119 protein-coding genes and 5 tRNA genes (1 of these 124 running past the window's edge) are annotated in these 111,461 nt (G+C 57.2%); 106 read left to right on the top strand and 18 right to left on the bottom strand.

The features are described from left to right. Positions 1-764: the 3' end of a phosphoenolpyruvate--protein phosphotransferase gene (ptsP, locus tag ABIE60_RS11730; RefSeq protein WP_354469645.1), read on the top strand. The gene continues 1,567 nt to the left of window position 1, outside the view; 764 of the gene's 2,331 nt are visible here — the last part of the coding sequence; the start codon falls outside the window, past its left edge; the stop codon is at positions 762-764. Here the strand turns inward: ptsP and ABIE60_RS11725 are convergent. Next, positions 670-1,485 carry an NRDE family protein gene (locus ABIE60_RS11725; RefSeq protein ID WP_354469562.1) on the bottom strand — a complete coding sequence of 272 codons (816 nt, stop codon included), beginning with the start codon at positions 1,483-1,485 and terminating at the stop codon, positions 670-672. The genes ptsP and ABIE60_RS11725 overlap by 95 nt on opposite strands. Positions 1,486-1,555: 70 nt before the next feature. On the opposite strand from ABIE60_RS11725, the gene ABIE60_RS11720 reads away from it, so the two are divergent. From ABIE60_RS11720 to rplQ, 53 genes are all read left to right on the top strand, one after another. Beyond that, positions 1,556-2,356, top strand: coding sequence for a sulfite exporter TauE/SafE family protein (locus ABIE60_RS11720; protein WP_354469561.1), 801 nt, complete (start codon positions 1,556-1,558; stop codon positions 2,354-2,356). A 6-nt stretch (positions 2,357-2,362) separates the two neighbouring features. Continuing rightward, positions 2,363-3,145 (top strand): prolipoprotein diacylglyceryl transferase, encoded by a 783-nt coding sequence (gene lgt, locus ABIE60_RS11715; protein WP_354469560.1) that lies wholly within the window; start codon positions 2,363-2,365, stop codon positions 3,143-3,145. A gap of 67 nt (positions 3,146-3,212) precedes the next feature. Continuing rightward, positions 3,213-4,055: a thymidylate synthase gene (locus tag ABIE60_RS11710; protein ID WP_354469559.1), complete on the top strand. Its 843-nt coding sequence runs from the start codon at positions 3,213-3,215 to the stop codon at positions 4,053-4,055. Positions 4,056-4,070: 15 nt separating this feature from the next. Continuing rightward, a complete protein-coding gene (locus ABIE60_RS11705; protein WP_354469558.1) occupies positions 4,071-4,595 on the top strand; it encodes a dihydrofolate reductase in 525 nt (174 codons plus the stop codon). Further along, entirely contained in the window at positions 4,592-5,557 is a 966-nt protein-coding gene (gene birA / locus ABIE60_RS11700; RefSeq protein ID WP_354469557.1) for a bifunctional biotin--[acetyl-CoA-carboxylase] ligase/biotin operon repressor BirA, read from the top strand. The genes ABIE60_RS11705 and birA overlap by 4 nt, the downstream gene beginning before the upstream one ends. After that, a complete protein-coding gene (locus tag ABIE60_RS11695) occupies positions 5,554-6,276 on the top strand; it encodes a type III pantothenate kinase (RefSeq protein WP_354469556.1) in 723 nt (240 codons plus the stop codon). Before birA ends, ABIE60_RS11695 begins: the two co-directional genes overlap by 4 nt. A 3-nt stretch (positions 6,277-6,279) precedes the next feature. Then, positions 6,280-6,933 (top strand): hypothetical protein, encoded by a 654-nt coding sequence (locus ABIE60_RS11690; protein ID WP_354469555.1) that lies wholly within the window; start codon positions 6,280-6,282, stop codon positions 6,931-6,933. A 25-nt stretch (positions 6,934-6,958) separates the two neighbouring features. Then, positions 6,959-7,034: transfer RNA gene (locus tag ABIE60_RS11685), tRNA-Thr, on the top strand. Between the two features lie 24 nt (positions 7,035-7,058). Beyond that, a tRNA-Tyr gene (locus ABIE60_RS11680) sits at positions 7,059-7,142 on the top strand. An 11-nt stretch (positions 7,143-7,153) separates the two neighbouring features. Beyond that, positions 7,154-7,228: transfer RNA gene (locus ABIE60_RS11675), tRNA-Gly, on the top strand. A 19-nt stretch (positions 7,229-7,247) separates the two neighbouring features. Beyond that, a tRNA-Thr gene (locus tag ABIE60_RS11670) sits at positions 7,248-7,322 on the top strand. A gap of 86 nt (positions 7,323-7,408) precedes the next feature. Then, on the top strand, positions 7,409-8,602 hold the full coding sequence (gene tuf, locus ABIE60_RS11665) for an elongation factor Tu (RefSeq protein ID WP_354469548.1): 1,194 nt from the start codon (positions 7,409-7,411) through the stop codon (positions 8,600-8,602). Between the two features lie 66 nt (positions 8,603-8,668). After that, a tRNA-Trp gene (locus ABIE60_RS11660) sits at positions 8,669-8,744 on the top strand. Between the two features lie 59 nt (positions 8,745-8,803). Next, entirely contained in the window at positions 8,804-9,172 is a 369-nt protein-coding gene (secE, locus tag ABIE60_RS11655) for a preprotein translocase subunit SecE (protein WP_354469554.1), read from the top strand. An 11-nt stretch (positions 9,173-9,183) separates the two neighbouring features. After that, positions 9,184-9,726: a transcription termination/antitermination protein NusG gene (nusG, locus tag ABIE60_RS11650; protein ID WP_354469553.1), complete on the top strand. Its 543-nt coding sequence runs from the start codon at positions 9,184-9,186 to the stop codon at positions 9,724-9,726. An 89-nt stretch (positions 9,727-9,815) separates the two neighbouring features. Beyond that, positions 9,816-10,250: a 50S ribosomal protein L11 gene (rplK, locus tag ABIE60_RS11645; protein ID WP_091826371.1), complete on the top strand. Its 435-nt coding sequence runs from the start codon at positions 9,816-9,818 to the stop codon at positions 10,248-10,250. Continuing rightward, a complete protein-coding gene (gene rplA, locus ABIE60_RS11640) occupies positions 10,250-10,945 on the top strand; it encodes a 50S ribosomal protein L1 (protein ID WP_091826373.1) in 696 nt (231 codons plus the stop codon). Before rplK ends, rplA begins: the two co-directional genes overlap by 1 nt. A 219-nt stretch (positions 10,946-11,164) precedes the next feature. Then, positions 11,165-11,659, top strand: coding sequence for a 50S ribosomal protein L10 (rplJ, locus tag ABIE60_RS11635; protein ID WP_354469552.1), 495 nt, complete (start codon positions 11,165-11,167; stop codon positions 11,657-11,659). A gap of 70 nt (positions 11,660-11,729) precedes the next feature. Next, entirely contained in the window at positions 11,730-12,101 is a 372-nt protein-coding gene (gene rplL, locus ABIE60_RS11630) for a 50S ribosomal protein L7/L12 (protein WP_091826376.1), read from the top strand. A gap of 177 nt (positions 12,102-12,278) precedes the next feature. Next, a complete protein-coding gene (gene rpoB, locus ABIE60_RS11625) occupies positions 12,279-16,379 on the top strand; it encodes a DNA-directed RNA polymerase subunit beta (RefSeq protein WP_354469551.1) in 4,101 nt (1,366 codons plus the stop codon). A gap of 69 nt (positions 16,380-16,448) precedes the next feature. Continuing rightward, positions 16,449-20,678: a DNA-directed RNA polymerase subunit beta' gene (gene rpoC, locus ABIE60_RS11620; protein WP_354469550.1), complete on the top strand. Its 4,230-nt coding sequence runs from the start codon at positions 16,449-16,451 to the stop codon at positions 20,676-20,678. 116 nt (positions 20,679-20,794) lie between these two features. Beyond that, entirely contained in the window at positions 20,795-21,169 is a 375-nt protein-coding gene (gene rpsL, locus ABIE60_RS11615) for a 30S ribosomal protein S12 (RefSeq protein ID WP_091826381.1), read from the top strand. 153 nt (positions 21,170-21,322) lie between these two features. Beyond that, positions 21,323-21,793: a 30S ribosomal protein S7 gene (gene rpsG / locus ABIE60_RS11610; RefSeq protein ID WP_091826383.1), complete on the top strand. Its 471-nt coding sequence runs from the start codon at positions 21,323-21,325 to the stop codon at positions 21,791-21,793. 19 nt (positions 21,794-21,812) lie between these two features. Next, on the top strand, positions 21,813-23,906 hold the full coding sequence (fusA, locus tag ABIE60_RS11605) for an elongation factor G (protein WP_354469549.1): 2,094 nt from the start codon (positions 21,813-21,815) through the stop codon (positions 23,904-23,906). A gap of 32 nt (positions 23,907-23,938) precedes the next feature. Continuing rightward, on the top strand, positions 23,939-25,132 hold the full coding sequence (gene tuf, locus ABIE60_RS11600) for an elongation factor Tu (RefSeq protein ID WP_354469548.1): 1,194 nt from the start codon (positions 23,939-23,941) through the stop codon (positions 25,130-25,132). A 187-nt stretch (positions 25,133-25,319) separates the two neighbouring features. Then, entirely contained in the window at positions 25,320-25,631 is a 312-nt protein-coding gene (gene rpsJ, locus ABIE60_RS11595; protein WP_091826389.1) for a 30S ribosomal protein S10, read from the top strand. A gap of 110 nt (positions 25,632-25,741) precedes the next feature. Next, a complete protein-coding gene (rplC, locus tag ABIE60_RS11590) occupies positions 25,742-26,380 on the top strand; it encodes a 50S ribosomal protein L3 (RefSeq protein ID WP_354469547.1) in 639 nt (212 codons plus the stop codon). Positions 26,381-26,391: 11 nt separating this feature from the next. Then, on the top strand, positions 26,392-26,997 hold the full coding sequence (rplD, locus tag ABIE60_RS11585) for a 50S ribosomal protein L4 (RefSeq protein ID WP_354469546.1): 606 nt from the start codon (positions 26,392-26,394) through the stop codon (positions 26,995-26,997). Then, positions 26,994-27,290 carry a 50S ribosomal protein L23 gene (rplW, locus tag ABIE60_RS11580; protein WP_091826395.1) on the top strand — a complete coding sequence of 99 codons (297 nt, stop codon included), beginning with the start codon at positions 26,994-26,996 and terminating at the stop codon, positions 27,288-27,290. Before rplD ends, rplW begins: the two co-directional genes overlap by 4 nt. Before the next feature lie 14 nt (positions 27,291-27,304). Beyond that, the gene (gene rplB / locus ABIE60_RS11575; RefSeq protein ID WP_354469545.1) at positions 27,305-28,132 is read left to right on the top strand and encodes a 50S ribosomal protein L2; all 828 of its coding nucleotides are present in this window, start codon (positions 27,305-27,307) and stop codon (positions 28,130-28,132) included. Positions 28,133-28,144: 12 nt separating this feature from the next. Next, on the top strand, positions 28,145-28,423 hold the full coding sequence (gene rpsS, locus ABIE60_RS11570) for a 30S ribosomal protein S19 (protein ID WP_010324100.1): 279 nt from the start codon (positions 28,145-28,147) through the stop codon (positions 28,421-28,423). A gap of 8 nt (positions 28,424-28,431) precedes the next feature. Continuing rightward, the gene (rplV, locus tag ABIE60_RS11565; protein WP_425270423.1) at positions 28,432-28,764 is read left to right on the top strand and encodes a 50S ribosomal protein L22; all 333 of its coding nucleotides are present in this window, start codon (positions 28,432-28,434) and stop codon (positions 28,762-28,764) included. 25 nt (positions 28,765-28,789) lie between these two features. Next, the gene (rpsC, locus tag ABIE60_RS11560) at positions 28,790-29,473 is read left to right on the top strand and encodes a 30S ribosomal protein S3 (protein ID WP_091826403.1); all 684 of its coding nucleotides are present in this window, start codon (positions 28,790-28,792) and stop codon (positions 29,471-29,473) included. 11 nt (positions 29,474-29,484) lie between these two features. Then, a complete protein-coding gene (gene rplP / locus ABIE60_RS11555) occupies positions 29,485-29,898 on the top strand; it encodes a 50S ribosomal protein L16 (RefSeq protein WP_091826405.1) in 414 nt (137 codons plus the stop codon). After that, positions 29,898-30,092: a 50S ribosomal protein L29 gene (rpmC, locus tag ABIE60_RS11550; RefSeq protein ID WP_091826407.1), complete on the top strand. Its 195-nt coding sequence runs from the start codon at positions 29,898-29,900 to the stop codon at positions 30,090-30,092. Before rplP ends, rpmC begins: the two co-directional genes overlap by 1 nt. Further along, a complete protein-coding gene (rpsQ, locus tag ABIE60_RS11545) occupies positions 30,089-30,352 on the top strand; it encodes a 30S ribosomal protein S17 (protein ID WP_010324095.1) in 264 nt (87 codons plus the stop codon). Before rpmC ends, rpsQ begins: the two co-directional genes overlap by 4 nt. A gap of 88 nt (positions 30,353-30,440) precedes the next feature. Next, entirely contained in the window at positions 30,441-30,809 is a 369-nt protein-coding gene (gene rplN / locus ABIE60_RS11540; protein ID WP_091826408.1) for a 50S ribosomal protein L14, read from the top strand. A 100-nt stretch (positions 30,810-30,909) separates the two neighbouring features. Continuing rightward, positions 30,910-31,233 (top strand): 50S ribosomal protein L24, encoded by a 324-nt coding sequence (gene rplX, locus ABIE60_RS11535; protein WP_091826410.1) that lies wholly within the window; start codon positions 30,910-30,912, stop codon positions 31,231-31,233. A gap of 15 nt (positions 31,234-31,248) precedes the next feature. Further along, positions 31,249-31,788: a 50S ribosomal protein L5 gene (rplE, locus tag ABIE60_RS11530; protein ID WP_354469544.1), complete on the top strand. Its 540-nt coding sequence runs from the start codon at positions 31,249-31,251 to the stop codon at positions 31,786-31,788. Between the two features lie 15 nt (positions 31,789-31,803). Further along, a complete protein-coding gene (gene rpsN, locus ABIE60_RS11525; RefSeq protein ID WP_354469543.1) occupies positions 31,804-32,109 on the top strand; it encodes a 30S ribosomal protein S14 in 306 nt (101 codons plus the stop codon). A gap of 83 nt (positions 32,110-32,192) precedes the next feature. Continuing rightward, positions 32,193-32,585, top strand: coding sequence for a 30S ribosomal protein S8 (rpsH, locus tag ABIE60_RS11520; RefSeq protein ID WP_206838304.1), 393 nt, complete (start codon positions 32,193-32,195; stop codon positions 32,583-32,585). 11 nt (positions 32,586-32,596) lie between these two features. Then, complete coding sequence (gene rplF, locus ABIE60_RS11515; RefSeq protein ID WP_354469542.1) at positions 32,597-33,130, top strand: 50S ribosomal protein L6; 534 nt, start codon at positions 32,597-32,599, stop codon at positions 33,128-33,130. A gap of 9 nt (positions 33,131-33,139) precedes the next feature. After that, entirely contained in the window at positions 33,140-33,490 is a 351-nt protein-coding gene (gene rplR, locus ABIE60_RS11510; RefSeq protein WP_091826421.1) for a 50S ribosomal protein L18, read from the top strand. Between the two features lie 11 nt (positions 33,491-33,501). Next, a complete protein-coding gene (gene rpsE / locus ABIE60_RS11505; RefSeq protein ID WP_091826423.1) occupies positions 33,502-34,005 on the top strand; it encodes a 30S ribosomal protein S5 in 504 nt (167 codons plus the stop codon). A 3-nt stretch (positions 34,006-34,008) separates the two neighbouring features. Then, a complete protein-coding gene (rpmD, locus tag ABIE60_RS11500) occupies positions 34,009-34,191 on the top strand; it encodes a 50S ribosomal protein L30 (RefSeq protein ID WP_091826425.1) in 183 nt (60 codons plus the stop codon). Positions 34,192-34,204: 13 nt separating this feature from the next. Then, the gene (gene rplO, locus ABIE60_RS11495; RefSeq protein ID WP_091826427.1) at positions 34,205-34,639 is read left to right on the top strand and encodes a 50S ribosomal protein L15; all 435 of its coding nucleotides are present in this window, start codon (positions 34,205-34,207) and stop codon (positions 34,637-34,639) included. Continuing rightward, positions 34,640-35,965, top strand: a complete 1,326-nt coding sequence (gene secY, locus ABIE60_RS11490) for a preprotein translocase subunit SecY (protein WP_091826428.1) — start codon at positions 34,640-34,642, stop codon at positions 35,963-35,965. A gap of 17 nt (positions 35,966-35,982) precedes the next feature. Beyond that, on the top strand, positions 35,983-36,099 hold the full coding sequence (gene rpmJ, locus ABIE60_RS11485; RefSeq protein WP_007021200.1) for a 50S ribosomal protein L36: 117 nt from the start codon (positions 35,983-35,985) through the stop codon (positions 36,097-36,099). Positions 36,100-36,238: 139 nt separating this feature from the next. Continuing rightward, positions 36,239-36,595, top strand: coding sequence for a 30S ribosomal protein S13 (gene rpsM, locus ABIE60_RS11480; RefSeq protein ID WP_091826430.1), 357 nt, complete (start codon positions 36,239-36,241; stop codon positions 36,593-36,595). A 19-nt stretch (positions 36,596-36,614) separates the two neighbouring features. Further along, positions 36,615-37,004, top strand: a complete 390-nt coding sequence (rpsK, locus tag ABIE60_RS11475; RefSeq protein ID WP_010324082.1) for a 30S ribosomal protein S11 — start codon at positions 36,615-36,617, stop codon at positions 37,002-37,004. A gap of 15 nt (positions 37,005-37,019) precedes the next feature. Beyond that, positions 37,020-37,640 carry a 30S ribosomal protein S4 gene (gene rpsD / locus ABIE60_RS11470; protein WP_354469541.1) on the top strand — a complete coding sequence of 207 codons (621 nt, stop codon included), beginning with the start codon at positions 37,020-37,022 and terminating at the stop codon, positions 37,638-37,640. Between the two features lie 26 nt (positions 37,641-37,666). Further along, positions 37,667-38,671, top strand: a complete 1,005-nt coding sequence (locus tag ABIE60_RS11465) for a DNA-directed RNA polymerase subunit alpha (RefSeq protein WP_091826434.1) — start codon at positions 37,667-37,669, stop codon at positions 38,669-38,671. A 38-nt stretch (positions 38,672-38,709) separates the two neighbouring features. After that, on the top strand, positions 38,710-39,105 hold the full coding sequence (gene rplQ, locus ABIE60_RS11460) for a 50S ribosomal protein L17 (RefSeq protein ID WP_091826436.1): 396 nt from the start codon (positions 38,710-38,712) through the stop codon (positions 39,103-39,105). 105 nt (positions 39,106-39,210) lie between these two features. On the opposite strand, the gene uvrA is transcribed toward rplQ, so the two are convergent. Further along, positions 39,211-42,039, bottom strand: a complete 2,829-nt coding sequence (gene uvrA / locus ABIE60_RS11455) for an excinuclease ABC subunit UvrA (RefSeq protein WP_354469540.1) — start codon at positions 42,037-42,039, stop codon at positions 39,211-39,213. Positions 42,040-42,184: 145 nt separating this feature from the next. On the opposite strand from uvrA, the gene ssb reads away from it, so the two are divergent. Both ssb and rfbD read left to right on the top strand, forming a co-directional pair. After that, positions 42,185-42,730, top strand: coding sequence for a single-stranded DNA-binding protein (gene ssb, locus ABIE60_RS11450; protein WP_354469539.1), 546 nt, complete (start codon positions 42,185-42,187; stop codon positions 42,728-42,730). A 169-nt stretch (positions 42,731-42,899) separates the two neighbouring features. Beyond that, the gene (gene rfbD / locus ABIE60_RS11445; RefSeq protein WP_354469538.1) at positions 42,900-43,826 is read left to right on the top strand and encodes a dTDP-4-dehydrorhamnose reductase; all 927 of its coding nucleotides are present in this window, start codon (positions 42,900-42,902) and stop codon (positions 43,824-43,826) included. 24 nt (positions 43,827-43,850) lie between these two features. On the opposite strand, the gene ABIE60_RS11440 is transcribed toward rfbD, so the two are convergent. After that, positions 43,851-44,237 carry a SirB2 family protein gene (locus ABIE60_RS11440; protein ID WP_354469537.1) on the bottom strand — a complete coding sequence of 129 codons (387 nt, stop codon included), beginning with the start codon at positions 44,235-44,237 and terminating at the stop codon, positions 43,851-43,853. Positions 44,238-44,423: 186 nt separating this feature from the next. On the opposite strand from ABIE60_RS11440, the gene ABIE60_RS11435 reads away from it, so the two are divergent. Beyond that, positions 44,424-45,545, top strand: coding sequence for a 1-acyl-sn-glycerol-3-phosphate acyltransferase (locus ABIE60_RS11435; protein WP_354469536.1), 1,122 nt, complete (start codon positions 44,424-44,426; stop codon positions 45,543-45,545). Continuing rightward, positions 45,545-46,303: a lysophospholipid acyltransferase family protein gene (locus ABIE60_RS11430; protein ID WP_354469535.1), complete on the top strand. Its 759-nt coding sequence runs from the start codon at positions 45,545-45,547 to the stop codon at positions 46,301-46,303. Before ABIE60_RS11435 ends, ABIE60_RS11430 begins: the two co-directional genes overlap by 1 nt. 73 nt (positions 46,304-46,376) lie before the next feature. Here ABIE60_RS11430 and fabB read toward each other — a convergent pair whose 3' ends face one another. The 3 genes from fabB to ispB form a co-directional block, all read right to left on the bottom strand. After that, entirely contained in the window at positions 46,377-47,594 is a 1,218-nt protein-coding gene (gene fabB, locus ABIE60_RS11425) for a beta-ketoacyl-ACP synthase I (protein WP_354469534.1), read from the bottom strand. A gap of 74 nt (positions 47,595-47,668) precedes the next feature. After that, a complete protein-coding gene (fabA, locus tag ABIE60_RS11420) occupies positions 47,669-48,184 on the bottom strand; it encodes a 3-hydroxyacyl-[acyl-carrier-protein] dehydratase FabA (RefSeq protein ID WP_354469533.1) in 516 nt (171 codons plus the stop codon). A gap of 173 nt (positions 48,185-48,357) precedes the next feature. Continuing rightward, on the bottom strand, positions 48,358-49,326 hold the full coding sequence (gene ispB / locus ABIE60_RS11415; RefSeq protein ID WP_354469532.1) for an octaprenyl diphosphate synthase: 969 nt from the start codon (positions 49,324-49,326) through the stop codon (positions 48,358-48,360). A 267-nt stretch (positions 49,327-49,593) separates the two neighbouring features. Between ispB and rplU the strand changes: the two genes are divergently transcribed. The 4 genes from rplU (at position 49,594) to proB (ending at position 52,675) form a co-directional block, all read left to right on the top strand. After that, on the top strand, positions 49,594-49,905 hold the full coding sequence (gene rplU / locus ABIE60_RS11410) for a 50S ribosomal protein L21 (protein WP_091826453.1): 312 nt from the start codon (positions 49,594-49,596) through the stop codon (positions 49,903-49,905). 24 nt (positions 49,906-49,929) lie between these two features. Further along, positions 49,930-50,187 (top strand): 50S ribosomal protein L27, encoded by a 258-nt coding sequence (rpmA, locus tag ABIE60_RS11405; RefSeq protein WP_091826454.1) that lies wholly within the window; start codon positions 49,930-49,932, stop codon positions 50,185-50,187. A 148-nt stretch (positions 50,188-50,335) separates the two neighbouring features. Further along, the gene (cgtA, locus tag ABIE60_RS11400) at positions 50,336-51,535 is read left to right on the top strand and encodes an Obg family GTPase CgtA (protein WP_354469531.1); all 1,200 of its coding nucleotides are present in this window, start codon (positions 50,336-50,338) and stop codon (positions 51,533-51,535) included. A 15-nt stretch (positions 51,536-51,550) separates the two neighbouring features. Continuing rightward, positions 51,551-52,675 carry a glutamate 5-kinase gene (proB, locus tag ABIE60_RS11395; protein ID WP_354469530.1) on the top strand — a complete coding sequence of 375 codons (1,125 nt, stop codon included), beginning with the start codon at positions 51,551-51,553 and terminating at the stop codon, positions 52,673-52,675. A 92-nt stretch (positions 52,676-52,767) separates the two neighbouring features. Here the strand turns inward: proB and rpsT are convergent, their stop codons facing one another. After that, a complete protein-coding gene (gene rpsT, locus ABIE60_RS11390; RefSeq protein ID WP_091826457.1) occupies positions 52,768-53,031 on the bottom strand; it encodes a 30S ribosomal protein S20 in 264 nt (87 codons plus the stop codon). 253 nt (positions 53,032-53,284) lie between these two features. Between rpsT and murJ the strand changes: the two genes are divergently transcribed. The 8 genes from murJ to ABIE60_RS11350 all read left to right on the top strand — a co-directional run bounded on the left by murJ (position 53,285) and on the right by ABIE60_RS11350 (position 63,024). Beyond that, complete coding sequence (gene murJ / locus ABIE60_RS11385; protein ID WP_502914958.1) at positions 53,285-54,781, top strand: murein biosynthesis integral membrane protein MurJ; 1,497 nt, start codon at positions 53,285-53,287, stop codon at positions 54,779-54,781. 81 nt (positions 54,782-54,862) lie between these two features. Further along, entirely contained in the window at positions 54,863-55,828 is a 966-nt protein-coding gene (gene ribF, locus ABIE60_RS11380) for a bifunctional riboflavin kinase/FAD synthetase (protein WP_354469528.1), read from the top strand. Further along, entirely contained in the window at positions 55,825-58,641 is a 2,817-nt protein-coding gene (gene ileS / locus ABIE60_RS11375) for an isoleucine--tRNA ligase (protein WP_354469527.1), read from the top strand. The genes ribF and ileS overlap by 4 nt, the downstream gene beginning before the upstream one ends. Beyond that, positions 58,641-59,153, top strand: coding sequence for a signal peptidase II (gene lspA, locus ABIE60_RS11370; RefSeq protein ID WP_354469526.1), 513 nt, complete (start codon positions 58,641-58,643; stop codon positions 59,151-59,153). Before ileS ends, lspA begins: the two co-directional genes overlap by 1 nt. Next, complete coding sequence (locus ABIE60_RS11365) at positions 59,150-59,584, top strand: FKBP-type peptidyl-prolyl cis-trans isomerase (RefSeq protein ID WP_354469525.1); 435 nt, start codon at positions 59,150-59,152, stop codon at positions 59,582-59,584. Before lspA ends, ABIE60_RS11365 begins: the two co-directional genes overlap by 4 nt. 85 nt (positions 59,585-59,669) lie before the next feature. Then, positions 59,670-60,209: a GspH/FimT family pseudopilin gene (locus ABIE60_RS11360; protein WP_354469524.1), complete on the top strand. Its 540-nt coding sequence runs from the start codon at positions 59,670-59,672 to the stop codon at positions 60,207-60,209. Positions 60,210-60,271: 62 nt separating this feature from the next. After that, positions 60,272-61,378 (top strand): glycine oxidase ThiO, encoded by a 1,107-nt coding sequence (thiO, locus tag ABIE60_RS11355; protein WP_354469523.1) that lies wholly within the window; start codon positions 60,272-60,274, stop codon positions 61,376-61,378. A 17-nt stretch (positions 61,379-61,395) separates the two neighbouring features. After that, positions 61,396-63,024, top strand: coding sequence for an NAD+ synthase (locus tag ABIE60_RS11350; protein WP_354469522.1), 1,629 nt, complete (start codon positions 61,396-61,398; stop codon positions 63,022-63,024). A 73-nt stretch (positions 63,025-63,097) separates the two neighbouring features. Here the strand turns inward: ABIE60_RS11350 and ABIE60_RS11345 are convergent, their stop codons facing one another. Beyond that, a complete protein-coding gene (locus ABIE60_RS11345; protein WP_354469521.1) occupies positions 63,098-64,060 on the bottom strand; it encodes an outer membrane protein assembly factor BamD in 963 nt (320 codons plus the stop codon). Positions 64,061-64,195: 135 nt separating this feature from the next. On the opposite strand from ABIE60_RS11345, the gene rluD reads away from it, so the two are divergent. Together rluD and pgeF are read left to right on the top strand one after the other, a co-directional pair. Further along, positions 64,196-65,164, top strand: coding sequence for a 23S rRNA pseudouridine(1911/1915/1917) synthase RluD (gene rluD, locus ABIE60_RS11340; RefSeq protein WP_354469520.1), 969 nt, complete (start codon positions 64,196-64,198; stop codon positions 65,162-65,164). Beyond that, positions 65,161-65,898: a peptidoglycan editing factor PgeF gene (gene pgeF, locus ABIE60_RS11335; protein ID WP_354469519.1), complete on the top strand. Its 738-nt coding sequence runs from the start codon at positions 65,161-65,163 to the stop codon at positions 65,896-65,898. Before rluD ends, pgeF begins: the two co-directional genes overlap by 4 nt. Positions 65,899-65,937: 39 nt before the next feature. Here pgeF and ABIE60_RS11330 read toward each other — a convergent pair whose 3' ends face one another. Next, a complete protein-coding gene (locus tag ABIE60_RS11330; protein WP_354469518.1) occupies positions 65,938-67,851 on the bottom strand; it encodes a PhoX family protein in 1,914 nt (637 codons plus the stop codon). 224 nt (positions 67,852-68,075) lie between these two features. Here ABIE60_RS11330 and clpB point away from each other — a divergent pair, with 224 nt between their 5' ends. The 9 genes from clpB to ABIE60_RS11285 all read left to right on the top strand — a co-directional run bounded on the left by clpB (position 68,076) and on the right by ABIE60_RS11285 (position 77,624). Then, positions 68,076-70,652, top strand: a complete 2,577-nt coding sequence (gene clpB / locus ABIE60_RS11325) for an ATP-dependent chaperone ClpB (protein WP_354469517.1) — start codon at positions 68,076-68,078, stop codon at positions 70,650-70,652. 89 nt (positions 70,653-70,741) lie between these two features. Next, on the top strand, positions 70,742-71,002 hold the full coding sequence (locus ABIE60_RS11320; protein ID WP_354469516.1) for a PA2433 domain-containing protein: 261 nt from the start codon (positions 70,742-70,744) through the stop codon (positions 71,000-71,002). Positions 71,003-71,125: 123 nt separating this feature from the next. Then, positions 71,126-71,398: a DUF4258 domain-containing protein gene (locus ABIE60_RS11315; RefSeq protein ID WP_354469515.1), complete on the top strand. Its 273-nt coding sequence runs from the start codon at positions 71,126-71,128 to the stop codon at positions 71,396-71,398. Position 71,399: 1 nt separating this feature from the next. Further along, positions 71,400-71,702, top strand: a complete 303-nt coding sequence (locus ABIE60_RS11310) for a CopG family antitoxin (protein ID WP_354469514.1) — start codon at positions 71,400-71,402, stop codon at positions 71,700-71,702. Between the two features lie 171 nt (positions 71,703-71,873). Further along, positions 71,874-73,388 (top strand): site-specific DNA-methyltransferase, encoded by a 1,515-nt coding sequence (locus ABIE60_RS11305; RefSeq protein ID WP_354469513.1) that lies wholly within the window; start codon positions 71,874-71,876, stop codon positions 73,386-73,388. A 27-nt stretch (positions 73,389-73,415) separates the two neighbouring features. Then, positions 73,416-76,121 carry a DEAD/DEAH box helicase gene (locus ABIE60_RS11300; protein WP_354469512.1) on the top strand — a complete coding sequence of 902 codons (2,706 nt, stop codon included), beginning with the start codon at positions 73,416-73,418 and terminating at the stop codon, positions 76,119-76,121. 152 nt (positions 76,122-76,273) lie between these two features. After that, positions 76,274-77,053: a nuclease-related domain-containing protein gene (locus tag ABIE60_RS11295; protein ID WP_354469511.1), complete on the top strand. Its 780-nt coding sequence runs from the start codon at positions 76,274-76,276 to the stop codon at positions 77,051-77,053. Positions 77,054-77,109: 56 nt separating this feature from the next. Continuing rightward, the gene (locus ABIE60_RS11290) at positions 77,110-77,334 is read left to right on the top strand and encodes an addiction module protein (protein WP_354469510.1); all 225 of its coding nucleotides are present in this window, start codon (positions 77,110-77,112) and stop codon (positions 77,332-77,334) included. Continuing rightward, the gene (locus tag ABIE60_RS11285) at positions 77,331-77,624 is read left to right on the top strand and encodes a hypothetical protein (RefSeq protein ID WP_354469509.1); all 294 of its coding nucleotides are present in this window, start codon (positions 77,331-77,333) and stop codon (positions 77,622-77,624) included. Before ABIE60_RS11290 ends, ABIE60_RS11285 begins: the two co-directional genes overlap by 4 nt. Before the next feature lie 399 nt (positions 77,625-78,023). Here ABIE60_RS11285 and ABIE60_RS11280 read toward each other — a convergent pair whose 3' ends face one another. Then, positions 78,024-79,349, bottom strand: coding sequence for a GspE/PulE family protein (locus tag ABIE60_RS11280; protein ID WP_354469508.1), 1,326 nt, complete (start codon positions 79,347-79,349; stop codon positions 78,024-78,026). A gap of 189 nt (positions 79,350-79,538) precedes the next feature. Between ABIE60_RS11280 and ABIE60_RS11275 the strand changes: the two genes are divergently transcribed. The 8 genes from ABIE60_RS11275 (at position 79,539) to ABIE60_RS11240 (ending at position 88,038) form a co-directional block, all read left to right on the top strand. After that, positions 79,539-80,831, top strand: a complete 1,293-nt coding sequence (locus ABIE60_RS11275; RefSeq protein ID WP_354469507.1) for a diguanylate cyclase domain-containing protein — start codon at positions 79,539-79,541, stop codon at positions 80,829-80,831. Between the two features lie 7 nt (positions 80,832-80,838). Further along, positions 80,839-81,057 carry a VF530 family protein gene (locus ABIE60_RS11270; RefSeq protein WP_354469506.1) on the top strand — a complete coding sequence of 73 codons (219 nt, stop codon included), beginning with the start codon at positions 80,839-80,841 and terminating at the stop codon, positions 81,055-81,057. 13 nt (positions 81,058-81,070) lie between these two features. After that, a complete protein-coding gene (locus ABIE60_RS11265) occupies positions 81,071-82,555 on the top strand; it encodes a helicase HerA-like domain-containing protein (protein ID WP_354469505.1) in 1,485 nt (494 codons plus the stop codon). A gap of 90 nt (positions 82,556-82,645) precedes the next feature. Next, complete coding sequence (locus tag ABIE60_RS11260; protein ID WP_354469504.1) at positions 82,646-84,835, top strand: OsmC domain/YcaO domain-containing protein; 2,190 nt, start codon at positions 82,646-82,648, stop codon at positions 84,833-84,835. A gap of 39 nt (positions 84,836-84,874) precedes the next feature. Beyond that, complete coding sequence (locus ABIE60_RS11255; RefSeq protein ID WP_354469503.1) at positions 84,875-85,594, top strand: SIMPL domain-containing protein; 720 nt, start codon at positions 84,875-84,877, stop codon at positions 85,592-85,594. A 91-nt stretch (positions 85,595-85,685) separates the two neighbouring features. Beyond that, entirely contained in the window at positions 85,686-86,495 is an 810-nt protein-coding gene (locus tag ABIE60_RS11250; RefSeq protein WP_354469502.1) for a response regulator, read from the top strand. Between the two features lie 3 nt (positions 86,496-86,498). After that, positions 86,499-87,185, top strand: coding sequence for a hypothetical protein (locus tag ABIE60_RS11245; RefSeq protein WP_354469501.1), 687 nt, complete (start codon positions 86,499-86,501; stop codon positions 87,183-87,185). Positions 87,186-87,204: 19 nt separating this feature from the next. Next, positions 87,205-88,038 (top strand): 23S rRNA (adenine(2030)-N(6))-methyltransferase RlmJ, encoded by an 834-nt coding sequence (locus tag ABIE60_RS11240; RefSeq protein ID WP_354469500.1) that lies wholly within the window; start codon positions 87,205-87,207, stop codon positions 88,036-88,038. Between the two features lie 3 nt (positions 88,039-88,041). Here ABIE60_RS11240 and ABIE60_RS11235 read toward each other — a convergent pair whose 3' ends face one another. Next, entirely contained in the window at positions 88,042-88,308 is a 267-nt protein-coding gene (locus ABIE60_RS11235) for a hypothetical protein (RefSeq protein ID WP_354469499.1), read from the bottom strand. A 406-nt stretch (positions 88,309-88,714) separates the two neighbouring features. Between ABIE60_RS11235 and ABIE60_RS11230 the strand changes: the two genes are divergently transcribed. Both ABIE60_RS11230 and ilvN read left to right on the top strand, forming a co-directional pair. Continuing rightward, positions 88,715-90,436, top strand: a complete 1,722-nt coding sequence (locus ABIE60_RS11230; protein ID WP_354469498.1) for an acetolactate synthase 3 large subunit — start codon at positions 88,715-88,717, stop codon at positions 90,434-90,436. Between the two features lie 2 nt (positions 90,437-90,438). Then, positions 90,439-90,930 carry an acetolactate synthase small subunit gene (gene ilvN / locus ABIE60_RS11225; protein ID WP_091827921.1) on the top strand — a complete coding sequence of 164 codons (492 nt, stop codon included), beginning with the start codon at positions 90,439-90,441 and terminating at the stop codon, positions 90,928-90,930. A gap of 205 nt (positions 90,931-91,135) precedes the next feature. Here ilvN and ABIE60_RS11220 read toward each other — a convergent pair whose 3' ends face one another. The 4 genes from ABIE60_RS11220 to ABIE60_RS11205 form a co-directional block, all read right to left on the bottom strand. Next, positions 91,136-91,954, bottom strand: a complete 819-nt coding sequence (locus ABIE60_RS11220) for an ABC transporter permease subunit (RefSeq protein ID WP_354469497.1) — start codon at positions 91,952-91,954, stop codon at positions 91,136-91,138. Next, positions 91,951-92,853: an ABC transporter permease subunit gene (locus ABIE60_RS11215; protein ID WP_354469496.1), complete on the bottom strand. Its 903-nt coding sequence runs from the start codon at positions 92,851-92,853 to the stop codon at positions 91,951-91,953. Before ABIE60_RS11215 ends, ABIE60_RS11220 begins: the two co-directional genes overlap by 4 nt. After that, on the bottom strand, positions 92,850-93,989 hold the full coding sequence (locus tag ABIE60_RS11210) for an ABC transporter ATP-binding protein (RefSeq protein ID WP_354469495.1): 1,140 nt from the start codon (positions 93,987-93,989) through the stop codon (positions 92,850-92,852). The genes ABIE60_RS11215 and ABIE60_RS11210 overlap by 4 nt, the downstream gene beginning before the upstream one ends. A gap of 74 nt (positions 93,990-94,063) precedes the next feature. Then, entirely contained in the window at positions 94,064-95,158 is a 1,095-nt protein-coding gene (locus tag ABIE60_RS11205) for a polyamine ABC transporter substrate-binding protein (RefSeq protein ID WP_502914957.1), read from the bottom strand. Positions 95,159-95,411: 253 nt separating this feature from the next. On the opposite strand from ABIE60_RS11205, the gene ABIE60_RS11200 reads away from it, so the two are divergent. Next, entirely contained in the window at positions 95,412-96,239 is an 828-nt protein-coding gene (locus ABIE60_RS11200; RefSeq protein WP_354469493.1) for a dienelactone hydrolase family protein, read from the top strand. An 8-nt stretch (positions 96,240-96,247) separates the two neighbouring features. Here ABIE60_RS11200 and ABIE60_RS11195 read toward each other — a convergent pair whose 3' ends face one another. Together ABIE60_RS11195 and ilvY are read right to left on the bottom strand one after the other, a co-directional pair. Further along, complete coding sequence (locus ABIE60_RS11195) at positions 96,248-98,068, bottom strand: SLC13 family permease (protein WP_354469492.1); 1,821 nt, start codon at positions 98,066-98,068, stop codon at positions 96,248-96,250. A gap of 42 nt (positions 98,069-98,110) precedes the next feature. Then, complete coding sequence (gene ilvY, locus ABIE60_RS11190) at positions 98,111-98,995, bottom strand: HTH-type transcriptional activator IlvY (protein WP_354469491.1); 885 nt, start codon at positions 98,993-98,995, stop codon at positions 98,111-98,113. A gap of 89 nt (positions 98,996-99,084) precedes the next feature. Here ilvY and ilvC point away from each other — a divergent pair, with 89 nt between their 5' ends. From ilvC to ABIE60_RS11145, 9 genes are all read left to right on the top strand, one after another. Beyond that, the gene (gene ilvC / locus ABIE60_RS11185; RefSeq protein WP_354469644.1) at positions 99,085-100,152 is read left to right on the top strand and encodes a ketol-acid reductoisomerase; all 1,068 of its coding nucleotides are present in this window, start codon (positions 99,085-99,087) and stop codon (positions 100,150-100,152) included. A gap of 446 nt (positions 100,153-100,598) precedes the next feature. Next, on the top strand, positions 100,599-101,168 hold the full coding sequence (locus tag ABIE60_RS11180) for a protoglobin domain-containing protein (protein ID WP_354469490.1): 570 nt from the start codon (positions 100,599-100,601) through the stop codon (positions 101,166-101,168). A 159-nt stretch (positions 101,169-101,327) separates the two neighbouring features. Next, complete coding sequence (locus ABIE60_RS11175; RefSeq protein WP_354469489.1) at positions 101,328-101,900, top strand: protoglobin domain-containing protein; 573 nt, start codon at positions 101,328-101,330, stop codon at positions 101,898-101,900. A 73-nt stretch (positions 101,901-101,973) separates the two neighbouring features. Then, positions 101,974-102,738, top strand: a complete 765-nt coding sequence (gene pssA, locus ABIE60_RS11170) for a CDP-diacylglycerol--serine O-phosphatidyltransferase (RefSeq protein WP_354469488.1) — start codon at positions 101,974-101,976, stop codon at positions 102,736-102,738. Positions 102,739-102,833: 95 nt separating this feature from the next. Then, entirely contained in the window at positions 102,834-103,037 is a 204-nt protein-coding gene (locus ABIE60_RS11165) for a DUF2970 domain-containing protein (protein WP_354469487.1), read from the top strand. A gap of 111 nt (positions 103,038-103,148) precedes the next feature. Continuing rightward, positions 103,149-104,297, top strand: coding sequence for a cytochrome c oxidase subunit II (gene coxB / locus ABIE60_RS11160; RefSeq protein ID WP_354469486.1), 1,149 nt, complete (start codon positions 103,149-103,151; stop codon positions 104,295-104,297). Next, positions 104,294-105,895 (top strand): cytochrome c oxidase subunit I, encoded by a 1,602-nt coding sequence (gene ctaD / locus ABIE60_RS11155; RefSeq protein WP_354469485.1) that lies wholly within the window; start codon positions 104,294-104,296, stop codon positions 105,893-105,895. Before coxB ends, ctaD begins: the two co-directional genes overlap by 4 nt. Next, positions 105,892-106,455 (top strand): cytochrome c oxidase assembly protein, encoded by a 564-nt coding sequence (locus tag ABIE60_RS11150; protein ID WP_354469484.1) that lies wholly within the window; start codon positions 105,892-105,894, stop codon positions 106,453-106,455. The genes ctaD and ABIE60_RS11150 overlap by 4 nt, the downstream gene beginning before the upstream one ends. Beyond that, complete coding sequence (locus ABIE60_RS11145; RefSeq protein WP_354469483.1) at positions 106,452-107,336, top strand: cytochrome c oxidase subunit 3; 885 nt, start codon at positions 106,452-106,454, stop codon at positions 107,334-107,336. The genes ABIE60_RS11150 and ABIE60_RS11145 overlap by 4 nt, the downstream gene beginning before the upstream one ends. On the opposite strand, the gene ABIE60_RS11140 is transcribed toward ABIE60_RS11145, so the two are convergent. Next, the gene (locus tag ABIE60_RS11140) at positions 107,241-107,543 is read right to left on the bottom strand and encodes a DUF2909 domain-containing protein (protein WP_354469482.1); all 303 of its coding nucleotides are present in this window, start codon (positions 107,541-107,543) and stop codon (positions 107,241-107,243) included. The genes ABIE60_RS11145 and ABIE60_RS11140 overlap by 96 nt on opposite strands. Positions 107,544-107,555: 12 nt before the next feature. Between ABIE60_RS11140 and ABIE60_RS11135 the strand changes: the two genes are divergently transcribed. From ABIE60_RS11135 to ABIE60_RS11115, 5 genes are all read left to right on the top strand, one after another. Further along, positions 107,556-108,290: an SURF1 family protein gene (locus ABIE60_RS11135; RefSeq protein WP_354469481.1), complete on the top strand. Its 735-nt coding sequence runs from the start codon at positions 107,556-107,558 to the stop codon at positions 108,288-108,290. Next, entirely contained in the window at positions 108,280-108,726 is a 447-nt protein-coding gene (locus ABIE60_RS11130) for a redox-active disulfide-containing membrane protein (protein ID WP_354469480.1), read from the top strand. The genes ABIE60_RS11135 and ABIE60_RS11130 overlap by 11 nt, the downstream gene beginning before the upstream one ends. Further along, a complete protein-coding gene (locus tag ABIE60_RS11125) occupies positions 108,723-109,727 on the top strand; it encodes a COX15/CtaA family protein (RefSeq protein WP_354469479.1) in 1,005 nt (334 codons plus the stop codon). Before ABIE60_RS11130 ends, ABIE60_RS11125 begins: the two co-directional genes overlap by 4 nt. Next, the gene (cyoE, locus tag ABIE60_RS11120) at positions 109,702-110,607 is read left to right on the top strand and encodes a heme o synthase (protein WP_354469478.1); all 906 of its coding nucleotides are present in this window, start codon (positions 109,702-109,704) and stop codon (positions 110,605-110,607) included. Before ABIE60_RS11125 ends, cyoE begins: the two co-directional genes overlap by 26 nt. A gap of 98 nt (positions 110,608-110,705) precedes the next feature. Further along, positions 110,706-111,311: a Yip1 family protein gene (locus tag ABIE60_RS11115; protein WP_354469477.1), complete on the top strand. Its 606-nt coding sequence runs from the start codon at positions 110,706-110,708 to the stop codon at positions 111,309-111,311. The last annotated feature ends 150 nt before the right edge of the window (positions 111,312-111,461 follow it).

The raw sequence follows: 111,461 nt of genomic DNA, 5'->3' as shown, positions 1-111,461 counted from the left end.
TCCCGATCGAGGAAGACAACCCCTTCCTGGGTTGGCGCGGCATCCGAGTAACTCTGGATCATCCCGAAATATTTCTGGTGCAGGTGCGTGCCATGTTGCGCGCCTCCGAGGGGCTCAACAATCTGCGCATCATGCTGCCGATGGTGACCAGTGTGCATGAAGTCGAAGAGGCGATGCGCCAGATCGACCGTGCGCTGGCCGAACTGCAGGACGAAGGCTACGCTGTTGAGCGCCCCATGGTCGGCGTAATGGTAGAGGTGCCGGCCGCGGTGTACCAGGTGCGCCGCTTTGCTCGAATTGTCGATTTCATCTCGGTGGGGTCCAATGACCTGACCCAGTACCTGTTGGCGGTGGACCGCAACAACCCGCGCGTGGCGGGGCTGTATGCACCCTATCATCCCGCTGTATTGCGAGCGCTGCAGTATATCGCCCGTGAAACGCGCAAGGAGGGCAAGCCGGTGTCCATTTGTGGCGAGATGGCGGCGGATCCTGGCGGGGCACTGTTGTTGATGGCGATGGGCTATGAAGTGCTGTCGATGAACTCCAACAACCTTCCACGGGTCAAGTCTGCCATTCGTGGCGTCAGCCTGGCCAGAGCGCAGTCACTGCTCAGCCAGGTACTGCGCATGGATGATGCCGAAGAGATCCACCGGTATCTGCGTCGTACTCTCAAGCATCTTGGGTTGGGACAGCTGACCCGGCCACGCCTTCCCAATCAGCAGGAACCAGCAGAGGACGATCCAGACTGTAGCGGCGCAGACTGACCGCACGGCCATCCCGGTCGTATCCTTCCTCCAGGAACAGCAAGCGGCCGCTGCGGTGCTGCAGCAACAGAGTGCTGGCACGGGTGCCGTAATCCGGCGAACGGATGAAACAGGACGACAGCAGCCGTTCCCGTTCCAGTCTGATACCGGTATCCGGCAGCGCCGCATCATTGGGGCGATGCTCATCGTGCAGCAATCGCAGCAACTGTGTTTCGTTCAGCTCATGTTTGTCCATGGCGCGGGTCAGGGCTGCCTTGGCGCGCAGCGTTTTTGGCCAGGGTGTATCCAGCAGCGCATTGCTTAATGCATGGATGCCGGGCATCACCGGCTGACACAGGCCACTGATGTTGCTGAAGTGCCAGAGTCCGTTGCCATCGGCCAGCAGCAGGTTGAATCCGGCTCGGGCGGCGGTAAGGCTGTTGCAGAAATCCTGTGCCGATTGCTGAGAGTGAATGAACTCCGTTACCAGTGCACCGCGGCTGGGGGCTCCCTCGGGAGGGCTGTGGCGAGCATCGCGGTGATTGGTAACCAGCGCAAAGCGGTTGTTGTTTCCCAGTGCCATCCAGCTGCCGCCTGCCTGCAGGTCCCGGCCCCCCATAATAGGCTGGTCTGGCCACGGGGCGACAGGTGCGGTGGGGCGAGCATGGAATTCGTCACGGTTGGCAACCAGTAGCAGCGGCCACTCCGGATCGGCATTAACGGCAATACTGAGCAGGCACACATTCCCTCCGGTTTCATCTGTGGGCAACAGTCACTAATATAATCGACTTTGTCGTACCAGGATTGAAACCATGTTAACAACTTTGGCGCTCTACCTGTTGTTGGGTGCGCTGGCCGGTGTTGTGGCCGGTCTGTTTGGAATCGGTGGCGGCCTGCTGATTGTGCCCGTGCTGATCGTTACCTTTGAACTGCAGGGAATACCGGCCGCTGTGCTGACCCATATGGCGGTGGCAACCTCGCTGGCGACCATCGTAGTCACCTCGATCAGCTCTGTCCGGGCGCATCACCGGCGGGGGGCGGTACGCTGGGAACTGTTTCGGCCGCTGGGGGTCGGTATTCTGCTCGGAGCTCTGCTTGGCGTGAACACGGCGGTACAGTTGCCCGGCCCTGTTCTGCAGTTGACCATCGGCATTTTTGTGCTGCTGGTGGCTGTGCAAATGGCCCTGAATCTCAAGCCCTCTGCAGGTGAAACGCAGCCATCGAAACCTGAACTGGGTGCTGCAGGGGCTGGTATCGGCTGGGCGTCTGCGATTTTCGGCATTGGTGGCGGCACCCTGACAGTCCCCTATCTGAACTGGCGTCGGGTCGGCATTCAGCAGGCGGTGGCGACCTCGGCCGCCTGTGGTCTGCCGATCGCGCTGATGGGCGCGGGCACCAACATCTGGCTGGGTTGGGGAGAAAAGCAGCTGCCAGCGTGGAGCCTGGGGTATGTTTACCTGCCGGCCTTTGCCGGTATTGTACTGGCCAGCTATCTGACGGCGCCGATCGGTGCGCGGCTGGCGCACAGTCTGCCTCAGGCGAAGCTGAAAAGAATTTTTGCTCTGTTTTTGCTCGCGGTATCACTGCGTTTCATTGTCGGTAATCTCTGGTGAGGCTTTATGTGGATTCATGATATCAACCCGCTGGCGCTGGAACTGGGCCCGCTGCAGATTCACTGGTATGGACTGATGTACCTGATCGGATTTGGCGGTGCCTGGTGGCTGGGTAACCGACGTGCCCGCCAACCTGGCTCCGGCTGGACTGAACAGCAGGTATCGGATCTGGTGTTCTGGGGCGCGGTCGGTGTGATCATTGGCGGGCGAGCCGGTTATGTGCTGTTCTACAACTTCGGCTACTTCCTGCAGGATCCGCTGTGGCTGTTTGCCGTGTGGGAAGGTGGCATGTCGTTCCATGGCGGCCTGTTGGGCGTGCTGACAGTGGTGTGGCTGTTTGCCCGACGTCAGGGCAAGAGCTTCTTTGAAATCGGCGATTTCATTGCGCCGCTGGTGCCCATCGGGCTGGGTGCCGGTCGTCTGGGCAACTTTATCGGCGGGGAGGTCTGGGGGCGGCCAACGGATCAATCCTGGGGCGTAATCTTCCCTCGTGCCGGTGACATGCTGGCGCGGCATCCGTCGCAGCTGTACCAGATGCTGTTGGAGGGTGTCGTCCTGTTTGCGCTGCTGTGGTGGTACTCATCGCGTCCACGTCCACGCATGGCAGTGTCAGGCCTGTTCCTGCTGGCCTATGGCTGCTTCCGCTTTCTGGTTGAGTTTGTGCGTGAGCCGGATGGTCATCTCGGGTTCATCGCGTTTGAGTGGCTGACCATGGGCCAGTTGCTGTCGCTGCCGATGCTGCTGTTGGGTGGGTTGCTGATGCGGCTGGCTTACCGCCGCAAAACGTAGATCAATCTGGTCTACACAAGCCAAACGCCCTAGAATAAAGTCCATTTGTTTTTGGAGCGGGGCGCATATGCAGCAGTATCTGGATCTGATGCGTGAGATCAAGGAGCAGGGCACCGACAAGGGTGACCGCACCGGCACGGGTACACGTTCCCTGTTCGGGCGCCAGATGCGGTTTGATCTGAGCGAAGGCTTTCCATTGCTGACCACCAAAAAGGTGCATCTGAAATCGGTGGTCTACGAGCTGCTCTGGTTCCTCTCCGGCAGTACCGACAATACCTGGCTGCAGCAGCAAGGTGTCAGCATCTGGAACGAATGGGCGCTGGAAAACGGTGAGCTTGGGCCGATCTACGGCAAGCAGTGGCGTTCCTGGGCCTGCCCGGACGGCTCCAGCATCGATCAGATCGCGACGGTTGTTGAGCAGATCCGGCACAACCCCAATTCGCGTCGCCTGATCGTCAGCGGCTGGAACCCGGCTGACCTGCCGGATGAGTCGCTCAGTCCGCAGGAAAATGCCCGGCGCGGCAAGGCGGCGTTGCCCCCCTGTCACACGCTGTTTCAGTTTTACGTTGCCAATGGCAGGCTGAGTTGCCAGCTGTACCAGCGCAGTGCCGACTTCTTTCTGGGGGTGCCGTTCAATATCGCCTCCTATGCGCTGCTGACACACATGATCGCGCAGCAGTGTGAGCTTGAAGTAGGTGAATTTGTACACACCTTTGGCGACCTGCACCTGTATGCCAATCACCTGAACGACCCGACAATTGTCGACGAGCAGTTGTCACGTACACCCAGGACCCTGCCGCAGCTGCGTATCAAGCGCCGTCCGGCGGATATATTCAGCTATTGTTTCGATGATTTTGAAGTGGTTGGCTACGACCCTGACCCTGCCATTCGTGCCCCCATCGCTGTTTGATCCCAAGGAGAAGTCATGCGTCTGGCAATGATTGCTGCCCAGTCTCAGAACCGAGTAATCGGTAATAACAACAAGCTGCCCTGGTATCTGCCGGAGGATCTGAAGTACTTCAAACGGGTGACTTTGGGCAAGCCGATCATCATGGGGCGCAAAACCTTCGAGTCGATCGGTCGACCGCTGCCGGGTCGCACCAACATCATCATCACGCGCAATCCGGACTGGACACACGATGGAGCAGGGGTTCGGGTTGTCCACAGTCTGCAACAGGCGATTGAGCTGGCGGAAAGCCTGGCACTGGTCAATGGCTTTGAGGAATCGCTGGTCATTGGTGGTGCCGAGATATATGCGCTTGCTCTGCCGCAGGCTGATCGGCTCTATCTGACTCAGGTCCATGCCGAGGTGCAGGGTGATGCGCATTTCCCGCCGCTCGACCCCGCGCAGTGGCATGAGGTGGCGCGGGAAGACTTCAATGCCATTGAACCCAACCCTTATGATTACAGCTTTATCGTGCTGGATCGTGCCGGAGGCAAGGCAGCATGATGCTGGATAACCTGCTGCAGGTTCTGGCTGATGGCGCCTTTCATTCCGGCAGCGAGATTGGCCGTACCCTGGGTATCAGTCGCAGTGCCGTCTGGAAGCATATGCAACGGCTGCAGGAGCTGGGTGTTGAGGTGTATAGCGTGAAGGGTCGGGGCTATCGCATTCCCGGTGGTCTGGATCTGCTGGATGAATCGGAGCTGCTGCAGCAACTGCCGCAGGCTGTGCGTGAACGGTTGGGGCAGTTGACACTGACGGTAGAAACGGACTCGACCAATACGCGTGCACTGGATGCGATGCAGGCGGGGGTCGCAACGGGCCTGTTTGCTGCCGAGTTTCAGCACGCCGGGCGGGGACGACGTGGACGACAATGGGTCAGTCCGCTTGGTTCCAGTCTCTGTTTCTCACTGGCCTGGCGCTTTAACAGTGGTGCTGCAGCGCTTGAGGGGCTCAGTCTTGCGGTGGGACTGGCATTGCAGCAGGCGCTGGAGCAGGAGGGTCTGGTGGATATCGGGCTCAAGTGGCCCAATGATCTGCTGGTGAATGATGCCAAGCTGGGAGGGATTCTGATTGAACTCAGCGGCGATGCAGCAGGCGAATGTCAGGTGGCCATTGGCATAGGTCTCAATGTTCAGCTGCCTGAGGCAGTGGTGGAACAGCTGGATCAGCCCTGTGTAGACCTGGCTCGGCTGGGCTATTCCGGTTCAAGAACTCGCCTGCTTGCCGTTGTGGTCGCTGAGCTGATCAACATGCTGGAGCGTTTTGAGGCCAGCGGTTTCGCACCGCTGCGCTCGGCCTGGGAGGAAGCCAACGCCTTTCGTGGGCGCGAAGTTGCCTTGAGTTCTGGGCCCCGTCGGTATGAGGGCACCTGTCTTGGGGTAACCGATCAGGGTGGGTTGCGCCTGCAGACAAGTGCAGGGCAGGAGGTGTTCCACGGTGGCGAAATGAGTGTGCGGCTGCAATGATCCTTGAAATTGATGCGGGTAATACATTCATCAAATGGCGCTACCGAGAAGGCGCCAGGTCTGTGGCAAGCGGTCGCTGGCTGACGCATGAGTTTGCGCCAGCAAATCTGCGTGACTGTGCTGAGGTGCCGCAGCAGGTGTTGGCGGGTTCAGTGGCAGGGGCGGCTTTCGAACAGGCGCTGTCTGACGCTGTTGCATCGGTCTGGGGTGTGCCTGTGCGGTTTGCACGCACGGCTGAGATGGCTGCAGGGGTGCGCAACAGTTACGCTGATCCGGCCAGGATGGGGGTCGATCGCTGGCTGGTGATGCTGGCGGCCTGGCAGCGTTGCGAGCAAGCCTGCTGTATCGTTGACTGCGGTAGTGCGATCACTGTCGACCTGCTTGATGCCGAAGGTGAGCATCGAGGCGGCTATATTTTGCCGGGATTGCGATTGATGCGTCAGGTGTTGACCGGCTCTACGGCCGGCATTCTGGTCGACCGTGATATCGAGGCGTTCAGTGTCGAGCCGGGTCGTGACACCAGTAGCGCTGTGGTGCATGGCACCAATCTCATGTTCAGTTCACTGGCAAAGATGCTGCCACACTGGCTGGAGCAGCAACAGGCCGGCGCGCCTCTGTTTGTGACCGGCGGTGATGGTGCGCTGTTCTGCGAACTTATGGGGATGGGAGAGCTTGTGCCTGATCTGGTCATGGACGGTCTGCGCTGGGCGCTGGAGTAGAGCATGTTACGTTGGTTGCTGCTTGTCCTGCTGTTATGCAATGCGCTGCTGTTTCTGTGGTATGCGCAGCGTGAGCAGGCGATCTCTGCGGACAGTTCATCCCGTCCGGAGCAGGTGACCGGGCTGCGGCTGCTGCACGAACTGGCCGCTGGCGAGAGTGCGCGCCCGCTACAGACCGAGTGTTATCAGTTGGGTGTCTTTGCAACGCCGAATGAGGCTGAGCAGGCAGCTGGGCGGCTGGCACCGGTCGTCATGGATGTTGCACAGACCCCCGCGCCTGATGAAGTGGCGGGCTATCAGCTGGCAGTTGAAATACCTTCGGAGGCAGGGGCTCAGCGGGAGTTGCTCGACCGGCTGGCGCTTGCGGGCTGGGTACCACAAACCCGTCAGGGACGCTTTCTGCTGGGGCCGTTCATGGGTGAACGGGCCCGTGCCGATGCAGTGGTTGAGCAGCGTGCGCTGAGTGAAGGGCTGGGGCTCAACAGTGAGTTGCGGCCCATCATGCAGCCGGGTACAGGGGTTCTGCTTGAAATTGAAGTGCCGGCCGGAACAGAAATTGGCCAGGCATCCCGGCAGCTTTTGCTGCGTGGCTGGCCGGGTATAAAAATTGAAAAAAAATTATGTTCGGGGCTTGCACAGCCCCAGTCGGATCAGTAAGATACGCACCACTTCGACGGTCAAGGCCGGTATAGCTCAGTTGGTAGAGCAACTGACTTGTAATCAGTAGGTCCGGGGTTCGACTCCTCGTGCCGGCACCATTTCGGCGAAGTGTTTGAAAGGCTGGTGGGGTTCCCGAGTGGCCAAAGGGATCAGACTGTAAATCTGACGCGCGAGCTTCGGTGGTTCGAATCCACCTCCCACCACCATCTCCGTTCAAGCGGGTATGGTATAGTGGCTATTACCTCAGCCTTCCAAGCTGAAGAGGCGGGTTCGATTCCCGCTACCCGCTCCAACGAAGATGTACCGAATATGCTCATGTAGCTCAGGGGTAGAGCACACCCTTGGTAAGGGTGAGGTCGGCGGTTCAAATCCGCCCATGAGCTCCAGTTTTGTCGCAAAGGGTAGATATAGAGATATGTCTACCCTTTGTTGTATTTGCGTCCTTGAAACGACTTGATCAGGTTGACTCGCGATGGCTAAGCAATCATTTGAACGTAACAAGCCGCACGTTAACGTAGGTACTATCGGCCACGTTGACCACGGCAAAACGACACTGACCGCTGCACTGACTCGCGTCTGCGCAGAAGTATGGGGCGGCGCCGCCGTTGCCTTTGACGGTATCGACAATGCACCGGAAGAGCGTGAGCGTGGTATCACCATCTCTACCTCTCACGTAGAGTACGAGTCACCGACTCGCCACTACGCGCACGTTGACTGCCCGGGCCACGCTGACTACGTGAAGAACATGATCACCGGTGCAGCGCAGATGGACGGCGCGATCCTGGTATGTTCCGCTGCTGACGGCCCCATGCCGCAGACCCGTGAGCACATCCTGCTGTCTCGTCAGGTCGGTGTACCGTACATTGTCGTGTTCCTGAACAAGGCCGACATGGTAGACGACGAAGAGCTGCTGGAACTGGTTGAGATGGAAGTTCGCGAACTTCTGGATCAGTACGACTTCCCGGGCGACGACACTCCGATCGTTGTAGGTTCTGCGCTGATGGCGCTGAACGGCGAAGACGACAACGGCTTCGGCACCACTGCCGTCAAGAAGCTGGTTGAGACCCTGGACGAGTACATTCCTGAGCCGGAGCGTGCCATCGACCTGCCGTTCCTGATGCCGATCGAGGACGTATTCTCCATCTCCGGTCGTGGTACCGTTGTAACCGGTCGTATCGAGCGTGGCATCCTGAACGTGGGTGACGAAGTGGAAATCGTGGGTATCCGCGACACCACCAAGACCACCTGTACCGGTGTTGAGATGTTCCGCAAGCTGCTGGATCAGGGCCGTGCCGGTGAGAACGTTGGTGCGCTGCTGCGTGGCACCAAGCGTGACGACGTTGAGCGTGGTCAGGTACTGTGCAAGCCGGGTTCAATCAAGCCGCACACTCGCTTCGAAGGCGAAGTGTACGTGCTGAGCAAGGAAGAAGGCGGTCGTCACACTCCGTTCTTCAAGGGCTACCGTCCGCAGTTCTACTTCCGTACCACAGACATCACGGGTGCTTGTGAACTGCCGGAAGGCGTTGAAATGGTCATGCCGGGCGACAACGTCCAGATGTCCGTTACCCTGATCAACCCGATCGCGATGGAAGAAGGCCTGCGCTTCGCCATCCGTGAAGGTGGTCGTACCGTTGGCGCCGGTGTGGTTGCCAAGATTATCGAGTAAAATTCGGTAATTACCTGTTGCACCCGTGCGGGGAGGTGCATATAATGTGCCTCCCTGTTACGCAACAGGCCAGTAGCTCAACTGGCAGAGCAGCGGTCTCCAAAACCGCAGGTTGGGGGTTCGAGTCCCTCCTGGCCTGCCATTCCTAATCGGGAATGGCGTCACACAAAGCGCAAGCTTTCATTTTTCCGAGGCCCTGGCGTGAACTCTAAAGTGACTTCCGAAGGATCTAAACTCGACGGCCTGAAGTGGCTTGTCGTTGTAGCATTGGTTGCGGCTGGTGTGGTAGGGAACTCCATGTTCGCTGGCGAGTCGCTGCTGTACCGTGTTCTGGCGCTGCTCGCGCTGGCAGTGGTTGCAGGGCTGATCGCACTGCAGACCGCGAAAGGAAAGGCATTCTTCAGGCTGTTTAAAGAAGCCAAGAATGAAATTCGCAGGGTTGTCTGGCCGACGCGCCAGGAAACGCTGCAGACAACTGCAATTGTAGTGATTGCTGTACTGTTGGTCGGGCTGGCGCTCTGGGGGCTTGATTCCCTGTTGGGTTGGCTGGTGTCCGGCGCCATCGGATAAGAGGTGTAAGCATGGACATGGACAAGAAGCGCTGGTATGTCGTGCATGCCTACTCCGGCTACGAAAAGCGAGTCATGAACGCGCTGAAAGAACGGATCGAACTGCATGGTATGCAGGATCTGTTCGGTGATGTGCTGGTTCCCACCGAAGAGGTGGTTGAGATCCGTGACGGCAAAAAGCGTAAGTCCGAGCGCAAGTTCTACCCCGGTTACGTGCTGGTGCAGATGGTCATGAATGATGAGACCTGGCATCTGGTGAAGAATACTCCCCGCGTAATGGGCTTTATTGGTGGTACGGCTGACAAGCCTGCACCGATTACTGAAAAAGAGGCTCAGGAGATTTTGCAGCGTGTTGAAAGCGGTGCAGACAAGCCGAGGCCTAAGACTGTGTTTGAACCCGGTGAGATGGTGCGTGTCATCGACGGTCCCTTTGCTGACTTCAACGGCGTGGTCGAAGAGGTTAACTACGAGAAGAACCGTTTGCAGGTGGCTGTTCTCATCTTCGGGCGCTCGACACCGGTCGAGCTCGAATTCACTCAGGTTGAAAAGGCCTGAGATTCTGGTAACGAAGCCGCCATCAGGCGGTTTTCGTTGTTGTGGAAATGGGGAGCCCGCAGGGCGTTTGAACCCAAAGGAGTAGCTTAATGGCTAAGAAAATCAACGCTTATATCAAGCTGCAGGTAAAAGCAGGTCAGGCTAACCCGAGTCCTCCCGTAGGTCCGGCTCTGGGTCAGCACGGTGTTAACATCATGGAGTTCTGTAAGGCGTTCAACGCCCAGACCCAGGGTATCGAGCCCGGTCTGCCGACTCCGGTTGTTATTACCGTATACAGCGACCGCAGCTTTACGTTCATCACCAAGACTCCGCCGGCTGCCATTCTGCTGAAGAAGGCTGCAGGCCTGAAGAGTGGTTCTGCACGTCCGAACACTGAGAAAGTGGGTACTGTTACCCGTGCTCAGCTGGAAGAGATTGCAACCACCAAGATGCCTGATCTGACCGCGGCTGACATGGATGCGGCTGTCCGCACCATCGCCGGTAGCGCTCGTTCCATGGGCCTTGTTGTAGAGGGTGATGAATAATGGCTAAGCTGACAAAGCGCCAGAAGGCGATTCGTGAAAAAATCGAGAGCGGCAAGCTGTACGCAGTAACTGATGCTGTTTCTCTGCTGGGCGAAGTTTCTGCTGTCAAGTTCACCGAGTCTGTCGACGTTGCGGTGAACCTGGGCGTTGATCCGCGTAAATCCGATCAGGTTGTGCGTGGTTCCAGCGTACTGCCGAACGGTACCGGTAAGGATGTTCGTGTTGCGGTTTTTGCGCAGGGCGAGAATGCCGAAAAGGCAAAAGCGGCTGGTGCAGACATCGTTGGTTTCGATGATCTGGCTGAGCAGGTAAAAGCCGGTAACCTGGATTTTGACGTTGTGATCGCGACTCCGGACGCCATGCGCGTTGTGGGTCAGCTGGGCCAGATTCTGGGTCCGCGCGGTCTGATGCCGAACCCGAAGGTTGGTACTGTAACACCCGACGTGGCGACTGCTGTTAACAACGCCAAGGCCGGTCAGGTACGTTTTCGTACTGACAAGAACGGTATTATTCATTGCTCCGTTGGCAAGCTGGGCTTCGAAGCTCAGGCCATCCAGCAGAACGTTGAAGCACTGCTGGCTGAACTGAAGAAGCTGAAGCCTTCTTCTGCCAAGGGTGTTTATGTCAAGAAAGTGACCCTGTCCACTACCATGGGCCCGGGTCTGGCGATCGATCAGTCCTCTCTGAGCTTCTGATCGACGTAAAGGTTTTTTGAGGGTCTTCGTGACCTGTAATACAGAGACGAAGGCCGTCAAAGACCGCAGGTGATGTCGTCACTTCGGTTGCGGCATCTTAATGGAAACACCAGCCTGCGCAGACGGTGAGATTCATGTGAATCAAAACCACCGTACTCAGAAGCCCCGCCAGGCGGGGTGGTTGGTAAACAGTCGTAAGACTATATCCAGGAGTAAATCGTGGCATTAGGACTCGAAGACAAAAAAGCGATCGTCGCTGAAGTCCAGGAAGCTGCCAAGTCTGCTCTGTCTGCAGTTGTAGCCGATTCACGCGGTGTAACTGTAGAAGACATGACTGCTCTGCGTAAAGAAGCCCGTGAAAACGGCGTATGGCTGAAAGTCGTACGCAACACGCTGGCTCGTCGCGCAGTAGACGGCACTGACTACGCATGTCTGCAGGACAGCTTTGTTGGTCCGACCATTATCGCCTTCTCCACCGAGCACCCAGGTGCCGGTGCGCGTATCCTCAAGGATTTCGCGAAAAAGAACGAGAAGCTCGAGCTGAAAACAGCCGCCTTCGAAGGTGAACTGGTCGACATTACAATGCTGGCAAGCCTGCCGACTTACGACGAAGCGATCGCCAAGCTGATGAGCGTCATGAAAGAAGCTTCAGCTGGCAAGCTGGTTCGTACTATTGCGGCCATTCGCGACCAGAAAGAGCAGGAAGCGGCCTGAGATACGTTCTCGGCTGTTTTTTGAAAGTTTTAACGAGCTATCGCTCTACCCAATTATCAGGATTTGAATCATGTCTCTGACTCACGAAGATATCATCAACGCAATTTCTGAAATGTCTGTTAAAGACGTAGTTACTCTGATCGAAGCCATGGAAGAGAAGTTCGGCGTAACTGCCGCTGCTGCTGTTATGGCTGGTCCGGCTGGTGATGCCGGCGCTGCTGCTGAAGAGCAGACTGAGTTCAACGTTGTTCTGGCTGCTGCCGGCGACAAGAAAGTAAACGTCATCAAGGCTGTCCGTGGCGCTACCGGCCTGGGCCTGAAAGAAGCCAAAGAGCTGGTTGACGGCGCTCCGTCTACCATCAAAGAAGGCGTTTCCAAAGATGAAGCTGAAGAGCTGAAGAAGGCTCTGGAAGAAGCTGGCGCGACTGTTGAGCTCAAGTAATCGCGTTGATGCGCAAAAAGCGGCTTAAAACTGCTTGAAAGCGTATGGCTGGTGGCGAAACGCCACCGGCCTTTTTCCGTTATTTATAGACAGCAAATAAATAATGGCTACACAGCCCGATCGCAGGCATGCGACGGACTGGCTTCTCAACCTGGGTGCAGATGCTGGGGAACACTGATGGCTTATTCATATACTGAGAAGAAACGCATTCGCAAGAATTTCGCCAAGTTGCGACAGGTTATGGATGTGCCATACCTGCTGGCGATTCAGCTCGACTCTTATCGTCGCTTCCTGCAGGATGGCAACGCAAGCGATGGACGTCGTGACGAAGGCTTGCACGCTGCGTTCAATTCCGTATTTCCAATTGTCTCTTACTCTGGCAACGCAGCCCTCGAGTACGCCGGTTACCGTCTGGGCGAACCCGTATTCGACGTGAAAGAGTGTCAGCAGCGTGGTATTACCTACGCAGCGCCTCTGCGCGTCAAAGTGCGCCTGATCATCTATGATCGCGACTCTTCTACGAAGGCGGTCAAGGATATCAAGGAGCAGGAAGTTTACATGGGCGAAATGCCCCTGATGACCGAGAACGGTACCTTCGTTGTTAACGGTACCGAGCGCGTCATCGTATCTCAGCTGCACCGCTCTCCGGGTGTGTTCTTTGACCACGACAAGGGCAAGACACACTCTTCAGGCAAGCTGCTGTATTCTGCCCGCATCATTCCTTACCGTGGCTCATGGCTCGACTTCGAGTTCGATCCGAAGGACAGTCTGTTCGTACGTATCGACCGTCGCCGCAAATTGCCGGCTACCATTCTGCTGCGTGCGCTGGGTCTTGAAGCGGAAGAGATTCTCGAAACCTTCTTCGAAACCACCGGCTGGACCCTCGAACAGGATGCCATCTGGATGGACCTGATCCCCGAGCGTCTGCGTGGCGAGACCATGTCGTTCGAGATCAAGGACCCTGAAGGCAACGTGATCGTTGAAGCGGGTCGTCGCATCACGCCGCGTCACATCCGCCAGATGGCCAAGGCAGGCATGCAGCAGTTGAACGTGCCGGCCGAGTACCTGATCGGCAAGGCGCTGGCCCGCAATCTGGTTGACCCGAGTACGGGTGAGCTGGTGGCCAACTGCAACGCCGAGATCACCGAAGAGTTAATCGGCAAGATGCAGGTGTTGGGCATCGATCGCATTGAGACACTGTACACTAACGACCTGGATTGCGGTCCGTTCGTGTCTGACACTCTGCGCATCGACCCGACCCGCAACCAGCTTGAAGCGCTGGTTGAAATCTATCGCATGATGCGTCCCGGCGAGCCGCCCACCAAGGAATCGGCTGAAGGTCTGTTCGAGAACCTGTTCTTCTCCGAAGAGCGCTATGACCTGTCCGGCGTTGGTCGCATGAAGTTCAACCGTCGACTGGGTCGTGAAGAAGTGACCGGTTCCGGTGTGCTCGACAAGAGTGACATTCTGGACGTCATGAAGACCCTGATCGAGATCCGCAACGGTCGTGGCACCGTTGATGACATCGATCACCTGGGCAACCGTCGTATCCGTTCCGTCGGTGAAATGGCCGAGAACCAGTTCCGTGTAGGTCTGGTACGTGTCGAGCGCGCCGTACGTGAGCGTCTCTCCATGGCCGAGTCCGACAACCTGATGCCGCAAGACCTGATCAACGCCAAGCCGGTGGCAGCCGCGATCAAGGAATTCTTCGGTTCCAGTCAGCTGTCACAGTTCATGGACCAGAACAACCCGCTGTCGGAAATTACGCACAAGCGTCGTGTTTCCGCACTGGGCCCGGGTGGCTTGACCCGTGAACGTGCCGGCTTCGAAGTCCGTGACGTGCATCCGACCCATTACGGTCGCGTATGCCCGATCGAGACCCCTGAAGGTCCGAACATCGGTCTGATCAACTCGCTGGCCGTTTTTGCCCGCACCAACGACTATGGTTTCCTTGAAACTCCGTACCGTCGCGTGCTGGATGGTCAGGTAACCGACGAAATCGATTATCTGTCGGCGATTGAAGAGAACAAGTACGTTATCGCCCAGGCTTCTGCAGCCATGGATGATAACGGTCGTCTGACCGACGATCTGGTGGCAGTGCGTCACCTCAACGAATTTACCGTAATGCCGCCGGAACGTATCCAGTACATGGATGTGTCTCCGCGTCAGGTGGTATCCGTTGCAGCGGCACTGATTCCGTTCCTGGAACACGATGACGCCAACCGAGCGCTCATGGGCTCCAACATGCAGCGTCAGGCCGTGCCGACTCTCCGTGCCGAGAAGCCGCTGGTCGGGACCGGTATTGAGCGTAACGTAGCGCAGGACTCCGGTGTCTGCGTGGTTGCGCGTCGCGGTGGTGTGATCGAGTCGGTCGATGCTGCTCGCGTTGTGGTACGTGTACATGACGATGAAGTTCAGGCGGGCGATGCCGGTGTGGATATCTACAACCTCACCAAGTATGTGCGTTCCAACCAGAACACCTGCATCAACCAGCGCTCCATCGTCCGTCCGGGCGAAGTGGTACAGCGCGGTGACATCATGGCTGACGGTCCGTCCGTTGACTTGGGTGAACTGGCGCTGGGTCAGAACATGCGCATCGCGTTCATGCCCTGGAACGGCTACAACTTCGAGGACTCCATCCTCATCTCCGAGCGTGTGGTTCAGGAAGACCGTTTCACCACCATCCACATTCAGGAACTGACCTGTGTGGCGCGTGACACCAAGCTGGGACCGGAAGAGATTACTTCCGATATTCCCAACGTGGGCGAGTCTGCACTGTCCAAGCTGGATGAAGCCGGCATAGTTCACATCGGTGCCGAAGTGGGCCCGGGTGACATCCTGGTTGGCAAGGTAACGCCGAAGGGCGAAACCCAGCTGACGCCGGAAGAAAAACTGCTGCGTGCGATCTTCGGTGAAAAGGCATCCGATGTTAAGGATACCTCCCTGCGCGTGAAGACCGGCACCATCGGCAAGGTCATCGATGTCCAGGTATTTACCCGTGACGGCGTTCAGAAGGATGAGCGTTCACTTTCGATCGAAAAATCGGAGCTGGATGCCATTCGCAAGGATCTGAACGAAGAGTTCCGCATCGTCGAGCAGGCAACTTTCGAGCGTCTGCAGCGCAAGCTGGTCGGTCTGTCCGCTGAAGGTGGCGCAGGTCTTAAGAAAGGCGAAGCGATCAGCGAAGAGTTCCTGTCCGGACTGAAAAAGTCCGAATGGTTCAAGATCCGTGTGGCGGATGAGTCGGTAGCAGAAGAGCTGGAGCTGGCACGCAAGCACCTGGAAGAGCGTCGCGAGAACCTGGACAAGCGTTTTGAAGACAAGAAACGCAAGCTGCAGACCGGCGATGATCTGGCTCCGGGCGTACTCAAGATCGTCAAGGTATACGTTGCCACCAAGCGCCGCGTACAGCCTGGTGACAAGATGGCGGGTCGTCACGGTAACAAGGGTGTTATCTCGGTTATCATGCCGGTTGAAGACATGCCGTACGATGCCAATGGCGAGCCGGTCGATATCGTGCTCAACCCGCTGGGCGTACCGTCACGTATGAACGTGGGTCAGATTCTGGAGACGCACTTCGGTGCTGCCGCCAAGGGGCTGGGTCGCAAGATTAACGGTATTCTGGAACAGGAGCAGGCCAAGGCCGAGAAGGTCAAGGCGCTGCGTACCTTCCTGGGACAGATCTACAATGATGACCACGGCGGTCTGACTGCGGGTCGTCAGGAAGAGCTGGACAGCTTCAGCGATGCTGAAATCCTGGAACTGGCTGCTAACCTGAAGGGCGGTGTACCGCTGGCAACGCCGGTATTTGATGGCGCCAAAGAAAGCGAAATCAAGGCACTGCTGCGTCTGGCGGATATGGATGACAGCGGTCAGGTGTGTCTGTACGACGGTCGCACAGGCGACCTGTTTGACCGTCCGGTAACCGTTGGCTACATGTACATGCTGAAGTTGAACCACTTGGTTGACGATAAGATGCATGCCCGTTCCACCGGCTCCTACAGCCTCGTTACTCAGCAGCCGCTGGGTGGTAAGGCGCAGTTCGGTGGTCAGCGCTTCGGTGAGATGGAGGTCTGGGCGCTGGAAGCCTATGGTGCCGCCTACACCCTACAGGAGATGCTGACCGTGAAGTCGGACGATGTGAACGGTCGTACCAAGATGTACAAGAACATCGTCGATGGCGATCACCGTATGGAACCGGGTATGCCCGAATCGTTCAACGTGTTGATCAAGGAAATCCGTTCTCTTGGCATCGATATCGAGCTTGAGAGCGAGTAAGACCTGAATGATCACCAGGCCGGGGTCCGCGGGTCCCGGCGCAGAGAACTCCGCGAGGAGCTATAGACAATGAAAGATTTGCTGAATCTGCTGAAGTCCCAGGGACAGTCCGAAGAGTTCGACTCAATTCGTGTGTCCCTGGCATCACCGGATATGATCCGTTCCTGGTCTTACGGTGAAGTCAAAAAGCCGGAAACCATCAACTACCGTACCTTCAAGCCGGAGCGTGATGGCCTGTTCTGCGCCAAGATTTTTGGCCCGGTCAAGGACTACGAGTGCCTGTGCGGCAAGTACAAGCGCATGAAGCACCGTGGCGTCATCTGTGAGAAGTGTGGCGTTGAAGTGACCCAGACCAAGGTGCGTCGTGAGCGCATGGCTCACATTGAGCTTGCATCGCCCGTTGCACATATCTGGTTCCTGAAATCGCTGCCGTCCCGTATCGGCTTGATGCTGGATATGACCCTGCGTGATATTGAGCGCGTACTCTACTTCGAATCTTTCGTCGTGATCGATCCGGGCATGACCACGCTTGAGCGCGGTCAGATGCTGAATGACGAGCAGTACTTCGAGGCACTGGAAGAGTTCGGCGATGACTTCGACGCGCGTATGGGCGCCGAAGCGATCAAGGAACTGCTGGCTTCGATCGACCTGGAAGAAGAGTGCCAGCAGCTGCGTGAAGAGCTGCCGCAGACCAACTCCGAAACCAAGATCAAGAAGCTGTCCAAGCGCCTCAAGCTGATGGAAGCCTTCCTGAAGTCGGGCAATGATCCCGGCTGGATGATCATGGAAGTGCTGCCGGTATTGCCGCCGGATCTGCGTCCGCTGGTACCGCTGGATGGCGGTCGTTTCGCGACCTCCGACCTGAATGATCTGTACCGTCGGGTGATCAACCGTAACAACCGACTGAAGCGTCTGCTGGACCTGAACGCACCGGATATCATTGTGCGCAACGAGAAGCGCATGCTGCAGGAATCCGTCGATGCATTGCTGGACAACGGCCGTCGCGGTCGTGCCATCACCGGTTCCAACAAGCGTCCGCTGAAATCCCTGGCCGATATGATCAAGGGCAAGCAGGGTCGTTTCCGTCAGAACCTGCTCGGCAAGCGTGTTGACTACTCCGGTCGTTCCGTAATCGTGGTCGGTCCGTACCTGCGTCTGCACCAGTGCGGTCTGCCGAAGAAAATGGCACTGGAGCTGTTCAAGCCGTTCATCTTCTCCAAGCTTGAGTTGCGTGGCCATGCGACCACCATCAAGGCGGCCAAGAAGATGGTTGAGCGTGAAGAGCCGCTGGTGTGGGATATCCTCGACGAAGTGATTCGCGAGCACCCGGTACTGCTGAACCGCGCACCGACACTGCACCGTCTTGGCATCCAGGCGTTCGAACCGGTCCTGATCGAAGGCAAGGCGATTCAGCTGCACCCGCTGGTGTGTGCTGCCTACAACGCTGACTTTGACGGTGACCAGATGGCGGTACACGTTCCGCTGACCATCGAAGCCCAGCTTGAAGCCCGTGCCCTGATGATGTCTACCAACAACATCCTGTCACCGGCCAACGGCGAGCCGATCATTGTACCGTCTCAGGACGTGGTACTGGGCCTGTATTACATGACCCGTGAGCGTATCAACGCCAAGGGTGAAGGCATGATCTTCTCCGACATCAAGGAAGTGCAGCGCGCCCACGGCGCCGGTCAGGTTCATCTTCAGGCGCGTATCAAGGTACGCATTCCGGAAGTGATCCGTGACATTGAAGGCAATGTGGAAGAGCGTCATGAGCTGCAGGATACGACTGTAGGCCGTGCCATGCTGTTCGATATCGTGCCTGATGGCCTTCCGTTCGAACTGGTCGACCAGGCCATGAAGAAGAAGTCGATCTCACGCCTGTTGAACGAAGCCTATCGCCGTTGCGGTTTGAAGGACACGGTTATCTTCGCTGACCAGTTGATGTACATGGGCTTCCGTCAGGCGACCATGTCCGGCGCTTCCATCGGCGTTAACGACTTTGAAATCCCGGCCGAGAAGGTCGAGATCATTGCCGAGGCCGATAAGGAAGTTAAAGAGATCGAGCGTCAGTTCGCTGATGGTCTCGTAACTCAGGGCGAGAAATACAACAAGGTTATCGACATCTGGTCGCGCGCCAACGAGCTGCTGGCCAAGAAGATGATGGATAACCTGAAAGTCGACGTTGTCATCGATGCCGAAGGCAACAAGGTCGAGCAGGAGTCCTTCAACTCCGTTTACATGATGGCCGACTCCGGTGCTCGAGGCAGTGCCGCTCAGATTCGTCAGCTGTCCGGTATGCGTGGCTTGATGGCCAAGCCGGATGGTTCCATCATCGAAACACCGATCGTGGCCAACTTCCGTGAAGGTCTGAACGTACTGCAGTACTTCATCTCCACGCACGGTGCACGTAAGGGTCTTGCGGATACTGCCCTGAAAACGGCGAACTCGGGTTACCTGACTCGCCGTCTGGTTGATGTGGCACAGGATGTGGTGATTACCGAGCCGGACTGTGGCACCGACAAGGGTGTATTGGTACAGCCGATGATCGAGGGTGGCGATGTGATCGTGACCCTGGGTGAGCGTGTACTGGGACGTGTCGTGGCTGAGGATGTACTTGACCCGAGCGGCAAGGAAACCCTGATCGAAGCCGGTACCCTGATCGATGAAACCTGGGTTTATCGTCTCGAAAATGACGAGAAATACAGCGGTATTGACGAGATTCTGGTGCGCTCTGCGATCACCTGTGAAGCACAGATCGGCATCTGCTCCAACTGTTACGGCCGTGACCTGGGTCGCGGGCATCTGGTTAACCGGGGTGAAGCGGTCGGCGTTATTGCCGCCCAGTCCATCGGTGAGCCGGGTACACAGCTGACCATGCGTACCTTCCACATCGGTGGTGCTGCATCGCGAGCCGCTGCTGTGGATAACATTCAGGTCAAGAACGGTGGTGAAATCCGCCTGCACAACTTGAAATACGTTGAGCGTACTGACGGCAACCTGGTAGCGACCTCTCGCTCGGGTGAAGTTGGTGTGACCGATGAGCATGGTCGTGAGCGTGAGCGTTACAAGCTGCCGTATGGTGCCATCATCAAGGTACGTGACGGCTCCAAGGTTGATGCCGGTGCTGTTGTGGCCAACTGGGACCCGCACACCCACCCGATCGTGACCGAAGTGGCGGGCCGCATTCAGTACGTGGGTATGGAAGATGGTATCACCATCAAGCGCCAGACCGATGAACTGACAGGCCTCTCAACCATTGAGATTCTGGATGGCAAGGATCGTCCGCAGGCTGGCAAGGACATCCGTCCGATGGTCAAGCTGGTAGACGAGCAGGGCAACGACGTGTTCCACCCGGGCACCGAAATGCCGGCTCAGTATCTGCTGCCGGCCAAGGCGATTGTTAACCTGAACGATGGTGCTGATGTACAGATCGGTGACATTCTTGCGCGTATCCCGCAGGAAGGCTCGGTCAACAAGGACATCACCGGTGGTCTGCCGCGTGTTGCCGACTTGTTTGAAGCGCGTAAACCGAAAGAGTCTGCCGTGCTGGCAGAGGTCTCCGGTACCGTGACCTTCGGCAAGGAAACCAAGGGCAAGCGCCGCATTGTGATCACTCCGCTGGACGGTTCCGATCCGGTTGAGATCATGATCCAGAAGTGGCGTAACCTGAACGTGTTCGAAGGTGAAACCGTTGAGAAGGGCGAAGTCATCTCCGATGGTCCGTCCAACGCACACGACATCCTGCGAATCCTGGGTGTGGCTGAACTGGCCAAATACATCGTCAGCGAGATTCAGGAGGTATATCGCCTCCAGGGTGTGGCAATCAACGACAAGCACATTGAAGTAATTGTGCGTCAGATGCTGCGCAAGGCCGAGATTAATGAAACCGGCGATTCCGACTTCATCCCGGGCGACCAGGTTGAGTATGCCGCGATCATTGATCAGAACAAGCGCCTTGACGCGGAAGGCAAGATTCCGGCCAAGTACGAGCGCGTACTGCTGGGTATTACCAAAGCCTCTCTGGCAACAGAGTCGTTCATCTCCGCGGCCTCCTTCCAGGAGACAACCCGTGTGCTGACCGAAGGTGCGGTAACCGGCAAACGTGACTTCCTGCGCGGCCTGAAAGAAAACGTTGTGGTAGGTCGACTGATCCCGGCGGGTACAGGTCTGGCTTATCACAGCGAACGTAAGCGTAAACGTCAGATGGCAACAGAAGGCATGACCGTGAGTGCAGAAGATGTGCAGCAGGCACTGACCGAAGCACTCAACGCATCCATGTCTTCGCCGGACGCTGAGTAAATATTGCTCAATAATTGACGTCAGGGGCCGGAATTGATTAAAATTCCGGCCCTTTCGTGCTGGACTCAAAGTTCAGCCCATAAAGATGGTAAAAAACCAAACGTGGAGTTTGCTTAATGGCAACGATTAACCAGTTGGTACGCCAGCCACGTAAGCGCAAGGTGCAGCAGAGCGACGTTCGCGCGCTCGAAGCATGTCCGCAGCGTCGTGGCGTGTGTACCCGTGTTTACACTACTACTCCGAAGAAGCCGAACTCGGCTCTGCGTAAAGTATGTCGTGTGCGTCTGACCAACGGCTTTGAAGTGTCTTCCTACATCGGTGGTGAAGGTCACAACCTGCAGGAACACTCTGTTGTTCTGATCCGTGGCGGTCGTGTAAAAGACCTTCCGGGTGTTCGTTACCACACTGTTCGCGGTTCTCTGGACTGCTCCGGTGTTAACGATCGCAAACAGGGTCGTTCGAAGTACGGTACCAAGCGTCCCAAGTCCTGATCCCGTCGCTCCGACGGTGAAGCTGTTCCAGCCGGTGGCCGCTTAGGGTTGCGTAGCTGTTAAAGCGAGACCGAAAGACGATAAGAGTAAGGGCGGATGTGAATACAATCCGCATATCCTGAAGACCTTAATTTATTACAGAGGGCTTATCCAATGCCAAGAAGACGCGTCGCTGCGAAGCGCGAAATCCTGCCGGATCCCAAATTCGGTAACATTACACTGGCAAAATTCATCAACCACCTGATGGTGCATGGCAAGAAGTCTGTTGCTGAGCGCATTGTTTATGGTGCGATGGACAAAATCGAAGAACGCACCAAGCAGGACCCACTGGAGCTGTTCGAAAAAGCACTGGAAACTGTTCAGCCGCTGGTTGAAGTCAAGTCCCGCCGTGTAGGTGGTGCGACTTACCAGGTGCCCGTGGAAGTACGTCCCTCCCGTCGTATGGCTCTGTCCATGCGCTGGCTGGTAGACGCCGCCCGTAAGCGTGGCGAGAAATCCATGGCGTTGCGTCTGGCAGGTGAGCTTGCTGATGCTGCTGAAGGTCGTGGTGCTGCTGTTAAGAAACGTGAAGACGTGCATCGCATGGCAGAAGCCAACAAGGCCTTTGCCCACTATCGCTTCTAAACATCAGAGGAATTGAGTCGTGGCTCGTAAAACCCCTATCGCGCGTTACCGTAACATCGGTATCTGTGCGCACGTAGATGCCGGCAAGACCACAACCACTGAGCGTGTTCTTTTTTACACAGGTCTGTCTCACAAGATCGGTGAAGTACATGATGGTGCAGCTACCATGGACTGGATGGAGCAGGAACAGGAGCGTGGTATCACCATCACCTCTGCTGCTACCACCTGTTTCTGGAGTGGCATGAATCAGCAGTTTGACGAGCATCGAGTCAATATCATCGATACTCCGGGACACGTGGACTTCACCATCGAAGTTGAACGTTCACTGCGTGTACTCGATGGTGCCGTGGTTGTACTGTGTGCCTCTTCAGGCGTACAGCCGCAGACCGAGACTGTATGGCGTCAGGCCAACAAGTATGAAGTACCCCGCATGGTGTTCGTCAACAAGATGGACCGTGCCGGTGCTGACTTCTACATGGTTGTCGATCAGCTGAAAAAGCGTCTTGGTGCGACCCCTGTTCCGATCAATATTCCGATCGGTGCAGAAGATCAGTTCAAGGGCGTTGTTGACCTCGTGATCATGAAGTCAATCATGTGGAACGAAGAAGATCAGGGTATGTCCTTCACTCTGGAAGACATTCCTGCTGATCTGCAGGCCAAGGCCGAAGAGCTGCGCGAGCAGCTGGTTGAGGCGGCTGCCGAGTCCAATGATGAGCTGATGAACAAGTATCTCGAAGGTGAAGAGCTCACCGTTGAAGAGATCAAGTCTGGTCTGCGCGCGCGCACACTGAACAACGAAATCATCCTGATGCTGGCCGGTTCTGCATTCAAGAACAAGGGTGTTCAGGCAATGCTGGACGCCGTAATTGAATACCTGCCGTCACCGACAGAAGTCAAGGCGATCGAGGGTACTCTCGACGACAAGGCTGAAACTGTCGAAACACGTGAAGCGGATGATTCTGCACCCTTCGCGGCACTGGCATTCAAGATCGCAACCGACCCGTTTGTAGGTACGCTGACATTCGTGCGTGTCTACTCCGGCGTACTGAACTCTGGCGACAGCGTGTACAACTCTGTCAAGCAGAAGAAAGAGCGCATCGGTCGTATGGTTCAGATGCATGCCAACAGCCGAGAAGAGATCAAGGAAGTACGCGCTGGTGACATCGCGGCCATGATCGGTCTGAAGGATGTAACCACTGGTGACACCCTGTGTGACCTGGACAAGAAAATTGTTCTGGAGCGCATGGAGTTCCCGGAACCGGTTATCTCCGTTGCAGTAGAGCCGAAGTCCAAGGCTGACCAGGAAAAAATGGGTATTGCACTGAGCAAGCTGGCTCAGGAAGACCCGTCATTCCGCGTTGAAACCGACGAAGAAACCGGTCAGACCATTATCTCCGGTATGGGTGAACTTCACCTGGACATCATCGTTGACCGCATGCGTCGCGAGTTCAAGGTGGAAGCCAATATCGGTAAGCCGCAGGTTGCCTACCGCGAGAAGATCCGCAAGTCTGTTGTGGCGAACCACAAGTTTGCTCGTCAGTCTGGTGGTCGCGGTCAGTATGGTCACGTTGTTGTAGAGTTCAGCCCGAGTGATGAAGAAGGGCTGGAATTCCTCAACGAGATCGTAGGTGGTGCGATTCCGAAGGAATACATCCCGGCGGTACAGAAAGGTATCGAAGAGCAGATGAAGAACGGTGTTATCGCCGGTTATCCGCTCATCGGTTTGAAGGCACGTCTGTACGACGGTTCCTTCCACGAAGTTGACTCCAACGAGATGGCGTTTAAAATCGCCGCATCACAGGCACTGAAGAAGTATGCACAGGAAGCTAGCCCGTGCCTGCTCGAGCCGATGATGAAAGTTGAAGTCGTAACCCCTGAAGAGTACATGGGCGATGTGATGGGCGACCTGAACCGTCGTCGTGGCCTGGTACAGGGTATGGAAGACAGCACATCCGGCAAGGTAATCAACGCTGAAGTACCGCTGGGTGAAATGTTCGGTTACGCTACTGACCTGCGCTCTGCGTCTCAGGGTCGTGCGACCTATTCTATGGAGTTCAAAGGCTACGCCGAAGCTCCGCAGAATATTGCCGAAGCCGTTATTAAGCAGAACTGATAAGCCAATTGCTGAATTAAGAGGATATAACCGTGGCTAAGCAATCATTTGAACGTAACAAGCCGCACGTTAACGTAGGTACTATCGGCCACGTTGACCACGGCAAAACGACACTGACCGCTGCACTGACTCGCGTCTGCGCAGAAGTATGGGGCGGCGCCGCCGTTGCCTTTGACGGTATCGACAATGCACCGGAAGAGCGTGAGCGTGGTATCACCATCTCTACCTCTCACGTAGAGTACGAGTCACCGACTCGCCACTACGCGCACGTTGACTGCCCGGGCCACGCTGACTACGTGAAGAACATGATCACCGGTGCAGCGCAGATGGACGGCGCGATCCTGGTATGTTCCGCTGCTGACGGCCCCATGCCGCAGACCCGTGAGCACATCCTGCTGTCTCGTCAGGTCGGTGTACCGTACATTGTCGTGTTCCTGAACAAGGCCGACATGGTAGACGACGAAGAGCTGCTGGAACTGGTTGAGATGGAAGTTCGCGAACTTCTGGATCAGTACGACTTCCCGGGCGACGACACTCCGATCGTTGTAGGTTCTGCGCTGATGGCGCTGAACGGCGAAGACGACAACGGCTTCGGCACCACTGCCGTCAAGAAGCTGGTTGAGACCCTGGACGAGTACATTCCTGAGCCGGAGCGTGCCATCGACCTGCCGTTCCTGATGCCGATCGAGGACGTATTCTCCATCTCCGGTCGTGGTACCGTTGTAACCGGTCGTATCGAGCGTGGCATCCTGAACGTGGGTGACGAAGTGGAAATCGTGGGTATCCGCGACACCACCAAGACCACCTGTACCGGTGTTGAGATGTTCCGCAAGCTGCTGGATCAGGGCCGTGCCGGTGAGAACGTTGGTGCGCTGCTGCGTGGCACCAAGCGTGACGACGTTGAGCGTGGTCAGGTACTGTGCAAGCCGGGTTCAATCAAGCCGCACACTCGCTTCGAAGGCGAAGTGTACGTGCTGAGCAAGGAAGAAGGCGGTCGTCACACTCCGTTCTTCAAGGGCTACCGTCCGCAGTTCTACTTCCGTACCACAGACATCACGGGTGCTTGTGAACTGCCGGAAGGCGTTGAAATGGTCATGCCGGGCGACAACGTCCAGATGTCCGTTACCCTGATCAACCCGATCGCGATGGAAGAAGGCCTGCGCTTCGCCATCCGTGAAGGTGGTCGTACCGTTGGCGCCGGTGTGGTTGCCAAAATCATCGAGTAATCTCTGATTACTGGTTGAACTGAAAAAGCCCTCTTCGGAGGGCTTTTTTGTAGCTGTTGCTCTGGTTGATCAAAAAGTAAACTTTCGGTTGACGATGGTAACCTCACTGGGTAAAATTTGCCTCCCCTTTATCCGAGGGGAGGTCGGCTATTGCCGTTAAAAAACTTACAGGAAATGCGTGATCAGAATGCAGAACCAAAAAATCAGAATTCGTCTGAAGGCTTTTGATCATCGCCTGATCGACTCATCTGCTCAGGAGATCGTTGAGACTGCTAAGCGGACGGGTGCTCAGGTGCGTGGTCCGATCCCACTTCCTACCCGCAAAGAACGTTTTACCGTACTGATCTCTCCGCACGTCAACAAAGACGCGCGTGACCAGTACGAAATCCGTACTCACAAGCGTGTACTGGACATCGTTGAGCCGACAGAAAAGACTGTCGACGCACTGATGAAGCTGGATCTCGCTGCGGGTGTTGAAGTGCAGATCAGCCTCGGCTAATAAGCACTGCGCTAATTATTCAATTAATGAAGCGCTATTTGTGGAATGCACCTGAAAAGGGCAGCCATAGCGGGTGACAGCCCCGTACACAACTGGCAAGAGGTATAAACATGTCTGTAGGACTTATCGGACGTAAAGCGGGTATGACCCGTATCTTCACAGAAGATGGCGTGTCCGTGCCAGTCACCGTCATCGAAATGGAACCGAACCGTGTTACCAGCGTCAAGACTGTCGAAAGCGACGGTTATGCAGCGGTACAGGTGACCACTGGCAGCAAAAAGGCTAATCGCCTGAGCAAGCCGGAAGCGGGTCACTATGCCAAGGCTGGTGTAGAAGCCGGTCGCGGTTTGTGGGAGTTCCGTCTGAATGGTGACGAGGAAATCAACGTTGGCGATTCGCTGACAGTTGAGCGCTTCGAAGCAGGTCAGAAGATCGATGTTACCGGTCAATCAAAAGGTAAGGGTTTCCAGGGTGGTGTTAAGCGCTGGAACTTCCGTACTCAGGATATGACTCACGGTAACTCCGTTTCTCACCGTGCTCCGGGTTCCATTGGTCAGTGCCAGACCCCGGGTCGTGTCTTCAAAGGTAAAAAGATGGCCGGTCATATGGGTGCTGAGCGTTGCACCGTACAGACTCTGGAAGTCGTACGTGTCGATGCAGAGCGCAACCTGCTGATCGTCAAGGGAGCAATCCCGGGCGCCACTGGCGGCGATGTCATCGTTAAACCTGCTGTTAAAGCACGCGCCTGAGGAGGATTGTCATGAATCTGAATCTGACTGGAGCCAACGGATCGGTTGAAGTTTCCGATCTGGCTTTTGGTAAAGAGTTCAATGAGGCGCTGGTACACCAGGTCGTAACTGCCTATATGGCAGCCGGTCGTCAGGGTACCAAAGCGCAGAAAAATCGTTCCGCTGTTTCCGGCGGTGGCGCCAAGCCCTTCCGTCAGAAGGGAACTGGCCGTGCTCGTGCCGGTACCAGCCGTTCGCCGTTGTGGCGTGCAGGTGGTGTCACGTTCGCTGCACAGCCACGCAGCTACGCTCAGAAAGTGAACAAGAAGATGTATCGCGCTGCTATGCGTTGCATCCTGTCTGAGCTGGTGCGTCAGGAACGTCTGGTTGTCGTAGAAGACTTCCAGCTGGAAGCACCGAAAACCAAGCAGTTTATTGCCAAGCTCGGTGAGCTGAAACTGGACAATGCACTGCTGATTACCGAAAACGTCGAGCAGAATCTGTATCTGGCTGCGCGCAACGTGCCGCACGTTGATGTGCGCGACGCTGCAGGTATCGACCCGGTTAGCCTGGTTGGTTTCGAGAAGGTCCTGGTAACAGTCCCTGCTCTGAAGAAAATTGAGGAGGTGCTGGCATGAACCCGGAACGCATTTATAAAGTGCTGCTCGGACCGCACATCTCTGAAAAAGCCACAATCGTAGCAGAAGGCAGCGAGCAAGTTGTTTTCCGTGTGGCCAAAGATGCAACCAAGCCGGAAATCAAGCGAGCCGTTGAAGAGCTCTTCAACGTTAAGGTCGCAGGCGTCAGCGTTCTGAACATCAAAGGCAAAACCAAGCGCACCCAGCGTGGTCTTGGCAAGCGTAATGATGTTCGTAAAGCGTATGTCCGTCTGGCCGAAGGCTCCGAAATCGATTTCCTGGCAGGCGAATAACGAGGGGTTGAACAATGGCAGTTATTAAAGCAAAGCCGACCTCTGCTGGACGTCGTCATCTCGTAAAGGTGGTCAGCGCTGATCTGCATAAGGGTAAGCCTTTTTCCGCACTGGTCGAGAAGAAGAGCAAGTCCGGTGGTCGTAACAACAACGGCCGTATCACCACCCGTCATATCGGTGGTGGTCACAAGCAGCATTACCGTATCGTCGACTTCCGTCGCAACAAGGATGGCATCCCCGCTGTAATCGAGCGTGTGGAATACGATCCGAACCGTTCTGCGCACATCGCTCTGGTGAAGTACGCTGACGGTGAGCGTCGTTACATCATTGCGGCCAAAGGTCTGACTGCGGGTTCCAAGATCCAGTCTGGTGATGATGCCGATATCAAAGTCGGTAACACTCTGCCGCTGCGTAACATTCCGCTGGGTAGTACTGTTCACTGTGTCGAACTGAAGCCGGGTAAAGGCGCTCAGATCGCACGTTCAGCAGGAACCTCTGCACAGCTGGTGGCCCGTGAGGGAACCTACGCGACACTGCGTCTGCGTTCAGGTGAAACTCGCAAGGTGCTGTCCGAATGCCGCGCGACCCTGGGTGAAGTGAGCAACTCTGAGCACAGCCTGCGTCAGCTGGGTAAAGCTGGTGCCAAGCGCTGGCGTGGTGTTCGTCCTACCGTTCGCGGTGTGGCGATGAACCCGGTTGATCACCCGCACGGTGGTGGTGAGGGTCGTACCTCTGGTGGTCGTCACCCGGTTACTCCGTGGGGCGTGCCGACCAAGGGTCACAAAACCCGTTCGAACAAGCGTACTGACAAACTGATCGTACGCCGTCGTCAGGCTAAATAAGAGGATACAGCTGTGCCACGTTCACTGAAGAAAGGTCCGTTCATTGACCTTCACCTGTTGAAGAAGGTAGAGGCTGCAATCGAGGCTAACGAGCGTCGTCCGATCAAAACCTGGTCACGTCGTTCAACTGTGTTTCCGCAGTTTGTAGGTCTCACTATTGCAGTACATAACGGTCGTCAGCATGTTCCGGTTTTCATTACCGAGGACATGGTCGGCCATAAACTGGGCGAGTTCGCTGCGACACGTACATACCGCGGTCATGCAGCCGACAAGAAGGCCAAGAAGAAGTAAGGGGGTTGATGATGGAAGTTATCGCCAAGCATGTAGGCGCCAACATCTCCGCCCAGAAGGCCCGACTGGTCGCTGATCAGATCCGTGGTAAGTCTGTGGGCGAAGCTCTGAATATCCTGGCGTTCAGCACGAAGAAAGGTGCACACCTGGTCAAGAAGGTACTCGAGTCTGCTATCGCAAATGCGGAGCATAACGAAGGTGCTGATGTTGACGAGCTGCGTGTATCAACGATCTTCGTTGATGAAGGGATGACCATGAAGCGTATCCGGCCGCGTGCCAAGGGTCGCGCTGATCGCATCCTGAAGCGTACGTCACATATCACCGTCAAGGTGGCCGACTAAGAGCTGACTGCTAGGAGAGTTCAATATGGGTCAGAAAGTAAATCCGACCGGTATTCGGCTTGGTATCGTCAAGGATCACACCTCTGTGTGGTACGCGGACAAGTCTGAATACTCTGCACGGCTGCTGAACGATCTCCAGGTTCGTAAGTACCTGGATCAGCAGCTGAAAAATGCATCTGTAAGCCGCATCGAAATCGAGCGTCCGGCACAGAATGCCAAGATCACCATCTACACGGCTCGTCCGGGTATCGTGATCGGCAAGAAGGGCGAAGATGTCGAGAAGCTGCGTAACGCTGTTTCCCAGATGATGGGTGTGCCTGTTCACATCAACATTGAAGAAGTACGCAAGCCGGATCTGGATGCGAAACTGGTTGCACAGAGCGTTGCCAGTCAGCTGGAACGTCGCGTAATGTTCCGTCGCGCCATGAAGCGCGCAGTTCAGAACGCCATGCGTCAGGGCGCCAAAGGCATCAAAATTCAGGTTGGCGGTCGTCTCGGCGGTGCCGAGATCGCACGTACTGAATGGTATCGCGAAGGTCGTGTTCCTCTGCACACTCTGCGTGCAGACATCGATTACGCTACCTACGAGGCCCACACCACCTACGGTGTGATTGGCGTTAAAGTCTGGATCTTCAAGGGTGAGATCCTCGGCGGTATCGAACAGGTACGTGCCGAGAAGAACGCGCCCAAGAAGAAAGGTTCTAAGTGAGGTAGACGTCAATGCTGCAACCGAAACGACTGAAATACCGCAAGGTAATGAAAGGTCGCAACCGCGGCCTGGCACAGCGCGGCAGCAAGGTCAGCTTTGGTGAGTTTGCACTGAAAGCGACCGGTCGTGGCCGCATCACTGCTCGCCAGATCGAAGCGGCCCGTCGTACCATGACCCGTCACGTTAAGCGTGGTGGCAAGATCTGGATCCGGGTTTTCCCGGACAAGCCGATCACCACCAAGCCGCTTGAAGTACGTATGGGTAAGGGTAAGGGTAGCGTGGAATACTGGGTCGCTCAGATTCAGCCCGGCAAGGTGCTGTTTGAAATGAGCGGTGTTCCCGAAGAGCTGGCTGCAGAAGCCTTCGCTCTGGCTGCTGCCAAGCTGCCGGTATCAACCACTTTTGTTAAACGGACGGTGATGTAATGAAAGCTACTGAACTGCGCGACAAGTCCGTTGAAGAGCTTCAGCAGGCTCTGCTGGGTCTTCTGAAGGACCAGTTTAACCTGCGTATGCAGAAAGCTACTGGCCAGCTGGCGCAGACTCACCTGCTGGGTCAGGTTCGTCGCGACATCGCTCGCGTTAAGACAGTACTTAACGAAATGCAGGTGACCAAATGAGCGCGGAAAAACGTACTCGGACTGTGACCGGTAAGGTCGTCAGTGACAAGATGGATAAAACCATCACAGTTCTGGTTGAGCGTAAGGAAAAACACCCGATCTACGGTAAGTTTGTAAAGCGCTCCACCAAACTGCATGCTCACGATGAGAAGAATGAGTGTCAGATGGGTGATCTGGTAACTATTGCCGAATCCCGTCCGCTTTCAAAGACCAAAACCTGGTCGCTTATTCGCATTGAAGAGCGTGCAGCAAAGGTGTAAACTAGTGCGCCTTTGCTCCATTATGCCTGCTCACCTCAGCTGCTAATGGCAGTTGTGGTGACGGTTTATACAGTTTGTGGAGTAGACCATGATTCAGACTGAAACGATGCTTGATGTTGCTGACAACAGCGGCGCCAAGCGTGTGCAGTGTATTAAGGTCCTGGGTGGTTCTCACCGCCGCTACGCATCCGTTGGCGACATCATCAAGGTGACCGTCAAGGAAGCAATTCCGCGTGGCAAGGTGAAGAAAGGCCAGGTGCTTAAGGCTGTCGTAGTGCGTACCCGTAAAGGTGTTCGTCGTCCTGATGGTTCACTGATCCGCTTTGATACCAACTCTGCGGTTCTGCTGAACAACAACGACGCTCCGATTGGAACGCGTATCTTCGGGCCAGTAACGCGTGAACTTCGTAATGAGAAGTTCATGAAGATCATTTCCCTGGCGCCTGAAGTGCTCTAAGACCCTGTTTTCGAACAGTGTCTTGTTGAAAACGCCACTCCCGACAAGGGTTTGGCGTTTTTGAGCATGAGAGGGTAGCAGGAAAAGACAAGGTAAAATAATGCGTAAGATTCGTCGCGACGATGAAGTCATCGTTATCGCAGGTAAAGATAAGGGCAAGCGCGGCAAGGTTATGCGCGTGCTGCAGGACGATCGTCTGATCGTTTCTGGCATCAACATGATCAAGAAGCACCAGAAGCCCAATCCGATGCTGGGTCGTCAGGGTGGCATCGTTGAGAAGGAAGCGGCTATCGCGACCTCCAACGTGGCTATCTTTAACGCGCAGACCGGAAAAGGCGATCGTGTAGGCTTCAAGCTGCTCGAAGACGGCACCAAGGTCCGCTTCTACAAGTCTACCGGCGAAACCATCGTTGGTGCTAAGTAAGAGAGGTTGGTGCAAATGTCCAGATTGAAAGCGCTTTACGCAAACGAAATCAAGCAGAAGCTCAAAGAAGAGCTGAACTGCCCGAATGTCATGGCTGTTCCCCGCGTTACCAAAATCACCCTGAACATGGGTGTTGGTGAAGCGCTGGGTGACAAGAAACAGCTCGAAAATGCTGTTGCTGACATGACTGCAATTGCAGGTCAGAAGCCGGTCGTAACCAATGCTCGCAAGTCAATTGCAGGCTTCAAGGTTCGTGAAGGCTGGCCGATCGGTTGCAAGGTCACGCTGCGTGGTCAGCAGATGTGGGAATTCCTGGATCGTCTGGTTGACGTTTCCATCCCGCGTATCCGCGACTTCCGTGGTCTGAACCCGAAGTCCTTCGATGGCCGTGGTAACTACAGCATGGGCGTCAAAGAGCAGATTATCTTCCCGGAAATCGACTACGACAAGGTCGACAAGCTGCGTGGTCTTGATATTACGATCACCACAACCGCGAAGAACAACGACGAAGGTCGTGCACTGCTGACCGCTCTGCAGTTCCCGTTCAAGAAATAAGGCAGGGGTTGAATAATGGCCAAGGTTTCCATGATCAATCGTGAGCTCAAGCGCGAGAATCTCGTGAACAAGTACGCCGCCAAGCGTGCTGAGCTCAAAGCAATTATTGCAAGCCCAAACAGCTCTGAAGATGAGGTTTGGGATGCACAGGTCGCGCTGCAGAAGTTGCCGCGTGATGCTAGCCCGGTGCGCAAGCAGCGTCGCTGTCAGGTTACAGGTCGTCCGCACGGCGTTTATCGCAAGTTCGGACTGTGCCGTAACAAGCTGCGTGAAGCAGCTATGCGCGGTGATGTTCCGGGTCTGAAGAAGGCAAGCTGGTAAGCTTGTCATTGGTAAGCTCAGTGGCCAGGGCAGGCAATTTGCCTGCTACCGCACTGCGCTGCACTTAAGAGGACGTTAATAGCATGAGTATGCAAGACACCCTCGCGGATATGTTTACCCGTATCCGCAACGGACACATGGCTGAAAAAGCCCATGTTGCCATGCCGTCTTCCAAGCAGAAGGTTGCAGTAGCAAACCTTCTGAAGGATGAAGGCTACATCACCGACTTCTCTGTTGAAGGTGATGTAAAGCCGGTCCTGTCCATCGAACTGAAATATTTCGAAGGCAAACCGGTTATCGAAGAGATCAAGCGTGTAAGCCGTCCCAGTCTGCGTATCTACAAGAGCGCGTCTGAGCTGCCGAAAGTGGCAGATGGTCTTGGTATCGCAATTGTCTCTACCAGCAAAGGCGTCATGACCGATCGCGCTGCCCGTAAGGCCGGCATCGGTGGTGAAGTTATCTGCACGGTATTCTAAGAGGTATTCCAATGTCACGAATTGCGAAGAAACCCGTAGTAGTACCGGCAGGCGTGGAGATCAAAATGGCAGGTCAGTCTCTGACTGCCAAAGGTAAAAACGGTCAGCTGAGCCTGGATGTACATGCTTCAGTTGCCGTAGAGCAGGCTGAAGGTCAGCTCGTTTTTGCTCCGCGTGATGGCGCCAAACAGTCTATGGCACTGGCTGGTACTACACGTGCACTGGTCAACAATATGGTGGTTGGTGTAAGTGAAGGCTTTTCCAAGACCCTGAATTTGCTGGGTGTTGGTTACCGTGCGCAGGCTAAAGGTAAAGTTCTGAACCTGACGCTTGGCTTCTCTCATCCGATCGATTACGAACTGCCCGAAGGTGTTACAGCTGAAACACCGAACAACACCACGATCGTTATCAGCGGTGCTGATAAGCAGCGTGTTGGTCAGGTGGCTGCAGAAGTTCGCGCGTTCCGTCCGCCTGAGCCTTATAAAGGTAAGGGTGTTCGTTATGTTGACGAATATGTACGCCGTAAAGAGGCTAAGAAGAAGTAAGGCAGGGTCATGAACGTTAAGAAACAAGCTCGTATCCGTCGTGCGCGTCGGTCGCGCATGCAAATGCGCGAGCAGAGCGCTGTTCGCCTTTGCGTGAACCGCTCTCCGCGTCACATTTACGCGCAGGTTATCTCTGCTGATGGCAGCCAGGTTCTGGCCTCTGCTTCCACAGTAGAAAAAGATCTGCGTGAAGGTGCTACCGGAAATATCGAAGCAGCCAAGAAAGTGGGTGCTCTGATCGCCAGCCGTGCTAAAGAAGCCGGCGTTTCCAAGGTAGCGTTTGACCGCTCCGGTTTTAAATACCACGGTCGTGTTGCAGCTCTTGCTGATGCTGCTCGCGAAGGCGGCCTGGAATTCTAAAGGTTTCTATTATGGCAAATCACGAACAGAAAGACGGTGAACTGCAAGAGAAGCTGGTTCAGGTAAACCGCGTCGCCAAGGTGGTAAAAGGCGGTCGTATCTTCGGTTTCACAGCGCTGACTGTCGTTGGTGACGGTAACGGACGTGTGGGCTTCGGCCGCGGTAAGGCACGTGAAGTTCCTGTTGCGATCCAGAAGGCGATGGAGCAGGCGCGCCGTAACATGGTTAGCGTACAGCTCAACGGCCACACTCTGCAGTACCCGGTCAAGGCCCGTCATGGTGCCTCCCGTGTTTACATGCAGCCCGCTTCAGAAGGTACCGGTGTAATCGCCGGTGGTGCAATGCGCGCCGTTCTGGAACTGGCAGGCGTACACAACGTACTGGCCAAGTGCTACGGCTCTACCAATCCGGTAAACGTAGTACGTGCAACCATCAACGGCCTGAAAGTCATGAAGGCGCCTGAAGATGTTGCAGCCAAGCGTGGCAAGTCCGTTGAAGAGATTCTGGAGAGCTAAGCGATGGCGAATACTATCAAGGTAACTCTGACTCGTAGCACCATCGGTCGGCTGCCCAAGCACATTCAGTGTGTGAAGGGTCTGGGTCTGCGCCGTATCGGCCACACCGTAGAAGTGGAAGATACTCCGGCTGTGCGCGGGATGATCAACAAGGTCAACTACATGGTTAGTGTAGAAGGCGAATAAAAGGAGTCACCCAATGCGTTTGAATTCTCTGCGCCCGGGCGCCGGTTCCAAGCACGCTCCCAAGCGTGTAGGTCGCGGTATCGGTTCCGGACTGGGTAAAACTGGTGGCCGCGGCCACAAGGGCCAGAAGTCCCGTTCTGGCGGTAGCGTGAACCCGGGCTTCGAAGGCGGTCAGATGCCAATCCAGCGTCGTCTGCCGAAGTTTGGTTTTACCTCTCGTCAGGCGCGCTATGTAGCTGAAGTTCGTTTGAACGAACTGGCTGCTGCCGGTGTTGACGTTGTCGACCTGGCTGCGCTGAAACAGGCTGATATCATCCGTGAAGAGATCAAGTCTGCACGCGTGATTCTGTCTGGTGAGATCAAAAAGGCAGTCACCGTTAAAGGTCTGAAAGTGACCAAAGGTGCACAGGCTGCGATCGAGGCTGCTGGCGGCAAAGTCGAGGCGTAAATGGCTAAGCAAGGACAAATACCGGCAGGCATGCAGAGTGGACTGAAAGAGCTTTGGGCTCGTCTCAGGTTCGTTCTGATTGCGATCATCGTATACCGTATCGGGGCTCATATTCCGGTACCGGGTATCAATCCTGATCGTCTTGCTGCGCTGTTTGATCAGAATCAGGGAACCATTCTCAGTCTGTTCAACATGTTCTCGGGTGGTGCGCTGGAAAGGATGTCAATCCTGGCGCTGGGGATCATGCCCTACATCTCTGCATCTATTATTATGCAGTTGATGACAGTGGTCAGTCCGCACCTGGAGCAGTTGAAGAAGGAAGGAGAGGCGGGTCGTCGCAAGATCAGCCAGTACACCCGCTACGGTACAGTCATTCTCGCGACTGTGCAGGGGCTTGGTATGGCAGTTGGTCTGGCCAGTCAGGGCGTCGCCTTTGCAGCCGATATGAGCTTCTACTTTGTAGCAGTCGTAACGCTGGTTGCAGGCGCTGTATTCCTGATGTGGCTGGGTGAGCAGATCACTGAGCACGGCATCGGCAACGGCATCTCGATTCTGATCTTTGCCGGTATTGTGGCTGGTTTGCCGGGTGCGATCGGTCAGTCCTTCGAATCAGCGCGTCAGGGTGATCTCAATATCCTGGCGCTGCTGGCGATTGCTGTCATGGCCATTGCCACTGTCGGTTTTGTCGTGTTCATGGAACGTGGCCAGCGCCGCATTACCATTAACTATGCAAAGCGTCAGCAGGGGCGTCGTGTCTATGCCGCGCAGTCAAGTCATTTGCCTTTGAAGGTCAATATGGCCGGGGTTATCCCGCCGATCTTCGCGTCCAGCATCCTGCTCTTCCCGGCATCGGTTGGCCAGTGGTTCGGCCAATCCGAAGGGATGGAGTGGTTGCAGGATGTGGCTCTGGCTCTCGGGCCGGGACAGCCGCTGTACATCCTGCTGTTTGCGATGGCAATTGTGTTCTTCTGCTACTTCTACACCGCGATTGTTTTCAATCCGCGTGATGTGGCAGATAACCTGAAGAAATCAGGTGCCTTTATTCCAGGGATTCGTCCTGGTGATCAGTCCGCACGGTATATCGACTCCGTGTTGAGTCGCCTGACACTGTTTGGTGCACTCTATATCACGGCCGTTTCACTGATGCCCCAGTTTCTGGTGGTAGCCTGGAACGTGCCTTTCTACTTCGGCGGTACATCGTTGCTGATCGTGGTGGTAGTGGTTATGGACTTCATGGCTCAGGTGCAGTCGCATCTGATGTCACACCAGTATGAGTCCCTGATGAAAAAATCGAATCTTAAAGGCGGCGCAGGTTTGCTGCGCTAAGCCTAATGAGGTGGATCATGAAAGTACGCGCATCTGTTAAAAAGATTTGCCGTAACTGCAAGATCGTACGACGCAACGGTTCCGTGCGCGTGATCTGCAAAGTGGAACCCCGACACAAGCAGCGCCAGGGTTAATCCACAGCTGGCCGGGAGTGGAGGTGCGTGGCCTTGATTTATTTTTGATCAGGGTGTAACATTGCGCGCCTTCCACGAACTAAAGAATGATTGGTTCTGGTGAGCATTTCTCCCAGGACATAAATATGGAGTACATTGAATGGCCCGTATAGCTGGCGTCAATATTCCTGACAATAAGCATGCGGTAATTTCTCTGACTTACATTTACGGGATAGGCCGCACGACTGCACAACAGATCTGTGACGCTACTGGCATTGCGCCTAGCACCAAGATTGGTGATCTGTCTGAAGAGCAGCTCGATAATGTTCGTGGTGAAATTGCCAAGTTGACCGTTGAAGGCGACTTGCGTCGTGAAGTCAACATGAACATCAAGCGCCTTATGGACCTCGGTTGCTACCGTGGCCTGCGTCACCGTCGTAATCTGCCGGTGCGTGGTCAGCGCAGCAAGACCAATGCGCGTACCCGTAAAGGGCCGCGTAAGCCGATCCGTAAGTAAGCGATAGGAATTTCCGAATATGGCTAAGCCAGGTAATCGCACTCGTAAAAAGGTTAAAAAGCAGGTAGCGGATGGGCTCGCGCACATCCACGCCTCTTTTAACAACACTATCATCACTATTACCGATCGCCAGGGTAATGCTCTGAGCTGGGCAACTTCAGGTGGCTCCGGCTTCCGCGGTTCCCGCAAGAGCACCCCGTTTGCCGCTCAGGTGGCAGCCGAGCGTGCCGGTCAGGCAGCTCTGGAATACGGTCTGAAAAACCTCGACGTGTTTGTGAAAGGCCCGGGACCGGGTCGTGAGTCAGCAGTCCGTGCACTGAACGGCTGTGGCTACAAAATCACAAACATCACGGACGTGACCCCGATTCCGCACAACGGTTGTCGTCCGCCGAAGAAGCGTCGCGTTTAATCTGGAGACGGTAATATGGCTCGTTATCTTGGACCAAAGTGCAAGCTGTCCCGTCGTGAAGGCACCGATCTCTTCCTGAAGAGTGGTGTCCGCGCGCTTGACAGCAAGTGCAAAGCAGAAACAGTACCCGGTGTTCACGGTGCCCGTCGCGGTCGCCTGTCTGAATACGGTCTGCAGCTGCGTGAAAAGCAGAAAGTACGTCGCATTTACGGCGTACTGGAACGTCAGTTCCGTGGTTATTACAAAGAAGCAGCACGCCGCAAGGGTGCTACAGGTGAAAACCTGCTTCAGCTTCTCGAAGGCCGTCTGGACAACGTTGTATACCGCATGGGTTATGGTTCTACCCGTGCTGAAGCACGTCAGGTTGTGTCTCACCGTCAGATCACTGTCAATGGTCAGGTAGTTAACATTCCTTCCTACCAGGTACAGGCTGGCGACGTAGTAGCGGTTCGCGAGAAAGCCAAAAACCAGCTGCGTATCAAACACGCACTGGATCTGGCTGCTCAGCGTGCTCCTGTTGAGTGGATTGAAGTTGATGCTGCGAAGATGGAAGGTACTTTCAAGTCCCTGCCGGAACGTAGTGATCTTTCAGCCGACATCAACGAGCACCTGATCGTCGAGCTCTACTCGAAGTAATTCTTGAACTCTTGACTGGTGGAACTATGCAGCGTTCAGTAAACGAGTTTCTTTACCCGCGTCACATTGACGTGCAGGAGATTAGCAAAACCCGCGCCAAGGTGACTCTTGAGCCACTGGAGCGAGGGTTCGGCCATACCCTGGGCAATGCGCTGCGCCGTATCCTGCTCTCTTCCATGCCGGGTTGTGCAATTTCGGAAGTTGAGATTGAGGGTGTGTTGCACGAGTACAGCAGCATCGAAGGGGTACAGGAGGATGTCATCGAGATCCTGCTGAACCTCAAAGGTGTTGCCATTGCTCTGCACAACGGTGATGAGGCGCTTCTGACACTCTCCAAGTCAGAGGCAGGTTCTGTCACGGCTGGCGATATTCAGCTGACTCAGGACGTTGAAATTGCCAATCCCGAACATGTGATTGCTCACCTGAACCCGGGTGCTGCACTGAACATGCAGCTGCGCGTGACTCGCGGCCGTGGCTATGTGCCGGCTGATTCACGCAACAGCGACGAGGATGAAACTCGTGCCATCGGACGTCTGCAGCTGGATGCCAGCTACAGCCCTGTTCTGCGCGTGTCCTATGCAGTTGAAAGTGCACGTGTAGAACAGCGCACCGACCTGGACAAGCTCGTGATCGATATCGAATCCAACGGTACTATCGATCCGGAAGAGTGCATCCGTCGTGCGGCTACCATTCTGCAGCAGCAGCTGGTTGTATTTGTTGATCTGGAAGACGCGGGTGAACAGACTCGCGCCGAGCCGAATGAGCCGGAGATTGATCCTGTTCTTCTGCGTCCGGTCGACGACCTGGAGCTGACTGTACGTTCCGCGAACTGTCTGAAAGCAGAGCAGATCTATTATATTGGTGATCTGATCCAGCGCACCGAAGTAGAGCTGCTGAAGACTCCTAACTTGGGCAAGAAGTCTCTGACCGAGATCAAAGATGTGCTGGCATCTAAAGGTCTGTCGCTTGGCATGCGTCTGGAAAACTGGCCCCCGGCCAGTCTGAAAGGCGATGACAAGGTTGCCTCTTGAGTCTGACTTCTAACCCTAAGTTGCAAAGGATTTAGAAAATGCGTCATCGTAAATCTGGTCGACACTTAAATCGTACAAGTGCTCACCGCAAAGCGATGTTCAAAAATATGGCAGTGTCTCTGTTCGAACACGAACTGATCAAGACCACTCTGCCTAAAGCTAAAGAACTGCGCCGCTTTGCTGAGCCGCTGATCACTCTGGCCAAGATCGATTCGGTTGCTAACCGTCGTCTGGCGTTCTCCCGTACCCGCAGCAACGATGCTGTTGGTAAACTGTTCAACGAACTGGGCCCGCGTTACGCGGCTCGTCCCGGTGGCTATATCCGCATTCTCAAGTGCGGATACCGTGCCGGCGACAAGGCTCCCATGGCCTACGTTGAACTGGTTGATCGTCCTGTTGGTCAGACTGTTGCAGACGAGAGTGCAGAAGATTAATCCTCTTCTGGACTGCTGAAAAAACCCGGTGCCATTTGGCTACCGGGTTTTTTTTCGTCTGTAATTCGGCGCGGACCACAGTGTCGGCTGCAGTCCGCGCAGTGCTCAGGCCGACTTCAACATGGGTTTCAGGAATCGCCCGGTATGCGACTGTGGCACGTTTGCAACGGTTTCGGGTGTGCCGGTGGCGATGATTTCGCCGCCGCCGCTGCCACCCTCCGGGCCCAGGTCTATAATCCAGTCGGCCGTCTTGATTACGTCCAGGTTGTGCTCAATCACGACGATGGTATTGCCGTGGTCGCGCAGGCGATCAAGCACATTGAGCAGTTGCTGTATGTCATAGAAATGCAGCCCGGTGGTGGGCTCGTCAAGAATATACAGAGTCTTGCCGGTGTCACGCTTGCTCAATTCGCGTGCAAGTTTGACACGCTGTGCTTCGCCGCCAGACAGCGTGGTGGCAGCCTGTCCGAGGCGGATATAACTGAGACCGACATCGATCAGCGTTTGCAGTCGTCGTGCCAGCGCCGGTATGGCGTCGAAGAATTCGCGCGCATCCTCAACCGTCAGTTTTAAAACCTCATCAATGCTCTTGCCCTTGTATTTCACTTCCAGGGTTTCACGGTTATAGCGTTTGCCCTTGCAGATATCGCAGGGCACATAGATGTCCGGCAGGAAGTGCATCTCCACCTTGATGACGCCGTCACCCTGGCAGGCTTCACAGCGGCCACCCTTTACATTGAAGCTGAAACGTCCCGGTTTGTAACCGCGTGAACGTGCCTCCTGTGTCCCCGAAAAGAGTTCGCGGATCGGTGTGAAAATGCCGGTATAGGTCGCAGGGTTTGAGCGTGGAGTGCGTCCAATCGGACTCTGGTCTATATCGATGACCTTATCAAACAGATCCAATCCTTCAATCCGCTCATAGGGTGCCGCGTCCAGCGTGGTCGCATGATTGAGTGCCGTGGCGGCAACCGGGTACAAGGTGTTGTTGATCAATGTCGATTTGCCGGAACCCGACACGCCGGTCACGCAGGTCATCAGTCCCACAGGTATTTCGAGTGTCACCTGCTGCAGGTTGTTGCCGCTGGCCCCTATCAGACGCAGTATCCTGTCACTGTCCACCGGCTTGCGCTGTGCTGGTATCGCAATTGAGCGCTTGCCGGACAGGTACTGGCCGGTGATCGACTCGGGGTTGTCCATAATGGTCTGGGGCAGGCCTGCAGCGATGACTCTGCCTCCATGTACGCCGGCACCGGGGCCGATATCGATCAGATAATCCGCCATGCGAATCGCGTCTTCATCGTGCTCTACCACGATGACGGTGTTCCCCAGGTCACGCAGGTGCTCGAGTGTTTTCAGCAGTCTTTCATTGTCACGCTGATGCAGCCCGATGGATGGCTCATCCAGTACATACATGACACCGACCAGTCCGGCACCAATCTGACTTGCAAGTCGGATGCGCTGGGCTTCGCCACCCGAGAGTGTTTCGGCGCTGCGCTCAAGCGAGAGATAATCCAGCCCGACATTGACCAGAAAGCTCAGGCGTTCACGAATTTCTTTCAGAATCTTGTCGGCAATCTCGCCCTGCTTGCCGCCCAGTTTCAGTTGTTCAAAGTAATCTTTTGCCTGCCCAATCGGCAGGCGCACAAGATCAGGCAGAGTGCGCTGGTCGATAAATACATGGCGTGCATCGGCGCGCAATCGGCTGCCATGGCATGACGGGCAAGCATGCATGTTGAGATAGCGAGCCAGGTCTTCGCGCACACTTTCGGATTCGGTTTCCCGGTAGCGCCGTTCCAGATTGTTGATTACGCCTTCAAACGGATGTGCCTTTTTCACCCGCTCGCCACGGTCATTGCGGTAGTGGAAGTCCACGTTGTCATCACCACTGCCGTGCAGAATGATGTTGCGATGCTGTTCGCTGAGTTTCTCGAAAGGGGTGTCCAGGTCAAAGCCGTAGTGCTGCCCTACCGCCTGCAGCTGTTGGTAATAATAGAGGCTGCGCTTGTCCCAGCCACGAATGGCACCCTGTGCAAGTGTCAGTGATGCGTCCTGTACCAGTTTGGCGGGATCGAAATACTGCCGAACCCCAAGACCGTCACAGGAAGGGCAGGCACCGTGGGGGTTATTGAATGAAAACAGGCGTGGCTCCAGTTCCTGAATGCTGTGGCCGCAGGCAGGGCAAGCGAAACGTGCCGAAAATACCATCTCCTCCATGCCTTCATCCATGGGGGCAATTCTGGCGATGCCTTCGCTCAGCTCCAGCGCGGTTTCGAAGGATTCGGCAAGGCGGGTTTGAAGATCATCACGCACCTTGATCCGGTCAACGACCACTTCAATATCGTGCTTGCGCTTCTTGTCCAGGGCAGGAGCATCATCAAGATCGACCACCAGTCCGTCGATGCGGGCTCGGACAAAACCCTGGCTGCGTAACTGGCTGATGATATGCAGGTGTTCACCTTTGCGGCCCTGTACAACGGGTGCGAGCAGCATCACGCCTGTGCCATCGGGCAGCGCGAGCACCTGATCGACCATCTGGCTGACGGTTTGTGCGGCAAGCGGCAAGTCATGCTCAGGGCAGCGCGGTTCGCCTGCGCGGGCAAACAGCAGCCGCAGGTAATCGTAGATTTCGGTAATCGTGCCAACTGTCGAGCGTGGGTTATGCGATGTGGATTTCTGTTCGATCGAGATGGCCGGTGACAGGCCTTCGATATGATCCACATCGGGCTTTTCCATCATCGACAGGAACTGGCGCGCGTAGGTGGACAATGACTCCACATAGCGCCGCTGTCCCTCGGCGTACAGCGTATCAAAGGCGAGTGAGGACTTGCCTGACCCCGACAACCCGGTGATAACGATCAACTGGTCGCGGGGGATATCGAGGTCAATATTTTTCAGGTTATGGGTGCGCGCACCCCGTACCAGAATCTTGTCCATTGCGGCTCCGCCTTGGCTGGCAAAAAGGACTATTATAGAGCCTAGAGCGGGACAGCAAAAACTGCTGTGCTTGTGGTATCCTCATGGGCGTACGGCCACATGCAGGATGCGGTGGCCCAGGCTAACAGGATAACGGGAGAGTGAGATGGCGCGCGGTATCAATAAGGTAATTCTGATCGGTAATCTGGGAGCTGATCCCGAAGTACGTTACATGCCATCAGGCAATGCGGTCACCAACGTGAACCTTGCCACCAGCGAGAGCTGGAAAGACAAACAGAGTGGCCAGATGCAGGAGCGTACCGAGTGGCACCGGGTCGTATTCTTCAACCGTCTGGCTGAGATTGCGGGCGAGTACCTGCGCAAGGGTTCAAAGGTTTATATCGAAGGCTCCCTGCGTACACGCAAGTGGCAGGGTCAGGATGGTCAGGACCGCTATACTACCGAGATTGTAGCCAGCGAGATGCAGATGCTGGATGGACGCGGTGGTGAAGGGAGTGGCTACCAGCAGCCTTCTCAGGGCGGCGGCTATGCAGCTCAGGGTGGTGACATGGGGTATGGTCAACCACAGCAACAGTATAACCAGGCGCCGTCACAGCAGGCCCCGCGCCAGCAGCCGGCTCAGCAGCCCGCTCAACAACCGCAGCAGCCGGCACCGGGTTTTGATGACTTTGATGATGACATCCCGTTCTAGCGGGTTGATCGACGCGACTGCAGCAATACCTGTTCAGAAGCCCCGCAACGCGGGGCTTTTGTGTCTGTTGCAGGGCACTTTTTTCATGTCGGGCAGGTGTGCAGGGACAGAGTTTGCGGTATGCTCGAAAAGAACAGGGCCCGCTCCCGTACATTCATTTCAGCAACAGGTGAACATCCCGTCAATGGTGGCCAGCGCCTATACAACATCAGCAAAGGTTCTTATCTGCGGAGCTGACGGCCAGATCGGCCATGCTCTGGCGGAGCTTTTGTTGCAGCAGCAGGGGCTTGAGTGCATCTCACTGGGGCGACGCAAGCTGGACGTGACCGATCCGGACCAGATTCAACAGCAGCTTGAGCGCCACCTGCCGGATTACGTGATCAACTGTGCCGGCTTTAACCGGGTTGATGATGCCGAGCGGCAGCCGGATCAGGCTCTGGCCGTAAACAGTGTTGGTGCGGCCAATCTTGCCGCTGCCTGCGCCTTGCTCAGTATCCCGCTGCTGCACCTGTCCTCGGATTATGTTTTTGATGGTCACTATGCCAGTGGCTACGCGGAAGATGATGCAGCCTCCCCGCTGGGCGTTTTCGGTCGCAGCAAGTGGGAAGGCGAAGAGTCCATTCGTAACCTGCATCCCCAGCATCTGATTCTTCGTGTGAGCTGGGTCTTCAGTGCCCGTGGCGACAACTATCTTCTACGCACACTGGAACAGGCCCGGCATGAAGCCATGATTGAGGCGGTCGATGATCGTCGTGGCTGCCCTACCTCGGCAGAGGATGTGGCGCGGGTCATTCTGGCCATCCTGCGGCAGCTGACCTGTGGTATAGATGTGTGGGGAACCTACCATTACTGCGGCGCTGAGATCACCTCTCGCTATGGCTTCAGTGAGGCGATTCTGGCCGCAGCGCGGCAGTATGAGGAGCTTGCCGTGCAGGAGCTTCGTGCCGTTGCCTCGGCCGATTTTCCGGCCGCTGCTCAGCGACCGGCTTCATCGGTGCTCAAGTGCCGTAAGCTGCTCAGTACCTTCGGTATTCGTCAGCGTCCCTGGCGCAGCGAGCTGCAGCGCGTCATTCGGGAGCATTACGGCGAACTCTGAAAGTTCGCCGCATCCCTTCACGTTTTAAAACAGTCCCAGGCTGGCGGAGCGCGTCAGGGCCACTGCCAGAATATAGCCCAGACACAGCAGTGCCGCGACCAGAGCCAGCAGGCGTGTTTTCATTGTTTTGCCACGCTTCAGCGCAACCGTCCCAAAGCCGATATATCCGACCAGACCCAGTATCTTGGCTGTGAGCCAGTGATGGGTGAGCGGGTATTGTGACAGCACCAGCATCAGGCCGATGGCACTGACCAGCAGCAGCGTATCGATGACATGGGGAAAGATCTTGAGCCAGCGGGCATTGAGAGCCTTGGGCCAGACCAGCATCAGTGCTGCGCGCAACATGAACAGAATGATACTCAGCCCGACCAGGGTCAGGTGTGCGTGTTTAAGCATCAGGTAGGTATTCAATGCCGGGTTCCTCAACTATTGCGGGCGGTGGATTTGAATCGGCTTCACTATACCTGTGGCACCCCGGATTTGAAATTCACCCTCGCTTACGGGGAAATGTTTTACCGGCCGTTGCACTGTAAAACGGGCAGTAACAGGGTAAAATGTGCACTTTTTCAGCAGACGCTAGAGGCGTGATATACGCGAATGAATGCTCAGACACTGACACCGGATCCCTATCAGTCCATTCGCCCCTACCGGGATGATGAAGTCGAGGCGGTACTCCAGCGTCTGGTGCGGGACGACGAATGCATCTCGGCACTGACACGCTACCAGTTTCCCAATGCATCCGGCCCACTGGGCTGGCTGTTGCGTCCACTGGTGCGAATCGCAGTGGCGGCCCGTGTTGGCGAAATCGAAAGCATAGACGGCTTCCAGCAGCTGGTGGCCGATTACATGCAGAAAATGATCGGTCGCACCACAACGCGTGTGAGCTGTTCGGGTATCGAGCGCCTTGATCCCAACGAAGCCTACCTGTTCGTATCCAATCACCGTGATATTGCCATGGACCCGGCATTTGTGAACTGGGTGCGCTACAAGGCGGGCATGTCGACGGTGCGCATCGCGATCGGTGACAACCTGTTGCGCAAGCCATATGTGTCTGACCTGATGCGGCTTAACAAGAGCTTCATCGTTAATCGCTCTGCCAGGGGGCGAGAGATGATGTCAGCGCTGACTCAACTCTCTTCCTACATCGATCACAGCATCTGTAATGGTCATTCGATCTGGATTGCGCAGCGAGAGGGGCGCGCGAAGGATGGTAATGATCGCACCGATCCTGCTCTGATGAAGATGTTCTACATGTCACACCGCAAGCAGCGGAGTCTGGGCGAGATGGTGGAGCGGCTCAATATTGTACCGGTATCCATTGCCTATGAGTTTGACCCCTGCGATGCGCTCAAGGCCCGTGAACTGGCCGCTGTTGCGCTGCACGGTGCCTACGAGAAATCCGAATACGAGGATATCAGCAGTATTGTACGTGGCATTACCGGCGAAAAGGGGGAGGTACACATCGCCTTTGGTACCCCGCTGAGCGGCGAGTTTGAAACCCCCGAGCAGCTTGCGGCTGAAATCGATCGTCAAATCCATCTCAATTACCGTCTGCACCCGAGCAATCTTGCCGCCGCCGGCGAGGCGGTCAGTGTCGAGCAGCAGCAGGCCTTTGCAGCACGCCTTGAAAGTGTGAGTGAAGAGGAACGACCGTTCCTGCGCCAGATGTACGCCAATCCGGTTATCAATCATCACAATGCCAGCCAGGGGGAGTGCTGATGCCCGCTCCACGCTCTGGTGGCATACTGCTGTATCTGCGCGGCCTGCTCTATGCGGTAGGCTTTTACCCGTTGACCATGCTGTTTGCGATTCCCTGTTTGCTGATTGGCCCACTGCTGCCGTTTCGGGCCCGGTTCAAGTTTCTGACCCTGATCAACTACTTCTATATCGACTGGCTGCGTATCTGTTGTGGCCTGGGGGTTGAGCTGAAAGGGCGCGAGAACCTGCCAAAGGAGGGCGCTTATGTGGTCGTGGCAAACCATCAAAGTGAGTGGGAAACGCTGTATTTCCAGACACTTGTGCGGCCCCAGTCAGTGGTACTCAAACGTGAACTGTTGCGAATTCCTCTGTTTGGCTGGGCGCTGGCGCTGTTACGCCCCATCGCGCTGGATCGAAGCAAGCGCCGTGGTGCCCTGAAACAGCTGCTGGAACAGGGACAGCAGCGACTGGACAGCGGCATTCCGTTGCTGATTTTTCCCCAGGGTACTCGTGTCCCGACGGGGAAGATGGGTAAGCTGAATAAGGGCGGAGCGATGCTGGCGGTCAGTCGCGGTGTACCGATTGTACCGGTGGCGCATAATGCGGGTCTTTACTGGCCCGGCAACTCGTTCGTCAAGTATCCCGGTACCGTGCAGGTCAGTGTAGGTCCCGCGATTCAGACGGAGGGACGCAGTGTGGATGAAGTGCATGCTGAAGTGGCAGGCTGGCTGGAGCAGACCATGCGAGAGCAGGGCAGTCTGGACCACGCAGAAAGCTGAATTCGAGCCATAAAAAAGCCGCTCCATTATGAGCGGCTTTTTTGTGGGCCAGCCAACGGGGCTGGCCGCAGTATCAGCCTTCGTATTTCTCGAATACCAAAGTGGAGTTGGTGCCGCCGAAGCCGAAGCTGTTGGACATGACGCGCTTGAGCTCGACATTGTCCTTGCGTTCAGTGACAACCGGCATGCCGGCCGCTTCCGGGTCAAGCTCCTCGATGTTGGCTGACGCGCAGATGAAGTTGTTCTGCTGCATCAGGATCGAGTAGATCGCCTCCTGCGCACCGGTGGCACCCAGTGAGTGACCGGTGAGTGACTTGGTGGAGCTCACCGGCGGCATATCATCACCGAAGGTCTGCTTCATCGCCTTCAGCTCCTGAATGTCACCGGCCGGAGTGGAGGTGCCGTGGGAGTTGATGTAGTCGATGGGGCCATCTACGGTGGCCATCGCCTGCTGCATGCAACGAATGGCACCTTCACCGGACGGTGCAACCATGTCGTAGCCGTCGGAAGTAGCGCCGTAGCCAGTCAGCTCAGCGTAAATCTTGGCACCGCGCGCCTTGGCGTGTTCCAGTTCTTCGAGCACCAGCATGCCGGCACCACCTGCGATCACGAAACCGTCGCGATTGGCGTCATAGGCACGAGAAGCCTTTTCCGGTGTATCGTTGTACTTGCTGGACAGCGCGCCCATGGCGTCAAACATGACACTCAGCGACCAGTGCAGCTCTTCACCACCACCGGCAAAAACAACGTCCTGCTTGCCGAGCTGGATCTGCTCCATGGCGTTACCGATGCAGTGTGCACTGGTGGCGCAGGCAGACGTGATGGAGTAGTTGACGCCCTTGATTTTGAAGGGGGTGGCAAGACAGGCGGAAACGGTGGAACCCATGGTGCGGGTAACCCGGTAGGGGCCAACACGACGGACACCCTTTTCACGCAGGATATCAGCTGTTTCAACGATATCGGCGGAAGACGCACCGCCCGAGCCTGCGATCAGGCCGGTACGGACGTTGGAGATCTGATCTTCGCTCAGGCCGGAATCTTCGATGGCCTGCTTCATGGCCAGATAGGCGTAAGCGGCGGCATTACCCATGAAGCGACGCAATTTGCGGTCGATCAGGCTGTCCAGGTCAATATCGATGCTGCCCGCTACCTGACTGCGGAAGCCGAGCTCCTTGTACTCCGGCTGAAACTTGATGCCGGAGCGACCCTGCTTCAGTGAGTCCAGAACTGTTTCCAGATCATTTCCCAGGCAGGAAACGATCCCCATACCGGTCACAACGACGCGTCGCATGTGTAGCCTCTCTTCAATCGTTCAGAAATATACAGTCTTATTATATGGCAAGGTTAGCGGGCCGAAGTTCAGGCTCAGAAATTATCCGTCTGCTTGAACAGGCCGACACGCAGGTCGGTAGCAGTATAGATGGTCCGGCCATCAACAGACAGTGAACCATCGGCGATACCCATGACCAGCTTGCGCTCGATGACACGCTTGAGCTCGATGTGATAGGTCACCTTGCTTGCGGTGGGCAGCACCTGGCCGGTGAACTTGACCTCACCTGAGCCCAGCGCCCGTCCGCGTCCTTCATTGCCGCGCCAGCCGAGGAAAAAGCCTACCAGCTGCCACATGGCATCAAGGCCGAGACAGCCAGGCATTACCGGGTCTCCCGGGAAGTGGCAGTCAAAGAACCAGAGATCAGGGCGGATATCGAGTTCGGCGATGATTTCACCCTTGCCGTACTGGCCACCATCGGTGTTGATATTGATGATGCGATCCAGCATCAGCATGTTGCCGACCGGCAGCTGGGCGTTGCCAGGACCGAACATCTCGCCATGGCCGCACTTGAGCAGCTCTTCGCGTTCAAAGGAGGAGGGTCTAGTCATAGGAAACCGTATATCCAAGGCATTTCATAAAATTTGCCCGATTATACCGATTTGACTGCCCGCAGGCACGGCTTGTGTACCCTTATTTGATCGATATCGGATCAGATGGGGGATTTTAGCGGCTGCAAGGGCTCAAGTTGCACGCCGCGGTCGAGCTGCGGCGTGCTCTGAAATCAGCTGGTGCGGCGGGTTGCCATCTGCGCCACGGTGGTGAGCGTATCGCGGAAGGAGCTTGCCGGCAGGCAATCGAGGGCCGAAACGGCACGGTTGATCTCGGCCTCGGCCTGTTGACGGGTGTAGTCGATTGACCCTGTGCGCTGCACGATATCCAGTACCGGCTGCAGGTCGTCCAGTCCGCCTTCGCGAATGGCGCCGCGAATCAGTTTGCGCTCATCCTCGCGGCCAACTCGCATGGCATGGATCAGCGGCAGTGTGGCCTTGCCCTCGGCCAGGTCGTCACCGACGTTCTTGCCCATGGTGGCGCTGTCGGACAGGTAGTCCATCAGGTCGTCCACCAGCTGGAACGCGATACCCAGGTGACGACCGTACAGGCGCAGTGCTTCGCGCTCCTCTGCGCTGGCATCGGACAGAATGGCACCCACTTCGGTTGCCGCTTCAAACAGCATCGCCGTTTTGCCGAGAATCACCTGCATGTATGACTCTTCGGAGGTGTCCGGGTTGCGCTGATTCAGCAGCTGTAACACTTCACCTTCGGCGATTACGGTAGTGGCGTTGGAGATCACCTGCATGATCTCCATACGATTGATCTCGACCATGATCTGGAAGGCACGGGAGTAGAGAAAGTCACCCACCAGTACGCTGGGCGCGTTGCCCCATTTGGCATTGGCTGTTGCATTGCCGCGGCGCAGCTCGGAGTTATCCACAACATCGTCGTGCAGCAACGTAGCGGTATGGATGAACTCGATAACGGCGGCCAGCGGGATATGCTGATCGCCTCTGTAACCGCAGGCGTTTGCGCTGAGCAGCACCAGCAGCGGACGCAGCCGTTTGCCGCCACCGGCGACAATATAGTGACCGATTTTCTCGACCAGGGGCACACTCGACCCAAGGTGGTTAAGAATATAGTCGGTTACCGCATCAAACTGCGGCTCTATGGTCGGATTTAGCTGGTGTGGCTGCATTGGCGGGGTTCTGTATGTGGACTGAACACCCGCCGCATGCTAGGGGGCTGGGGGATGGGTGTCAAGCCGGGCAGGGAGATGGGCGCCGGGACGGGTTATTTGGCAAGGATTACGCTTGCCTGTGGCGGGGGACTCGGGTAAAATTGCGCGCCTTAAACCTGTCCACGATCGCTCCCTACCATAGGGTGTCCAGAAGTCTTCAGACTTCGGCCATTAGAAGTAGGTTTCGTTTCCAGTAGCCGGGCAGGTTAATACTTGGAGAAAAGCATGTTTGCAGTAATCGTAAGCGGCGGTAAACAGTACCGTGTGCAGGAAGGACAGACACTGAAGCTGGAAAAGCTGACTGCTGAAGCAGGTTCCAGCGTTGAGTTCGACCGCGTTTTGCTGGTCGGCAACGGCGACGACGTTAAGGTCGGTGCTCCGGTTGTTGAAGGTGCCAAAGTGGCTGCAGAAGTTGTGGCTCACGGCCGTGGTGACAAGGTCACTATCATCAAGTTCCGTCGCCGCAAGCATCACATGAAGCGTCAGGGTCACCGTCAGTGGTTTACAGAAGTTAAAATCACCGGCATCAGTGGCTGATCAACCGAATTAGGAGATTGAATAATGGCTCATAAGAAGGCTGGTGGTTCAACGCGTAACGGCCGCGACTCACAATCAAAGCGTCTGGGCGTAAAGCGTTTCGGTGGTCAGGCCGTAATCGCGGGTAACATTCTGATCCGTCAGCGTGGCACCAAGTTCCACGCCGGCACCAATGTTGGTCTGGGCAAGGATCACACCCTGTTTGCAACTGCAAACGGCGTGGTCAAGTTCGAGGTCAAGGGTCCGAACAACCGTAAATATGTGAGCGTCGTTCCTGCCTGAGCAATGATCTGATACTCGCATCGAAAAGCTCCGCCCAGGCGGGGCTTTTTTCGTTTGCAGGCGGCCGCGCGCAAGCGTCCGGCTGTCCCGCCCGGATTGAGGGGGTGTGCTCCTCTGATCCCGGGATGAATGAAAGTTGGAGGTAATGATGAAATTTGTAGATGAAGCGACCATCACAGTGGAAGCTGGCAAGGGTGGTAACGGCTGTCTGAGCTTCCGGCGTGAGAAATTCATTCCAAAGGGCGGGCCTGACGGTGGTGATGGTGGTGATGGTGGCTCGATCTGGGTTGAGGCGGATGAATCGCTCAATACGCTGATCGACTATCGCTTTACCCGCCGATTCAAGGCACAGAACGGTGAATCCGGCAGCGGTCGCAACTGTACCGGCTCCAAGGGGGAAGATCTCATCCTGAAGGTGCCTGTGGGTACGACAATAGTGGATGTCGATACCGGTGAAGTGTTGGCGGACCTGACGCGCATCGGCCAGCAGGACAAGATTGCTCAGGGCGGTTTTCATGGCCTGGGTAACACGCGCTTCAAGAGCAGTGTCAACCGCGCACCTCGCCAGACCACCAAGGGCAGTGAAGGCGAACTGCGCAACCTGCGGCTGGAGCTGAAAGTGTTGGCCGATGTAGGGTTGCTGGGCCTGCCCAATGCGGGTAAGTCCACCCTGATTCGCTCCATCTCGGCAGCCAAGCCGAAAGTGGCGGATTACCCGTTCACCACGCTGGTGCCCAACCTTGGCGTGGTGCGCACCGAAGCGCATCGCAGCTTCGTGGTGGCCGATATTCCGGGCATCATCGAAGGTGCAGCCGAGGGTGCGGGGCTGGGGATTCGCTTCCTCAAGCATCTGGCGCGCAACCGGGTGCTGCTGCATCTGGTGGATATGGCACCCTGGGATGAAACTACGCCCGCGCAGGCGGCGGTGACCGCCGTGAACGAACTTGAAAAGTTCAGCCAGACGTTGGCGCAACAGCCGCGCTGGCTGGTGCTGAACAAGCTGGATATGCTGCCTGAAGAGGAGCAGGATGCAGCCTGTCAGGCCGTAATCGACGCGTTGGGCTGGGAAGGTCCGGTGTATCGCATTTCGGCGTTGAACAAGCTGGGGTTGATGCCGCTGGTGCATGACCTGCAGGATTTCCTGGATGCCCGTGCGGCAGCCATCGCGGAAAATCCGGAACTGCTCGAGCAGGAGCGGCATACGCGTGCACTGATCGATGAAGAGGCGCGTGAGAACCTGCAGCGTCTGCGCATGGAGCAACGTGCGCGTCGCATGGCGGATGACGGTCTCGATGATGATGACTTCGACGACGATGATTACGATGTCGAAGTGGAGTATGTACCCTGACGGAGAAGGTATAAGGTGACAGCGGGACGTGATGGTCTGACCCAGCCCGGGCGCTGGGTGGTCAAAATTGGCAGTGCGCTGCTGACCAATGATGGTCAGGGGCTGGATCAGGTCGCCATTGCGCACTGGGTCGATCAGCTGGTTGAGCTGACGCGCAGTGGTGTCGAGGTGGTGCTGGTGTCTTCCGGCTCGGTGGCGGAGGGGATGACGCGGCTGGGCTGGGCTGGGCGTCCGCGCGAAATCTACCGCCTTCAGGCGGCGGCAGCCGTCGGTCAGATGGGGCTGGTGCAGGCTTATGAAACCAACTTCCGTCGTCATGGCATGCACACGGCCCAGATCCTGCTGACCCATGATGACCTGTCCAATCGCAAGCGCTATCTCAATGCCCGCTCCACACTGCGCACCCTGATCGAGCTGGGTGTGGTTGCGGTGGTGAACGAAAACGATACCGTTGTCACCAGCGAGATTCGCTTCGGTGACAACGATACGCTGGGGGCGCTGGTGGCCAATGCGGTTGAGGCGGATGTGCTGGTGCTGCTCACTGATCAGCAGGGGCTGTATACCGCCGATCCGCGCAGCAATCCTGATGCCGAGCTGATCGGTGAAGCGATGGCGGAGGATGAGCGGCTGGTCGCCATGGCTGGTGATGGCGGTCGGCTTGGGCGCGGAGGCATGGCGACCAAGGTGCGGGCTGCCAAGCTGGCAGCGCGCTCCGGTGCGCTGACGCTGATTGCCAGTGGGCGCGAGCCGGATGTGCTGCTGCGGCTCCACCGCGGTGAGTTGATCGGTACCCTGCTGCTGCCTGAGCGAGAGCCGATGGCGGCACGCAAGCAGTGGATTGCCGGGCACCTGCAGGCGCGCGGTACGCTGGTGCTGGATGCGGGTGCGGTGGTGGCACTGGCGGAGCGGGGCAAAAGTCTGCTGCCTGCCGGTGTGCGCTCGGTCAGTGGTGATTTCTCGCGTGGCGAGATGGTGATGATGATGGATGAACAGGGGCGTGTTGTTGCGCGCGGTCTGGCAAATTACGGCGTGGAGGATGCGCGTCGAATCATCGGGCGGCCAAGTCGTGAAATCGAGTCATTGCTGGGTTTTATGGGTGAAGAGGAGTTGGTGCACCGCGATAATCTGGTGCTGGCCTGAGGTCGGCATTTCGCGGGATGTTTGCGTCAGCTGAAGGACAGGTACAAAAAAACCGGCAATTGCCGGTTTTTTTGTGCTGACAAGGTAATGACTTATGCCATTGCCTTGATGCGAGCGGTCAGGCGGCTCTTGGTACGGGCGATCTTGTTCTTGTGGAAGATGCCTTTGGTTACAGAGCTGTCCATGATCGGCTGAGCGACCTTGAACGCTGCTTCAGCAGCAGCCTTGTCACCGCCGTCGATGGCAGCGATTACTTTTTTCATGTACGTGCGCGCCATGGAGCGCAGGCTAGCGTTGTGTTGACGACGCTTCTCCGCCTGGCGAGCGCGTTTTTTGGATCCTGCGGAATTAGCCACGGTCCGGCTCCTTTGATAATTGGGTTGATCAGATTACGACGATGCGAGTGCCGAAAATTAGACGCGACATTATTCATGTCCGGCCGGTCGATGTCAACCTTTACACACGTCGTCTTGAATCCACTTTGTCTGTTTGGCAAAGGGGGCTATGATCGGCGCACATTTTTTGCATTTCAGTAAAGGGGTCGGTGTGACAGAAAAGGCGAAACGGGACGGTGTCGGGCTGCTGCGCTCCAGTGGCGTTGTGGGCATCATGACCATGCTGTCGCGAGTGCTGGGCCTGGTGCGCGATGTGGTCATTGCCAACTATTTTGGCGCCAGTGGCAGCGCCGATGCCTTCTTTGTCGCATTCAAGATCCCCAACTTTCTGCGCCGTCTGTTTGCCGAGGGCGCGTTTTCCCAGGCCTTTGTGCCGGTGCTGTCCGAGTATCGCAGCCAGCGAGACCTGGCAGCCGTCAAGCAGCTGGTGGATCGTGTTGCCGGGGCGCTGGGATCGGTGCTGGTACTGGTCACGGTGATCGCGGTGATCGGAGCGCCTGTGCTGGCTGCCGTGTTTGCGCCGGGCTTTTACATGGCGGGCGGTGAAAAGTTCGATCTTGCCGCCGACATGCTCAGGATCACCTTTCCCTATCTGCTGCTGATCTCTCTGACCGCCTTTTGCGGTGCGATCCTCAACAGCTATGAACGCTTTGCCATACCGGCCTTTACCCCGGTGCTGCTGAATCTGTGCCTGATTGGCTCGGCTGTCTGGCTCAGTCCCTGGCTGGAAACACCGATCATGGCGCTGGCCTGGGGGGTGCTGATGGCGGGCGGTGTGCAGCTGCTGTTCCAGTTGCCGTTCCTGGCGCGGCTGCGGCTGCTGCCGATGCCGCGGGCCGACTTCAGGGATGAGGGGGTGCGCCGAATTCTGAAACTGATGCTGCCGGCCCTGTTCGGTGTTTCCGTGGCGCAGATCAATCTGCTGCTCGATACCGTGCTGGCCTCCTTCCTGCAGACCGGCAGTGTGTCCTGGCTGTACTACTCCGACCGCCTGTCGGAGCTGCCGCTGGGTGTGTTCGGCATCGCCATCGCCACCGTGATTCTGCCCAGCCTGTCCCGCATTCATGCCGAAAAGAGTCCGGAGCGCTTTGCTCAGACCCTTGACTGGGCGATCCGCATGATCCTGCTGATCGGTTTGCCGGCAGCGTTGGCGCTGGCGGTGCTGGCCGAGCCGCTGATCGCAACCCTGTTCCATTACGGTGAAATGACCGATCGGGATGTGATGATGGCCGCCATGAGCCTGCGCGCCTATGCGTTTGGTCTGCTGGCGTTCATGTTGATCAAGGTGCTGGCACCGGGCTATTTTGCCCGTCAGAACACCCGCACCCCGGTCAAGATCGCCGTGAAGGCGATGGCTGCCAATATGATACTCAACCTGATTCTGATCTGGCCGCTCGACCATGTGGGTCTGGCGCTGGCGACATCGATCTCCGCGTTCATGAATGCGGGCTGGCTGCTGCATGGTCTGATCAAGGAGGGTGTGTTCCGCTGGCAACCGGGCTGGGGCATGACGCTGTTCCGGCTGATCAGTGCTTCCATCACGCTGGTGGCGGTGCTGTTGCTGATCCTGAATTGGCTGGCCGGGAACTGGCTCGAAGCCGGTGTCTGGCTGAGAGTGCAGTGGATGACGCTGCTGGTGCTTGCCGGGGCCGGTTCCTATCTGCTGGTGCTGCTGGCGACCGGCCTCAGGTTGCGCCATCTGCGGGGTTGAACACTTTCTGAGCGGTACTCGCCGGGTTCAGAGTACGATATACTTCGCAGTCCGAAATTCTGGCGCTGGCTCGGCAACTGCATGGAACTGATACGAGGCTTACACAATCTGCGTGACCGCCACCGTGGCTGCGTGGCGACAATTGGCAACTTCGATGGTGTCCATCTGGGCCATCGCAAGGTGCTGGCGCAGGTCAAGGCAAAGGCGGCAGCGCTTGGGCTGCCGAGTGTCGTTATCATTTTCGAGCCGCAGCCACGTGAATTCTTTGGTGGCGACAGCGTACCGCCCCGCCTGACCCGTTTTGATGAAAAGGTACGCCTGCTGGCGGCCGAGGGTGTGGACCGGGTGGTCTGCCTCAGCTTCAATGCGCGCCTGCGGCAGATGTCGGCGGAAGCCTTCATAGATGAGCTGCTGCTGCAGGGGCTGGCGGTGGAGCATTTTGTGGTGGGGGATGACTTCCGTTTTGGTTGCGACCGCCGCGGTGACTATCACATGCTGTGCGAAGCCGGCGAGCGTCACGGTTTCACGGTTGAGGGCACACACACCTTCACGTTGCTGGGCGAGCGTGTCAGCAGCACGCGTGTTCGCAATGCGCTGATGCGGAATGATTTTGAGCTGGCCGAGCAACTGCTGGGCTGGCGTTACTCGGTCACCGGCCGAGTGATGCATGGCCAGAAGCTGGGGCGGCAGCTGGGTGTGCCAACCGCGAATGTACGCATGCACCGCTACCCCTGTCCGCTGCGAGGGGTATTTGCAGCACGGGCATATTTTGATGGTCACTGCCTGCCGGCGATCTGCAACATCGGCATGCGGCCCACGGTGCATGGCCGCCAGCCGGTGCTGGAAGCCCATCTGCTCGACTACAGGGGCGCGGAACTGTACGGCCACCTGATGCGGGTGGAATTTCTGCACTTTGTTCGCCCCGAACAGGCCTTCGATGGCCTGGATGCACTCAAGGCTCAGATAGAAGCCGATATTGAACATGTCCGGGCCTGGTTTGCGCAGCAGACCGGGACTGACCTTACCACTGGAAGCGACCTGTTATGACCGATTACAAAGCGACACTGAACCTGCCGGAAACGGCGTTCCCGATGCGTGGTAACCTGCCGCAGCGCGAGCCGGCTCGACTGGCGCGCTGGGATGAGATCGACCTGTATCGTCAGCTGCGTGAAGAGGGTAAGGGGCGCAAGACGTTTATCCTGCATGATGGCCCTCCCTACGCCAACGGCAACATCCACATCGGTCACGCGGTCAACAAGGTGATCAAGGACATGATCATCAAGTCCAGGACCCTGAGCGGCTTTGACGCTCCCTACGTGCCGGGCTGGGACTGTCACGGTCTGCCGATCGAGCACAAGGTCGAAACCCTGATCGGCAAGGCCGGTGACAAGGTGCCCTACCGTGAATTCCGCCAGAAGTGTCGTGACTACGCCGCCGAGCAGGTTGCCGGGCAGAAGGCTGACTTTATCCGTCTGGGCGTGCTGGGCGATTGGGACAACCCTTACCTGACGATGAACTTCGACACCGAAGCCAACATCGTGCGTGCGCTGGGCAAGATCATCGAGAACGGCCATCTGGTAAAGGGCTACAAGCCGGTCTACTGGAGCGTGGTCGGTCAGTCCGCACTGGCCGAAGCCGAAGTGGAATATCAGGACAAAACCTCGACCGCCATCGATGTACGTTTCACCTTCATCGATCAGGCCAAGGTGCTGGCACTGTTCGGCGCCGCTGCCGGTGAGGCGCCGGTATCCCTGGTGATCTGGACCACCACGCCCTGGACCATCCCCGCCAACCAGGCGGTGTCGATCAACGGCACGCTGGACTATGCACTGGTAGAAGCCCATACCGAGCAGGGTGTGGATCGCATGGTGCTGGCCGCCGAGATGGTGGATGACATCATGGCGCGCTGGGGTGTGGACAAGTTCGAGGTGCTGGCGACCTGCAACGGCGCGGCGCTGGAACTGCTGCAACTCAAGCATCCGATCTATGACCGTCAGGTACCGGTGATCCTGGGTGATCACGTCACCACCGATGCCGGTACCGGTGCCGTACACACCGCGCCGGATCACGGCATGGAAGACTTTGTCGTCGGCCAGGCCTACGGTCTGGGTACGCTGAATCTGGTACAGGCCGACGGTACCTATACCGACGCGGCTGGCGAATTTGCCGGTGTTCACGTCTACAAGGCGGATGGCCCGGTGTGCGAGGCGCTGGAACGCGAAGGTACTCTGGTGCACTTGAAGCGTTTCCAGCACAGCTACCCGCACTGCTGGCGCACCAAAACGCCGCTGATCTACCGTGCCACGCCGCAGTGGTTTGTCTCCATGGAGGCGAAGCAGCTGAAGAGCCAGGCACTGGATGCGATCAAGGGCGTACAGTGGTTCCCCGAGTGGGGCCAGAACCGCATTGAATCCATGGTCGAGCAGAGCCCGGACTGGTGTGTCTCGCGCCAGCGTACCTGGGGTGTGCCGATCACCGTGTTTACCCACAAGCAGACCGGCGAGCTGCACCCACGCACCGCCGAGCTGATCGAGCAGGTGGCGCAGAAGATCGAACAGGGCGGCATCGATGCCTGGTTTGAGCTGGATGCGACCGAACTGCTGGGCGATGAAGCGGCTGACTATGACAAGGTCACTGACACCCTGGATGTCTGGTTCGACTCCGGTGTGACCCATCATGCCGTATTGCGTGAGCGTGAAGGCCTGAGCTTCCCGGCTGACCTCTATCTTGAAGGCTCCGACCAGCACCGTGGCTGGTTCCAGTCATCGCTGAAAACCTCCATCGCCATCAACGGCTGCGCCCCCTACAAGCAGGTGCTGACCCACGGTTTTACCGTCGACGAAAAGGGCTACAAAATGTCCAAGTCGCTCGGCAACGTGATCGCGCCACAGGAAGTCACCGATACCCTCGGTGCCGATATCCTGCGCCTCTGGGTCGCCTCTACGGATTACTCCGGCGAGATGGCTGTATCCAAGCAGATCCTGCAGCGCACCGCCGACTCCTATCGTCGTATCCGTAACACCGCCCGCTTCCTGCTGGCCAACCTGAACGGTTTCGACCCGGCCACCCACAGCGTCGACCCCGCCGACATGCTGGCGCTGGACCGCTGGGCGGTTGATGCCGCCGCTCGCCTTCAGCAGAAGGTGATCGCGGCCTATGACAGCTACCGTTTCCTCGATGTGTACCAGCAGGTGCACCACTTCTGCGTACAGGAACTGGGTGGCTTCTACCTTGATATCATCAAGGACCGTCAGTACACCACGCAGCCGGACTCGCTGGCGCGCCGTTCCTGTCAGACCGCCCTGTTCCACATCGCGCAGGCGCTGGTGCGCTGGATCGCGCCGATCCTCAGTTTCACCGCTGAAGAGATCTATGAAGTGCTGCCGGGCGAACACAAGGATTCGGTTCTGCTGACCACCTGGTACGAAGAGCTGTTCGAGCTGTCTGACGACGACCCCTTTGGGCGCGAGTTCTGGCAGCGGGTGATGGCGGTGAAAGACGCCGTCAACAAGTGCCTGGAAGATGCCCGTAACGAGAAACTGGTGAAAGCCTCGCTGGCGGCAGAAGCGACCCTGTACGTGGATGACAGTCTGCGGGCTGATCTGGAGCGTCTGGGAGATGAACTGCGCTTTGTCCTGATCACCTCCGAGGCCACGCTGAAGCCGCTGAGCGAAGCCGGTGATGCCCGTGCCACGGATGTGGACGGCCTTAAGGTTGCCGTGGCGGCCTCTGGCCATGCCAAGTGCGGCCGCTGCTGGCACCACCGTGAAGATGTGGGCAGCCATGCCGGTCACGATGAGCTGTGTGGTCGCTGCGTCAGCAACGTTGAAGGTGAGGGCGAAACCCGCCACTTTGCCTGATGACCAAGACTCTCAAAACAGGGGGCAGTGCACTGCGCTGGCTCTGGCTCAGCCTGCTGGTGATTGTGCTTGATCTGGGCAGCAAGTATCTGGCTGACAGCCTGCTGACCTATGCCAGCCCGGTGCCGCTGCTGCCGGTGTTTGATCTGACGCTGCTCTATAACACCGGTGCCGCGTTCAGCTTTCTGGCCGGTGCCGGTGGCTGGCAGCGCTGGCTGTTCGTGGCCATCGCTCTGGGCATGAGTGCCTTCCTGCTGCACTGGATGCACCGTACCCCCCGGTCACATCGCCTGCTGGGCGTGGGGCTGGCACTGGTGCTGGGCGGTGCTCTGGGCAACCTTTATGACCGTACAGTGCATGGTCATGTGGTGGATTTCATCTCGCTGCATTGGGAAGGCTATTACTTCCCGGCCTTTAATATCGCTGATACGGCCATCACGCTGGGCACACTCGCACTGCTGGTTGACATGCTGTTCAGCCGTAACGACACAACTGTTGAGGAACAGAAATGACAGACGTTGCAATCGGTCCCGGTACTCGGGTCAGTCTGCATTTTGCAATCAAACTGCAGGACGGACAGATCATCGACAGCAATTTCGATGCTCAGCCCGCCAGCTTCACCTTCGGCGACGGCAATATCCCGGAAGGGTTTGAGCAGGCGATGCTTGGCCTCAGGGCCGGCGAATACGCCGAATTGACCATCGCGCCCGAGCGTGGTTTTGGCATGCACAACCCCTCCAATATCCAGATACTGCCGCGCAGCCAGTTCAAGGATATGGAGCTGGAACCGGGTCTGGTCGTATCGTTTCAGGAGCCGGGCGGGGAGTTGCCGGGTATGGTCACCGAATTCAACGATGACAAGGTCACGGTGGACTTCAACCACCCGCTGGCCGGCAAGACACTGATATTCGAAGTGCAGGTGGAGACGGTCGAGGCCGCTTGACACCCGCTGCGTTGCTGTTCAGTCTGTTAAGGCCCGACTCAGGACGAGAGGGCCTTAACGTGCACGCACAGCAAGAGACAGGATCATGGATGATCGTACCTATACTGCCCCGGTTACTCAGCAGGGGCTTACGCTGGTCGAATGCCTGTTGGCTATCGCCATACTGGGCATTCTGGTTGCAATCGGCCCCGGCAGCTTTCACTCCCTGCTGGCGTCCAGTCGGCTCGGTTCGACCCAAACCGAAATTCGCTCGCTGCTGGCCAGTGCCCGCTCGGAAGCACTCACGCGCAATCGCAGGGTAACAGTCTGTCGCACGCTGGATGGTACTCAATGCGCCGGTACGGGCCGCATCGGCCAGCGTCAGTGGCAAGGGGCCCTGCTGTTTGTTGATCTGGATCAGGACCGCAGGGTTGGCGCAGACGAAACAGTGTTTTACGTTGCAAACTTTCACACTGCTGTGAACATAATCTGGAATCGGGGTGATTCTCTGATCTATCAACCTGACGGAACGGCGCTTGGAGGCTCCAATGGCACGTTTGCCCTGCAGACCTCCGGCACGGCCGTCGAGCACCGAGTGGTGGTCTCATTGCTGGGCCGAGTGCGTACTGAAGTGATCAACCCCTGAAACGAAGCGGGTTCCACCGGAAGGGGGCCTGATCATAAGACGTAACAAGGGAGCGTCGTTCCATGTCCGATTTTCTGATAGCCGGTGCCGGTGTTATTGGCCTGATGACTGCCCGTCTGCTGGCGCAGGCGGGTGCCAAGGTAAAACTGATTGAACGCGGCCAGTGTGCCCGTGAAGCGTCCTGGGCGGGGGGCGGCATTGTGTCGCCGCTGTACCCCTGGCGTTACAGCGATGAAGTGACGGCGTTGGCGCTCTGGTCGCAAAGCAGCTACGTGCATCTGGCCGAGGATCTCCACTCCGAGACCGGCTGCGATCCCGAGCTGCGCCAGAAAGGGATGCTGATGGTCAATGTGGACCCGGATGAAGAACAGCGTGCACTGGACTGGGCTCGGCGCTATCACCGCCCCCTGACCCGTGTCGAAGCGCCCTTCATTTACGAAACCGAACCCAATCTGGCGGCTGGTTTCGAGTCTGGCATCTGGATGCCGGAAGTCGCCAGTATCCGCAACCCGCGCCTTGGTCGCGCATTGCGCGAAAGCGTACAGAAGCACCCCAATATCACCCTGTATGAAGATACCGAGATTGTGGGCTTCACCACCTTCGGTGAGCGAGTAACCGGCGTGAAAACGGCTCGTGGCCAGCATCAGGCTGACGAGGTAATTCTGGCCGGTGGGGCCTGGAGCAGGGAGCTGCTGGCATCACTGGGGCTGAAGCTGCCGGTCGAGCCGGTGCGCGGGCAGATGATGGTGTTCAGAGCCCCGGTTGGGCTGGTCAATCGTGTGGTGATGCTGGAAGGACGTTATGTCATTCCGCGCAACGATGGCCGCGTCCTGGTGGGCAGCACACTGGAGCATGTGGGCTTTGACAAGCAGACCACGGAAGAGGCCAGCCGCTCCCTGTTTGATACCGCCACCCGCATCGTGCCCGAACTGGCCGAGTATGAAGTTGAGCATCACTGGGCCGGCCTGCGTCCAGGCTCTCCTGACGGTATCCCGTTCATCGGCGCCGTGCCCGGCTGGAAGGGGCTGCACCTGAATACCGGGCATTACCGCAACGGACTGGTTCTGGCACCGGCGTCCACGCGCCTGTTGTCCGATCTGCTGCTTGAGCGTTCACCCGTCATCAATCCTGAGGCATACTCTCCTGCTGGACGTTTACAGGCACTCTGAGCAGTCGCAGGAGAGAGATGAGCACACCGATCCGGGTCGTCATGGCCCAGCTGAATCTGCTGGTGGGAGATATCCCCGGCAACACGAGCCGTATCATCGATACGGCTCTCAAGGCACGAGATGAACTGAACGCTGATCTCGTGCTTTTCCCCGAACTTGCTCTGACCGGCTATCCGCCTGAAGACCTGCTGCTGCGCCCAAGCCTTGAGCTGCGCGTGCAGGAGGCGCTGCAGCGCATTCTTGCCGCCGTATCGGGTATTACGCTGGTGCTGGGCTACCCACGCTACCGCGAGGGTGCGCTGTACAACATGGCCGGTGTGATCCGTGACGGTGAGCTGGTGCATGAATATGCCAAGCAGTGTCTGCCCAACTTTCAGGTGTTCGACGAGAAGCGCTACTTTGCGTCAGGTCATGAAGTCGGGCTGTTCGAGCATAAAGGGGTCAGGATCGGCCTCAGCATCTGTGAAGACATCTGGCACACCGGACCGGTTGAGCAGCTGAAGGCCGCGGGTGCAGAGCTGGTGCTGAGCCTCAACGCATCCCCTTTCCATATCGGCAAGCCGGCACAGCGCCGTGATGTACTGAATCAGCGTGCGCAACAGCTGGGTTGTCCACTGGTGTATCTGAACCTGACCGGCGGTCAGGACGAGCTGGTGTTCGATGGCGGCTCCATGCTGGCCTCGGCACAGGGCGATATTCTGTTTCAGGGCGTGCATTGCGAGGAGGCGTTGTACAGCTGCAGTTTTGACCCGGCCACGGCCGTGCTGAAACCGGAGCAGGCTGGCGTGACCGAGCCGAGCAGCGATGCACTGGTGTATCAGGTGCTGGTGCAGGGCGTGCGTGACTATGTGAACAAGAACGGCTTTCGCGGCGTGGTGCTGGGGTTGTCGGGTGGCATCGACTCGGCCCTGACAGTGGCGGTGGCGGTGGATGCGCTGGGCGCAGATCGGGTTGAAGCCGTGATGATGCCGTTCCGCTATACCTCCTCCATGAGCATTGAGGATGCCGAAGCCGAAGCGCGGGCACTGGGCATTCAATACGATGTGATCTCCATCGAGCCGCTGTATGACAGCTTCATGCAGCAGCTGGCGCCTCAGTTCGAGGGTCTGAACCCGGATACCACCGAAGAGAACCTGCAGGCCCGCTGTCGGGGTGTTCTGTTGATGGCGATCTCCAACAAGAAAGGCTATCTGGTGCTGACCACCGGTAACAAGAGTGAAATGGCCGTGGGCTACTCCACCCTGTACGGCGATATGGCCGGTGGCTTTGATGTGCTCAAGGATATCCCCAAGACACTGGTGTACCGCCTGTCGCGCTATCGCAATACGCTGTCGCCGGTGATTCCGCAGCGAGTCATCGATCGTCCGCCATCGGCGGAGCTGGCACCGGATCAGACCGATCAGGACAGCCTGCCGGACTATGATGTGCTGGACCGCATTCTGGAGCTCTATGTCGAACGCGATTATTCCGCGCAGGCGATCATCGATGAGGGTTTTGCCACAGAGGATGTAAATCGGGTGCTGCGTTTGGTCGATATCAACGAATACAAGCGCCGCCAGGCGCCGATCGGGCCACGCGTAACCCAGCGCGGCTTTGGCCGCGACCGGCGCTATCCGATTACCTCGGGCTGGAAGGCCGGAATCTGATCCCGGTTGTCGCTGCAACAAAAAGGCCAGCAATTTGCTGGCCTTTTTACGTACGGAAGGATGAAGTTTCGGCTTACTCGGCTGTGTCCTCATCATCAAATACACCAAAGGTCATGCGGCTGAACAGCGAGCGCTTGTTGGCTTGCTCTTCAGCGTCGGCACGTTCCTGAGCCTCGGCCCGCAGGCGATCCGCGGCCGGAGTGGGGCGGGCCGGTTCAGCCGGCTCGGCACCACCGAGCAGACCAAAGCTGGCGGCCTGCAGCAGGGTCGCGCTGTCCTGCTTGAACGGACGGATCTGATACTCCGGGTAGTTCAGCTGCAGCACTTCCAGTGCATTTTTGGCCAGATCATGCATGTTCAGCTCGGTATAGGCCTCGGCCATGATCGCCAGCGCATCGGGAACGGCCGGGGTTTCCTGCAGGTTCTCGACTACATAGCGGCCACGGTTGGCAGCGGCAACCCAGGCCTGACGGCGCATGTAGTAGGACGCCACATGGATCTCATAGGTCGCCAGACGATTTTTCAGGTACTGCATGCGCTTTTGCGCATCCGGAGCATACTCGCTCTGCGGGTAGCGGTTGAGCAGGGTCGAGAAGCTCTCGAAAGACTCAAGAGCGGCACCGGGATCACGCTGGCTCACATCGATCGGCAGGTACTTTTCGAAGAAGGAGCGGTCTTCCTCGAATGCGGTCAGGCCCTTGAGGTAGTAGGCGTAGTCGATGTTGTCGTGGTTCGGGTGCAGACGAACGAAACGGTCGGCAGCTGCACGGGCCGATTCAGGCTCGTAGTTGCGGAAGTAGGCGTAGATCAACTCCAGCTGAGCCTGCTCCGAGTAACGGCCGAACGGATAGCGGGCTTCCAGCAGCTGCAGCTTCTCAACCGCCAGGCTGTAATTGTCGGCTTCCAGAGCGCTGAGCGCCTCGTCATAGAGCTGCTGCTCCGGTACATCCGGTGCCACCTTGTCGCCTCCGAACCATGAGCAGGCGGAGAGCAGGCTGAAGAGCGCCAGAGTAGCCAAGATTTTCAAGGGTCGCATGTTGATCATTCCTGATGCTGGGAGCCGAATTCGGCGTGACTGGCCGGATTCGGTTATACTGGCCAGATAGTTTCCGGCCTATTTAAACATAACCGGAGCCCATGCCAAAACATCCGCCGATTAAGAATCATATTGATGTCAGAACAGTTAGAGTTAGAAGCACAGGTACCGACCGAAATGTTCGGAATGCGACTGGATCAGGCGGTCGCGCAGCTGTTCCCGGATTATTCCCGTTCCCGCCTGCAGGGCTGGATCAAGGAGGGGACTCTGACCGTTGACGGCAAGGTGCTCCGACCCCGTGACAAGCTTAATGGTGGCGAGCGGATCGAGGTGAAAACCGAGCTGCAGCGCATCGAACATCACGAGGCACAGGTGATCCCCCTCGACATCATCTATGAAGATGAATCGATCATGGTGATCAACAAGCCTGCCGGGCTGGTAGTCCATCCCGGCGCCGGTCATGCCAGTGGTACGCTGATGAATGCCCTGCTGCACCACTGCCCGGATATTGCGCAGGTGCCGCGTGCCGGCATTGTGCACCGGCTGGATAAGGAAACCACAGGCCTGATGGTCGTGGCCAAGACGATTGCCGCCCAGACCGATATCGTGGTCCAGCTGCAGGAACGGAGCATGGGACGGGAATACGAAGCGGTTGTCAATGGTGTCATGACAGGCGGGGGCTGCGTCGAGGAGCCGATGGGTCGCCACTCCAAAAATCGCCAGAAGATGGCAGTTGTAGGGGTTGGGAAGGAAGCGATCACTCACTATCGAGTACTTGAAAAGTTTCGTGCGCACACGCACATCCGGCTCAAGCTGGAAACCGGGCGCACCCACCAGATCCGTGTTCACATGGCTCATATCAACTACCCACTGGTGGGCGATCCGCTTTACGGTGGTCGCTTTCGCATGCCCAAGGGTGCCAGTGGCGCCATGCAGCGTGCCTTGAAAGCGTTCCATCGTCAGGCGCTGCATGCCAAAAAGCTGGAGCTTTATCATCCGGCCAGTGGCGAGCTGATGTCCTGGGAAATCGATCTGCCTGAAGACATGCAGCATCTTTTGACCGTTTTGAAACGGGATGCACAGGAATACGATTACGAGCTATGAAACTGATCCGGCCGGACTGGCCTCTGTCTGACACCATCGGTGCATGTGTCACCACCCGCATCGGGGGGCTGAGCCAGTCACCCTGGGCATCGCTCAATCTGGGTGACCATGTGGGTGATCAGCCGGAGGCGGTGGCCGCCAACCGCTGGCAGCTGCAGCAGGCGCTCGGTAGCATCAAGCCCCAATGGCTGTCGCAGGTACACGGCATCGAGGTGGTTGAGGCGCAGGCCGATGGCCGGGTTCGGGAGGCCGATGCCTGTTGGAGCTCGACCCCCGGCGTGGCGTGTGCAGTGCTGACGGCAGACTGCCTGCCGGTGCTGTTTGCCGATCCAGCCGGCCAGCGGGTTGCTGCTGCCCATGCCGGCTGGCGCGGGCTGCTGAACGGTGTGCTCGAAGCCACGCTGGACTGCTTTGAGGCACCCGAGCGGGTTCAGGCCTGGCTGGGGCCGGCCATCGGGCCACTGGCATTTGAAGTCGGACCTGAGGTGCGGGCCGCCTTCTGTGAACAGGTGCCCACTGCCGAGCAGGCATTCGTCCCCTCACCACTGCACCCCGACCGTTGGCTGGCGGATCTTTACCAGCTGGCATGGCAGCGACTGCACCGGGCCGGTGTCGCCGCGATCAGTGGCGGCGAGTACTGCACCTTCACCCAGCAGGATCTGTTCTTCTCCTATCGCCGCGATGGCGTAACCGGTCGTATGGCCAGCCTGATCTGGATCGAAAAAAAAGGCTGACCCTGTCGGCCAGCCCTTCTCGGTCACATCGAGGCCTGATCAGGCGCCGATGATGCCGCCATCTTCACGCTGTACCACCATAATGGTGGAACGCGGCTTGCTGTTGCCACCGCCCGGGAAGTGGGACGGTGCCAGCTCTTCGCCCGGGTGCTGCACACCAATGAATACCGTGCGCTGATCCGGTGAGAACGCCAGGCCGGTGATCTCGCAGGCGATGGGGCCGGTGGCGAAGCGGCGAATCTCTCCGGTCTGCGGATCGGCACAGAGCATCTGGTTGTTGCCCATGCCGGCAAACTCGCCCTCGTTGCTGTACTTGCCGTCGGTCTGAATCCAGAGGCGGCCACTGCGATCGAAATCCAGTCCATCCGGGCTGTTGAACAGGTTGTCGGCATTGATATTGTCGCTGCCGGCGTACAGGCCTTCTGCCACGGTCGGGTTGCCGGCGATGGCGAACAGGTCCCAGTCAAAGCGGCTGTCCACATGGCTGCCCTGATGCGGCCACCAGCGCACGATCTGGCCGTAGTTGTTCTTGGCACGCGGGTTGGGACCGCCCACCGGCTGGCCATCCGTGCCGCGGTTCTTGTTGTTGGTCAGGGTGCAGAACACTGCCTTGTTGTCCGGGTGAACAGCTACCCACTCCGGGCGGTCCATGGTGGTCGCGCCCACCTGAGTGGCCGCTTCACGGGCAAAGATCATCACTTCTGCCTGATCGGCAAAGCCGTTCTCGGCGGTCAGGCCGTTCTTGCCATAAGTCAGTTCGACCCACTCGCCCTGGCCCTTGATCTCTCCGTCATTGGAGGAGAAGCGTGCCACGTACAGGGTGCCCTCTTCCAGCAGATCACGGTTGGCCTGCTGATTGTTCGGGTTGTACTTGCCTTTGGATACGAACTTGTACAGATGCTCGCCGCGCTCGTCATCACCCAGATAGACCACCACATGGCCGGACGGGTCGATGGTCAGGGCCGCATTCTCATGCTTGAAGCGGCCCAGTGCGGTGCGCTTCTTCGGCGTGGCGGTCGGGTCCATTGGATCAATTTCGACCACCCAGCCGAAACGGTTCGGCTCGTGCGGGTGTTTGGCCAGATCGAAACGTTCATCATGGCGGTACCACTGGTAATCACGGTTGCCCGCTTTCAGACCGTAACGCTGGTCGCGTTTGGGCAGCTTGACCTCATCCTGGGCAGACGCAAAGTACTTGTGGAAGTTTTCTTCGCAGGTCAGGTAGGTGCCCCAGGGAGTCTGGCCGTTGGCACAGTTGTTCACCGTACCCAGCGCACGCGTGCCCTTGGGATCGGCTGCCGTCTGCATCAGAGTGTGACCGGCGGCCGGGCCGGTCAGCTCCATCGGCGTGTAGGCGGTGATGCGGCGGTTGTAGTCGGAGTCGCGGTTCACCTGCCACTCGCCCTTGGCGTTGCGGCGGACCTCGAAGATGGACACGCCATGTGCCGCCTGGGACTTCTTCACCTCATCGGCGGTCAATGCCTGCTTGCCCTGATGGGCGAACAGGTACTCGTAGTTGGTGTACTCGTTGTTGACCGCCAGCACGGCGCGGTCGTCTGCCAGCGGGAACAGGCTCATGCCATCCGTGTTGTCGCCGAACTGGCCAGCCTGCGCGGCCGCATTCTGGGTGCCGGACTCATCAAACGCCGGAGCACCCTTGAGAATGGGGTCGCCCCAGGCGATCAGCGGCTTGGCCACATAGCCTTCCGGCACCATAAATGTGTCGGCGGTGCTGGCCGGTACCGCCTTGAACCCCATCAGCGTGCTGGGTGCCGGGCGGGTGGCCGCCGCTACGGCCTGGGCCAGCGGGCTGGCGGCCAGGAACAGGCCCATAGCCGCCGCGCCACCGCGCAGGAAGTTACGGCGGCTGATGCCTTTCGCCGTCATGCGGTCAAAATCGGTCTGTTCCAGTTCCGGATGATCTTCGGGATCAAAATGCTCAATATGATTCATGTCACCTGTCCTGTATTGGGTTACCGGGATGCAGGTGGATGTTGTAGCAGTGTGCTATTACAGAATTAAGAAAGTTTACCGCTGTATAAGGTTTAACTAATTTAATTGCGGCCCGAGCTTGAAGCCGCCCCCGGTGGCCCCTATTTATATGGGTAACAGAAACGCCGAACCGTCTGACCCTTAGATGTCGGACCAGCGGCACCGAGAGATCCACAGGAGACCTCATGCGACCCGACAAATTTACCTCACGACTTCAGGAAGCCCTGTCCGACGCCCAGTCACTGGCGATCGGCAAGGACCACAACATGATGGAGCCGATCCACCTGCTGGCTGCCTTTTTGCAGCAGCAGAACGGCTCGGTGGCGCCGCTGCTGCGTCAGGCCGGTGCCGACCGGATGACCCTGACCGCCAGGGTGGGCGAAGCGCTGGACCGCCTGCCAGTGGTGAGCAGCCCCGATGGCGAGATCCGCCTGTCCCAGAATATGGCGCGCCTGTTCAACCTGACCGACAAGCTGGCGCAGCAGCGCGGCGACCAGTACATCGCCAGCGAGCTGGTACTGCTGGCGATGCTGGACGACAAGGGCGATGCCGGCAAGGTACTGAAAGAGTGCGGCGTGAACCGTCAGTCACTGGAAAACGCCATCAACAACATGCGCGGAGGCGACAGCGTGAACGATCCCAACGCGGAAGAGACCCGTCAGGCACTGGACAAGTACTGCATCGACCTGACCGAGCGTGCCGAAGCCGGCAAGCTGGACCCGGTCATCGGCCGTGACGATGAGATTCGCCGTACCATTCAGGTCCTGCAGCGCCGCACCAAGAACAACCCGGTGCTGATCGGTGAGCCCGGTGTGGGCAAGACCGCCATCGTCGAAGGGCTGGCGCAGCGCATCGTCAACGGTGAAGTGCCCGAAGGCCTCAAGCGCAAGAAGGTGCTGTCACTGGATATGGGCTCGCTGATTGCCGGTGCCAAGTTCCGTGGCGAGTTCGAGGAACGCCTGAAGGCGGTACTCAACGAGCTGTCGAAACAGGAAGGTCAGATCATCCTGTTCATCGACGAGCTGCATACCATGGTCGGTGCCGGCAAGGGCGAAGGCGCCATGGATGCGGGCAACATGCTCAAGCCCGCGCTGGCGCGTGGCGAGCTGCACTGTGTTGGCGCCACCACGCTGGACGAGTATCGCCAGTACGTGGAGAAAGACGCCGCGCTGGAGCGTCGCTTCCAGAAAGTGATCGTCGATGAGCCGTCCGAGGAGGACACCATCGCCATCCTGCGTGGCCTGAAAGAGCGTTACGAGATCCACCACAGTGTCGACATCACCGACTCCGCGATTATCGCTGCCGCCAAGCTGAGCCAGCGCTACATCACCGACCGTCAGCTGCCGGACAAGGCGATCGACCTGATCGACGAGGCCGCCTCGCGCATCCGCATGGAGATGGACTCCAAGCCGGAAGAGATGGACCGTCTCGACCGTCGCCTGATCCAGCTGAAAATGGAACGCGAAGCGCTGAAGAAAGAGAAGGACGAGGCCTCGCGCAAGCGTCTGGAAGAGCTTGAGCACAACATCGGCAAGCTGGAAAAAGAGTACTCCGACTTCGACGAGGTATGGAAGGCCGAAAAGGCTAGCCTGCAGGGTTCGCAGCAGATCAAGGAACAGCTCGATCAGGCCCGTGTCGAGATGGAACAGGCACGCCGCGCCGGTGACCTGGCCAAGATGTCCGAGCTGCAGTACGGCCGCATTCCCGAGCTGGAAAAACAGCTGCAGGCCGCCGACAGCACTGAGCAACAGGCGGAAGAGCACAAGCTGCTGCGCAACAAGGTAACCGAAGAGGAAGTGGCCGAAGTGGTCGCCCGCTGGACCGGCATCCCGGTCAGCAAGATGCTGGAAGGCGAGCGCGAAAAACTGCTGCGCATGGAAGATGCGCTGCACCAGCGCGTGGTCGGCCAGAGCGAAGCGGTGGTGGCCGTGTCCAACGCCGTGCGCCGTTCCCGCGCAGGCCTGTCCGACCCCAACCGCCCCAACGGTTCTTTCCTGTTCCTCGGCCCGACCGGGGTGGGCAAGACCGAACTGTGCAAGGCGCTGGCCAGCTTCCTGTTCGATACCGAAGAGGCGATGGTGCGCATCGACATGTCCGAGTTCATGGAGAAACACTCCGTCGCACGCCTGATCGGTGCACCTCCGGGCTATGTCGGTTACGAAGAGGGTGGCTACCTGACCGAAGCGGTGCGCCGCAAGCCCTACTCGGTGCTGCTGCTGGACGAGGTGGAAAAGGCACATCCCGATGTGTTCAACATCCTGCTGCAGGTGCTGGAAGACGGCCGCCTGACCGATGGACAGGGTCGCACCGTGGACTTCCGCAACACCATCGTGGTGATGACTTCCAACCTGGGGTCCGACCTGATCCAGAACTACAGCGATGACGATGACTACAACCTGATGAAACAGGCGGTAATGGAGTCTGTGGGTAACCATTTCCGTCCCGAAGTGATCAACCGCATCGACGAGGTGGTGGTATTCCACAGCCTGCGCAAGGAACAGGTGGCCGGCATCGCCGAAATCCAGCTGGACCGCCTGCGCAAGCGCCTGGCCGAGCGCGAGCTGAGCATCACCTTCACCAGCACCGCCATGGACAAGCTGGTGGACGTGGGCTTCGAGCCGATCTACGGCGCCCGTCCGCTGAAGCGGGCGATCCAGCAGTGGATAGAAAACCCGCTGGCGCAGCGCTTGCTGGCCGGCGAGTACGAGCCCGGTCGCGAGATCGCGGTGGATGTGGAGGCCGGAGAGTTTACCTTCAGGTAACGGCTGCCACGTCGAGACAGCACCAAAGCGGGCATGGATCAGATGGACTACACTCAAGCGGGTGAACACCACTCGAATGGAGGTGAATCATGTCCAGAATCAAAACCATGCTCGCGACGGCGCTGGTAGCGTCCGCGCTGTCGGCCCCGGCGTTAGCATTCCATTGCCCGCTGGATGGCCAGGCGATCGAAAAGGGACTGGCGAACATCCAGGTGAGCGACGAGGTGCGCACTAAGGTCATGCAGCTGCACGAGGAAGGCATGGCTGCGCACAATGCCGGCAACCATGACGACGCCCAGAAAAAAATGGCCGAAGCCATGCGAATGCTGCTGAACGCCACCGGGATGTAACACAACAGAAAACAGGATATCCCCACCGGGCAGGCTGCGACTTTCCTGCGCGCCTGCCCTAACCAGCTGTCTTCCCCTTCAGCGCAAGATGCCAATAGGCACACGCTCTGCTAGACTCGCTTTATGAAGCAAATTAACTGGAATGCTGAAAAAAACCAGCAGCTGATGAGCGAGCGCGGCGTTTCCTTTGAGGATGTCCTGTTTGCAATTCAGTCTGGCGGTTTACTTGATGATGGACCTCACCCCAACCGGGACAAGTATCCGAATCAACGTTTACTTGTGGTTCGGATTGACGATTACGCCTGGCTGGTGCCGTACGTCGAGAATGATCGGGAGATCTTTCTTAAAACGGCCATTCCCAGTCGCAAGGCCACCAAGACATTTCTAGGGGGGTAGCATGGCCAAGACCAAATTGGATCCCGAAGAGCAAGCGTTGCTTGAAGCCTATGAGTCTGGAGAGTTCGAGTCAGACTTGGATGCTGATCGTCGTGAGTATTTGACCAAGGCGGCGGAAGAAACCTTCAAGAAAGACAGGCGGATTAATATACGCATTTCCAGCCGCGACCTGGAGGCGCTGCAACGTCGCGCACTGGAAGAGGGGCTTCCCTACCAGTCACTGGTTGCCAGTGTCCTGCACAAGTATGTCTCCGGTGGTTTCAAGGACATTTCTGCCGACAAGTCCGGTCAGCGGACGCGCTAGCCAAGTCGCTTGCCTGAACAGCGAGCCACGGAGCGGAGGGCTGGTTTTTTTCGGCCGGACACAATGGCCATGCCCGTTGCACACCCAATACAATATTGCCGAGCGCTGAAAGGGCTTCCCAGGGGTTGGGAAGGCATGGCGCTTTGGCCGTTACGAAAAAGGAACGATTGCATGCCCCTGCTACAGTGGCTCAATAAAGACCAAGCTGTCAGAACCGCTGCGCAATGCGCCTACCGTTTGCTGGAGCCTGTACCAGAACTCTCATACGGTGATCAAAACAGCGAGAACCTGCTGATTCAGGGCGATAACCTCGAAGCGCTCAAGGCATTGCTGCCGTTCTATGCGGGCAAGGTGAAGTGCATCTATATCGACCCGCCCTACAACACCAAAAGCGCGTTCGAGCATTACGATGACAATCTTGAGCACAGTCAGTGGCTGTCGTTGATCTATCCTCGCTTGGAGCTGCTGCGTGAACTGCTGGCGGAAGATGGCAGTATTTGGGTGTCGATTGATGACAGAGAAGCCCACTATCTTAAGGTCATCATGGATGAGATTTTTGGGCGGTCAAAATTCATAGCATCAAATGTCTGGCAAAAGCGTTATTCGCGCGAAAATCGAGAGGCTATTGGGGATTCTCACGAATATCTTTTTGTTTATGCAATGAGTCCAGAGTCTTTCAAAAATAGCCGGAATTACCTTCCATTGGGTGAAAAACAGCTCAAGCTTTATAAGAACCCAGATGATGATCCCCAAGGACCTTGGCAAAGTGTATCGCTGCTTGCGCAGGGTTATCGGCCAAACCAAATGTATAAAATTATCGCCCCATCAGGTAGGGAGCACTATCCACCGGATGGCAATTGTTGGAAAGTAATTCGGTCGGTGTATGAGAAAGAACTCCAAAATGGTGCGATTTATTTTGGAAAAGATGGAAATGGCGTACCACGTCGAAAACAATATCTAAAAAACGCTAATGGTGTTGTTCCATGGACATGGTGGCCCCACGAGGAGGCTGGTCATACAGACGAAGCTAAGAAAGAGGCTAACTCCATTTTTGGCAGTGAGATCAGCTTTGGCACGCCAAAACCAGAACGGTTGATCCATCGTATTTTGCACATAGCAACAAATCCCGGCGACCTTGTTCTCGACTCCTTCCTTGGTTCAGCCACCACAGCCGCCGTGGCCCATAAAATGAAACGTCGCTATATCGGTATCGAGTTGGGCGAACACGCGGTCACTCATTGCCAGCCCCGTTTGGTAAAAGTGGTAGACGGCGAGCAGGGAGGTATCTCGAAGTCGGTTGACTGGCAGGGCGGTGGCGGTTTCCGTTTTTACAAACTCGGCCAAACGGTTTTTGACAGCTACGGCTATATCAACCCGGAGGTGCGCTTCGACGCCCTGGCTGCTCATATCTGGTTTGCAGAGACGCGCTCACCCAAACCACCGGCAGAAAAATCCCCATTGTTGGGCCTGCACAACGGCGTTGCCTACTATCTGCTGTATAACGGCATATTGGGTGATCGGCGGCCTCAAGGCGGTAACGTGCTGACGTCCAAGGTGCTTGAACTGCTGCCGCCGCATGATGGTCCCAAAGTGATCTATGGCGAAACGACTCGCCTTGGCCCCGAGCGTCTGAAACAGCAACAGATTACGTTCAAGCAGATACCCTATGATGTGCGTGCACTGTAACAGCCCGTTCAAGGAGAGATGTCACCCATGTTCAGCTTAAAAGGCTACCAGACGCGCGCCATTGAAACTCTGAGCGACTTCCTGACCGAGGCCAAGTCAACCGGCGATGTGGTCTCGGCTTATGCCAAGGCGATCAAGTCACAGGGTATGCCGCCGTTGGCCTACCGTGACTACGGCTTTGAGCAGGTTCCCTATGTATGTTTTCGCATCCCGACCGGGGGCGGTAAAACCGTGATGGCCTCGCATGCCGTTGTGACTACCGCCAAGGATTACCTGGAAGAGGCGTTTCCCATAACGCTGTGGCTGGTGCCCAGCACAACCATCCGCCAGCAAACCGTTGATGCGCTGAAAACCCCCGGCCATCCCTACCGGGAAAAGCTGGATCAGGCTTTCAATCAGCAGGTTCTGGTGCTCGATATCGACGAAGTCACCCAAATCCGTCCGCAGGATATTGGTGGCAAGGCGATCGTTGTTGTGTCCACGTTGGCCAACTTGCGAGTGAACGATACTGCCGGGCGAAAGGTGTATGCCTACCATGAAAATTTTGAACCGCACTTTGCCAAACTCGGTGCCGGGCATCCTGCCTGGGCGCGTCTTGAGAAGGTTGGCGAATCGGACCTGCACGAGAACGGCCTGACCCGCAAAGAGTTGGGCAAAGTTAAATGCTCCTTTGCCAATCTGCTGGCTGTGCATCGACCGGTCGTGATTGTGGACGAGGCCCATAATGCTCGCACCTCGCTGACCTTTGAAACACTGAAAAGAGTCTATCCCGCTGCAGTTATCGAGTTTACGGCCACACCCAATACCTCGACGACAAACGGCAGCAACGTGCTGTATCACGTTTCGGCAGCCGAGCTGAAAGCCGAAGAGATGATCAAGCTGCCGATCATGCTGACGGAACACACGGACTGGCAGGCGGCGGTGAGAGACGCGGCTTTGAATCGTGAGCGTCTGGCAAAGGATGCACGCAAAGAGCCGAATGATTACATCCGTCCTATCGTGTTACTGCAGGCCGAACCGAAAAACGGCGCTGTGACCGTCGATGTACTCAAGGCATATCTTGAAAATGACCTGAAGATCGACCCTGAAAAAATCGCGATTGCTACCGGTACGCAACGTGAGCTGGATGGTATTGATCTGTTCCGATCCGATTGCAAAATCGAATACATCATCACCATTGAAGCGCTGAAGGAAGGTTGGGACTGCTCTTTCGCTTACGTGTTCTGCTCAGTCAAACAGGTCAGTTCCAGCAAGGACGCCGAGCAGCTGCTGGGGCGTGTGCTGCGGATGCCGTATGCCCGGCGCCGGGTCATCGAAGACCTGAACCGTGCTTATGCGCATTTGGCGACACCTTCATTTTCGAAGGTTGCCTCACAGCTTACCGACAAGCTGGTCGCAATGGGCTTCGAAGAGATGGAAGTCGCCGCTTTCCTGCGTCATCAACCGGCTACACAAGGGCAGGGTGATCTGTTTGGCGGTGATAGTGGCTCCTCTGAAGCCCCGCCACCATCTCCTCGTGCAGATCATTCCATCGTGTTGGAACTGGATGAGATGCCGAACCTTGAGCAAGTGGACGAAGACGACAAGCGCAAGATCTCGGCTACCCAGGACGGGGATACTATCCTGGTGAAAGTCACCGGGGAGGTATCCGAGCCTTTGGCCCGGGCACTGAAAACGGCGAAAACCAAGCCCAAGGAGCGGGCAATCATCGAGCGGGATCTCAGAATCCACAACCAAAGCATTGCGGCGATGAAGTCACCGGCAGAACGAGGCGAACGCTTTGGGCCATTACCTCAACTCTGTGCGCACATTCAGGGTGAGCTGGAACTGGTAGAGCCTGAAATGCTGCTGGATGCAGGGCAGTGGAGCCTGATGGATTACTACACTGTCGAGCATCTTGGCCTGAAAACCGATGAGCAAAACATCAGTTTCGCAATCGATATTGAAGATAAAAAAGTTCGTTTCCACACCGCCGAGCCGGGAGCAACCTACGATCTCAATGAAGCCTTTATCGATGTTACCGAGCAAGATCTGATTCGCTGGCTGGATAGGGAGCTGCGTCAGCCGGACATCATGCAGTTGCAGATGATCAAGTTTTTGTCACAGTCTGTGAAAGACCTACAGCAACAACACAACCTGTCCATGACTGCGTTGGTGCGTAACAAATATCCGCTGGTTAAAACCCTTAAAGCCTTGATCAATACCTACCGTAAAGAGGCGCGCAGGAAGGGCTATCAGGATACGCTGTTCGGCAGTGGCGCAGCCGTATCCACAACGGCCGACTTTCAATACGAATTCAGCCCTGCCCATTACCCGGCGCGCCCGCCGTATTATCAGGGTAAATATCGCTTCCAAAAGCATTACTACCCACAAATTGAAGATATGAAGTCCACGGGGGAAGAGTTCGAGTGCGCCAAGGCGATTGATAGTCTACCGCAGGTGAAATACTGGATCAGAAACCTGGTACGCCGTGATCATGCATCTTTTTGGCTACCGCTTGCGGATGGGCGTTTCTATCCCGATTTCGTGGTGGAGCTTACGGACGGTCGAATGCTGGTGGTCGAATACAAGGGCGATGCCTACGTGACCAACGATGACTCCGTCGAGAAAAGGGCTGTCGGGCAGCTGTGGGCCGAGTCCAGCGGAGGCCGCTGCCTGTTTATCATGGCAGTGCTGCAAGACAAGCAGGGGCGTGATGTACGCCAGCAGATTCAAGCGCTGATCAATGTGTAATCACGTTTAGGGGTAGTGTATGACCACCTTCATCATCGTTGTGGCTTTCGTGCTCATGGTGTTCGCCTTTTTCGGGCTGATTTTGATGGTGGGTTCAATAATCAACGCTGTAATCCGGACACTGTTCAAACCTCGAACAACGGATAAATAAAATGGACTTTACCCCAATAATCAGCCAAGTATTCAGCACACTCTGGTATCTGATTCCGCTTGCGATTTTAGCTGTATTGCTCAAGTCACCCTGGTTCAAGGGCGCATTGGGCGAGCTGATCGTCAACCTGTCAGTCAAATATCTGCTCGACCAAAAACACTATCGGCTGATCAAGAACGTGACCCTGCCCGCCGGTGAGGGTAGCACTCAGATCGATCATGTGATTGTGTCGGTGTACGGCGTGTTCGTGGTTGAAACGAAGAACATGAAGGGCTGGATTTTTGGTGGCCAGCACCAGAAACAGTGGACTCAGAAGATATTCAAACACTCCAGCAAGTTTCAGAACCCGCTGCATCAGAACTACAAGCATGTGAAGGCGCTGGAAGAGCTGCTCGGACTTGAAGAGAGCCAGTTGCACTCAGTTGTGGTTTTTATCGGCGATAGCACCTTCAAAACCCCCATGCCGGATAACGTCACCCGCGGTTTTGGTTATGTGGGCTATATCAAGTCAAAAACCGAGCCGGTGATTGCCGAAGCTCAGGTCGATGAAATCGTCCATCAGATTGAGTCTGGCCGTTATCCCCGCACCTTTTCGACCCATCGCCAGCATGTGAAGCACGTGAAAAGCATTGTAGAAGCCAAGGAAGCAGCGGTGGCCTGTCCCAAGTGCGGCAGTGATATGGTGCTGCGCGAGTCCAAAAAGGGTGAATACAAGGGGCAGAAGTTCTGGGGCTGCTCCAGGTTCCCGGGTTGTCGCGGGGTTATGAAAGTTACCTCGTAGCAGCGTGCATCTTTCCGTGCCAGAATGATCAGCATACGAACGAGAGGTTTCATTTTATGAATTTCCAGCAAATAGAAGATGAAGCTCTGCATCTTCCAAAAGAAAAGAGAGCCCGGCTGATCCACCGGCTGGTATTGAGCCTGGATGCGCCTACTGAGGAAGAGCTTCGGTCTGACTGGTTGCATGAGGCTCATCGTCGGGCAGGGGAGCTTGATGATGGCGCTGTGCAGGCTGTACCAAGTGACGAGGTTATGAGAAAGGCCCGAGCACTGATCAAATGAACTATTACTTTCACCCGGCAGCGGAAGCCGAGCTCCTGGAGTCGGTCGGTTACTATGAATCGAAGGTCTCTGGTTTGGGTGGTGCCTTGATAGAGGAGTTTGAGGCCCTGGCTAAATTGATCGGCATGTCCCCAAAGGGGTGGCGGATCGAGTTGGAGCCAGATATTCGTCGAGCACCCCTCCACCGATTTCCGTTGTCCATCATTTACCGCCAGAAAGCAGACGGCTTTCAGGTTTTGGCTGTTGCCCATGACCGACGACGTCCACAATACTGGCTTGGCAGGGCTTAATACTGCGACAGGCATGAAAATCGTAACCTGACCGTTGGTGGAACCATTCTGATGTTGTCGCTGAACTGGCCGAACTGGGATTCCAAAGCCAGTATCATCGGGTATTTGATGAGGAGCAGGGGCAGGAGGCGAGGCCAACATTTTTCCTGCAGCGCAACCCACAGAAGCCCTACCATATCGACTATGCTTTCACTTCTGCCGACCTCACCAAGCGGTGTTCGCTGCAGGTTGGTGAGTATGATGACTGGATTGCGGTCAGTGACCATGTGCCGTTGACCTTGAGCATCAATGAGAGCTGACAACATGAGCCAAGACACCCCGCTATCCACGGCTTGGATGCCAGCCTGATCTGTGAGTGTGTTGTGGCATTCCATTGCGACTAATACCACGGGCACCCAATTATCGAGGCTGGTTAACATCCAACGCTTTGACCTTCTCGGACCCTCCCGGCAGCAAGATGCCGGTATGCAGCAGCTCCCGCAGGGTTGTCAGTCCTGCCTCGACTTTGGCCAGGCCGTCATCCAGCATGAGCTGTTCTCCGCGTTCGATAAGCGCATGCCGGAGGGTATGTTCGTCTACATGACTGAGGATCAGGGCGAGGTCATCCTCGGTTGGTTGCCAGACTTCGAAGATCCCTATGCGGCCCTTATAGCCCAATGTGTTGCAGGCACTGCAGCCCTCTGCCCGCCAGACATGAGCGGGCACTTCGCGTCCGTGCGCCTGAAGCCATTTTTTTTCCATCTCGTCTGGCTCGTCTTCGGTTTTGCACTTCGGGCACAGCATGCGCACCAGCCGTTGCGCCACGACCAGCCCCAGATTGCTGGCGATTTCAAAATTGTCCAGGCCCAGGTTGCGCAGGGCAGTGACGGTACCAACGGCATCACGGCTGTGCAGGGTCGTCATCAGTGCCCGACCGCTGGTTGCAATGCTGATGGCCGCGTGGGCCGAGGGGGTATCTCTGACTTCACCGATTAGCACGTAGTCCGGGTCGAGCCTCAGCATGGCCTCGGCGCCATTGGCGAATGTCAGGTTGTGCGTCGGGTTGACCTGAATCTGATTGATGCCGGGGACTTCGTATTCAACCGGGTCTTCCAGCGTAACAACATGGCTGTCGCTGAGTTTCAGTTCATGCAGCAAGGCATAGAGCGTGGTGGTTTTGCCGCTGCCTGTCGGACCGGCTACCAGAAACATGCTGCCGCTGGCGTCCATCCAGCGTCGAATCGACTCGGCGCCCCGGTTGTGAATGCCAAGCTGCCGGACTTCCTGTATGGCTGCAGGCGGTGACAGCATGCGAATGGCAAGCTTATCGCCGGATACACAGGGCACGGTTGTGATTCGCAAGTCCAGTGGCTGTTGCTCGATCTCATAGCGGCAACTGCCCTCATCGCAGGTCATGCTGGGCAAGGGGTCGATACTGGCAAGCACCTTGAATTGATGCACCAGCCGTTGTCCCTGTTTGATCTCAATTTCCATGGCGTCAACCATGACGCCATCGATCCTCAGGCGGACCTGGTAATGCGTCGGAAACGGGTCAAGGTGGATGTCAGATGCTCTGGCCTTCAAGGCATCGTGTAAGAGCGCATGGGCACCCACGCCTTCGTCATCTTCGTAGTCGGCGTGCTCCGCGAACAGCGCACGAAACTCGACCAGAACATGCTCACGCATTTGGCGACCATAGCGGTGCTGGGCCCGTTTTTCCTGGCTTTCTCGGGCATTCTGGCTCAAGACAGATTCCTCCGGAAGGCAACAAGTGCCTTCAGTGTAGCATAGGGAAAATCCTCCAAAGGCTGCCAAATGGCCTTTGTCCGGGACGGTGGTATATCCCGGTGAGCCGGCTGGATTTCCTGTGGAGCTTGCTGAGCAGAGCTAATATAGTGAAAGCCTGTTCAGTACTGCCGAGGTCGATGTTCAACCGTGACAAATTCAAGCCAATACGGCCACCTGGTTCATATCGAAACCCATGAGGAATTGCGGCTCTATGAGCTGATTCCCAACGTGGTGTGGGTGTTTGATATCGACAAGCACGGTTGGTGGTGGGGCAACTCGGCGGCGGTAGAGTTCTGGGGGCTGGAATCCCTGCAGGCGCTGATCGACAAGGACCTGTCCGGCGATACTCAGGGTGCGCGCGATCGCACGCTTCAGACCTTTGAGTTGGCCGTGCGTGATGGCCTGACAGTTGATCCCTGGACGACCTACCCGAACGGCAAGCCCAAAACGTTGTTGATGATGCATCGGGCGGTGTTGCTGGGGCCGGAGCGGCATCGCGGCATCATTGCGTATATCAACGAGCAGGTGAACATGGGCGAGCAGCCCGAGAACCTGCTGTTGATGGAGGCGATGCGCTATACCCGTGTGCCGGCGACCACCTTTACGCTGGACGGCGATCCGGTGGTGGAAAACCCTGCCGCAACAGACGCGTACAACTACCTGTACGACCAGCCGCTGGACGAAGGCATGTGTGCCTTTGTCGCGCGCTTTGCCGATCCGGCTCAGGGGCACGCCTGCCTCAAGCGGGTGCAGGCGGGCGAGGAGGGACGCTGGGACTTCATCATGCAGACCGTTGAGGGGCCCCGGCGTCACAGTCTGGATATACGTCGTACCCGCCACCCGCTCAACGGTGACTTTCTTTTTTTAGTGGTGGAGTATGACTTCACCGAACTGTACGAGGCGCTGGAGGCGGTCGAGTCCGCCCGTGCCGAGCTGCATGATATTGCGATGAAGGATGCACTGACCGGTGCCCACAGCCTGCATTACATGCAGGAGGCGGCCAAGGCTGAGCTGGCCCATGCGGACCGTCATCAGCAGGTGCTCTGGCTGATGTTCATTGACCTGGACGGCTTCAAGTCGATCAACGACAGTTTCGGCCACAAGGCAGGCGATGAGGTTCTGCGTGAAGCGGCGCGCCGGCTGCAGGCGGTGACCCGGGAAGAGGACCTGTTGGCGCGCATCGGTGGTGACGAGTTTGTGGTGCTTTTTGCCCACGGCAATACCGAAGCGGATGCCACTTCCATGGCCCAGCGCATTCTCGATACGCTGGGACAGCCGGTCCATGCCCTCGGCCATGAGGCTCATATCAGCGCCAGTATCGGTATCGCGCGCTTCCCGGATGACGGGGAGGATCTTGAGTCATTGCTGAAGGCCGCGGATGGCGCCATGTACCGGGTGAAGAAAAGCGGTAAGAATGGTTTTGTATACGTGAGAGGATGATCCACCGATGAATCAAACACAGCCCAACAATCCACTGCACGGCCTGACCCTTGAAAAGATCCTGACGCGCCTGGTGGAGCATTATGGCTGGGAAGGGTTGTATGACGAGATTCAGGTGAATTGCTTCTGTAACGAGCCGTCCATCAAGTCGTCGCTCAAGTTTCTGCGCCGCACGCAATGGGCACGGGACAAGGTGGAAACCCTGTATATCAATACGTTCTGCTGATGGCGGATATCACATGAACACCATACTGATCGGCAAGGGTGAACAACCGGTACGGTTGTTGGGCCAGTACGGCAACCGACATGGCTTGATTGCGGGGGCCACCGGTACCGGCAAAACGGTATCGCTGATGGTGTTGGCCGAAGGCTTTTCCCGCATGGGCGTGCCGGTGTTCATGGCGGATGTGAAAGGCGATGTGTCGGGTCTTGCCATGGCCGGTCAGCCCAGCGACAGGCTGATGCAACGTGCCGCCAAAATCGGCATGGAAGGCTTTTCCACCGAGGCGAGCCCGGTGCTGTTCTGGGACCTGTACGGCCAGGCCGGGCACCCGGTGCGCACCACCATCAGCGAGATCGGGCCCACACTGCTGAGTCGCATCCTGGAGCTGAATGATACCCAGACCGGTATTCTTGAGGTGGCCTTCAAGCTGGCCGATGATCAGGGCCTGTTGCTGCTCGACCTTGACGATCTGCGCGCTCTGCTGGGCTTTGTGGCAGACAATCGCAAGGACATTTCGGCTCAATATGGGTTGGTCAGTGCCCAGTCCATTGCCGCCATTCAGCGCAGCCTGCTGTCACTGGAGCGCGAGGGCGGTACCGCCTTCCTGGGCGAACCGGCGCTTGAGATCATGGATCTGATGCGCACGGATATGAGCGGCCGTGGCGTGATCAGCATCCTCATGGCGAACCGGCTCATGCTGAAACCGCGCCTGTATTCCACTTTCCTGTTGTGGCTGCTGTCAGAGCTGTTCGAAAACCTGCCCGAGGTGGGTGATCTGGAGCGGCCCAAGATGGTGTTCTTCTTTGATGAGTCCCACCTGCTGTTTGATGACGCTCCGGCCGCGCTGCGGCAGAAGGTGGAACAGGTGGTGCGGATGATTCGCTCCAAGGGCGTCGGCATCTATTTCTGCTCACAATCGCCGGATGACATACCGAACGAAATTCTGGGGCAGCTGGGTAACCGCATTCAGCATGCGCTGCGTGCCTACACACCGCGTGATCAGAAAGCGGTGAAAACCGCTGCCGAAACCTTTGTAGCCAATCCGGGGCTGAATGTGGCGGAGGTGATTTCACAACTGGCCGTGGGCGAGGCGCTTGTTTCCACCTTACAAGAGGGTGGTGTGCCCATGCCGGTCGAGCGCACACTCATCTGCCCACCGCGCTGTCGCATGGGCGCCCTCACGGCGGAAGAGCATGCCGCCGTGCTGGCGCGCAGCCCGGTCGCGCATAAATACGACACGCCGGTCAACCGCGAGTCGGCCTATGAAATTCTGGCCCAGCGCGCGGCTCAAAGTGCGGCGGTTACGGCGGCAGCCAAGCCCGAACAGGATGAAGCATCCGAGTCCAAAGGGGTGGTCAGCGATTTCCTTTGGGGCAACAAGCGCCGTCAGGGGATGGTCGAAACCATGGCCAAGCAGGCGGCACGTACGGTCGGGAGCCAATTGGGGCGCAAGATCCTGCGCGGTTTGCTGGGCGGCCTGCTGGGTGGCAAGGGACGTTAGCCATTCACAAGACGAACGGCCCCAAAAACTGGATAATGTCACCCCTTTGGCATTTGCCCCATTGCTCAACTCCAATCCGGTACCCCGCTCATGGAAATCAAGGTCAACTATCTCGACAATCTCCGGCTCGAAGCCAAATTCGACGACTTCACGGTGATCGCCGATCAGCCGATCCGTTACAAGGGGGACGGCTCGGCGCCCGGTCCGTTTGACTATTTCCTGGCATCCTCGGCGCTGTGTGCGGCCTATTTCGTCAAGGTGTACTGCAACGCGCGCAATATTTCCACCGAGAATATTCGCCTGTCGCAGAACAACATTGTTGATCCTGAAGACCGCTATAACCAGATCTTCAAGATTCAGGTGGAGCTGCCGGAGGATATTTCCGACAAGGACCGGCAGGGCATTCTGCGCTCCATCGACCGTTGCACCGTAAAGAAGGTGGTGCAGACCGGTCCCACGTTTGAAATCGAGGTTGTGGATAACCTGGATGAAGACGCGCAGGCGTTGCTGCTGGCCAAGCCGGAAGGCGAAGGCGCAACCTGGATCGAGGGCAAGGATCTGCCGCTGGAGCAGACCATCGCCAACATGACGCAGATTCTGGCGGATCTGGGCATGAAGATCGAAATCGCCTCCTGGCGCAATATCGTGCCCCATGTCTGGTCGCTGCATATTCGTGATGCGGCATCCCCCATGTGCTTCACCAACGGCAAGGGTGCCACCAAGGAGAGCGCGCTGGCATCGGCGCTGGGTGAGTTCATTGAGCGACTCAACTGCAACTTCTTCTACAACGACCAGTTCTTTGGCGACGACATCGCCAACAGCACGTTTGTGCACTACCCCAACGAGCGCTGGTTCCAGCCCGGGCCCGATGACGCGCTGCCAGAGGGTATTCTGGACGATTACTGTCTGGATATTTACAACCCGGATGGCGAGCTGTTCGGCACCAACCTGATCGATACCAACTCGGGCCGTGTGGACCGTGGCATCTGTGCGCTGCCGTTTGTGCGTCAGTCCGATGGCGAGACGGTGTACTTCCCCTCCAACCTGATCGAGAACCTCTACCTCAGCAACGGTATGAGTGCCGGCAATACACTGCAGGAAGCGCAGGTTCAGTGTCTGTCGGAGATTTTCGAGCGTGCGGTGAAGCGCGAGATCATCGAGCAGGAGCTGGCGCTGCCGGATGTGCCGCTCGAAGTGCTTGAACAGTACCCCGATATTCTGGAGGGCATTCGTGCACTGGAAGAACAGGGCTTTCCGGTGCTGGTGAAGGATGCCTCACTCGGCGGCCGGTTCCCGGTGATGTGCGTGACCCTGATGAACCCGCGCACCGGTGGCGTGTTTGCCTCGTTCGGTGCCCACCCCAGTTTCCATGTGGCGCTGGAGCGCAGCCTGACCGAGCTGCTGCAGGGCCGCAGTTTCGAAGGCCTGAATGACTTCCAGCCGCCCACCTTCAACAGTCTGGCCGTGACCGAGCCGAACAACTTTGTCGAGCACTTCATCGACTCATCCGGCGTGATCTCCTGGCGCTTTTTCAGTGCGAAGTCGGACTATGACTTCAGCCACTGGAACTTCTCCGGCAGCAACCAGGAAGAGGTCGATACCCTGTTCGGCATCCTGGCCGAGATGGGCAGGGAGGTGTACATGGCCGTGTATGAGGATCTGGGTGCACCGGTCTGCCGCATTCTGGTACCGGGCTACTCCGAAGTGTATCCGGTGGATGATCTGGTGTGGGACAACACCAACAAGGCGCTGGATTACCGTGAAGAGATTCTCAACCTGCACCGCCTGAGTGACGATGAGCTGGCGGATCTGGCCGAGCGGCTGGACGAGAGTCAGCTCGATGTCTACACCGACATTAGGACCTTGATCGGCGTGGAGTTCGACGAGAATACCGTTTGGGGTCAGCTCACCATTCTGGAGTTGCGGCTGCTGATCATGCTGGCGCTGGAGCGTCATGAAGAGGCGCTGGAGCTGGTGGAACAGTTCCTGCAGTACAACGACAACACCGTTGAACGAGGCCTGTTCTACCGTGCCGTGCAGGCGGTGCTGGAGGTGGTGCTGGATGACGAACTGGAGCTGGACCATTTTCTGCCCAACCTGTCCCGCATGTTCGGGGCCGAGCGAATGCAGGCCGTGGTCGGCTCGGTAACCGGTGAGGTGCGTTTCCATGGGCTGGCGCCCACCAGCATGAAGCTGGAAGGACTGGACAGACACCTGCGTCTGATCGACAGTTACAAGAAGCTGCACACCGCGCGCGCAGCAAAGGCCGGGCTGTCCTGAGGGCAGTCGATATCATCGGATCTGATGTGAGGTAATGGAATGCTGACAACGAGCCGTTCAGCCGCCCTGATTCTGGGCGTGTTTCTTCTGCTTGGGCTGTCATCGCTGGGCAGCCTGCTGGGCAAGGCGGCGCTGGATCATAAACAGCTTGATCGCACGGTGACCGTGAAAGGACTGTCGGAGCGCGAATATCAGGCCGATATCGTGATCTGGCCGATCCCCTTTGCCGTGGCCAGTAATGATCTGGACTCGCTGTACACCGACCTGGATGTGAATGCGGCACAGATTCGTGACTTCCTGACCGAGAACGGCATCCAGCCGGACGAGATCAGCTATGCGCCGCCGGTGATTACCGACCGTTCGGCGCAGCAGTATGGCGGCGATAACCGTGCTGAATTTCGCTATGTAGCCAGCCGCATGGTCACGGTCTATTCGGAGAACATCGAAGGGGTGCGAGCGGTGATGAATGAACTGCCGGAGCTGGGCAAGCGCGGCATCGTGTTGACCGGAGGTGATTATCAGTCGCAGACCGAGTACATCTTTACACGCCTCAATGAGGTCAAGCCGGAGATGATCGAAGAGGCGACCCGTAATGCACGTGAGGTGGCACAGAAATTCGCGGCCGACTCACAAAGCCGGCTGGGCAAGATCCGACGTGCATCGCAGGGCCAGTTCAGCATCAGTGAGCGTGACCGAAACAATCCGCACATCAAGCAGGTACGAGTGGTGTCCACGGTCGAGTATTACCTGTCCGATTAAGCCTTTAAACAGCTGTTTTTGATCCAACCCGGCGTCCGGGGCTTCAGTCCCGGGCCGCTTTGTGGGACAGTGTCGGCTGACAGCAGCATTGATGGAAACACAGCGTTCGATGAGCAAACTCAATATTCTGGTGGTCGATGACGCTCGCTTTATCCGCGAACGCGTGACCTCCATGGTGCGGGAAGCCTTTCCCGACTTCAGCGTAATGGCAGTGGAAAATGGTACCGAAGCCACTCGGGCCATGCAGCAGAAACGCTTCGATCTGATTTTGTGTGACTGGGAAATGCCCGAAATGAGCGGGCTTGAGGTGCTGCAGTGGACCCGGGCACAGGACGACTACAAACAGACCCCGTTCCTGATGGTGACCAGCCGTGGCGAGCGTGAATACGTGCTCAAGGCAATTCAGGCGGGTGTGAATGACTATCTGGGCAAGCCCTTCACCCGTGAACAGCTGGTGCAGAAAATGGTCAAGGCACTGGACAAGCGCCAGCAGCTGAGCCCGGAGCAGCAGGCGCGTGCGGCAGCCATGCTTGAGGCCGAGAAGAGTGCGGCACCTGCCGACAGTTCGGCGCCTGCCAAAATGCGCTCCAAGCCCAAGGGGCTGGCGCAGCTGCGCAACAGCGAACAGACCTTCCGCTGTGCCATCAAGGATCTCAACCTGCGTGAAGTGAAGGTTGTGATCAAGAACGAGGGGGCGTTCCCACAGGTGCTGGAGCAGGTAGTGGTGGATATCGAACAGCTCTCGGGCGACAGCGTGGCACGTATCAACGGCTTTATTACGTCGGTACAGGCCACGGAACAGAAACTGGATGCGGCCTACGTGGATGTGAACGTGTTTTTCATGGACGATGACCCGGACAAACTGGCGCATCTGTCCAAATACATTGCCAGTGTGCGTTAAGTCATGAAACTGCGAGTTGCTTTTCTGTTGGCCCTGTTGCTGGGTGGTTGTGCCGCCCCGCCACCCCCGGTGTCTGAGCCAAGGCAGCAGGAACAGCGTGTCACCCCGCTGCCACTGTCGATCGTGCCTGTGTATGACAGCCGTGCCGAGGTACAGCTGGGACAGGCGCTGGTGCGGCACTATCTGAGTGGCCCCTATTACCGCATCTCGGCTCCGCTGCTGCTGTCGCAGCAGTATCAGGCCCGCCATGCCGCCGATACACCTGACCCGCAACGGATGCTGGCGCTGTTCAGCCACCCCCAGGGGCGCTGGGGCTTCGTTGCCGTGAGTGTGGCGCAGGGCAGTGTAATGAACCTGTTTGAGCTGCAGCACCGTAACGAAACCGGTTATGCACTGGTGCTGAAGCGGGCGCGGATCTGTTTCAACACCGGCGCGGACCAGCCGCCACGCTGGCAGGGGCGCAGCTGGGTATATGCATCACAACCGGGGCAGTTCGAGTGCAGTGGCCAAACCAACGGCTCCCTGTTTCAGCTTGGCTCCGGCCTGCCCGGTGCGCTGGGGCCCTACGCCGAGTCCGGTGACACCGTGCTGTACAGTCGCGACCGCCAGTCGCTGCAGCAGATCGCGAGCCTGTTGAAGCACCAGTTCCGTCATCTGCAGGTGCCACAGATTCGGCCCGACTCGCTCTGACCCAATTTCAGGAATTACCATGCTCAGTTATCAGCACGGCTATCATGCCGGCAACTTCGCCGATGTGCACAAGCATCTGACTCTGGTTCTGCTGCTGCAGGCGCTGAATCGCAAGGCAAAACCCTGGAGTTATCTGGAAACCCATGGCGGGCGTGCACAGTATGATCTGCACGGCGATCAGGCGGCCAAAACCGGCGAATTCCAGCAGGGTATTGCCCGTCTGTGGCGTCAGTCGGTTCCCGAGGCGGTGCAAGCCTACCTTGAACAGGTCGAAGCCGTGAACGGGAAGGCGCTGCAGCACTATCCCGGCTCACCCCTGATAGCGGCCCAACTGGCCCGTGCGGATGATCAGATCAGTGTGATGGAACTGCACCCGGCCGAGGCCGAAGCGCTGAAGCAAGTATTCCGTCAGGATGGCCGGGTGGCGGTGCACCACCGTGATGGCTATGAAGGGGTGCTGTCGCTGTTGCCACCGAAGCCCAATCGAGGGGTGGTGTTGATCGACCCGGCCTATGAAGTGAAGCAGGAATACCAGCAGTTGGTGCGCTTTGTCAGCAAGGCGATCAAGCGCTGGCCCAATGGCTGTTTTGCCATCTGGTATCCATTGCTGCCGGCGGGGTTGTGGCAAAAGATGAAGTCAGAACTGGCGGCGAGCGGGATTCGCAATATCCTGTGTTCCGAGCTTGAAGTGACGGCCACGGCAGGAGAGCGGGGCATGTATGGAAGCGGTATGCTGGTGATCAACCCGCCCTGGCAGCTGGATGCCACACTTGGGCAGGTTTCGCCCTGGCTGCAGGCAACGCTGCAGCAGGGGGAGGGGCGCTGGCGCGTGGAATGGCTGGTGCCTGAGTAAGGCTCAGTACAGCGCTTTCTCGTCACGCACCACGTCGATCAGCAGCTCCAGAAACAGACGGTCGGCATCGCTCTGTTCCAGCGGGATCTTGACGTTGGTGGTGGATGACAGCTCCTCGGCGATCAGGACAGCGGCATTCTTGTCGCCGATATGCTTGCGGGCGATCTCCAGCGCCTTTTCGCTGATCTCGGGCTCGACCAGCACCTTGCGGATAAAACGCAGCAGCTCGTTGATTACGCGCTCCTTGTTTTTGATCTCGGCAATGCTCATTGTTTTGCTCTCCGGCATGTGGAACGTGGACATGCGCCTACTATAACGCTAATGCCTGACAACGCCCAGAGGGCTGTCCTGTACAGTATCGGCGTCGTTCAATGGTCGTAGGCGGTTGATCGCAGCTTGTCAAGGTGCGAGAATGTCAGGCTATTTTCTTGACTTGTGGCAGCAGGAAACCCCGACGTCACAAGGGGTTATTAAGCGAACCCGGCTTAAGTCTCAGAACAGGTCTGTCAGATAAGAGATCCTCATCTGACCAGCACCGAACATGATCCAACGATGCCTGCGGGCAGGGCGCGGCCGGCAATACGATTGCTCCGCGGCCGGGTCATGTTCTCGTTGCAGAAACGCTGAAACTGTTAGTTCGCCGGCAGGTGGCCGGCGCTGAGTAGAGGGTACAACAGTGGAATTACTTTCAGGCGCAGAAATGGTGGTACGCGCCCTCAAAGACGAGGGTGTTGAGTACATCTATGGTTATCCGGGCGGGTCGTTGCTGCATGTGTACGACGCTCTGTTCCAGCAGGAAGATGTACAGCACATTCTGGTGCGCCATGAGCAGGCTGCAACTCACATGGCGGATGCTTATGCGCGTGCAACCGGCAAGGCCGGTGTCGCGCTGGTGACATCCGGTCCGGGTGCAACCAATGCCGTGACCGGTATCGCGACCGCGTTCATGGACTCCATCCCGATGGTGGTGATTACCGGCCAGGTGATGAGCCATCTGATCGGTGAAGACGCCTTCCAGGAGACCGACATGCTCGGCATCTCCCGTCCCATCGTGAAACACAACTTCAGCGTCCAGCGTCCGGAAGATATCCCGGCGATCGTGCGCAAGGCGTTCCATATTGCCGAGAGCGGCCGTCCCGGTCCGGTGGTGATTGACCTGCCGAAAGACATGACCACGCCGACCGAGCGCTATCCGTACGAGTTCCCGAAACACGTCAAGATGCGTTCATACAGCCCGATCACCCGTGGGCACAGCGGTCAGATCAAGAAGGCAACCGACATGCTGCTGGCGGCCAAGCGTCCGGTGTTGTACACCGGTGGTGGCGTGATCATGGGTGACGCCAGTGCCGAGCTGACCGAGCTGGCCAAACTGCTGAACTTCCCGGTAACCAACACCCTGATGGGGCTGGGCGGCTATCCGGGTACCGATCGTCAGTTCATCGGCATGCTGGGGATGCACGGCAGCTACGAAGCCAACATGGCGATGCACCATGCCGACCTGATTCTGGCCGTAGGTGCACGCTTTGATGACCGCGTAACCAACGCCTGTGACAAGTTCTGCCCGACCGCCAAAATCGTGCATATCGATATCGATCCGGCGTCCATCTCCAAAACCATTCAGGCGGATATTCCCATTGTGGGCCCGGCCAAGGTGGTTCTGGAAGAGATGGTGCAGCTGGTCAAGTCGAGCAAGAAGCAGCCGGACCAGGATGCTCTGAGTACCTGGTGGCAGCAGATCGACGAATGGCGTCAGCGTCACGGTGGTCGTTACCGCACCGACGATTCTGCGTTGATGAAGCCTCAGCAGGTTATTGAGATGCTGAGCCAGGTCACCGGCGGCAACGCCTTCGTGACTTCTGACGTGGGTCAGCACCAGATGTTTGCGGCGCAGTACTACAAGTTCAACAAGCCGAACCGCTGGATCAACTCCGGTGGCCTGGGCACCATGGGCTTCGGTCTGCCGGCGGCCATGGGCGTGAAGATGAACTTCCCGGATGACGACGTAGTATGTGTCACCGGTGAGGGCAGCATTCAGATGAACATCCAGGAACTCTCTACCTGCAAGCAGTATGACCTGCCGGTGAAGGTTCTGTGCCTCAACAATCAGTCGCTGGGCATGGTGCGCCAGTGGCAGGACATGAACTACGAGTCCCGCCACTCTCAGTCCTACATGCAGTCGCTGCCGGATTTCGTCAAGCTGGTTGAGGCCTATGGCCATGTAGGCATGAAGGTCGAGAAGTATTCCGACCTGGAAGGTGCCATGCGTGAAGCCTTCGCGCTGAAGGATCGTCTGGTCTTCATGGATATCGCGGTCGATCCGTTCGAGCACGTTTATCCGATGCAGGTACCACGCGGTTCCATGCGTGACATGTGGCTGACCAAGACAGAGAGGACCTGAGCATGCGCCATATCATTTCAGTCCTGATGGAAAACGAGCCGGGTGCCCTGTCGCGCGTGGTAGGGCTGTTCTCCCAGCGTAACTACAACATCGAGTCGCTGACGGTTGCACCGACTGAAGACTCCACCCTGTCACGTCTGACCGTGACCACCATCGGTAACGATCGTGTAGTGGAGCAGATCACCAAACAGCTGAACAAGCTGATTGACGTGGTCAAGGTGGTGGACCTGTCCGAGGGTGATCACATCGAGCGTGAAGTGATGATGATCAAACTGAAGGCCAGCGGCCAGATGCGCGCAGAGATCAAGCGGACCTGCGACATCTTCCGTGGTCAGATCATCGATGTGACACCGACGACCTACACCGTGCAGCTGGTGGGTGCATCCGACAAACTGGATGCCTTCATCAACGCGCTGGGCAGCGCTTCCATTATGGAAGTGGTGCGCTCGGGTGTGTGTGGTATTGCGCGTGGCGAGAAGGTGCTGAGCCTGTAAAAGCTATCTGCGTTGCCGATGCTGCGTTAAAAGCAGGCTCAAAATGCTCATTTAGTTCACTAAACTGCGCTTTTTCGCCTGCTTTTGCCTTGCCTCGGCTGCCTCGATAACGCTTTTAAGCACTCTGTCAGATACTTCTTCCCATAAAAAACCGCTGGTCGTTTACACGACCAGCGGTTTTTTGTTGCCTGAATTCTGCCACTGATCAGTGGGCGTCGAAGCGGTTGCGCCGATCCTGCCGCCACAACAGCACGCCGGTAATCAGCACGGTAACACTGACCAACCCGACAATGATGGTTGCCAGGGCGTTAATCTCGGGGCTGACTCCAAGCCGTACGCTGGAGTAGACCACCATCGGCAGGGTAGTGGCACCGGGGCCGGAAACGAAGCTGGCCACCACCAGATCATCCAGCGACAGGGTGAAGGCCAGCAGCCAGCCTGCGATCAGTGAGGGAGCGATGATCGGCAGGGTGATGCTGAAAAACACCTTCAACGGCCGTGCCCCCAAATCCAGCGCCGCTTCTTCCAGCGACAGGTCCATATGCGCCAGCCGACTTTGTACCACCACGGTGACATAGGCCATGGCAAAGGTGGTGTGGGCGATCACGATGGTGGTCATGCCGCGCCCGGCCGGCCAGCCGATCACGTTCTCCATCGCTACGAACAGCAGCAGCAGCGACAGACCGATGATCACCTCCGGCATCACCAGCGGTGCGGTCACCATCACCTCCAGCGAGCCCCTGCCGCGAAAGCGGCGAAAGCGCACCAGTGCCAGCGCTGCCAGCGTGCCCAGTACTACCGCGACCGTAGCGGTCAGGGCGGCAATGCGGACACTGAGCCAGGCTGCGCTGAGCAGCTGGGTATTCTGCAGCAGCTCGCCGTACCATTTGGTGCTGAAACCGCCCCATACGGTCACCAGTCGGCTTTCATTAAAGGAATACACGATCAGGCTGATGATCGGGCCGTACAGAAAGGCGTAGCCCAGCAGCAAAATGGTGATCAGCAACGGCATGCGAGTTTTCATGCGGCGCCCTCCTCGGCCCGGCGCTCAAAGTGGCGCAGCAGCACAAAGGGCACAATCAACGCCACCAGCAGCAGTGCTGCCAGCGAGGATGCCAGCGGCCAGTCCTTGTTGTTGAAGAACTCGGTCCACATCAGCTTGCCCAGCATCAGCGTATCCGGTCCGCCCAACAGGTCGGGAATCACGAACTCGCCCATTACCGGAATGAACACCAGCATGGCACCGGCCAACACACCCGGCAGCGACAGCGGCAGGGTGATCAGCAGGAACTGCTTCCAGGGACGGCAGCCGAGATCGGCGGCGGCTTCGAGCAGTGTCAGGTCGAGTCGGATCAGAGTGGCATACAGCGGCAACACCACGAACGGCAGGTAGTTGTAGACCACGCCGATATAGACCGCGAACGGGGTGTGCATGATCTCCAGCGGGGTGTCGATCAGGCCGGTCCAGAGCAGAAAGTTGTTGAGCAGTCCGTTGCCCTTGAGGATGCCGATCCAGGCATAGATGCGGATCAGGAACGAGGTCCAGAACGGCAGAATGATCAGCATCAACAGCGGCAGACGCCAGTGTGCCGGCGAACGGGCGATGGCATAGGCCATGGGATAACCGATCAGCAGGCAGCAGACCGTGGAGATTGCGGCTATTTTGAGCGAGCCCAGCAGGGCGCTCAGATAGAGTGAGTCTTCCAGCAGCAGCTGATAGTTGCCGAAGTTGACCATGATGGTCACCAGCCCGTCTTCGATCTCGCGGACCAGGTCCAGGTAGGGTGGCTGTGCCAATACCGGCTCGGACAGGCTGATCTTGAGTACGAACAGGAACGGCAACAGGAAGAACAGCGCCAGCCAGAACCAGGGGATGGCGATGATCAGGTTGCGTGCCGGTGGCAGGTGCTGTTTCAGCTTCATTCCGTCAGCACCCCACAGCTGTTGGCTGACCAGCCCAACAATACCTCTTCGTCCCAGGTGAGTGGCTGTTCGGCCAGCGCCTGCACGTTGGACTGGGTGAACTGAACGCGCTTGCCGCTGGGCAACTCCACATGATAGATCGATACATCGCCCAGATAGGCGATCTCCTTGATGGTGCCACGCAGCTGGTTAGGTGCATCCACATCCAGATGGCTGAGGACGCGCACCTTCTCAGGACGCAGCGCAACGGTAACGGCCATGCCGGGCACCAGTGGCTGACTGTGGCGCACCAACAGTTGGGTATCAGCCTCATCACACTGCACGATCACCTGATCGTCATCCTGCTGCACCACATAACCGTCAAACAGATTGACCGAGCCGATAAAGCTGGCGACATAACGGGTGGACGGAAATTCATACAGACGTCGTGGGGGGTCGACCTGTTCGATTCGTCCCTCATGCAACAGAGCGATGCGTGAGGACATGGTCATCGCTTCTTCCTGATCGTGGGTCACCACGATGAAGGTGATGCCAAGCCGTTCCTGAATGTTGACCAGCTCGAACTGGGTCTGTTCGCGCAGTTTCTTGTCCAGTGCGCCCAGCGGCTCGTCCAGCAGTAGAATCTTGGGGTGTTTGGCCAGTGCCCGTGCCAGTGCCACGCGCTGACGCTGGCCACCGGACAGCTGGTGTGGCTTGCGCTGTGCCAGTTTTTCGATCTGTACCAGTGCCAGCATTTCGGCGACGCGTGCCTGACGCTCGGCTTTCGGCATTCGTTCCTGCTTCAAGCCGAAGGCGATATTATCGGCCACGGTCATATGCGGAAACAGGGCATAGGACTGGAACATCATGTTCACCGGGCGCTCATAAGGCGGTACATCGGTCACGTCCTGACCATCGATGAAGATACGGCCGCTGGTCGGGGTCTCGAAGCCGGCCAGCATGCGCAGCAGGGTGGTTTTGCCGCAGCCCGAGGGGCCAAGCAGAGAAAAGAACTCACCCTGATGAATGTGCAGGCTGACATCGTCGACCGCATAGAAAGAGCCGAAGCGCTTGGTCAGGTTTTCGATCCGAACCAGCGGTTCCCCTTCGGGGGCCTGCCAGGGCTCTTCAGGTTTGAACTGGCGCAGTGTTGCCATCGGTGTTGGGTACTCCCGATAAAAAAGATGCCCCTGACTTCAGGGGCATCTCAGGTTCAGGTGATCGGCTGGGTTCAGCGGCCGGTTTTGACTCGGGTCCAGCTGCGATTCATATCGCGGATCTGACGTTCTGTGGGTGTTTTCAGTACGATCAGCTTGTCGCGTGTTTCCTGCGGCGGGTAGATGCCGGCATCGTTGCGGATCTCTTCATCGATCAGGTCGGTAGCCGCCGCATTGGCGTTGGCGTAGGCAACATAGTTGGTGATCGGTGCGATGACTTCCGGCTGCAGCAGGAAGTTGATGAACTGGTGTGCGGTATCCGGGTGCGGTGCATCCGCCGGAATCACCATCACGTCGGTCCAGACCACGGCGCCTTCAGAGGGTACGGCGTAGGCCACTTCAACCCCGTTGCCGGCTTCGGCTGCACGATCACGGGCCTGCAGAATGTCACCGGAATAGCCGTGGGCCACACAGATATCACCGTTCGCCAGGTCGTTGATGTACTGGGAGCTGTGGAAGTAGCGAATGTGTGGGCGTACCGCCATCACGGTTTCGGCCGCTTTCTCCAGTGCTGCCTTGCTGAAATCGGCGGTATCTTCACCCAGATAGGCACGCGCCGCGACAAACACTTCGGTCGCATCGTCCATCAGTGTCACACCGCAGCCGGCCAGCTTGGCCACGATTTCCGGATCAAACACCAGGCGCCAGGTATCCAACGGCATGTCGTCACCCAGAATTTCGCGTACCTTTTCCACGTTGTAACCAATGCCGGTGGTGCCCCACATGTAGGGCACTAGGTGCTGGTTGCCCGGGTCGATATCGGCCAGTGACTGCATGATCACCGGGTCCAGATTGTCGAAGTGAGTCAGCTTGCTCTTGTCCAGTGTCTGGTACAGGCCCGCCTTGAGGTGACGGTCGGCGAAGGGGCGTGCGGTCGGGAATGCCAGATCATAGCCGCTGCGGCCAGCCAGCAGTTTGGCCTCAAGCACCTCGTTGGAATCATACACGTCATACACGACCTTGATTCCGGTCTGCTGCTCGAACCGGGCCAGTGTGTCTTCGGCTATGTAGTCAGACCAGTTATAGACGTTCAGTTCCTGCGCCGATGCGGCTCCCGCCAGCAACATGCCAGGGAGCAGTTTTCCGAGTTGCTTGAACACTTTTTTCATCGCCATGGGTCTCCGGCAACGCTGTGAATGGTGGAGGCCAGGAAGTGCCTCACGGGGTGTCCGGCAGCGAATGCAGCGGACGGATTCAAAGCGTGAATATGGAACAAAAAACCGGCAAAAAAAAGGTTTTTTTTGCAACTGCGGTTAAACAGGGATTGAGCCTGATCAGTTTTTGGTGGTGATGGCGTACAGCTGACTAAAACCGGGGGTGGTCTATAGTGACACTCACCACAGAACGACAAGGAGAACAGGCATGTGTGATATCAAGGGGTGTGGCAATACGCATTCGGACAAGCCGCTGCCGCAGGCGACAGGAGAAGAACGGCGCAGCTTCCTCAAGGGAATGCTGGCTCTGCCACTGGCGGTGGTACTGGCGGATCCGTTGCTGGCGCAGGCGGCCGGCAGTCGGACCCGGTCGGTGCAGCTGGCGCTGGGGGGCGGCAACAAGGTGCAGGCGCATCTGGCCATGCCCGAGGGCGATGGGCCTTTTCCTGCGGTGGTGCTGATCCATGAATGGTGGGGGTTGAACGACCAGATCAAGGCGGTGGCCGCTGAGCTTGCCAACCTCGGCTTTATGGCGCTCGCAGTTGATCTCTATAAAGGCGGTGTCGCTGATACCCGTGAGGATGCAATGGCGCTGATGCAGGCGGTCAAAGAGGAAGAGGCCAGTGATACCCTGGTCGGCTGGATCGACTGGCTGCGACGGCATCAGCACTGTAATGGCAAGGTCGGTACCATGGGCTGGTGTTTTGGCGGCGGCTGGTCGCTCAATGCGTCCATGGAAACCCCGGTCGACGCGACCATCATCTATTACGGCAATGTCACCCGTACCCCGGAACAGCTGTCACGTCTGCGTGGGCCGGTGCTGGGACACTTCGGCACACTTGATGAGAGCATCGACGAAGCGATGGTAGGTGGCTTTGAGCGCGCCATGGCCAAAGCGGGCAAAACGGATCTTCAGGTCCACTGGTATGTGGCGGACCATGCATTTGCCAATCCCACCGGCGCCCGTTATGACGCCGATGATGCAGCCTTGGCATGGTCGCGTTCGGTCAGTTTCCTGTATCGACAGCTGGGTTGACGCCGCTATCAGAACGGAAACAGCAGTGGCGTCAGTATCAACGTGATCGCCAGTGCCAACAGCTGCAGTGGAATACCTACCCGGGCAAAGTCGGCAAAGCGGTAGTTGCCAGGTGCCAGTACCAGAGTGTTGACCGGTGATGCGATAGGGGTGGCAAAGGCCGTGGATGCGGCGATGGCCACGGTCATCATCACCGGTTCCGGGTTTACGCCGGTCAGCTGGGCGGTGGTGATGGCAATTGGTGCCAGCAGGACCGTGGTGGCGGTATTGGAGATGAACTGGCTCAGCACGGAGGTCAGCAGGAACAGGCTGGCACAGAGTACCAGCGGGCTGCTGTCTCCGACCAGACTGACCAGGTGCTCAACCACCCAGGCCAGGGCGCCGCTGCGTTCCATCGCCAGCGCCAGCGGCAACATGCCGGCGATGAGGATCAGGCTGGTGGCATTGAGTGAGCGGTAGGCTTCCTTCAGGCTGACGCAACCGGTGATGATCATCGCCAGGGCGGACAGCAAAATGGCGGACAGGTTGTCCAGCCAGCCCGTGGTCATGCACACCAGCATCGCCAGCAGAATAATCAGAGCAACCGGTCCACGGTTGCCGTGGGTGGGGATCTCTTCCAGCTCGGCGGGTGTCTGCAATACCACCAGTTCGCGTGAGCCCTGCAGGCTGCGGATCTGTTCCCAGCTGCCGGCCAGAAGAAGGGTGTCGCCGGGGGTGAGCCGGGTTTCGGTAAAGCTCGCATCCATGGCGGTTCGGTCTCGACGGATACCCAGCACACTCAGGCCATAGCGCTCGCGAAAATGCCCCTCCTTTATTGAACGATCACACAGCGGTGACTCGGGGGGCAGCAGCACTTCGGCCATGCCGAACTGGCGTTCCAGCTGGCTCATTTCACGCGCAGGAAACCCCAGTCGCTTGAGCTTCAGGGTTTCGCACAGGTGCTCCAGCCGGGCCTCATCGGCATACACGATCAGCTGATCCTGATATTGCATGCGGGTGTTGCTCAGTACCGGCACCAGACTGGAGAGCAGTCCGCCACTGCGGGAAATGGCGATCACGGTGACATCATATTCGGTGCGCAGTGCCGCTTCAGCCGGTGTTTTCTGCGCCAGTGGACTGCCGGGTGTGATCATCAGCTTGTGCAGCTGACGGCTCAGGGCATAGCGGCCGCTGATGGCAGCGACGCCCGGCGCGGTGTTTTCCGCCAGTTGCTGCGCCCGCTCGGGCAGCAGCTTGCGGGCCACCAGAATCAGATAGCCCATGCCTGCAATCAGAATGGCCAGCCCCAAAGGGGTAAAATCAAAGAAACCAAAGGGTTCGAGGCCTGCACTGCGCATCTGGCTGCTGACGATAATATTGGGTGGGGTGCCGATCAGGGTCAGCATGCCACCAATGAGCGCGGCAAAGGCCAGCGGCATCAGCAATTGTGAGGGCTGCATGCCGGAGCGGCGCGCCATGCTCAGTACCACCGGAATCAACAGTGCAACGGCACCGGTAGAACTCATGAACGCGGACAGCAGCGCCACCACGGGTAACAGAAACAGCAGCAGCCGGGTTTCGCTGCTGCCGCCCATGCGCAGCAGCCAGTTACCCGCGGCCGCGGCGATGCCGGTGCGGAACAGCGCTTCACCGACCACGAACAGAGCTGCGATCATGATCACCACCGGCTCGCCGAAACCGGCCACCGATTCGGCTGGGGTGATGATGCCGGACAGGGCCAGTGCGACCACAACCATCAGTGCGACCAGATCCATGCGGATACGGTCGCTGACAAACAGTGCGATGGTAATGCCGAGGGTAGCAAACACAAACAGCATGTCGGGTGTCATGGAACGGGGGCCTCTCTGAAAGTTCAGCCGGCAGTGTAGGGGTTAATCCGTGACAGGGCCATTATCCAGCAATGACCAGAAGGCACGAATCAACGGTGAGCGCAGCTTGCGCTCCAGTGCAAACAGGCCGATCTCGTAGGGCTCAAGTGCCGGAGACACCGGCAGTACCCGTACCCGGTCCGCCAGCGGGCTGTTGTCCAGCACGATTTGTGGCACAACGCCGATGCCGAAGCCCAGGCTGACCATGCTGACGATCGCCTCGTTACCGGCGACCTGGGCATAGATGCGCGGCTGGATATGGCGGCGGCTGAACCATTGATTGACTCTGTCACGTGAAATGCCGCTTTCCGGCAGGATCATCGGCTGGCGGCTCCATTGTGCTTCGCTGCCAAGGGTATCGCTTGACTCGCTGGCAGGTGCAATAAACAGCAAGGGTGTGCGATCGATGGGGCGGAAGGCAATACCGCCGGGGAGGTGGGCAGGGCGGGCGGCGATGGAGATCTCCTCGCGGCCGCTCTGCACCCGGGCGATGGCATGTTCGGGGTCACCGGTATGCAGCTTGATCTCCACGCGCGGGTACAGCTGGCGAAACCGGCTCAACAGTGAATAGAGAAAGCTGTAGCTGGCGGTGACCGAGCAGTACACGCTGATCTCGCCCTGCAGCTCGCTGGCGCTTTCCAGCAGCGAATGCCGTACCTGTTCCCACTGCTGCAGCGCTTCGCGGGCATACTGGGCAAAACGCACCCCCTCGGGGGTGAGCTGGACGCTGCGGTTGTCCCGCAGGAACAGCTCAACCCCCAGTGAGTCTTCCAGCTGTTTGATGGCGCGGCTCAGGGTTGAGGGGCTGACATGGCAGGCTTCACTGCTGCGACCGAAGTGCAGGGTGTCGGCCAGGCTCAGAAACAGGCGCAGGGTACGAGTATCCATAGTGTTTCTTAATATGAAATATGATGTTGCAAATATATCATTTTACGCAATGATTCATATCCCTTAATGTAGCCGCCATTGCTATAGTCATCACGGCTGTATGCAGCCAATCATTCCATTCAAGTCAAAGGATCAGCACCATGCAGGTTTACTACGATAAAGACTGTGATCTCTCCATCATTCAGGGCAAGAAAGTTGCCGTTATCGGTTACGGCTCACAGGGCCATGCTCATGCATGCAACCTGCACGATTCCGGCGTTGATGTTACCGTTGGTCTGCGTGCCGGTTCTTCTTCCCGCGCCAAGGCTGAAGCTCACGGTCTGAAAGTGGCTGACGTGGCTGATGCCGTTGCCGCTGCCGACCTGGTGATGATCCTGACTCCGGACGAATTCCAGGGCCAGCTCTACAAGGCCGAAATCGAGCCGAACATCAAGCAGGGCGCTACTCTGGCCTTCGCTCACGGCTTCTCCATCCACTACAACCAGATCGAGCCGCGCAAGGATCTGGACGTGATCATGATCGCGCCGAAGGCACCGGGTCACACTGTACGTAACGAATTCGTCAAGGGCGGCGGTATCCCTGACCTGATCGCGATCTTCCAGGACGCGTCCGGCAACGCCAAGAACGTAGCTCTGTCTTACGCTTCAGGCGTGGGCGGCGGTCGTACCGGCATCATCGAAACCACCTTCAAGGACGAGACTGAAACCGACCTGTTCGGTGAGCAGGCCGTTCTGTGTGGCGGTTGTGTCGAGCTGGTCAAGGCCGGTTTCGAAACTCTGGTTGAAGCCGGTTACGCGCCGGAAATGGCTTACTTCGAATGTCTGCACGAACTGAAACTGATCGTGGACCTGATGTACGAAGGCGGCATCGCCAACATGAACTACTCCATCTCCAACAATGCCGAGTACGGTGAATACGTAACCGGTCCTGAGGTGATCAACGAAGAATCACGTCAGGCGATGCGTAATGCACTCAAGCGCATTCAGGATGGTGAATACGCCAAGATGTTCATCAGCGAAGGTGCGACCAACTACCCGTCCATGACAGCCCGTCGTCGCAACAACGCCGCTCACCCGATCGAACAGACCGGTGAGAAGCTGCGTGCAATGATGCCGTGGATCGCTGCCAACAAGCTGGTCGACAAAGAAAAGAACTGATCCCGCCTGTATTCATGATTGAATATCAACTGCCGGGCCTTGCCCGGCAGTTTTGTTTCCGCCGTGCAATGCACGCAAATGGGGCCTTTTGCACCGGCTTGATGCAAACGCTGGCCCGCTCCCTTTCCCTTCAGCTGCAATATCTCTGTCACCCCTTATAACCATAATCCCTGCAGGGTTTTGGCACGGCATCTGCTTGTGTCACCCAGCGTAGTGTTGTAACACGCTCTGCTGCATTTGGGCGCTGTGCGCATTACGCCAAAGTATTAGAGGAAGAACCACTTTTCTTGATCCAGGTCGTGAAGTGGATTCCGGAATCTTGAACTCCGGTATGGGCGTGCTAAGAATGGTTTCACTAATAAAAATAAAACGCTTGGTAGTGCGCCCCGGCCCCTGGGTTGTAACCGGATGTTCTCGTGCTATCAACAGTCAAGGATGCGTTCGCTATGAGTAATGTCGATTTTGCCGTTCTGTGTGAGCAGGCCAAGGCCTATGCAGGGTTTGAGCCGGAAGATGAACTGGTTCTGGTTCAGGAAGCCCCCAGGCTTGAGTCCCATTTTGCCGCCATCACCGATGCCTTCTATACCGAGTTGCAGACCATTCCCGAAGCCTTACCGTTTCTGGAGGGTCGCATTGATGCATTGAAAACCACTCACAGTGCGTGGCTGCGCAAAGTGTTTACGGGTCCCTATGATGCTGATTTTGCGGCTTACATGCACCATGTCGGAGTGGTTCATGTGCAGGTCAAGCTGCCGGAAAAATTCATGACCAGCGGCATAGGGTTGATCAACAAGCACCTGATTCCGGTTTTGCCGGAGCTCTATGCCGATGAGGTGGAGAAAATCGGTGCTGTGTTGAAAGCGCTCAATGCGGCTACCAGCTTCTGCCTGTTGATCATGCTGGAGTCCTACCGAGGCCATGAGCTGGAACGTTTCATGGAGGTAACCGGCATCAGTCGGGTGCTCTATAACAACCTGGCGGCTGCCTATCGCAATCATCAAGGCCGTGCGGCCTGAGTTCAACCGATTTCCCGCCTGAAGGATCACCCTGCCCCTGTACCCAGCGGGTGCAGGGTGTTTCGTATTGACAGCAGCCCTGAATCATAACAAAGTCAAAAGTGTTTTCTGGAACAGGCCCTGCCATCGTGTGCCGGGTCCATTGCAAGGATGTGTTTAATGCGACAAATCGATTTTTCCCACTTGAATGAACAGGCCAAGCTGTTCGCCGGTTTTGATGCTCAGGATGAGCATGAATTATCACGCGCACTGCCTCAGCTGATGGCAGAACTGGACTGCGTGACGGATGCCTTTTATGCGGAGCTGGCTGGAATCCCCGAAGCCATGCCTTTCCTGGAAGGGCGGCTTGATGCGCTGAAATCGACCCATCGGCAGTGGCTGGAAAAGATATTCACGGGTCCCTATGACGATGCGTTTGCCGCCTACATGCACAAGGTGGGTGTTGTGCATGTACAGGTGCGCCTGCCTGAGCGTTTCATGGCCAGTGGTATTGGTCTGATCAGCAAACACCTTATTCCAGTACTGGCGCAGCAATTTCGTGATGATCCGGCACGATTGGGCGCGGTGATGAAAGCCGTTAACGGCGTCACGGTGTACTGCCTGATCATCATGCAGGTGTCCTATCGTGAACATGAACTGGAACGGTTTATGGATGTGACCGGTATCAGCGAAGCACTCTATGCCAACCTGTCGGCAGCCTACCGCAAGAAAACCGGTGTGTCGGCGGACTGAGCCAAGGCGTTGGGCTTGGCCTTGACTGTCGGGTAGAATGAGGCTTCCGGTTACACCAAAGAGGCAGCCTTGAATGAGTGATCAGCAACAATCGCCGACAGATGAGAGTGAACATCAGGACAGCAGCGCCCAGCGTCATCGTGGTGTGTACCTGCTGCCAAACCTGTTCACTACCGGCGCCCTGTTCTCGGGTTTCTATGCCATCGTTGCAGGCATGAACGGGCAGTTCATCCCTGCGTCCATCGCCATTTTCGTCTCCATGCTGTTGGATGGGCTGGATGGGCGTGTGGCGCGAATGACCAATACCCAAAGCGCCTTCGGTGCCGAGTATGACTCGCTGGCCGACATGGTCTCCTTCGGGGTTGCGCCGGCGCTTGTGGCGTACAACTGGCTGTTGTTCGATCTCGGCAAGCTGGGCTTCTTTGCCGCATTCGTATTTGCGGCGGGTGGTGCGTTACGGCTGGCGCGGTTCAATACTCAGATTGGCTCGGTCGACAAACGCTATTTTATCGGTTTGCCCAGTCCTGCAGCCGCAGCGGTAGTGGCGGGGCTTGTCTGGACCTGCACCGAATACGAGTTCGAGATGAACGGCACCGGGTATCTGGTGGCGTTCTATGTAGCGCTGTGCGGTGTGTTGATGGTCAGTAACGTGCTGTATTACAGCTTCAAGGACATCGACTTCAAGGGCAAGGTACCGTTCTGGATTCTGGCGGTGATTGCGCTGGTACTGGGGGTAATCTCGATCAGTACCTCTACCTTCCTCTGGTTGCTGTTCCTGCTGTATGCCCTTTCCGGCCCACTGCTCTGGTGCTGGCGCCGCTTCAAACATCGTCATTGATCAAAACGGGCTTCGGCCCGTTTTTGCCATCTGCTCTTCAGCATCACTGGCCGTTCGGTGTGTTTGTCAGCTATACCTCAATTGAGGTGATTATCATGGCAAACAAGCCTGACTGGCTGCAGGCGTTGCTGAGCGTGTTGGCAGCCTTCTTTGGTGTGCAGTCTGAACGTAATCGTGAGCATGATTTTGGCCAAGGCCGCCCGCTGCATTATGTTCTGGCGGGCCTGCTCCTGGCACTGGTGTTTGTGCTGGGTGTAATCCTGCTGGTGCGGTGGGTACTCAGCCTGGCGGGTGTTTGATTCAGATCATTGCGCTTGCGCTTTTTTCAGGGCTGCTATACTCCAGATACCGGATCGCCTGTCGGACAGCATTATGAGCCTGGCCGCAGGCCAAGACGGGGAGACCTGGAGATGGGACTTAAAATAATAAAAACCATCGGCTCAGGGGTTGGATTGGCGCTGCTGGCACCCGCATCTCTGCATGCGGAATGGGGGCTCAATCTGACACCCGGTGTCACGGACGTCAGCCGTTCGGTATATGACCTTCACATGACAATCTTCTGGATTTGTGTCGCCATAGCACTGGTGGTGTTTGGCGTCATGTTCTGGTCGATTTTTCATCACCGCAAGTCACGGGGAGCCAAGGCTCACCACTTTCATGAAAACACACTGGTCGAAGTGATCTGGACGCTGGTGCCGGTGCTGATTCTGGTTGGCATGGCCGTTCCCGCGACGGCCACACTGATCAAAATGTACGATCCTTCCGAAGCTGAACTGGACGTTCAGATTACCGGGTATCAATGGAAGTGGCGCTATGACTATCTGGATCATGAGCTGAGCTTCTTCAGCAATATGTCGACCCCGCGTGAACAGATAACCAATGCCGCTGAGAAGCAGGAAAACTATCTGCTTGAGGTGGACCGTCACCTTGTGTTGCCGGTGGGTACCAAGATCCGATTTCTGCTGACGGCCAATGATGTTATCCACAGCTGGTGGGTGCCTGCGTTGGCCGTCAAGAAGGATGCCATTCCCGGTTTTATCAATGAGGCCTGGACCATCATTGATGAGCCGGGTATCTACCGAGGTCAGTGCGCTGAGCTCTGTGGACAGGACCACGGCTTCATGCCGATCGTGGTCGAAGCGGTCAGTCGAGAAGACTTTGATGTCTGGCTGATGGCGGCTCGGGCAGAGAAAGAGGCTCAGGTGCAGGCTGCTGAGCGCAGCTGGACACTGGATGAGTTGATGCAGCAGGGTGAACAGGCTTACCTGCGGGCGTGTGCGGCCTGTCATTTGCCGAACGGCGGAGGGGTCCCGGGCGCCTTCCCCGCCTTGAAGGGCAGCCCGATGGTGCTGGGTGATGTGTCTGCGCATATTGATATTGTGCTGAATGGCAAGGCGGGTACTGCCATGCAGGCGTTCCGTGATCAGCTCAGTACGGCTGAGCTTGCAGCCGTGATCACCTATGAACGCAATGCCTGGGGCAACAGTTTGGGTGAAGCGGTATCACCAGCCCAGATTGCGCGCCTGTTGGAGCCGGCCGAGGGGGAGGGTGAACAATGAGCACGCTGGATACCACGCTGGAAGCGCATACAGATGAACATCACGGTCCAGCCAGCGGCATCGGGCGCTGGCTGTTCACGACCAACCACAAGGATATCGGCTCCATGTACCTGTGGTTCAGTCTGTTGATGTTCCTAGTCGGTGGCTGTATGGCGCTGATGATCCGGGCCGAGCTGTTCCAGCCGGGACTGCAGCTGGTCGAACCGGGGTTCTTCAACCAGATGACTACCATGCACGGATTAATCATGGTGTTCGGCGCGGTGATGCCGGCGTTTGTGGGCCTGGCCAACTGGATGGTACCGATGATGATCGGTGCCCCTGACATGGCGCTGCCGCGAATGAACAACTGGAGCTTCTGGATCCTGCCATTTGCTTTCGCCATGCTGATCTCGACCCTTTTCATGACCGGCGGTGCGCCCAACTTCGGCTGGACCTTCTATGCACCGCTGTCGACGACCTATGCCCCACCGAGCGTGACCTATTTTATCTTCGCTATTCACATGATGGGGATCAGCTCGATCATGGGCGCGATCAATATCATTGCGACGATTCTCAACATGCGGGCACCGGGCATGACGATGATGAAACTGCCACTGTTCTGCTGGACCTGGCTGATCACCGCTTTCCTGCTGATTGCGGTCATGCCGGTGCTGGCGGGGGTGGTAACCATGATGTTGATGGACATCCATTTTGGCACCAGTTTCTTTGATGCCGGTGGCGGTGGGGATCCGGTACTGTTCCAGCATGTGTTCTGGTTCTTCGGTCACCCCGAGGTCTACATCATGATCCTGCCGGCCTTCGGCATTATCAGCCAGATCATTCCCGCCTTTGCTCGCAAGCGTCTGTTTGGCTATGCCTCCATGGTGTATGCCACCGCGTCGATTGCGATACTGTCGTTTCTGGTCTGGGCACACCACATGTTTACGGTGGGGATTCCACTGGCCGGTGAGCTGTTCTTCATGTATGCCACCATGTTGATCGCCGTACCCACCGGGGTGAAGGTGTTCAACTGGGTGGCTACCATGTTCCGCGGCTCAATGACCTTCGAAACGCCAATGCTGTTTGCGCTGGCATTTGTGGTGCTGTTTACCATCGGCGGTTTTTCGGGGTTGATGCTGGCGATCGCACCGGTGGATTTCCAGTACCACGATACCTACTTTGTGGTGGCTCACTTCCATTATGTGCTGGTACCGGGGGCCGTTTTCGCCATTATGGCCGGGGTCTACTACTGGTTGCCGAAGTGGACCGGTCACATGCTGGATGAGCGCATGGGGCGACTTCACTTCTGGCTGAGCTTCATTGGCGTCAATATCACCTTCTTTCCCATGCACTTCATCGGGCTGGCCGGCATGCCACGCCGCATACCGGACTACGCGCTGCAGTTTGCCGACTTCAATATGGTGGCCTCGGTGGGTGCCTTTCTGTTTGGCCTGTCACAGCTGATCTTTGTCTGGAACGTGATCGCCTGTGTACGCGGTGGGCGCAAGGCTGAAGCCAGAGCCTGGGAAGGTGCCGAAGGGCTGGAGTGGGAAGTGCCATCACCGGCGCCTTACCATACCTTTGCCGAGCCGCCGACACTGCCGGAGTCGCTGCGATGAGTCAGCAGGCAGCGAACCGCAGGCTGGTAAGGCGGCTGGTATTGGGCTGTGTGCTGATGTTCGGCTTTGGCTTCGCGCTGGTCCCTTTGTATGACGTGTTTTGTGAGGTGACCGGCTTGAACGGAAAAATCACCAACACCGGTCCGGTTGCGGCATCGGAAGCGGATACCAGCCGACAGATCAGGGTGAGATTGATTGCGGTTCATAACGAGGAAATGCCCTGGCAATTCGGGCCGCAGCAGAATCTGATTCTCACCCACCCGGGAGAGATGAAGCAGACAGCCTTTATGGCAACCAACCCGACCGGCCGGCGTATGGTGGCGCAGGCCATTCCGTCAGTTGCTCCTGCAGAGGCCGCGCGCTATCTGCACAAGGTGAACTGTTTCTGTTTTGAGCAGCAGATCCTTCAGTCCGGTGAATCGGTGGAAATGCCGCTGCTGTTTGTGGTCGACAAGAACCTGCCTGAGCATATCCGCTCGCTGACCTTGTCCTACACCCTGTTTGATATCTCGCCGGAGGTATCATCAACAGAGCAGGTTGAAAAGGAGCAATCGTTATGAGCAGTTCAACCTATTACGTGCCTGAGCAAAGTCGCTGGCCGATTTTGGCATCCATTGCACTTTTCCTGTTGGCCTATGGTGCCGGTACCCTGATGAATGCGTTGAGTGCGCAGCAGGGAGGCGGGCTTGGCGTCGCGCTGTTGTTGGCGGGGGCGTTGATGATGGGGCTGATTCTGGTGGGCTGGTTCGGCAATGTGATTCATGAAAGCCGCAGCGGGCTGTATTCCGAGCAGATGGACCGTTCCTTTCGCTGGGGTATGAGCTGGTTCATCTTCTCGGAAGTGATGTTCTTTGCCGCTTTCTTTGGCGCTCTTTTCTACGTGCGTGTGCTGGCGCTTCCCTGGTTGGGAGGTGAAGGTGACAAGGGGGTAACCGAGCTGCTCTGGCCCGGGTTTGTGGCAGAGTGGCCACTGTTCAATCCACCCGACAGTGCGCGTTATCCCGGACCTGAAGCTGTTATCAGCCCCTGGCGCATACCGCTGCTCAACACCTGCCTGCTGGTGACGTCCAGCTTTACTCTGACACTGGCACACAAGGCCCTGTTGCGAGACGAACTGATCATGGTGCGCCGCTGGATGACACTGACAATCCTGCTGGGCCTGATTTTCATCGGTTTTCAGGCCTATGAGTATGTGCAGGCGTATCAGGAGCTGGGACTGACTCTGCAGTCCGGTATTTACGGTGCCACCTTCTTTATTCTGACCGGTTTTCACGGTCTTCATGTCACCCTGGGTACGCTGATGCTGATGATCATTCTGGGCCGCGTGGTGCTGGGACATTTCAGCTCACGCCAACACTTTGGTTTTGAAGCGGTGGCCTGGTATTGGCACTTTGTTGACGTGGTCTGGATTGGGCTGTTCCTGTTCGTGTATGTACTCTGAGCCGTGCCATGGCGCGTGCGAGCGCAGATGGCCGCTGCTGAAGCCGTAGATCAGAAGCAGTATCAGCAGGGCACTGAAAATTACACGCCAGAGCAGGCGATTGGCTGTCGTGCCATCAGCGGACGGGTGCTTCAGCAATGACCACAGGCTGCTGAACAGTGCGATCAATATGGCAATAAACAGCAGGACGATCAGAAGATGCAGCATGGAAATTTCCTTATGTCTGGTCAACCAAGTAAAGCGGATAGCCCGGTTGCATTCAAATATCTGCGCTGGTTATTGGCGCTGTTCGGGGTTCCCTTGCTGTTTGGCCTGGGGTATTGGCAGCTGCAGCGTGCCGAGCAAAAGCAGATTTGGCTCGAGCAGCAGGCCGTTGAGCCGATGACGCGTGCAGCCACTGCGCTCAAGCAGCTTGAACGCCAGGCGTGGGTGCCGGTACGACTGGAGGTTGAGCTGTTGCCATATCGTATTTTTCTGCTGGATAACCGTACCCTTGATGGGCGTGTGGGCTACGAAGTAATCGTTCCGATGCGCGTCGATGAGGGCTCCTTCTGGCTGGCCAGTTTGGGGTGGATTGAAGCGCCATCCCACCGAGACCGATTACCTGCCCTGCAGCTTGAACAACAACGAATACAGGTTGATGGGTTGCTGGCTCATCCAACCGGGTCGATGACGCTGGCAGACCTGCCGGCTGAAGCCTGCTGGCCACGACGAATTCAGTCTGTCGATCTGGAGCAGATCAGGCAGGCTTTGGAGATGGAAGTTGAGGCGGTCATGCTGCACATCAAGACACCTGTGAGTGATCAAATCACGCCGAGGACCGATATTCATCAAGGAATCGGCCCGCAGCGGCATCAAGGCTATGCAGTGCAGTGGTTTGCGCTGGCCATCACATTGCTGCTTTGGCTGTTCTGGGCGGGCCGACATGGCAGGAGGCAGGGCGATGGCAAGTAATAGAGGCACTTTCTGGGCCATTTGGGTATTGGGGCTGTTGCCACTGCTGCTGGCGGTGGCGGTATATACAACGGGTATCGGTATTCCGAGTGAGCAAGTGAATGCCGGCAGGTTGTTGCAGCCGGCAGTGCCGCTGCAGCAATGGGGTGGGCAGGCTGACCGATTCACCCAGCACTGGTCGTTGCTGCTGGTACACCAGGACACCTGTGACGAGAGATGCTTACAGCAGGAAGAGAGGCTTAAACGTATACATGATGCACTGGGGCGGGATGCCGACCGTTTTAGAGTGCGAATGGAGGTATCAGGCGTATTGGCACCAGGGGTTTGGGTCGTTGATCCGCTGGGTAACCTGGTACTGCATTACGGGCAGGCCTATCAAGGTAAGGAACTGCTGACTGATTTGCGGAGACTGCTTAAGGCATCGAGGCTTGGATGACTGCACTGAGACTGGTTAGAGCTGCGATAGTACTGGCACTGGTTGTTGTGTTGCTGGGTGGCTGGACACGGCTGAATGACGCAGGCCTTGGCTGTCCCGACTGGCCGGGATGTTATGGCACCTGGGTACTTCCCTCAGATCATGTTGAGTTGACCCAGGGCTATCCCGAGGTCGTCATCGATCTGCGCAAGGGCTGGATCGAAATGATCCATCGCTATGCGGCGGCCCTGCTTGGACTGGCTGTGCTTGGGTTGGCCGTGATCGCATTGTGCAATCGGAAAATGGCAGGCTATCCGCTGATGCTATCGTTTGTGCTGTTGGGGCTTGTCATTCTGCAGGGACTGTTTGGCATGTGGACCGTCACGTTAAAGCTGTTACCGATCATAGTGACACTGCACCTGATGGGCGGTCTTGCGACATTGACGCTGCTGATGCTTCTGGAACAGCGACTAAGGCATTTAGACAGCCTGAAATCTCAGCCAACAGGAGCCTACATGGGAACACGCATCCTGCTGTTTTGTTTGTTCCTGCAGCTGTTGTTAGGTGGCTGGACCAGTACCAACTATGCCGGCTGGGCCTGCAGTGATTGGCTGTTTTGCAATGCGGGTGAAACAGTTGGATACGACTTTTCAACCGGGCTTGATCCTTTCATGGCTATTGGACCCAACTACGAAGGTGGGCTTCTGGAGGCTCCGGCAAGAGCGGCGATTCAAGTTACACATCGTTTGGGGGCGTTGCTGCTTATAGTGGTGTCGTGTTGGGTTGCGCTCGCGCTTTGGCAGCGAAAGTATCTGCGGCTGCACATCACTTTATTTCTGGCTGCGCTATGTGTGCAGGTGCTGCTGGGCATTGCCAATATTGTATGGATGTTGCCACTGGGGCTGGCAGTTGCACATCACGCGGTAGCCGTGTTGCTGTTGTTGTTGGCGCTGAATCTGCACGATCGGGCGAGAGGTCCGGTAATGGAGGCAAGTCATGAGTATCGTGTCGTTTGCGGATAATGCCGTTTCAGATGCTGGCTGGAGAGACTATCTGGCGCTAAGCAAGCTGAAAGTTGTCGCCGTAATGTTGCTGACATTGGTGGTTGGTTTCTGTCTGGCTGAGCCCGGAATGCCATCGCTGCCATTACTGCTGATAACCAGTATGGGAGTCGGGTTAGCCGCAGCCTCGGCAGCGGCGGTCAACCATGTTCTGGATCACAATATCGATCGCAGTATGGCAAGGACCGCGCGACGGCCGCTGCCGCAGGGACGAGTCAGTCCGGGTAATGCGCTTCTGTTTGCAGCGGTGATCGGCAGCGCCGGGCTGTTGCTGCTTGCTACACTTGTGAACCCGCTTACGGCGGGTCTGACACTGGCATCGCTTATCGGCTATGCCATTGTATATACAGCTGTTCTGAAACGAGCCACACCGCAGAATATTGTGATTGGTGGCGTTGCGGGTGCGGCTCCACCGTTGCTGGGTTGGACAGCCGTAACAGGCTCGCTGGACTCGCAGGCATTATTACTGATGCTGATCATTTTTGCCTGGACGCCACCTCATTTCTGGGCACTGTGTATCGCTCGAAAAGATGACTATGCCCGTGCCGGAGTGCCGATGCTCCCCAATACCCATGGTGAGTCCTATACGCGGCTGCAAATTCTTCTGTACACAATCCTCACAATAGTGGTGACCTTGCTGCCGTTCATCAGCGGTATGAGCGGGCTTATCTATTTGGCAGGGGTCAGTATCATTAACTACCGTTTAATTGCCTGGGCTGTGCGGTTGAATCTTTCACGTAATCCGGGCGATCCGATGAAAATGTTTCGTTACAGCATTGTGTACATCATGTGGCTGTTTGCCATACTGCTTGTAGACCATTATTGGCAGCTATTCGTATAACTGGATGTGGAGAGAGTAACGCGAACGGATTCGGGCTGATTCAATACAATAAAAATTGTAGCCCGGGGCCAGACCCGGACTGCGAGGAGGATAGTAATATGTTCCTGCAGCATATGATGGGGGTGTTCTATCACCCGAAACAGGAGTGGCGCTCGATACGTAATGAGCACTACACGGCGATGCATGTGTTTCTTGCGCAGATAAGCATACTGGCGGCGATACCTGCCGTATCGCTTTTCATCGGTACCACTCAAGTCGGCTGGAGTCTGGGAGGGTCGGAGTTTGTCAAATTGAGTGTGGCCAGCGCGTTACCGGCGGCGCTCGCGTTTTATGTGGCAATGTGGGTGGCTGTCGGGTTCATTGCCTGGTCCATTCACTGGATGGAGAAAACCTATGGTGGGAATGTCAGCTATGAAGAATGCCTGGTGCTGACAACCTTCACCGCGACACCACTTTTCCTGTCGGGTCTTGCAGGCCTCTACCCGATGCTTTGGTTCAACGTGATTGTAGGCATGATGGCATTAGCTTATACCATCTACCTGCTTTACACGGGCGTACCGGAAATCATGCAAATTCCTGAAGAGCGCGCATTTTTCTTTGCCACTTCAATTCTGACAGTTGGGGTTTGTGTGTTGGTCGGGTTACTCGCGGCAACCGCCATTCTATGGGGTACGTTTGTGCCACTTACCTATACCGCCGGCTAGGATTGTTAACAGCACATAAACAACAGGCGCTCCGGCGCCTGTTGTTGTTTTGGACAGTGGCAAAGCCTGTTTTCATCATTCTGAAACTTTTTTACAAACAGCTGTTGACTCCCTCAGTGGTGTCTGTAGAATTCGCCTCCTCGCTTGAGA

It is taken from the genome of Marinobacterium sp. MBR-109, assembly GCF_040547565.1.
Classification (GTDB): Bacteria; Pseudomonadota; Gammaproteobacteria; order Pseudomonadales; family Balneatricaceae; genus Marinobacterium.
This window is presented reverse-complemented; position numbering and strand designations above follow the sequence as displayed.

What these genes read in the sequence shown, in the direction of transcription:
- rpsL (WP_091826381.1), top strand. Translation starts at nt 20,795, where the DNA reads ATGGCAACGATTAACCAGTTGGTACGCCAGCCACGTAAGCGCAAGGTG.
- rpsJ (WP_091826389.1), top strand. Translation starts at nt 25,320, where the DNA reads ATGCAGAACCAAAAAATCAGAATTCGTCTGAAGGCTTTTGATCATCGC.
- ABIE60_RS11240 (WP_354469500.1), top strand. Translation starts at nt 87,205, where the DNA reads ATGCTCAGTTATCAGCACGGCTATCATGCCGGCAACTTCGCCGATGTG.
- ilvY (WP_354469491.1), bottom strand. Translation starts at nt 98,995, where the DNA reads ATGGATACTCGTACCCTGCGCCTGTTTCTGAGCCTGGCCGACACCCTG.
- ABIE60_RS11270 (WP_354469506.1), top strand. Translation starts at nt 80,839, where the DNA reads ATGAATCAAACACAGCCCAACAATCCACTGCACGGCCTGACCCTTGAA.
- rplF (WP_354469542.1), top strand. Translation starts at nt 32,597, where the DNA reads ATGTCACGAATTGCGAAGAAACCCGTAGTAGTACCGGCAGGCGTGGAG.
- ABIE60_RS11130 (WP_354469480.1), top strand. Translation starts at nt 108,280, where the DNA reads ATGGCAAGTAATAGAGGCACTTTCTGGGCCATTTGGGTATTGGGGCTG.
- rpsG (WP_091826383.1), top strand. Translation starts at nt 21,323, where the DNA reads ATGCCAAGAAGACGCGTCGCTGCGAAGCGCGAAATCCTGCCGGATCCC.
- coxB (WP_354469486.1), top strand. Translation starts at nt 103,149, where the DNA reads ATGGGACTTAAAATAATAAAAACCATCGGCTCAGGGGTTGGATTGGCG.
- rpmJ (WP_007021200.1), top strand. Translation starts at nt 35,983, where the DNA reads ATGAAAGTACGCGCATCTGTTAAAAAGATTTGCCGTAACTGCAAGATC.
- rplN (WP_091826408.1), top strand. Translation starts at nt 30,441, where the DNA reads ATGATTCAGACTGAAACGATGCTTGATGTTGCTGACAACAGCGGCGCC.
- ABIE60_RS11200 (WP_354469493.1), top strand. Translation starts at nt 95,412, where the DNA reads ATGTGTGATATCAAGGGGTGTGGCAATACGCATTCGGACAAGCCGCTG.
- ABIE60_RS11350 (WP_354469522.1), top strand. Translation starts at nt 61,396, where the DNA reads ATGAGCACACCGATCCGGGTCGTCATGGCCCAGCTGAATCTGCTGGTG.
- secY (WP_091826428.1), top strand. Translation starts at nt 34,640, where the DNA reads ATGGCTAAGCAAGGACAAATACCGGCAGGCATGCAGAGTGGACTGAAA.
- ABIE60_RS11245 (WP_354469501.1), top strand. Translation starts at nt 86,499, where the DNA reads ATGAAACTGCGAGTTGCTTTTCTGTTGGCCCTGTTGCTGGGTGGTTGT.
- ABIE60_RS11265 (WP_354469505.1), top strand. Translation starts at nt 81,071, where the DNA reads ATGAACACCATACTGATCGGCAAGGGTGAACAACCGGTACGGTTGTTG.
- ABIE60_RS11285 (WP_354469509.1), top strand. Translation starts at nt 77,331, where the DNA reads ATGAACTATTACTTTCACCCGGCAGCGGAAGCCGAGCTCCTGGAGTCG.
- ABIE60_RS11360 (WP_354469524.1), top strand. Translation starts at nt 59,670, where the DNA reads ATGGATGATCGTACCTATACTGCCCCGGTTACTCAGCAGGGGCTTACG.
- ilvN (WP_091827921.1), top strand. Translation starts at nt 90,439, where the DNA reads ATGCGCCATATCATTTCAGTCCTGATGGAAAACGAGCCGGGTGCCCTG.
- ABIE60_RS11300 (WP_354469512.1), top strand. Translation starts at nt 73,416, where the DNA reads ATGTTCAGCTTAAAAGGCTACCAGACGCGCGCCATTGAAACTCTGAGC.
- rpmC (WP_091826407.1), top strand. Translation starts at nt 29,898, where the DNA reads ATGAAAGCTACTGAACTGCGCGACAAGTCCGTTGAAGAGCTTCAGCAG.
- rpsK (WP_010324082.1), top strand. Translation starts at nt 36,615, where the DNA reads ATGGCTAAGCCAGGTAATCGCACTCGTAAAAAGGTTAAAAAGCAGGTA.
- murJ (WP_502914958.1), top strand. Translation starts at nt 53,285, where the DNA reads ATGACCATGCTGTCGCGAGTGCTGGGCCTGGTGCGCGATGTGGTCATT.
- ABIE60_RS11705 (WP_354469558.1), top strand. Translation starts at nt 4,071, where the DNA reads ATGCGTCTGGCAATGATTGCTGCCCAGTCTCAGAACCGAGTAATCGGT.
- rplA (WP_091826373.1), top strand. Translation starts at nt 10,250, where the DNA reads ATGGCTAAGCTGACAAAGCGCCAGAAGGCGATTCGTGAAAAAATCGAG.
- ABIE60_RS11145 (WP_354469483.1), top strand. Translation starts at nt 106,452, where the DNA reads ATGAGCAGTTCAACCTATTACGTGCCTGAGCAAAGTCGCTGGCCGATT.
- clpB (WP_354469517.1), top strand. Translation starts at nt 68,076, where the DNA reads ATGCGACCCGACAAATTTACCTCACGACTTCAGGAAGCCCTGTCCGAC.
- rpsN (WP_354469543.1), top strand. Translation starts at nt 31,804, where the DNA reads ATGGCCAAGGTTTCCATGATCAATCGTGAGCTCAAGCGCGAGAATCTC.
- ABIE60_RS11115 (WP_354469477.1), top strand. Translation starts at nt 110,706, where the DNA reads ATGTTCCTGCAGCATATGATGGGGGTGTTCTATCACCCGAAACAGGAG.
- rpmA (WP_091826454.1), top strand. Translation starts at nt 49,930, where the DNA reads ATGGCTCATAAGAAGGCTGGTGGTTCAACGCGTAACGGCCGCGACTCA.
- rplK (WP_091826371.1), top strand. Translation starts at nt 9,816, where the DNA reads ATGGCTAAGAAAATCAACGCTTATATCAAGCTGCAGGTAAAAGCAGGT.
- cgtA (WP_354469531.1), top strand. Translation starts at nt 50,336, where the DNA reads ATGAAATTTGTAGATGAAGCGACCATCACAGTGGAAGCTGGCAAGGGT.
- ABIE60_RS11345 (WP_354469521.1), bottom strand. Translation starts at nt 64,060, where the DNA reads ATGCGACCCTTGAAAATCTTGGCTACTCTGGCGCTCTTCAGCCTGCTC.
- thiO (WP_354469523.1), top strand. Translation starts at nt 60,272, where the DNA reads ATGTCCGATTTTCTGATAGCCGGTGCCGGTGTTATTGGCCTGATGACT.
- ABIE60_RS11310 (WP_354469514.1), top strand. Translation starts at nt 71,400, where the DNA reads ATGGCCAAGACCAAATTGGATCCCGAAGAGCAAGCGTTGCTTGAAGCC.
- ABIE60_RS11220 (WP_354469497.1), bottom strand. Translation starts at nt 91,954, where the DNA reads ATGAAAACTCGCATGCCGTTGCTGATCACCATTTTGCTGCTGGGCTAC.
- rplP (WP_091826405.1), top strand. Translation starts at nt 29,485, where the DNA reads ATGCTGCAACCGAAACGACTGAAATACCGCAAGGTAATGAAAGGTCGC.
- rpmD (WP_091826425.1), top strand. Translation starts at nt 34,009, where the DNA reads ATGGCGAATACTATCAAGGTAACTCTGACTCGTAGCACCATCGGTCGG.
- ABIE60_RS11235 (WP_354469499.1), bottom strand. Translation starts at nt 88,308, where the DNA reads ATGAGCATTGCCGAGATCAAAAACAAGGAGCGCGTAATCAACGAGCTG.
- ABIE60_RS11180 (WP_354469490.1), top strand. Translation starts at nt 100,599, where the DNA reads ATGAGTAATGTCGATTTTGCCGTTCTGTGTGAGCAGGCCAAGGCCTAT.
- ABIE60_RS11430 (WP_354469535.1), top strand. Translation starts at nt 45,545, where the DNA reads ATGCCCGCTCCACGCTCTGGTGGCATACTGCTGTATCTGCGCGGCCTG.
- rplR (WP_091826421.1), top strand. Translation starts at nt 33,140, where the DNA reads ATGAACGTTAAGAAACAAGCTCGTATCCGTCGTGCGCGTCGGTCGCGC.
- rplB (WP_354469545.1), top strand. Translation starts at nt 27,305, where the DNA reads ATGGCAGTTATTAAAGCAAAGCCGACCTCTGCTGGACGTCGTCATCTC.
- ABIE60_RS11435 (WP_354469536.1), top strand. Translation starts at nt 44,424, where the DNA reads ATGAATGCTCAGACACTGACACCGGATCCCTATCAGTCCATTCGCCCC.
- ABIE60_RS11250 (WP_354469502.1), top strand. Translation starts at nt 85,686, where the DNA reads ATGGAAACACAGCGTTCGATGAGCAAACTCAATATTCTGGTGGTCGAT.
- nusG (WP_354469553.1), top strand. Translation starts at nt 9,184, where the DNA reads ATGGACATGGACAAGAAGCGCTGGTATGTCGTGCATGCCTACTCCGGC.
- ABIE60_RS11305 (WP_354469513.1), top strand. Translation starts at nt 71,874, where the DNA reads ATGCCCCTGCTACAGTGGCTCAATAAAGACCAAGCTGTCAGAACCGCT.
- ABIE60_RS11695 (WP_354469556.1), top strand. Translation starts at nt 5,554, where the DNA reads ATGATCCTTGAAATTGATGCGGGTAATACATTCATCAAATGGCGCTAC.
- rplD (WP_354469546.1), top strand. Translation starts at nt 26,392, where the DNA reads ATGAATCTGAATCTGACTGGAGCCAACGGATCGGTTGAAGTTTCCGAT.
- lgt (WP_354469560.1), top strand. Translation starts at nt 2,363, where the DNA reads ATGTGGATTCATGATATCAACCCGCTGGCGCTGGAACTGGGCCCGCTG.
- rluD (WP_354469520.1), top strand. Translation starts at nt 64,196, where the DNA reads ATGTCAGAACAGTTAGAGTTAGAAGCACAGGTACCGACCGAAATGTTC.
- ribF (WP_354469528.1), top strand. Translation starts at nt 54,863, where the DNA reads ATGGAACTGATACGAGGCTTACACAATCTGCGTGACCGCCACCGTGGC.
- fabA (WP_354469533.1), bottom strand. Translation starts at nt 48,184, where the DNA reads ATGACTAGACCCTCCTCCTTTGAACGCGAAGAGCTGCTCAAGTGCGGC.
- lspA (WP_354469526.1), top strand. Translation starts at nt 58,641, where the DNA reads ATGACCAAGACTCTCAAAACAGGGGGCAGTGCACTGCGCTGGCTCTGG.
- rpsD (WP_354469541.1), top strand. Translation starts at nt 37,020, where the DNA reads ATGGCTCGTTATCTTGGACCAAAGTGCAAGCTGTCCCGTCGTGAAGGC.
- ABIE60_RS11165 (WP_354469487.1), top strand. Translation starts at nt 102,834, where the DNA reads ATGGCAAACAAGCCTGACTGGCTGCAGGCGTTGCTGAGCGTGTTGGCA.
- rplL (WP_091826376.1), top strand. Translation starts at nt 11,730, where the DNA reads ATGTCTCTGACTCACGAAGATATCATCAACGCAATTTCTGAAATGTCT.
- ABIE60_RS11465 (WP_091826434.1), top strand. Translation starts at nt 37,667, where the DNA reads ATGCAGCGTTCAGTAAACGAGTTTCTTTACCCGCGTCACATTGACGTG.
- ABIE60_RS11135 (WP_354469481.1), top strand. Translation starts at nt 107,556, where the DNA reads ATGTCTGGTCAACCAAGTAAAGCGGATAGCCCGGTTGCATTCAAATAT.
- rplO (WP_091826427.1), top strand. Translation starts at nt 34,205, where the DNA reads ATGCGTTTGAATTCTCTGCGCCCGGGCGCCGGTTCCAAGCACGCTCCC.
- pssA (WP_354469488.1), top strand. Translation starts at nt 101,974, where the DNA reads ATGAGTGATCAGCAACAATCGCCGACAGATGAGAGTGAACATCAGGAC.
- ssb (WP_354469539.1), top strand. Translation starts at nt 42,185, where the DNA reads ATGGCGCGCGGTATCAATAAGGTAATTCTGATCGGTAATCTGGGAGCT.
- rpsE (WP_091826423.1), top strand. Translation starts at nt 33,502, where the DNA reads ATGGCAAATCACGAACAGAAAGACGGTGAACTGCAAGAGAAGCTGGTT.
- ABIE60_RS11125 (WP_354469479.1), top strand. Translation starts at nt 108,723, where the DNA reads ATGACTGCACTGAGACTGGTTAGAGCTGCGATAGTACTGGCACTGGTT.
- ABIE60_RS11215 (WP_354469496.1), bottom strand. Translation starts at nt 92,853, where the DNA reads ATGAAGCTGAAACAGCACCTGCCACCGGCACGCAACCTGATCATCGCC.
- rpsH (WP_206838304.1), top strand. Translation starts at nt 32,193, where the DNA reads ATGAGTATGCAAGACACCCTCGCGGATATGTTTACCCGTATCCGCAAC.
- ABIE60_RS11320 (WP_354469516.1), top strand. Translation starts at nt 70,742, where the DNA reads ATGTCCAGAATCAAAACCATGCTCGCGACGGCGCTGGTAGCGTCCGCG.
- ABIE60_RS11290 (WP_354469510.1), top strand. Translation starts at nt 77,110, where the DNA reads ATGAATTTCCAGCAAATAGAAGATGAAGCTCTGCATCTTCCAAAAGAA.
- rplE (WP_354469544.1), top strand. Translation starts at nt 31,249, where the DNA reads ATGTCCAGATTGAAAGCGCTTTACGCAAACGAAATCAAGCAGAAGCTC.
- rpoB (WP_354469551.1), top strand. Translation starts at nt 12,279, where the DNA reads ATGGCTTATTCATATACTGAGAAGAAACGCATTCGCAAGAATTTCGCC.
- rplU (WP_091826453.1), top strand. Translation starts at nt 49,594, where the DNA reads ATGTTTGCAGTAATCGTAAGCGGCGGTAAACAGTACCGTGTGCAGGAA.
- ABIE60_RS11175 (WP_354469489.1), top strand. Translation starts at nt 101,328, where the DNA reads ATGCGACAAATCGATTTTTCCCACTTGAATGAACAGGCCAAGCTGTTC.
- ABIE60_RS11365 (WP_354469525.1), top strand. Translation starts at nt 59,150, where the DNA reads ATGACAGACGTTGCAATCGGTCCCGGTACTCGGGTCAGTCTGCATTTT.
- rplX (WP_091826410.1), top strand. Translation starts at nt 30,910, where the DNA reads ATGCGTAAGATTCGTCGCGACGATGAAGTCATCGTTATCGCAGGTAAA.
- ABIE60_RS11330 (WP_354469518.1), bottom strand. Translation starts at nt 67,851, where the DNA reads ATGAATCATATTGAGCATTTTGATCCCGAAGATCATCCGGAACTGGAA.
- ABIE60_RS11255 (WP_354469503.1), top strand. Translation starts at nt 84,875, where the DNA reads ATGCTGACAACGAGCCGTTCAGCCGCCCTGATTCTGGGCGTGTTTCTT.
- uvrA (WP_354469540.1), bottom strand. Translation starts at nt 42,039, where the DNA reads ATGGACAAGATTCTGGTACGGGGTGCGCGCACCCATAACCTGAAAAAT.
- rpsQ (WP_010324095.1), top strand. Translation starts at nt 30,089, where the DNA reads ATGAGCGCGGAAAAACGTACTCGGACTGTGACCGGTAAGGTCGTCAGT.
- ABIE60_RS11260 (WP_354469504.1), top strand. Translation starts at nt 82,646, where the DNA reads ATGGAAATCAAGGTCAACTATCTCGACAATCTCCGGCTCGAAGCCAAA.
- rplC (WP_354469547.1), top strand. Translation starts at nt 25,742, where the DNA reads ATGTCTGTAGGACTTATCGGACGTAAAGCGGGTATGACCCGTATCTTC.
- rpoC (WP_354469550.1), top strand. Translation starts at nt 16,449, where the DNA reads ATGAAAGATTTGCTGAATCTGCTGAAGTCCCAGGGACAGTCCGAAGAG.
- ABIE60_RS11140 (WP_354469482.1), bottom strand. Translation starts at nt 107,543, where the DNA reads ATGCTGCATCTTCTGATCGTCCTGCTGTTTATTGCCATATTGATCGCA.
- fabB (WP_354469534.1), bottom strand. Translation starts at nt 47,594, where the DNA reads ATGCGACGCGTCGTTGTGACCGGTATGGGGATCGTTTCCTGCCTGGGA.
- pgeF (WP_354469519.1), top strand. Translation starts at nt 65,161, where the DNA reads ATGAAACTGATCCGGCCGGACTGGCCTCTGTCTGACACCATCGGTGCA.
- ABIE60_RS11315 (WP_354469515.1), top strand. Translation starts at nt 71,126, where the DNA reads ATGAAGCAAATTAACTGGAATGCTGAAAAAAACCAGCAGCTGATGAGC.
- ABIE60_RS11720 (WP_354469561.1), top strand. Translation starts at nt 1,556, where the DNA reads ATGTTAACAACTTTGGCGCTCTACCTGTTGTTGGGTGCGCTGGCCGGT.
- rplV (WP_425270423.1), top strand. Translation starts at nt 28,432, where the DNA reads ATGATGGAAGTTATCGCCAAGCATGTAGGCGCCAACATCTCCGCCCAG.
- ABIE60_RS11690 (WP_354469555.1), top strand. Translation starts at nt 6,280, where the DNA reads ATGTTACGTTGGTTGCTGCTTGTCCTGCTGTTATGCAATGCGCTGCTG.
- rplW (WP_091826395.1), top strand. Translation starts at nt 26,994, where the DNA reads ATGAACCCGGAACGCATTTATAAAGTGCTGCTCGGACCGCACATCTCT.
- cyoE (WP_354469478.1), top strand. Translation starts at nt 109,702, where the DNA reads ATGAGTATCGTGTCGTTTGCGGATAATGCCGTTTCAGATGCTGGCTGG.
- ABIE60_RS11150 (WP_354469484.1), top strand. Translation starts at nt 105,892, where the DNA reads ATGAGTCAGCAGGCAGCGAACCGCAGGCTGGTAAGGCGGCTGGTATTG.
- ispB (WP_354469532.1), bottom strand. Translation starts at nt 49,326, where the DNA reads ATGCAGCCACACCAGCTAAATCCGACCATAGAGCCGCAGTTTGATGCG.
- ileS (WP_354469527.1), top strand. Translation starts at nt 55,825, where the DNA reads ATGACCGATTACAAAGCGACACTGAACCTGCCGGAAACGGCGTTCCCG.
- ctaD (WP_354469485.1), top strand. Translation starts at nt 104,294, where the DNA reads ATGAGCACGCTGGATACCACGCTGGAAGCGCATACAGATGAACATCAC.
- rplQ (WP_091826436.1), top strand. Translation starts at nt 38,710, where the DNA reads ATGCGTCATCGTAAATCTGGTCGACACTTAAATCGTACAAGTGCTCAC.
- tuf (WP_354469548.1), top strand. Translation starts at nt 7,409, where the DNA reads ATGGCTAAGCAATCATTTGAACGTAACAAGCCGCACGTTAACGTAGGT.
- ABIE60_RS11710 (WP_354469559.1), top strand. Translation starts at nt 3,213, where the DNA reads ATGCAGCAGTATCTGGATCTGATGCGTGAGATCAAGGAGCAGGGCACC.
- birA (WP_354469557.1), top strand. Translation starts at nt 4,592, where the DNA reads ATGATGCTGGATAACCTGCTGCAGGTTCTGGCTGATGGCGCCTTTCAT.
- ABIE60_RS11210 (WP_354469495.1), bottom strand. Translation starts at nt 93,989, where the DNA reads ATGGCAACACTGCGCCAGTTCAAACCTGAAGAGCCCTGGCAGGCCCCC.
- ABIE60_RS11195 (WP_354469492.1), bottom strand. Translation starts at nt 98,068, where the DNA reads ATGACACCCGACATGCTGTTTGTGTTTGCTACCCTCGGCATTACCATC.
- ABIE60_RS11205 (WP_502914957.1), bottom strand. Translation starts at nt 95,158, where the DNA reads ATGAAAAAAGTGTTCAAGCAACTCGGAAAACTGCTCCCTGGCATGTTG.
- ABIE60_RS11295 (WP_354469511.1), top strand. Translation starts at nt 76,274, where the DNA reads ATGGACTTTACCCCAATAATCAGCCAAGTATTCAGCACACTCTGGTAT.
- rpsM (WP_091826430.1), top strand. Translation starts at nt 36,239, where the DNA reads ATGGCCCGTATAGCTGGCGTCAATATTCCTGACAATAAGCATGCGGTA.
- rpsC (WP_091826403.1), top strand. Translation starts at nt 28,790, where the DNA reads ATGGGTCAGAAAGTAAATCCGACCGGTATTCGGCTTGGTATCGTCAAG.